Source organism: Methyloversatilis thermotolerans (genome assembly GCF_000372885.1).
Classification (GTDB): domain Bacteria; phylum Pseudomonadota; class Gammaproteobacteria; order Burkholderiales; family Rhodocyclaceae; genus Methyloversatilis; species Methyloversatilis thermotolerans.
The window spans coordinates 2403420-2517511 of the sequence record NZ_KB889967.1 but is presented as its reverse complement, the minus strand read 5'-3'; the positions used below and the strand labels follow the sequence as shown (position 1 = coordinate 2517511).

Annotated in this window: 104 protein-coding genes (1 of these 104 only partly in view); 54 read left to right on the top strand and 50 right to left on the bottom strand. The window is 66.4% G+C overall.

The features are described 5' to 3' along the window. Positions 1-10 precede the first annotated feature (10 nt). Entirely contained in the window at positions 11-1531 is a 1521-nt protein-coding gene (locus A3Q7_RS0111150) for a phytoene desaturase (protein ID WP_018411962.1), read from the top strand. Continuing rightward, positions 1524-2570, top strand: a complete 1047-nt coding sequence (locus tag A3Q7_RS0111145; RefSeq protein ID WP_018411961.1) for a phytoene/squalene synthase family protein — start codon at positions 1524-1526, stop codon at positions 2568-2570. The genes A3Q7_RS0111150 and A3Q7_RS0111145 overlap by 8 nt, the downstream gene beginning before the upstream one ends. Here the strand turns inward: A3Q7_RS0111145 and bchO are convergent. Further along, positions 2512-3417, bottom strand: a complete 906-nt coding sequence (gene bchO / locus A3Q7_RS19795; RefSeq protein ID WP_018411960.1) for an alpha/beta fold hydrolase BchO — start codon at positions 3415-3417, stop codon at positions 2512-2514. The genes A3Q7_RS0111145 and bchO overlap by 59 nt on opposite strands. Before the next feature lie 48 nt (positions 3418-3465). On the opposite strand from bchO, the gene A3Q7_RS20940 reads away from it, so the two are divergent. Further along, positions 3466-3606, top strand: a complete 141-nt coding sequence (locus A3Q7_RS20940) for a hypothetical protein (RefSeq protein ID WP_018411959.1) — start codon at positions 3466-3468, stop codon at positions 3604-3606. 25 nt (positions 3607-3631) lie between these two features. On the opposite strand, the gene A3Q7_RS0111130 is transcribed toward A3Q7_RS20940, so the two are convergent. Both A3Q7_RS0111130 and crtD read right to left on the bottom strand, forming a co-directional pair. Then, the gene (locus A3Q7_RS0111130; RefSeq protein ID WP_018411958.1) at positions 3632-4576 is read right to left on the bottom strand and encodes a carotenoid 1,2-hydratase; all 945 of its coding nucleotides are present in this window, start codon (positions 4574-4576) and stop codon (positions 3632-3634) included. Further along, positions 4573-6054 carry a 1-hydroxycarotenoid 3,4-desaturase CrtD gene (gene crtD / locus A3Q7_RS0111125; RefSeq protein ID WP_018411957.1) on the bottom strand — a complete coding sequence of 494 codons (1482 nt, stop codon included), beginning with the start codon at positions 6052-6054 and terminating at the stop codon, positions 4573-4575. Before crtD ends, A3Q7_RS0111130 begins: the two co-directional genes overlap by 4 nt. Before the next feature lie 101 nt (positions 6055-6155). Here crtD and A3Q7_RS0111120 point away from each other — a divergent pair, with 101 nt between their 5' ends. From A3Q7_RS0111120 to A3Q7_RS0111065, 12 genes are all read left to right on the top strand, one after another. Next, positions 6156-7049 carry a polyprenyl synthetase family protein gene (locus A3Q7_RS0111120; RefSeq protein ID WP_018411956.1) on the top strand — a complete coding sequence of 298 codons (894 nt, stop codon included), beginning with the start codon at positions 6156-6158 and terminating at the stop codon, positions 7047-7049. 7 nt (positions 7050-7056) lie between these two features. Next, positions 7057-8265 carry a methyltransferase gene (locus A3Q7_RS0111115; protein ID WP_018411955.1) on the top strand — a complete coding sequence of 403 codons (1209 nt, stop codon included), beginning with the start codon at positions 7057-7059 and terminating at the stop codon, positions 8263-8265. 78 nt (positions 8266-8343) lie between these two features. Next, the gene (gene bchC / locus A3Q7_RS0111110; protein WP_018411954.1) at positions 8344-9279 is read left to right on the top strand and encodes a chlorophyll synthesis pathway protein BchC; all 936 of its coding nucleotides are present in this window, start codon (positions 8344-8346) and stop codon (positions 9277-9279) included. Then, entirely contained in the window at positions 9276-10295 is a 1020-nt protein-coding gene (locus A3Q7_RS0111105; RefSeq protein ID WP_018411953.1) for a chlorophyllide a reductase iron protein subunit X, read from the top strand. The genes bchC and A3Q7_RS0111105 overlap by 4 nt, the downstream gene beginning before the upstream one ends. A gap of 10 nt (positions 10296-10305) precedes the next feature. Further along, positions 10306-11838 (top strand): chlorophyllide a reductase subunit Y, encoded by a 1533-nt coding sequence (bchY, locus tag A3Q7_RS0111100; RefSeq protein ID WP_018411952.1) that lies wholly within the window; start codon positions 10306-10308, stop codon positions 11836-11838. A gap of 43 nt (positions 11839-11881) precedes the next feature. Next, positions 11882-13318, top strand: a complete 1437-nt coding sequence (gene bchZ / locus A3Q7_RS0111095) for a chlorophyllide a reductase subunit Z (protein ID WP_018411951.1) — start codon at positions 11882-11884, stop codon at positions 13316-13318. 120 nt (positions 13319-13438) lie between these two features. Further along, positions 13439-13672: a light-harvesting antenna LH1, beta subunit gene (gene pufB / locus A3Q7_RS0111090; RefSeq protein ID WP_018411950.1), complete on the top strand. Its 234-nt coding sequence runs from the start codon at positions 13439-13441 to the stop codon at positions 13670-13672. A gap of 10 nt (positions 13673-13682) precedes the next feature. Continuing rightward, positions 13683-13883: a light-harvesting antenna LH1, alpha subunit gene (gene pufA, locus A3Q7_RS0111085; protein WP_026224724.1), complete on the top strand. Its 201-nt coding sequence runs from the start codon at positions 13683-13685 to the stop codon at positions 13881-13883. 108 nt (positions 13884-13991) lie between these two features. Continuing rightward, the gene (gene pufL / locus A3Q7_RS0111080; protein ID WP_018411948.1) at positions 13992-14816 is read left to right on the top strand and encodes a photosynthetic reaction center subunit L; all 825 of its coding nucleotides are present in this window, start codon (positions 13992-13994) and stop codon (positions 14814-14816) included. A 19-nt stretch (positions 14817-14835) separates the two neighbouring features. Continuing rightward, on the top strand, positions 14836-15813 hold the full coding sequence (gene pufM, locus A3Q7_RS0111075; protein WP_018411947.1) for a photosynthetic reaction center subunit M: 978 nt from the start codon (positions 14836-14838) through the stop codon (positions 15811-15813). Then, positions 15810-16871 carry a photosynthetic reaction center cytochrome PufC gene (gene pufC, locus A3Q7_RS0111070; RefSeq protein WP_018411946.1) on the top strand — a complete coding sequence of 354 codons (1062 nt, stop codon included), beginning with the start codon at positions 15810-15812 and terminating at the stop codon, positions 16869-16871. Before pufM ends, pufC begins: the two co-directional genes overlap by 4 nt. A gap of 177 nt (positions 16872-17048) precedes the next feature. After that, on the top strand, positions 17049-17504 hold the full coding sequence (locus A3Q7_RS0111065; RefSeq protein WP_026224723.1) for a CBS domain-containing protein: 456 nt from the start codon (positions 17049-17051) through the stop codon (positions 17502-17504). A gap of 229 nt (positions 17505-17733) precedes the next feature. Here A3Q7_RS0111065 and puhE read toward each other — a convergent pair whose 3' ends face one another. Genes puhE through bchF form a run of 12 tightly spaced genes read right to left on the bottom strand, consistent with a single transcriptional unit; the run spans position 17734 to position 31760 of the window. Further along, complete coding sequence (gene puhE / locus A3Q7_RS0111060) at positions 17734-18534, bottom strand: putative photosynthetic complex assembly protein PuhE (RefSeq protein WP_018411944.1); 801 nt, start codon at positions 18532-18534, stop codon at positions 17734-17736. Further along, positions 18528-19592 carry a magnesium-protoporphyrin IX monomethyl ester (oxidative) cyclase gene (acsF, locus tag A3Q7_RS0111055; RefSeq protein ID WP_018411943.1) on the bottom strand — a complete coding sequence of 355 codons (1065 nt, stop codon included), beginning with the start codon at positions 19590-19592 and terminating at the stop codon, positions 18528-18530. The genes puhE and acsF overlap by 7 nt, the downstream gene beginning before the upstream one ends. Then, positions 19589-20065 carry a photosynthetic complex assembly protein PuhC gene (puhC, locus tag A3Q7_RS0111050; protein ID WP_018411942.1) on the bottom strand — a complete coding sequence of 159 codons (477 nt, stop codon included), beginning with the start codon at positions 20063-20065 and terminating at the stop codon, positions 19589-19591. Before puhC ends, acsF begins: the two co-directional genes overlap by 4 nt. A gap of 8 nt (positions 20066-20073) precedes the next feature. After that, a complete protein-coding gene (puhB, locus tag A3Q7_RS0111045; protein WP_018411941.1) occupies positions 20074-20754 on the bottom strand; it encodes a photosynthetic complex putative assembly protein PuhB in 681 nt (226 codons plus the stop codon). Next, the gene (gene puhA, locus A3Q7_RS0111040; RefSeq protein ID WP_018411940.1) at positions 20751-21521 is read right to left on the bottom strand and encodes a photosynthetic reaction center subunit H; all 771 of its coding nucleotides are present in this window, start codon (positions 21519-21521) and stop codon (positions 20751-20753) included. The genes puhB and puhA overlap by 4 nt, the downstream gene beginning before the upstream one ends. 20 nt (positions 21522-21541) lie before the next feature. Beyond that, positions 21542-22984, bottom strand: coding sequence for a BCD family MFS transporter (locus A3Q7_RS0111035; RefSeq protein WP_018411939.1), 1443 nt, complete (start codon positions 22982-22984; stop codon positions 21542-21544). Continuing rightward, positions 22981-23676 carry a magnesium protoporphyrin IX methyltransferase gene (gene bchM, locus A3Q7_RS0111030; protein ID WP_018411938.1) on the bottom strand — a complete coding sequence of 232 codons (696 nt, stop codon included), beginning with the start codon at positions 23674-23676 and terminating at the stop codon, positions 22981-22983. The genes A3Q7_RS0111035 and bchM overlap by 4 nt, the downstream gene beginning before the upstream one ends. A gap of 1 nt (position 23677) precedes the next feature. Beyond that, a complete protein-coding gene (bchL, locus tag A3Q7_RS0111025) occupies positions 23678-24607 on the bottom strand; it encodes a ferredoxin:protochlorophyllide reductase (ATP-dependent) iron-sulfur ATP-binding protein (protein ID WP_232417949.1) in 930 nt (309 codons plus the stop codon). A 31-nt stretch (positions 24608-24638) separates the two neighbouring features. Next, positions 24639-28403 carry a magnesium chelatase subunit H gene (locus A3Q7_RS0111020; protein ID WP_026224721.1) on the bottom strand — a complete coding sequence of 1255 codons (3765 nt, stop codon included), beginning with the start codon at positions 28401-28403 and terminating at the stop codon, positions 24639-24641. Continuing rightward, positions 28378-29952 (bottom strand): ferredoxin:protochlorophyllide reductase (ATP-dependent) subunit B, encoded by a 1575-nt coding sequence (gene bchB / locus A3Q7_RS0111015; RefSeq protein WP_026224720.1) that lies wholly within the window; start codon positions 29950-29952, stop codon positions 28378-28380. The genes A3Q7_RS0111020 and bchB overlap by 26 nt, the downstream gene beginning before the upstream one ends. Positions 29953-29961: 9 nt before the next feature. After that, a complete protein-coding gene (locus A3Q7_RS0111010) occupies positions 29962-31251 on the bottom strand; it encodes a ferredoxin:protochlorophyllide reductase (ATP-dependent) subunit N (protein ID WP_018411934.1) in 1290 nt (429 codons plus the stop codon). After that, positions 31248-31760, bottom strand: a complete 513-nt coding sequence (gene bchF / locus A3Q7_RS0111005) for a 2-vinyl bacteriochlorophyllide hydratase (RefSeq protein ID WP_232417946.1) — start codon at positions 31758-31760, stop codon at positions 31248-31250. The genes A3Q7_RS0111010 and bchF overlap by 4 nt, the downstream gene beginning before the upstream one ends. A gap of 396 nt (positions 31761-32156) precedes the next feature. Between bchF and A3Q7_RS19785 the strand changes: the two genes are divergently transcribed. From A3Q7_RS19785 to A3Q7_RS0110965, 8 genes are all read left to right on the top strand, one after another. After that, positions 32157-32984 carry a cobalamin B12-binding domain-containing protein gene (locus A3Q7_RS19785; RefSeq protein WP_232417943.1) on the top strand — a complete coding sequence of 276 codons (828 nt, stop codon included), beginning with the start codon at positions 32157-32159 and terminating at the stop codon, positions 32982-32984. Between the two features lie 89 nt (positions 32985-33073). Beyond that, positions 33074-34498 (top strand): transcriptional regulator PpsR, encoded by a 1425-nt coding sequence (gene ppsR, locus A3Q7_RS0110995; protein ID WP_018411930.1) that lies wholly within the window; start codon positions 33074-33076, stop codon positions 34496-34498. A 67-nt stretch (positions 34499-34565) separates the two neighbouring features. Further along, positions 34566-35453, top strand: coding sequence for a chlorophyll synthase ChlG (chlG, locus tag A3Q7_RS0110990; protein WP_018411929.1), 888 nt, complete (start codon positions 34566-34568; stop codon positions 35451-35453). Then, on the top strand, positions 35450-36811 hold the full coding sequence (locus A3Q7_RS0110985) for a BCD family MFS transporter (protein ID WP_018411928.1): 1362 nt from the start codon (positions 35450-35452) through the stop codon (positions 36809-36811). The genes chlG and A3Q7_RS0110985 overlap by 4 nt, the downstream gene beginning before the upstream one ends. Positions 36812-36853: 42 nt before the next feature. Continuing rightward, complete coding sequence (locus A3Q7_RS0110980) at positions 36854-38035, top strand: geranylgeranyl diphosphate reductase (protein ID WP_018411927.1); 1182 nt, start codon at positions 36854-36856, stop codon at positions 38033-38035. Further along, positions 38032-38523: a TspO/MBR family protein gene (locus A3Q7_RS0110975; RefSeq protein WP_018411926.1), complete on the top strand. Its 492-nt coding sequence runs from the start codon at positions 38032-38034 to the stop codon at positions 38521-38523. Before A3Q7_RS0110980 ends, A3Q7_RS0110975 begins: the two co-directional genes overlap by 4 nt. Before the next feature lie 208 nt (positions 38524-38731). Then, positions 38732-39916, top strand: a complete 1185-nt coding sequence (ppsR, locus tag A3Q7_RS0110970) for a transcriptional regulator PpsR (protein WP_232417942.1) — start codon at positions 38732-38734, stop codon at positions 39914-39916. An 8-nt stretch (positions 39917-39924) separates the two neighbouring features. Continuing rightward, the gene (locus A3Q7_RS0110965) at positions 39925-42084 is read left to right on the top strand and encodes a GAF domain-containing protein (protein ID WP_018411924.1); all 2160 of its coding nucleotides are present in this window, start codon (positions 39925-39927) and stop codon (positions 42082-42084) included. Here A3Q7_RS0110965 and A3Q7_RS0110960 read toward each other — a convergent pair. Next, the gene (locus A3Q7_RS0110960) at positions 42071-42718 is read right to left on the bottom strand and encodes a biliverdin-producing heme oxygenase (RefSeq protein ID WP_051079131.1); all 648 of its coding nucleotides are present in this window, start codon (positions 42716-42718) and stop codon (positions 42071-42073) included. The genes A3Q7_RS0110965 and A3Q7_RS0110960 overlap by 14 nt on opposite strands. A 55-nt stretch (positions 42719-42773) precedes the next feature. Between A3Q7_RS0110960 and A3Q7_RS0110955 the strand changes: the two genes are divergently transcribed. The 7 genes from A3Q7_RS0110955 to A3Q7_RS0110925 all read left to right on the top strand — a co-directional run bounded on the left by A3Q7_RS0110955 (position 42774) and on the right by A3Q7_RS0110925 (position 47004). Next, positions 42774-43070, top strand: coding sequence for a hypothetical protein (locus tag A3Q7_RS0110955; RefSeq protein WP_018411922.1), 297 nt, complete (start codon positions 42774-42776; stop codon positions 43068-43070). Positions 43071-43110: 40 nt separating this feature from the next. Continuing rightward, complete coding sequence (locus tag A3Q7_RS0110950; RefSeq protein WP_018411921.1) at positions 43111-44019, top strand: DUF808 domain-containing protein; 909 nt, start codon at positions 43111-43113, stop codon at positions 44017-44019. Between the two features lie 2 nt (positions 44020-44021). Continuing rightward, a complete protein-coding gene (locus tag A3Q7_RS0110945) occupies positions 44022-44873 on the top strand; it encodes an enoyl-CoA hydratase-related protein (protein ID WP_018411920.1) in 852 nt (283 codons plus the stop codon). A gap of 104 nt (positions 44874-44977) precedes the next feature. Further along, positions 44978-45310, top strand: coding sequence for a hypothetical protein (locus tag A3Q7_RS0110940; protein ID WP_018411919.1), 333 nt, complete (start codon positions 44978-44980; stop codon positions 45308-45310). A 112-nt stretch (positions 45311-45422) separates the two neighbouring features. Next, complete coding sequence (locus A3Q7_RS0110935; protein ID WP_018411918.1) at positions 45423-46079, top strand: 5-formyltetrahydrofolate cyclo-ligase; 657 nt, start codon at positions 45423-45425, stop codon at positions 46077-46079. Positions 46080-46197: 118 nt separating this feature from the next. After that, complete coding sequence (locus A3Q7_RS0110930) at positions 46198-46392, top strand: hypothetical protein (protein ID WP_018411917.1); 195 nt, start codon at positions 46198-46200, stop codon at positions 46390-46392. A 147-nt stretch (positions 46393-46539) separates the two neighbouring features. Beyond that, entirely contained in the window at positions 46540-47004 is a 465-nt protein-coding gene (locus A3Q7_RS0110925; RefSeq protein WP_018411916.1) for a GNAT family N-acetyltransferase, read from the top strand. 81 nt (positions 47005-47085) lie between these two features. Here the strand turns inward: A3Q7_RS0110925 and trxC are convergent, their stop codons facing one another. The 3 genes from trxC to A3Q7_RS19780 form a co-directional block, all read right to left on the bottom strand. After that, entirely contained in the window at positions 47086-47511 is a 426-nt protein-coding gene (trxC, locus tag A3Q7_RS0110920; RefSeq protein WP_018411915.1) for a thioredoxin TrxC, read from the bottom strand. A gap of 85 nt (positions 47512-47596) precedes the next feature. Continuing rightward, complete coding sequence (locus A3Q7_RS0110915; protein WP_018411914.1) at positions 47597-47905, bottom strand: TraR/DksA family transcriptional regulator; 309 nt, start codon at positions 47903-47905, stop codon at positions 47597-47599. 144 nt (positions 47906-48049) lie between these two features. Next, positions 48050-48391: a hypothetical protein gene (locus tag A3Q7_RS19780; protein ID WP_232418064.1), complete on the bottom strand. Its 342-nt coding sequence runs from the start codon at positions 48389-48391 to the stop codon at positions 48050-48052. Positions 48392-48738: 347 nt separating this feature from the next. Here A3Q7_RS19780 and A3Q7_RS0110905 point away from each other — a divergent pair, with 347 nt between their 5' ends. Further along, positions 48739-51426 carry an ATP-binding protein gene (locus A3Q7_RS0110905; protein ID WP_018411912.1) on the top strand — a complete coding sequence of 896 codons (2688 nt, stop codon included), beginning with the start codon at positions 48739-48741 and terminating at the stop codon, positions 51424-51426. Positions 51427-51455: 29 nt separating this feature from the next. Here A3Q7_RS0110905 and A3Q7_RS0110900 read toward each other — a convergent pair whose 3' ends face one another. The 8 genes from A3Q7_RS0110900 to A3Q7_RS0110865 form a co-directional block, all read right to left on the bottom strand. After that, on the bottom strand, positions 51456-52337 hold the full coding sequence (locus A3Q7_RS0110900; protein WP_018411911.1) for a phosphoribosylaminoimidazolesuccinocarboxamide synthase: 882 nt from the start codon (positions 52335-52337) through the stop codon (positions 51456-51458). Positions 52338-52357: 20 nt separating this feature from the next. Next, the gene (fba, locus tag A3Q7_RS0110895; protein ID WP_018411910.1) at positions 52358-53422 is read right to left on the bottom strand and encodes a class II fructose-bisphosphate aldolase; all 1065 of its coding nucleotides are present in this window, start codon (positions 53420-53422) and stop codon (positions 52358-52360) included. Positions 53423-53446: 24 nt separating this feature from the next. Then, positions 53447-54895, bottom strand: a complete 1449-nt coding sequence (gene pyk, locus A3Q7_RS0110890) for a pyruvate kinase (protein ID WP_018411909.1) — start codon at positions 54893-54895, stop codon at positions 53447-53449. A gap of 36 nt (positions 54896-54931) precedes the next feature. After that, entirely contained in the window at positions 54932-56098 is a 1167-nt protein-coding gene (locus tag A3Q7_RS0110885) for a phosphoglycerate kinase (RefSeq protein ID WP_018411908.1), read from the bottom strand. Between the two features lie 109 nt (positions 56099-56207). Beyond that, complete coding sequence (gap, locus tag A3Q7_RS0110880) at positions 56208-57224, bottom strand: type I glyceraldehyde-3-phosphate dehydrogenase (protein WP_018411907.1); 1017 nt, start codon at positions 57222-57224, stop codon at positions 56208-56210. Positions 57225-57353: 129 nt separating this feature from the next. Next, positions 57354-59375: a transketolase gene (gene tkt, locus A3Q7_RS0110875; RefSeq protein WP_018411906.1), complete on the bottom strand. Its 2022-nt coding sequence runs from the start codon at positions 59373-59375 to the stop codon at positions 57354-57356. Positions 59376-59798: 423 nt separating this feature from the next. Continuing rightward, entirely contained in the window at positions 59799-60683 is an 885-nt protein-coding gene (locus tag A3Q7_RS0110870) for a phosphoribulokinase (RefSeq protein WP_018411905.1), read from the bottom strand. 39 nt (positions 60684-60722) lie between these two features. After that, positions 60723-61817, bottom strand: a complete 1095-nt coding sequence (locus A3Q7_RS0110865) for a class 1 fructose-bisphosphatase (RefSeq protein WP_026224714.1) — start codon at positions 61815-61817, stop codon at positions 60723-60725. Positions 61818-62231: 414 nt separating this feature from the next. Between A3Q7_RS0110865 and A3Q7_RS0110860 the strand changes: the two genes are divergently transcribed. Beyond that, positions 62232-63191, top strand: coding sequence for a LysR family transcriptional regulator (locus tag A3Q7_RS0110860; RefSeq protein WP_018411903.1), 960 nt, complete (start codon positions 62232-62234; stop codon positions 63189-63191). 75 nt (positions 63192-63266) lie between these two features. Here the strand turns inward: A3Q7_RS0110860 and A3Q7_RS0110855 are convergent, their stop codons facing one another. Continuing rightward, positions 63267-64100 carry an inositol monophosphatase family protein gene (locus tag A3Q7_RS0110855; RefSeq protein ID WP_018411902.1) on the bottom strand — a complete coding sequence of 278 codons (834 nt, stop codon included), beginning with the start codon at positions 64098-64100 and terminating at the stop codon, positions 63267-63269. 102 nt (positions 64101-64202) lie between these two features. Here A3Q7_RS0110855 and A3Q7_RS0110850 point away from each other — a divergent pair, with 102 nt between their 5' ends. From A3Q7_RS0110850 to A3Q7_RS0110825, 6 genes are all read left to right on the top strand, one after another. Then, a complete protein-coding gene (locus A3Q7_RS0110850; RefSeq protein WP_018411901.1) occupies positions 64203-64928 on the top strand; it encodes a 16S rRNA (uracil(1498)-N(3))-methyltransferase in 726 nt (241 codons plus the stop codon). Further along, complete coding sequence (gene pap / locus A3Q7_RS0110845) at positions 64928-66403, top strand: polyphosphate:AMP phosphotransferase (protein WP_018411900.1); 1476 nt, start codon at positions 64928-64930, stop codon at positions 66401-66403. The genes A3Q7_RS0110850 and pap overlap by 1 nt, the downstream gene beginning before the upstream one ends. A gap of 59 nt (positions 66404-66462) precedes the next feature. Further along, positions 66463-67785, top strand: a complete 1323-nt coding sequence (argA, locus tag A3Q7_RS0110840) for an amino-acid N-acetyltransferase (RefSeq protein ID WP_018411899.1) — start codon at positions 66463-66465, stop codon at positions 67783-67785. Positions 67786-67792: 7 nt separating this feature from the next. Next, positions 67793-69856 carry a sensor domain-containing diguanylate cyclase gene (locus A3Q7_RS0110835; protein WP_018411898.1) on the top strand — a complete coding sequence of 688 codons (2064 nt, stop codon included), beginning with the start codon at positions 67793-67795 and terminating at the stop codon, positions 69854-69856. Between the two features lie 47 nt (positions 69857-69903). Next, positions 69904-70176, top strand: coding sequence for an oxidative damage protection protein (locus A3Q7_RS0110830; RefSeq protein WP_026224713.1), 273 nt, complete (start codon positions 69904-69906; stop codon positions 70174-70176). 179 nt (positions 70177-70355) lie between these two features. Next, positions 70356-71249: a tetratricopeptide repeat protein gene (locus tag A3Q7_RS0110825; protein ID WP_018411896.1), complete on the top strand. Its 894-nt coding sequence runs from the start codon at positions 70356-70358 to the stop codon at positions 71247-71249. A gap of 14 nt (positions 71250-71263) precedes the next feature. Here the strand turns inward: A3Q7_RS0110825 and phoU are convergent, their stop codons facing one another. From phoU to A3Q7_RS0110765, 12 genes are all read right to left on the bottom strand, one after another. After that, positions 71264-71971 (bottom strand): phosphate signaling complex protein PhoU, encoded by a 708-nt coding sequence (gene phoU, locus A3Q7_RS0110820; protein ID WP_018411895.1) that lies wholly within the window; start codon positions 71969-71971, stop codon positions 71264-71266. Positions 71972-72041: 70 nt separating this feature from the next. Beyond that, positions 72042-72713, bottom strand: a complete 672-nt coding sequence (rpiA, locus tag A3Q7_RS0110815) for a ribose-5-phosphate isomerase RpiA (RefSeq protein ID WP_018411894.1) — start codon at positions 72711-72713, stop codon at positions 72042-72044. Beyond that, entirely contained in the window at positions 72710-73837 is a 1128-nt protein-coding gene (locus A3Q7_RS0110810) for a nucleotidyltransferase domain-containing protein (RefSeq protein WP_018411893.1), read from the bottom strand. The genes rpiA and A3Q7_RS0110810 overlap by 4 nt, the downstream gene beginning before the upstream one ends. Then, a complete protein-coding gene (locus A3Q7_RS0110805; RefSeq protein WP_269745095.1) occupies positions 73827-74681 on the bottom strand; it encodes an HprK-related kinase A in 855 nt (284 codons plus the stop codon). Before A3Q7_RS0110805 ends, A3Q7_RS0110810 begins: the two co-directional genes overlap by 11 nt. 17 nt (positions 74682-74698) lie before the next feature. Beyond that, positions 74699-74902, bottom strand: coding sequence for a hypothetical protein (locus A3Q7_RS20800; protein WP_018411891.1), 204 nt, complete (start codon positions 74900-74902; stop codon positions 74699-74701). Further along, positions 74902-75678 carry a hypothetical protein gene (locus tag A3Q7_RS0110795; RefSeq protein ID WP_018411890.1) on the bottom strand — a complete coding sequence of 259 codons (777 nt, stop codon included), beginning with the start codon at positions 75676-75678 and terminating at the stop codon, positions 74902-74904. The genes A3Q7_RS20800 and A3Q7_RS0110795 overlap by 1 nt, the downstream gene beginning before the upstream one ends. A gap of 205 nt (positions 75679-75883) precedes the next feature. Next, on the bottom strand, positions 75884-77671 hold the full coding sequence (gene lpdA / locus A3Q7_RS0110790) for a dihydrolipoyl dehydrogenase (RefSeq protein WP_018411889.1): 1788 nt from the start codon (positions 77669-77671) through the stop codon (positions 75884-75886). A gap of 11 nt (positions 77672-77682) precedes the next feature. Next, positions 77683-79071 (bottom strand): dihydrolipoyllysine-residue acetyltransferase, encoded by a 1389-nt coding sequence (gene aceF, locus A3Q7_RS0110785; RefSeq protein ID WP_018411888.1) that lies wholly within the window; start codon positions 79069-79071, stop codon positions 77683-77685. 172 nt (positions 79072-79243) lie between these two features. Then, positions 79244-81919 carry a pyruvate dehydrogenase (acetyl-transferring), homodimeric type gene (aceE, locus tag A3Q7_RS0110780; protein ID WP_018411887.1) on the bottom strand — a complete coding sequence of 892 codons (2676 nt, stop codon included), beginning with the start codon at positions 81917-81919 and terminating at the stop codon, positions 79244-79246. A gap of 387 nt (positions 81920-82306) precedes the next feature. Beyond that, complete coding sequence (gene aldA, locus A3Q7_RS0110775; RefSeq protein WP_026224711.1) at positions 82307-83740, bottom strand: aldehyde dehydrogenase; 1434 nt, start codon at positions 83738-83740, stop codon at positions 82307-82309. 28 nt (positions 83741-83768) lie between these two features. Beyond that, positions 83769-84236 carry a DUF1097 domain-containing protein gene (locus A3Q7_RS0110770; protein ID WP_018411885.1) on the bottom strand — a complete coding sequence of 156 codons (468 nt, stop codon included), beginning with the start codon at positions 84234-84236 and terminating at the stop codon, positions 83769-83771. A gap of 50 nt (positions 84237-84286) precedes the next feature. Further along, the gene (locus tag A3Q7_RS0110765) at positions 84287-85135 is read right to left on the bottom strand and encodes a transporter (protein WP_018411884.1); all 849 of its coding nucleotides are present in this window, start codon (positions 85133-85135) and stop codon (positions 84287-84289) included. Positions 85136-85507: 372 nt separating this feature from the next. Between A3Q7_RS0110765 and A3Q7_RS0110760 the strand changes: the two genes are divergently transcribed. Further along, on the top strand, positions 85508-87442 hold the full coding sequence (locus A3Q7_RS0110760; RefSeq protein ID WP_018411883.1) for a sigma-54-dependent Fis family transcriptional regulator: 1935 nt from the start codon (positions 85508-85510) through the stop codon (positions 87440-87442). Here the strand turns inward: A3Q7_RS0110760 and A3Q7_RS19775 are convergent. After that, positions 87406-88140, bottom strand: coding sequence for a FadR/GntR family transcriptional regulator (locus A3Q7_RS19775; protein WP_018411882.1), 735 nt, complete (start codon positions 88138-88140; stop codon positions 87406-87408). The two genes, A3Q7_RS0110760 and A3Q7_RS19775, sit on opposite strands and share 37 nt — an antisense overlap. A 118-nt stretch (positions 88141-88258) precedes the next feature. On the opposite strand from A3Q7_RS19775, the gene A3Q7_RS0110750 reads away from it, so the two are divergent. The 8 genes from A3Q7_RS0110750 to ribD all read left to right on the top strand — a co-directional run bounded on the left by A3Q7_RS0110750 (position 88259) and on the right by ribD (position 96609). Next, on the top strand, positions 88259-89023 hold the full coding sequence (locus A3Q7_RS0110750; protein WP_026224710.1) for a (Fe-S)-binding protein: 765 nt from the start codon (positions 88259-88261) through the stop codon (positions 89021-89023). After that, entirely contained in the window at positions 89020-89697 is a 678-nt protein-coding gene (locus tag A3Q7_RS0110745; RefSeq protein ID WP_018411880.1) for a LutC/YkgG family protein, read from the top strand. Before A3Q7_RS0110750 ends, A3Q7_RS0110745 begins: the two co-directional genes overlap by 4 nt. Beyond that, positions 89694-91139, top strand: a complete 1446-nt coding sequence (locus A3Q7_RS0110740) for a LutB/LldF family L-lactate oxidation iron-sulfur protein (RefSeq protein ID WP_018411879.1) — start codon at positions 89694-89696, stop codon at positions 91137-91139. The genes A3Q7_RS0110745 and A3Q7_RS0110740 overlap by 4 nt, the downstream gene beginning before the upstream one ends. A gap of 342 nt (positions 91140-91481) precedes the next feature. Next, entirely contained in the window at positions 91482-92069 is a 588-nt protein-coding gene (locus A3Q7_RS0110735) for a QcrA and Rieske domain-containing protein (RefSeq protein ID WP_018411878.1), read from the top strand. A gap of 58 nt (positions 92070-92127) precedes the next feature. Continuing rightward, positions 92128-93864: a PQQ-dependent dehydrogenase, methanol/ethanol family gene (locus A3Q7_RS0110730; RefSeq protein WP_018411877.1), complete on the top strand. Its 1737-nt coding sequence runs from the start codon at positions 92128-92130 to the stop codon at positions 93862-93864. A gap of 217 nt (positions 93865-94081) precedes the next feature. Next, entirely contained in the window at positions 94082-94951 is an 870-nt protein-coding gene (locus tag A3Q7_RS0110725) for a flagellar brake protein (protein WP_018411876.1), read from the top strand. Positions 94952-95031: 80 nt separating this feature from the next. After that, entirely contained in the window at positions 95032-95508 is a 477-nt protein-coding gene (gene nrdR, locus A3Q7_RS0110720) for a transcriptional regulator NrdR (RefSeq protein ID WP_018411875.1), read from the top strand. Further along, positions 95509-96609: a bifunctional diaminohydroxyphosphoribosylaminopyrimidine deaminase/5-amino-6-(5-phosphoribosylamino)uracil reductase RibD gene (gene ribD, locus A3Q7_RS0110715; protein ID WP_018411874.1), complete on the top strand. Its 1101-nt coding sequence runs from the start codon at positions 95509-95511 to the stop codon at positions 96607-96609. Positions 96610-96650: 41 nt separating this feature from the next. Here the strand turns inward: ribD and A3Q7_RS0110710 are convergent, their stop codons facing one another. Further along, positions 96651-98135: a DegQ family serine endoprotease gene (locus A3Q7_RS0110710; protein WP_018411873.1), complete on the bottom strand. Its 1485-nt coding sequence runs from the start codon at positions 98133-98135 to the stop codon at positions 96651-96653. Between the two features lie 337 nt (positions 98136-98472). Between A3Q7_RS0110710 and folE the strand changes: the two genes are divergently transcribed. From folE to A3Q7_RS0110690, 3 genes are all read left to right on the top strand, one after another. Continuing rightward, entirely contained in the window at positions 98473-99084 is a 612-nt protein-coding gene (folE, locus tag A3Q7_RS0110705) for a GTP cyclohydrolase I FolE (RefSeq protein ID WP_018411872.1), read from the top strand. 177 nt (positions 99085-99261) lie between these two features. Next, the gene (locus A3Q7_RS0110700; protein WP_018411871.1) at positions 99262-100704 is read left to right on the top strand and encodes a catalase; all 1443 of its coding nucleotides are present in this window, start codon (positions 99262-99264) and stop codon (positions 100702-100704) included. A 506-nt stretch (positions 100705-101210) separates the two neighbouring features. Next, positions 101211-102404, top strand: a complete 1194-nt coding sequence (locus tag A3Q7_RS0110690) for a porin (protein ID WP_018411869.1) — start codon at positions 101211-101213, stop codon at positions 102402-102404. 82 nt (positions 102405-102486) lie between these two features. Here A3Q7_RS0110690 and A3Q7_RS0110685 read toward each other — a convergent pair whose 3' ends face one another. The 8 genes from A3Q7_RS0110685 to mshL are packed head-to-tail and all read right to left on the bottom strand — an operon-like array spanning position 102487 to position 111242. Next, positions 102487-103206, bottom strand: a complete 720-nt coding sequence (locus A3Q7_RS0110685) for a type II secretion system protein (RefSeq protein ID WP_018411868.1) — start codon at positions 103204-103206, stop codon at positions 102487-102489. Continuing rightward, positions 103191-104084 carry a hypothetical protein gene (locus A3Q7_RS0110680; RefSeq protein WP_026224709.1) on the bottom strand — a complete coding sequence of 298 codons (894 nt, stop codon included), beginning with the start codon at positions 104082-104084 and terminating at the stop codon, positions 103191-103193. The genes A3Q7_RS0110685 and A3Q7_RS0110680 overlap by 16 nt, the downstream gene beginning before the upstream one ends. Continuing rightward, positions 104081-104512 (bottom strand): hypothetical protein, encoded by a 432-nt coding sequence (locus tag A3Q7_RS0110675; protein ID WP_018411866.1) that lies wholly within the window; start codon positions 104510-104512, stop codon positions 104081-104083. The genes A3Q7_RS0110680 and A3Q7_RS0110675 overlap by 4 nt, the downstream gene beginning before the upstream one ends. Further along, positions 104509-105117, bottom strand: coding sequence for a hypothetical protein (locus A3Q7_RS20290; protein ID WP_157278175.1), 609 nt, complete (start codon positions 105115-105117; stop codon positions 104509-104511). Before A3Q7_RS20290 ends, A3Q7_RS0110675 begins: the two co-directional genes overlap by 4 nt. Beyond that, positions 105108-106616: a hypothetical protein gene (locus A3Q7_RS0110665; RefSeq protein ID WP_018411864.1), complete on the bottom strand. Its 1509-nt coding sequence runs from the start codon at positions 106614-106616 to the stop codon at positions 105108-105110. Before A3Q7_RS0110665 ends, A3Q7_RS20290 begins: the two co-directional genes overlap by 10 nt. Next, positions 106613-107812: a type II secretion system F family protein gene (locus tag A3Q7_RS0110660; RefSeq protein WP_018411863.1), complete on the bottom strand. Its 1200-nt coding sequence runs from the start codon at positions 107810-107812 to the stop codon at positions 106613-106615. The genes A3Q7_RS0110665 and A3Q7_RS0110660 overlap by 4 nt, the downstream gene beginning before the upstream one ends. Continuing rightward, entirely contained in the window at positions 107809-109539 is a 1731-nt protein-coding gene (locus A3Q7_RS0110655; protein WP_018411862.1) for a GspE/PulE family protein, read from the bottom strand. Before A3Q7_RS0110655 ends, A3Q7_RS0110660 begins: the two co-directional genes overlap by 4 nt. Further along, complete coding sequence (mshL, locus tag A3Q7_RS0110650; protein ID WP_018411861.1) at positions 109536-111242, bottom strand: pilus (MSHA type) biogenesis protein MshL; 1707 nt, start codon at positions 111240-111242, stop codon at positions 109536-109538. Before mshL ends, A3Q7_RS0110655 begins: the two co-directional genes overlap by 4 nt. Before the next feature lie 154 nt (positions 111243-111396). On the opposite strand from mshL, the gene A3Q7_RS0110645 reads away from it, so the two are divergent. The 4 genes in view from A3Q7_RS0110645 to A3Q7_RS0110630 are tightly spaced (at most 32 nt apart) and all read left to right on the top strand, a layout consistent with a single transcriptional unit that may run on beyond the window. Further along, positions 111397-112218 carry an ABC transporter ATP-binding protein gene (locus tag A3Q7_RS0110645; protein ID WP_018411860.1) on the top strand — a complete coding sequence of 274 codons (822 nt, stop codon included), beginning with the start codon at positions 111397-111399 and terminating at the stop codon, positions 112216-112218. Next, positions 112215-113000 (top strand): lipid asymmetry maintenance ABC transporter permease subunit MlaE, encoded by a 786-nt coding sequence (mlaE, locus tag A3Q7_RS0110640; RefSeq protein WP_018411859.1) that lies wholly within the window; start codon positions 112215-112217, stop codon positions 112998-113000. The genes A3Q7_RS0110645 and mlaE overlap by 4 nt, the downstream gene beginning before the upstream one ends. Then, positions 112997-113473 carry an outer membrane lipid asymmetry maintenance protein MlaD gene (gene mlaD / locus A3Q7_RS0110635; protein WP_018411858.1) on the top strand — a complete coding sequence of 159 codons (477 nt, stop codon included), beginning with the start codon at positions 112997-112999 and terminating at the stop codon, positions 113471-113473. The genes mlaE and mlaD overlap by 4 nt, the downstream gene beginning before the upstream one ends. Before the next feature lie 32 nt (positions 113474-113505). Further along, positions 113506-114092: the 5' portion of an MlaA family lipoprotein gene (locus A3Q7_RS0110630; RefSeq protein WP_018411857.1), read on the top strand. The gene runs 292 nt beyond the window's last position; 587 of the gene's 879 nt are visible here — the first part of the coding sequence; its start codon is at positions 113506-113508; the stop codon falls past the right edge of the window.

The window sequence follows — 114092 nt, the reverse complement described above, 5'->3', positions numbered from 1 at the left end:
ACGCGCGATCATGACCATTCCTTCCGACTCCGGCGTCCGTCGCTGGGCCGAAGCACCTCATGCCGTGGTGATAGGCAGCGGCTTCGGCGGGCTGGCCGCGGCCATCCGTCTGGGCGCGCGCGGCTACCGGGTCACCGTGCTGGAGCGGCTGGAGGCACCGGGCGGTCGTGCCTCGGTATTCCGTCAGGATGGCTTCACCTTCGACGCCGGCCCCACCATCATCACCGCGCCCTTCCTGTTCGAGGAACTGTGGACGCTGTGCGGCCGACGCATGGCGGACGATGTCACGCTGGTGCCGATGCAGCCCTTCTATCGCATACGCTTCGATGACGGGTCGACCTTCGACTGCAGCGGCGACGCGGATCTGATGCGGCGCGAGGTCGCACGGCTGTCGCCGGCCGATGTACCCGGCTATGAGAAATTCATGCGCGCAAGCGAAGCGATCTGCCGTGTCGGCTTCGAACAGCTCGGCGACCAGCCCTTCGATCGCTGGCAGGACATGGCGCGCGTGCTGCCGGACATGGTGAAGCTGCGCAGCTACCGCAGCCTGTACAGCCTGGTCGCGCGGCATGTGCGCGATCCGCGCCTGCGCTTCGCGCTCAGCTTCCATCCCTTGTTCGTGGGCGGCAATCCTTTCACCATCACCTCGCTGTACGGACTGATCGCGCACCTGGAAAGGCGGTGGGGCGTGCATTTCGCGATGGGCGGCACCGGCCGTCTGGTGACCGGTCTGGTGGATCTCATCCGCGGCCAGGGCAATGTCGTGCAGTGCAATGCCGAGGTCAGCGCCATCACCGTGCGCGATGGTCGGGCAAGTGGCGTGCGTCTGGCCGATGGCCGCACGCTGGAAGCCGACGTCGTGGTGTCGAATGCCGACGCCGCCCATACCTACAGCCGACTGCTGGCCGATCTGCCGCGACAGCGCTGGACCGACCGGCGGCTGGCCGCGGCACGCTATTCGATGAGTCTTTTCGTCTGGTACTTCGGTACCCGGCGTCGCTACGATGCGCTGCCGCATCACATGATCGCGCTAGGCCCGCGTTATCGTGGCCTGCTCAAGGACATTTTCCAGCGCCATGTGCTGGCCGACGATTTCAGCCTCTACCTGCACCGGCCGACCGCAACCGATCCCTCGCTCGCGCCGCCGGGTTGCGACGCCTTCTACGCGCTGTCGCCGGTGCCTCACCTGGATGCCGGCGTGGACTGGGCGGAGCGGGCGGAACCGTACCGACGGGCGGTGGAGCGCCGGCTGCAGGATGTACTGATGCCAGGACTGGCGGACAACATCGTGACGTCGCGCGTCATGACGCCACAGGACTTCAGCGATCGCCTGCTGTCGGTCAAGGGGGCCGCCTTCGGTCTGGAACCGGTGCTCACCCAGAGCGCCTGGTTCCGGCCGCACAACCGCAGCGAGGAACTGGACGGGCTCTACCTGGTTGGTGCCGGCACGCATCCGGGGGCCGGTCTGCCCGGCGTGCTGTCGTCGGCGCGCGTGCTCGATCGCCTGGTGCCGGACGTCCGCCATGTCTGAATTCGCCCGCGACGGTGATCGCGCACACTGCCAGTGGCGCTTGCGTCATGGGTCGCGCTCCTTCCATGCGGCTTCTCTGCTGCTCCCGCGTCCGCTGCGCGAGCCGGCATGCGGGCTGTACGCCTTCTGTCGCGTGGCCGACGACCTGGTCGATGCGCATGAGGCCGACGCAGGCGTGGTGGCGGCCTTGCGCGATCGCGTCGATGCGGCGTGCGCCGGCCGCCCTCATGCGCTGCCGGAGGACCGCATGCTGGCCGACGTGGTGGCGCATCACGGCATCGCGCCGGCACTGCTGCATGCCCTGATCGAGGGCTTCGCGTGGGATGCGCAGGCGCGTCAGTACGACACGCTGTCGGAGCTGTATGACTACTGCGCGCGCGTGGCCGGTACCGTGGGCGCCATGATGGGCACGCTGATGGGGGTGCGCGAACGCGAGCTGGCGGCGCGCGCCTGCGATCTCGGACTGGCCATGCAGCTCACCAATATCGCGCGCGATGTCGGCGAGGACGCGCGCCGCGGCCGGCTCTATCTGCCGCGTGGCTGGATGCGCGTGGCCGGGCTCGATCCGGATGCCTGGCTCGCGCATCCGGTGTTCGACCCCAGGCTGGTACCGGTCATCGACCGCCTGCTGCGCTGCGCCGATCTGCTGTACGCACGCGCGGCGTCCGGCATCGAGCGACTGCCGCCGGCGTGCCGGCCGGCGATGCGCGCCGCCTGCAGCATCTATCGCGACATCGGTCGCGTCGTCATCGCCAATGGCTACGATTCGGTTACCACGCGCGCCGTCGTGTCGCCGTGGCGCAAGGCGCTGCTGCTGGCCGAGGCCTTCCGGCAGGGGAGTGAGCCGGCGGCGGGGCGCTATGTCGTGCTCGACGAGGTGGCCGATCTGGCAGATGCCGTCGTGACCGCGCCACCCAGCCGCATCGCGCCCCTGCTGGAGCGCCTGCCGGTGCGTACGCCCCGGCAGCGCATGGAATGGCTCATCGAACTGTTCGAGCGGCTGGAACGTCAGGACAGGGCGCATCTGCCGCTGCGCTGATCAGCGTGGCGAACAGGGCGGGCTGCTCCTCGTGCGCAAGGTGTCCGCCGCTGTCCAGCAGCCGCACTTCGCCGTGGCGAAGCAGGCGGGCGGCGCGCCGCGAGTTGTCGGGTGGTACGGTGCGGTCCCCGGCGCTGGCGATCAGCGTCACCTGTGCATCGATGCGCGGCAGCCCTTGCAGCAGGGGAGCGACGTCCCAGTGCGCCATCATGCGCAGCACGCCTTCGACATGGGCCGGGTTGCGCACCAGGCGGGTGTACAGATCGAGGCCGCGCGCGTCCAGCATCGAACCGGTGCTGGCGACCAGACGCTCGACCGCGCCGGGCCGCCGCGCGCGGTACGCGAACACGCGGGCGGTCAGCGATGTCTGAGCCAGCAGGCGCGCGGCCAGCGGGAACAGCAGGCCGGGCAGACCGGGCAGCGGCATCACGGCGCCGTTGATGCCGACAAGGTGTGCGGCGCGCAGAGCGCCATCGAACTGCATCTGCAGCATCAGCGCTGCGCCGGCGGAATGGCCGACCGCCTGTGCGGGTGTCAGGCCGAGTACGCGCAGCAGCTCGCCGAGCGCATGGGCGATGCCGACCAGCCCCTGGCGCGATCCGGCAAGCGCAGTGCTGAACGCGTGGCCGGGCAGGTCGGGTGCGATGAGCCGGAATCGCGGCGTGAGCCGCGGCAGCAGATCGCGCCAGGTGTGGGTGGACGCGCCTGCACCGTGCAACAGCAGGAGCGGCGGGCCGTCGCCGGCGATCTGCACATGCCAGCGTACGCCGCCCGCGTCGACGAAGCGGCTGTGCTCGCGATGCGGCCAGTCGGTGCCGTCGCGCAGCCAGTCGAGGCGGGCGTTCATGGTGTTTCCGCCATCTGCGTACGCAAGGTGTCCTGAATCGGAGGTGTCATGAGTCCCACGGTCATGGTAATCATCGAAGCGGGTCTGATCTTCGGCGGCGCACTGGTGTTCGCCATCTATCAGCTGATATCGGTAAGGCGGCTGCAGCGTCGTCACGACCGGCCGCCGGACAAGTCCGGGGATTCATGATCGCACGCCGGCGAGGAAGTCATGTTCAGCCATGCCAGTGTGCTCGCCGCGGCATGCGGAAGGGCAACAGCATCTGCACCCAGCCGCTGCTGAAGCGGGTCAGATCCAGGCTCTCGTGCACGCCGCGCACCGGTTCGCCGAGCAGTTGCGTGTGCAGCAGCGATCGCGCGTAGAACGGCGTGTCCTCGAGCGTGCGCACCTGTGGCGGCGCGCCGCGCTCACAGCGGGTGCTGCGCGCGATGCCCCAGCGCGTGCCCGGCAGTGTGCATTCCGGGGGCGCGTCGAAGCGGCGCTGCGCGCCATCCGCGTCGAAGTGCAGTGCGAGCGCGGTGCGCGCGCCATCGCGACCGCTCACGTCATACAGCACCGCGGTGTCGCCGCCGCGCAAAGTACAGCGCGACCAGTGCCAGTGGCTGAAGCTGTGCTCAAGCGGCAGATCGCCGCTGTTGCTGTCGCAGTAGGCGTCGCCCAGCCAGTGCATGGCCGGCACATCCAGGCGCACTTCGATGCGTGCGCACGGAGCGATGGGTTGCCAGCGATGGTGGCCGTCGCTGTCCAGCGCAAAGCTGTCGGCGCGCAGCGTCGGTGCGAACAGCCGCACCTGCCCGCATACGCGGCGCGGCAGTGGTGCGCCGATCTCGTCCAGATCGATCACCAGTGCGTCCCCTTCCCAGTGCAGATGGCTGGGGCCGATGCGCAGATGCTGCGCGTCCCGCTGCAGCGCCTGCGGTCCGCGTTCGGTCATGGTCCAGCGCCGGTTGTCGCCGTAGAGCGCGACGTTTACCGCGCAGTGCGCATGCGGATCCGCCGTTGGCTCGCGCCGTCGCGCCCGCGCGTAGTAGGGCGAGAACACGCTGCCGATGAAGGCGATGATGACCAGTCCGTAGCGGCCATCGTCGCTGTTGGCGTCGATATACCACCAGCGATAGCCGCCAGCGGGCACTTCGGTGTCAAACCGTCGCGCGCTCATGTCTTTCTCCCGATGTCGTCCAGCAGGCATGCCGCGGCAAGCTGTCCGGACAGCGCCGCCATGGGCAGCCCGGGGCCCGGGTGCACGCTGCCGCCGGCCAGATAAAGTCCGGGCACGCGGCTGCGCGCTCCGGGCCGCCGGAAGGCCGCCCGCCAGCCATGCGATGCGGCGCCGTACAGCGCACCGGCTGACGCCGGGAACAGTCGGTCGAAATCGCGGGGCGTGGTGACCTGGCAGCGGGCGGGGTCGAGGTCGATCCGCAGCCCGCAGCGCGCGAGCAGTGCGCGCGCGGCCCGCGCACAACGGTGCACCGCGGCATCGTCCGCACTGGCTCGCCCGGCGTCGGCCGGCGCATTTACCAGGCAGAACAGCCGTTCGCCGTGCTCACCGTCTCCATCCGGTCTGTCCTGGGCGCAGATATAGACCGTGGGCCGGCGCGGCAGCCGGTGGTGCTGCATGAGGTCGTTGAATTCCGCTGCGTAGTCCGACGAGAAAAACACGTTGTGACGATGCAGAGGAAAGCCGTGCGTCTCCGCCACCAGATTGCAGGTGAGGGCGGACAGCGAGCGCGCGGGCGGCGGGCCGTCCGCGGGTGCGGCGCGGCGCACCGCGTCGCCGAAACAGCCGGCAGCGAGTGCCGATACGTCGCCATTGAGCACTACGGCGTCGCACGGCAGCGTTTCGCCGCCGGCCAGCTCGATCCCGGTCACCCGGCCCGCCCGCAGTGCGATGCGCTCGACATGACTGCCGTAGCGCAGCGTCACACCGCGCTGCGCACACAGTGTGGCGAGTGCCCGTGCAAGCGCGTGCAGACCGCCGTCCACGGTCCATACGCCACGCTGTTCGACATGCGCGACCAGCATGAGCGTGGCGGGCGCCTCGAAAGGTGAGGATCCGCAATAGGTGGCGTAGCGGCCGAACAACTGACGCAGCCGGTGATCGCGGAAATAGCCGCACAGCGATGACCACAGCGTGGAGAACGGGCGGATGCCCAGTATCGATACCCCGGCGCGCAGGCTCAGCGTCAGCGGATCGGGGCGTTGCGCGCGCATGAAGCTGGCGTCCAGCGTACGGTGTATGCGTGCCGCGTCGCGCGTGAATGCGATGAAGCCGCGGGCTTCGGCCGCGCCGGCAAAGCGGCCGATGGCATCCGCGGAACGGCCGGCGTCGGCGTGCAGGTCGAGCACGCCGCCGTCCGCCCACGCATGGCGCGCCAGCACGTCGAGCGGCCGCAGCATCACATGCTGCGCGAGCGTGCTGCCGGCACGCGCAAAGACCTCGTCGAACACCTCGCGCAGCGTAAGTACGGTCGGACCGGCATCCAGTCGCCGGCCGTCGATTTCCAGTTCGCGCAGCTTGCCGCCCGGCGTATCCGCGCGCTCCAGCAGCGTGACCTGCAGGCCGCGGCAGGCCAGTTCCAGGGCGGCCACCAGGCCGGCCATGCCGGCGCCGATCACTGCGATGCGTTGACTGTTCATGTCAGGCGGGATTGACGATGACGGTTTGAGTGTCTAGAGTAAATGACATGTCGCGTTGGTAATCAATGTTGACGTGCGACACATCACCGGGGGAGGGCGTCATGGATGGCATCGAACGCATCGAAACAGCGTTGAGTACGGCGATAGAACAGTCACTGATCAGCGCGCTGTCGCATGTCGACGGTCCGGGCTGCCCGCCGCTGCTGGCAGGCGCCATACGCCACGCCGTGTTCCCGGGCGGCGCCCGCGTGCGCCCCCGGCTCTGCCTGGCGGTGGCCTGCGCCTGCGGCGAGGACGACACCTCGATCGCGGATCACGCGGCGGCCGCGATCGAACTGCTGCACTGCGCATCGCTGGTGCATGACGATCTGCCGTGCTTCGACGATTCGCCGCTGCGTCGCGGCCGGCCTTCGGTGCACAGCGCTTTCGGCGAGCGCATCGCGGTGCTGACCGGTGACGCACTCATCGTGCTGGCCTTCCAGACGCTGGCGCGCGGCGCGGCTCATGCGCCCTATCGACTGCTGCCGCTGCTGTCGGTGATCGGCCGCGGCGTGGGCGTACCGTCGGGCATCGTCGCCGGGCAGGCGCTGGAATGCGAGAGCGAAGTCGATCTGCGCGCCTATCAGCAGAGCAAGACCGGCGCCCTGTTCGCGGCGGCGACCATGGCGGGGGCGGCGGCCGCGGGGGCCGACCCCGGACCGTGGCGCGCGCTCGGTGACTGCATGGGCGAAGCGTTCCAGGTCGCCGATGACGTGCTCGATGCGGCGTCCAGCGAAGAACGCATCGGCAAGCCGGTCGGCCGCGATGCGGCGCTCGGGCGGCCCAGCGCGGTACGCGAAATGGGCCTGAGGGGGGCCATCCGCCATCTGCAGCAACTGGTGCAGAACGCCATCGACGCAGTGCCCGCCTGCTCGGGTGCCGAAGGTCTGCGCGCCGTGCTGGCGGTCGAGGCGCGCCGGCTGCTGCCGCAGGACATCGTCGCCTGTGCCGCCTGATCCAGCCATGTCTACCGCAGCCGGCGACCGCCTGGGCATGGGCGACGGACCGCCGCCGCATGCCTGGTCGCAGCCACCCCGGCGCGACGGCGTCGCCGACCGGCTGCGCGATGCGCTGGCGAAGCTGCTGCTCAGCGCGCGCATGCAGCGGGTGCTGACCACCTTGCCGCTCACCCGCGGCAAGGCCCGTCGCGAGGCGGCGGCGCTGTTCGATCTGTGCGCGGGATTCATCTATTCGCAGATATTGCTGGCCTGCATACGGCTGGACGTGTTCGCGCTGCTGGCCGAGCGCTCGCGTACCGCCGCGGAGGTGGCGGCCCTGACCGGGCTTGGCCAGGAGGCCGTGACGCGCCTGTTCGATGCCGCCGTCGCACTGCGCCTGCTGTCGCGCCGCAGCGGCGGGCGCTATGGCCTGTCCCTGCGCGGGGCGGCGCTGCACGCGCAGCCCGGGCTGGCTGCGATGATCGAGCACCACGGACGCGTCTATCGCGATTTCGAGGACCCGCTGGCACTGCTGCGCGGCGCGGGTGCCGATAGCAAGCTTGCCGGCTACTGGGCCTATGCGTCAGATGCCGACCCGACGCGTCTGGGTGACGACGCGGTGGCGGCCTACACCGCGCTGATGGCGGCTTCTCAGCCTCTGGTGTCCAGCCAGGTGCTGGATGTCTACCCGGTCGCCATGCATCGCTGCCTGCTCGACGTCGGCGGTGGCGACGGCAGCTTCCTGACTGCGGCGGCGGCACGCGCGCCGCGCCTGCAACTGCAACTGTTCGACCTGCCGCCGGTGGTTGCGCGCGCACGCGACCGGCTGGCCGCGTCCGGCCTGGCTCACCGCGCCAGCGTCCATGCAGGGTCCTTCTTCAGCGATGCGCTGCCGCAGGGCGCCGATCTGGTCAGTCTGGTACGCGTGCTGCACGACCATGACGATGCCGAGGTGATGCAGTTGCTGCGCGCGGTGCGCGACTGCCTGCCTGCCGACGGCACCCTGCTGATCGCCGAGCCGCTGGCCGGCGTCAGTGGCTCGGAAGCGGTCGCCGATGCCTACTTCGGCTTCTACCTGATGGCCATGGGTCGTGGCCGTCCCCGCACCGAAGAACAACTGGCCGCGATGCTGCGCGCGGCCGGCTATTGCCAGATCGGCCGCCTGCCCACCCGCATCCCGATGCAGACCTCGGTACTGGTGGCGCGTCCCTGTGGGCAAACAGGCGGAGTGTAATTTTTAGTTGACATATTGAACGGTCAACATAGAATGACGTATCGGTGTCTTGACGCAGTGACCACGACGGAGTGGACCATGGACGGCTTGGCGGTGGTGTTGCAGCAACCCCAGCAGATCGCGCTGCGGCGACTCGAACTCGATCCCATGGGACCGGGCGACCTGCAGGTGGAGGTCGACTGGAGCGGCATCAGTACCGGCACCGAGAAACTCTTGTGGTCCGGCCGCATGCCGCCGTTTCCCGGCATGGGCTATCCGCTGGTCCCCGGCTATGAGGCCGTCGGTCGCGTCACGGCGGCGGGAGAGGGCGCAGCGCATCGCATCGGCGAGCGCGTGTTCGTGCCCGGGGCGCGCTGCTTCGGCGAGGTGCGCGGATTGTTCGGCGGCTCGGCGTCCGCACTCGTGGTGCCGGAAGAACGCGCGCTGCACATTCCCGAATCCATGGCCGAGCGCGGCGTGCTGCTGGCACTCGCCGCGACCGCCTGGCATGCCATCGACGATGCGCCGCGCCTGCCGGAACTGATCATCGGCCACGGCGTGCTCGGCCGCCTTCTCGCCCGACTGACCGTGATCGCCGGCGGCGAGCCGGTGGTGTGGGAGCGCAATCCGATGCGCGCCGGTGGCGGCAGCGGCTACATGGTGATGCCACCCGAACTCGATACCCGTCGTGACTATGCCTGCATCGTCGATGCAAGCGGCGATCCGGGCATGCTGGACGTGCTGATCGCCCGCCTGGCGCCGCGCGGCGACATTGTGCTCGCCGGCTTCTACGACGAGCCGCTGTCCTTTGCCTTTCCACCCGCTTTCATGCGCGAGGCGCGGCTGCGCGTCGCCGCGCAGTGGCAGCCGCAGGACCTGTTGCATGTACGCAATCTCGCCGCCACCGGCCGCCTGTCGCTGGACGACCTGATCACCCACCAGTGCGACGCCCAGTCCGCGGATGAGGCCTACCCGGTGGCATTCGCCGATCCATCCTGCCTGAAGATGATTCTCGACTGGAGAAAGATGTCATGAGCCAAGCGTGCGGCACGTCACCGGTGCACCCGGTCCGGTTCGACCGTCTAGAGGCCCTGCGGGCGGAAGCGGCCATCGAACCCGATGCGGTACCCACCGGCGAGGCGGGGAAGCGGACACAGATCATCGCGATCTACGGCAAGGGCGGCATAGGCAAGAGCTTCACGCTCGCCAATCTGAGCTACATGATGGCGCAGCAGGGCAAGAAGGTGCTGCTGATAGGCTGCGACCCGAAGAGCGACACCACCAGCCTGCTGTTCGGCGGCAAGGCCTGTCCCACCATCATCGAGACGAGCTCGCGCAAGAAGCTGGCTGGCGAAGAGGTCAGCATCGGCGATGTCTGCTTCAAGCGCGACGGCGTGTTCGCGATGGAGCTGGGTGGTCCCGAGGTGGGGCGGGGCTGCGGCGGCCGCGGCATCATCCACGGCTTCGAGACGCTGGAGAAGCTCGGTTTCCATGATTGGGGCTTCGACTACGTGCTGCTCGACTTTCTTGGCGACGTGGTGTGCGGCGGTTTCGGTCTGCCGATCGCACGCGACATGTGCCAGAAGGTGATCGTGGTCGGCAGCAATGACCTGCAATCGCTGTATGTGGCGAACAATGTGTGCAGCGCGGTCGAGTATTTCCGCAGGCTCGGCGGCAACGTCGGCGTGGCCGGTCTGGTGATCAACAAGGACGACGGCACCGGCGAGGCGCAGGCCTTCGCGCAGTCGGTCGGCATCCCGGTGCTCGCTTCCATTCCGGCGCACGATGACATCCGCCGCAAGAGCGCCAGTTACGAAATCATCGGTCGTCCCGGCGGACAGTGGGGCGGCCTGTTCGAGGCGCTCGCACTGAATGTCGCTGAGTCGCAGCCGGTGCGTCCGGCGCCGCTGTCCCAGGACGGGCTGCTCGGATTGTTCTCGGCCGACGTGACTGGACGCGACTACGTCATGACGCCAGCGACGGCGGCCGACATGCTGGGCCGCGACGTGATCGCCAGGCCCTCGCTCGAAGTCGTGTACGACACGGTGTGAGGCGGCGGTCATGACACTTTCCGGCACCGCTGATACACACATCATCAACACCGCCGCATTGAAGGGCGACGGTCACGGCTGTCACGCGGGACGCGAACAGATGGAGGCCGCCGCGCGCGCCGCCGGCAAGAGCGCGGCGCTGGATGGCTACGCGGCCGACTACCCGAAGGGGCCGCACGACCAGCCGCAGAGCATGTGTCCTGCCTTCGGCTCGCTGCGTGTGGGACTGCGCATGCGTCGCACCGCCACCGTGCTGTCCGGCTCCGCCTGCTGCGTCTATGGGCTCACCTTCACGTCTCATTTCTACGGTGCACGACGCAGCGTCGGCTACGTGCCGTTCAACAGCGAAACCCTGGTCACCGGCAAGCTGTTCGAGGATATCCGTGAAGCGGTCTACAAGTTGGCCGATCCGGCGCAGTACGACGCGGTGGTCATCATCAACCTGTGCGTGCCGACGGCCAGCGGCGTGCCGCTGCAACTGCTGCCGAAGGAGATCGACGGGGTACGCATCATCGGCATAGACGTGCCCGGCTTCGGGGTGCCGACGCATGCCGAGGCCAAGGACGTGCTGGCCGGCGCGATGCTGCGCTACGCGCGGCACGAGGCGGAGCAGGGGCCGGTGCAGGCGCCGCGCAACGGTGTGGCGGACCGCCCCACCGTCGCGCTGGTGGGCGAAATGTTCCCGGTCGATCCGGTCACGATAGGTGCGCTGCTCGAACCGATGGGACTGGCGGCCGGACCGGTGGTGCCGACGCGCGAATGGCGCGAGCTGTATGCGGCGCTGGACTGTGCCGTCGCCGGCGCCATTCATCCTTTCTACACCGCCAGCTTCCGCGAGTTCGAGGCGGCGGGACGGCCGGTGGTCGGCTCGGCGCCCATAGGGCATGACGGCACCGATGCCTGGCTGCAGGCCATAGGTCGCGCCGCCAATATCGGCCAGGAGCGGATCGACGCGGCGCGCAACCGCTTCCTGCCCGCGATACGCGGCGCGCTGGCGGCCAATCCGGTCAGGGGGCGCATCACGCTGTCCGGCTATGAGGGCTCGGAGCTGCTGGTGGCGCGCCTGCTGGTGGAATGCGGCGCCGATCTGCGCTATGTCGGCACCGCCTGCCCGCAGACCCCGCACAGCGCCGCGGACCTCGAGTGGCTGAGCGCGCACGGTGTGCATGTGCAGTACCGCGCCTCGCTGGAACAGGATATTGCCGCTTTCCGTGAGTTCAAGCCGGATCTGGCCATCGGCACTACGCCGGTGGTGCAGGCGGCGAAGGAGGCGCGCACGCCGGCGCTGTACTTCACCAACCTCATTTCCGCACGTCCGTTGATGGGACCGGCCGGCGCAGCGTCGCTCGCCGCGGTGATCAATGGCGCGATCGGCAACCGGCATCGCTTCGACGCGATGAATGATTTCTTCGCCGGGGTGGGCAGCGGACATGCCGCCGGCGTGTGGCAGGACGTGCCGCGCGACCGCCCGGAATACCGCGCCGCCTATCGCGCCAAGCTCGCGCGCATGGCGAAGCAGCGCAATGTCGAGGAGGCGGTATGACGCTGCATCCGAATGCCATGTCGCCGCGCGCCGGGAGTGCATCATGCTGATACTCGACCACGATCGTGCAGGTGGCTACTGGGGCGCGGTGTATGCCTTCACCGCGATCAAGGGCCTGCAGGTGGTGATCGACGGTCCGGTCGGTTGCGAGAACCTGCCGGTCACTTCGGTGCTGCATTACACCGATGGCCTGCCGCCGCACGAACTGCCCATCGTGGTCACCGGGCTGGCCGAGGAACAGCTTGGCCGCGAAGGGACCGAAGCCAGCATGCGACGCGCCCACACCGTGCTGGATCCGGATCTGCCGGCGGTGGTGGTGACCGGATCCATCGCCGAAATGATAGGCGGCGGCGTGACGCCGGAAGGCAGCAATATCCAGCGCTTCCTGCCGCGCACGATAGACGAGGACCAGTGGCAGAGCGCGAACCGCGCGATCAACTGGCTGTGGACGCAATACGGCGCGAAGCGCATTCCGCCGCGCCCGCCGCGCGCCGCCGGCTGCCGGCCACGGGTGAACATCATCGGGCCGATCTACGGCACCTTCAACATGCCCAGCGATCTGGCGGAGATCCGCCGCCTGGTCGAAGGGGTCGGGTGCGACGTGAACATGGTGTTCCCGCTCGGCAGTCATCTTGCCGATGTGCCGAAGCTGGTCGATGCCGATGTCAACGTCTGCATGTATCGCGAATTCGGCGAACTGCTGTGCGAGTCGCTGGAGCGTCCGTGGCTGCGGGCGCCGATCGGCCTGCACTCGACCACGCGCTTCCTGCGCACGCTGGGGGAGCTGACCGGGCTCGACCCCGAGCCCTTCATCGAGCGCGAGAAGCACACCACGATCAAGCCGCTGTGGGATCTGTGGCGCTCGGTCACGCAGGACTTCTTCGGTACCGCCAGTTTCGCCGTGGTTGCGGGCGATACCTATGCGCGCGGCGTGCGCCGCTTCCTGGAGGAGGACATGGGACTGCCCTGCGCCTTCGCCGTGTCGCGCACGGCAGGAACCAAGACCGACAACGACGCGGTGCGCGCGCTGGTGCGCCGGCATGCGCCGCTGGTCATGTTCGGCAGCTACAACGAGCGCATGTACATGGCCGAGTGCGGCGGGCGCGGAAGCTACATACCGGCGTCCTTTCCTGGCGCCCTCATCCGCCGCCATACCGGCACGCCGTTCATGGGCTATGCCGGCGCCACCTATCTGGTGCAGGAGGTGTGCAACGCGCTGTTCGATGCGCTGTTCCACATCCTGCCGCTGGCGACCGAACTGGACCGGGTCGAGGCCACGCCGGCGCGCGGCTCGGACGATGCGCGTCCGTGGGACGAGGCCGCTCGCCGGCTGCTCGACCTGCACCTCGAACAACAGCCTTTCCTGGTGCGCATCTCCGCCGCGAAAAGACTGCGCGATCGCGTCGAGCGCGATGCCCGCGCCGCCGACGAGGCGCGCGTGACCGAGGCGCGCTTGCGCCAAGTACTGGAAACGACATGAGGCCGCCGTACGCGCCCTGTGCCGGATCAACCGTCTTCCGGGGCGTCGTCTGCTCCGCAAGTCCCCGCCGCGCGGGAGGTGCGCGGCGCAGGCCGAAAGGCCCATCAGGAGGTAACAGCAATGGATGATGGCAATAGAAGCGGATCGCTGTCAGGTCTGACAGAGTCCGAGGCGCGGGAATTCCACGCCATATTCATGACCAGCTTCATCGTCTTTCTGGTGGTCGCGATCATCGCCCACATCCTCGTCTGGAACTGGCGTCCCTGGTTCCCCGGCGTGGACGGCTATGCATCGCTGATCGACAGCGCAAAGGCGGCGGCGCACGCGGTCGTTCCGTACATCTATCAGGCATAGGAGATCCGATATGTGGCGTATGTGGTTGCTCTTCGATCCCCGCAGATCGCTGGTGGCGCTGTTCACCTTCCTCATGGTGCTGGCGCTGTTGATCCACTTCATCCTGCTCAGCACCGATCGCTTCAACTGGATAGAAGGCCCGAGCAAGAAGCCGGCGGCAACCGCGCAGCACGCGATGCCAGCTCCGGTGGCGATGCGGCAGGTGCAGTAGCGAAGTCGCGCACGCGCACGAGGACCGGGTCCGCCCGGCCTCGTGACTGCGGGCCCGCTGGCATCTGCGGCACATGCACAAGAAACGACATAAGTAAGGAGGCCCGGCATGTCCATGCTCAGTTTCGAAAAAAAATACCGCATACGGGGGGGGACCCTGATTGGCGGCGACCTGTTCGACTTCTGGGTCGGCCCCTTCTATGTCGGCTTCTTCGGCGTCACCAGCATCTTCTTCGCGCTGCTGGGCACGCTGCTCATCATCTGGGGCGCCTCTCAGGGGCCGACCTGGAATCTCTGGCAGATCAATATCGCGCCCCCCGACCTGAAGTACGGGCTGGGCATGGCACCGCTGATGGAAGGCGGCCTGTGGCAGCTCATCACGGTGTGCGCGATCGGTGCCTTCGTGTCCTGGGCGCTGCGCGAGGTCGAAATATGCCGCAAGCTGGGCATGGGCTACCACGTGCCGGTGGCGTTCTCGGTCGCGATACTGGCCTATGTGACGCTGGTGGTGTTCCGTCCGCTGCTGCTGGGCGCCTGGGGACACGGCTTTCCGTACGGCATCATGAGCCATCTCGACTGGGTGTCGAATACCGGCTATCAGTACCTGCACTTCCACTACAACCCGGCGCACATGATCGCGGTGAGCTGCTTCTTCGCGACCACGCTGGCGCTGTCGCTGCACGGCGCCCTCATCCTGTCGGCCACCAATCCACCCGATGACGGCGTGGTGAAGACGCCGGATCACGAGAACACCTTCTTCCGCGACGCCATCGGCTACTCCATCGGCACGCTGGGCGTGCACCGCCTGGGCCTCTTCCTGGCCCTGTCCGCAGGTTTCTGGAGCGCCGTGTGCATCGTCATCAGCGGTCCGTTCTGGACACGCGGATGGCCCGAGTGGTGGACCTGGTGGCTCAACCTGCCCGTGTGGCGCTGACAAACACAAGGAGAGCGTCATGGCCGAGTACCAGAATCTGTTTACCCAGGTCCAGGTCCATGGACCCCTGTTTCCCGGTGTATCGACCGGGCGCGACGATCGCGAACGGGTCGGCACGCCGACCGATGTGCATCTGTTCGGCCGGCTGGGCGACGCCCAGATCGGTCCCATCTACCTTGGCTGGTTCGGACTGGCGTCGCTCATCTGCGGTTTCATCGCCTTCGAAATCATCGGCCTCAACATGATGGCTTCGGTGAACTGGGATCCGCGCGAATTCGTCCGCCAGTTGTTCTGGCTGGCGCTGGAGCCGCCGCCCGCGCACTACGGCCTGTCCTTGCCGCCTCTGAACGAGGGCGGGTGGTGGCTGATGGCCGGCTTCTTCCTGACCGTGTCCATCCTGCTGTGGTGGGTACGCATGTACCGCCGGGCGCGTGCGCTGGGCATGGGTACGCATGTGGCGTGGGCATTCGCCGCGGCGATCTGGCTCTATCTGGTGCTGGGCTTCATCCGGCCGGTGCTGATGGGGTCGTGGTCCGAGGCGGTGCCCTTCGGCATCTTTCCCCACCTTGACTGGACGGCGGCGTTCTCCATCCGCTATGGCAACCTGTTCTACAACCCCTTCCACATGTTGTCCATCGCCTTCCTCTACGGCTCGACCCTGCTGTTCGCGATGCACGGCGCCACCATACTTGCGGTCAGCCGCTTCGGCGGCGAGCGCGAGATCGAGCAGATCGTCGATCGCGGCACGGCAAGCGAGCGTGCCGCGCTGTTCTGGCGCTGGACCATGGGATTCAACGCATCGATGGAATCGATACACCGCTGGGCCTGGTGGTTCGCCGTGCTGTGCCCGCTGACCGGCGGCATCGGCATCCTGCTCACCGGCACCGTGGTGGACAACTGGTATCTGTGGGCGGTCAAGCATCACGTCGCACCGATGTATCCGGCCGTGTTCGGCACCGTCGTCGATCCGGCCACCGTGCAAGGAGCGCAACCATGAGTACGCTGAATGCGGCACTGCGTGTGATGTCCATGCTGGGGGCTGGCCTGCTGCTGTCGGCCTGCGAACGGCCGCCGATCGACACGGTGCAGCGCGGCTTCCGTGGCACCGCGATGGTCGAGGTCTACAACCCGCGCATCCTCGAAGGCGAGCAGGAGAAGAACGTCGTGCCGGCCGCGACGCCAGCGGCCCCGCGCGAAGGCCAGAAGGCGTCCGAGGTGTACCAGAACGTGAAGGTGCTGGGCGATGTCAGCGTGGCCGAGTTCACCCGGCTCATGGTGGCCATGACCGGCTGGGTAGCGCCGCAGCAGGGGTGCGCCTACTGCCACAATCTGCAGAACCTGGCCGACGACAGTCTGTACACCAAGGTGGTGGCGCGGCGCATGATACAGATGACGCAGCACATCAATGCCGACTGGAAGGCGCATGTCGCCGATACCGGCGTCACCTGCTACACCTGTCATCGCGGCATGCCGGTACCGGCCGAGGTGTGGTTCCAGCCGGCACCACAGAAGCATGCGCTGCGCGCAGCAGGCAACAAGATGGCGCAGAACACGCCGGACGCGGCGGTGGCCTATGCCTCGCTCCCCTATGACGCGTTCAATCGCTATCTGTTGAAAGCCGAGGACATCCGCGTCAACACAAGCACCGCATTGCCGACCGCGCCCTATGGTTCCATGGCAGCCACCGAGGCCACTTACGGACTGATGATGCACATGGCCGACGGACTGGGCGTGAATTGCACCTACTGCCACAACAGCCGCGCCTTCGCACCGTGGAAGGAGAGCACGCCACAGCGGGTGACCGCCTGGCACGGCATACGCATGGCACGGGATCTCAATACGACGTATATGGAGCCGCTGACCGACACCTTTCCGCCGCATCGCAAGGGCAGCGAGGGCGATGTCGCGAAGGTGAACTGCGCAACCTGTCATCAGGGGGCGTACAAGCCGCTCTATGGCAGCTCCATGCTGAAGGACTACATGGCCCTCAGCGCGGCCGGTGCCCAGGCGGCCCTTCCGCCGCAGCCTGCCGCCGGCGCGGCGCCCGGCCAGTGATCCACGCGCACTGAACCAGGCGGCCCGAGCCGCCCGGCTACCTCGTCCGGGCCGTCACCGCGGCTCTCTCCTCCGCGCTGGGCCAGACAGCGTATCCGCGGGGGCGGTACCGGACACCACGGCGTGCAGTTCCGCCCGGCCTGGCCGCCCCGCGAGCACTGCGCGGAGGAGAGGGTCATGCAAGTCCAACAGGTCATGTCAACCGGCGTACTGTGCGCCGCCCCCGGCGACAGCGTGCATTCGGTCGTGATCCACATGCTGAGCCGTCATTGCGGCGCGATTCCGGTCGTGGGCACGCAGCACGAGCTGATAGGCATCGTATCGGTGCGCGACATCATGCTGCCCATGTATCCGAAGCTGGGCGACTACATCCACGACAATGTCGGCACGCGGGACTTCCTGGCGATGGAGGAAGGCTACGATGCGGTGCTGGCGATGAAGGCCGAGCAGGTGATGACCCGCAACCCGCTCGCGCTGGCGCCGGAAACGCCGGTGCTCGAAGCGGCCTCGCTGATGGGTGTGAAGAACTTCCGGCGCATGCCGGTCGCGCAGGACGGAAGGCTGGTGGGCATGGTGAGCATCGGCGACATCAATCGCGGCCTGTTCTTTGCGCGCGTGCGCAGCGGGGGGTGACGCGGCGGCGGGTGCCCGGCGTGATCGCGCGCCGGTGCCGGATCATCACGCGATTGTGCCAGCGGCCCCGGGGCAACGATTTCCGGCGGGCGTCAGCGGGCGCTCCGGGTGCCGGCACGGGTGTCAGAACGGCTGAAGATCAAAGGAAACCTGGTGTGCGGTGTGCGCAGACAAGGGACACTGCGTTGCCGGCTGTACGGCGCGTTCCCCCGTATCATGCAGCGGCGTGTCAGCCGGTACGACGCATGGCGGCACGCGATCGCGTGCCCCACTTCCACAATCCGTCCAGTGGTACCGGCAGCATCATGAACAGATGCTCCAGCCCGGCCAGCCCGGCCAGTGTGGCGAGCAGCGCCGCGGACACCTGTTCCGCGCTGCCGGCGGGCGCGCGCGCGGCGCCATCGACCAGATGCGCGGTCAGCAGCAGGCAGCCGATCATCGAAAACGGCCACAGTGCATTCATGCGGCGTTGCCGGAAGTAGCTGCGCAGATAGTGCAGATGCGGCGGCAGCAGGGCGTCGCCGAGATTGCGTACCCCGAAGTGCAGATTGAGCTTGGCGCTGACCCGCATCACCCACAGCAGCAGGTAGGCGTGCAGCGCCACCGGATCGGCCGTGTCACGGGTGAGCACCCATAGCAGCAGCGCACCGGTCGCGATGGCCAGTTCGTGGTGCAGCACCACCTGGACCGCGCGCACGAAGTGCGCGGATGCGGCACAGCCGGGCGGCGCCGCCTGTCGTACCGGTCCGGTGATCCAGCCGGTCAGGAAGCTCAGCTCCATCCATCCCCATAGCGTCAGCGCGCACGCAAAGCCGAGATAGGCCGCGGAAGGACCGCTCAGATCGGCCGCATGTCCGGTCAGCGCCAGTGCGCACAGCGCGAGCACGGTCACGACGCCCATGCTGGCGCGGAAGGTCCGCGGATGGAGTCCGTCGAGGTAGAGGATCAGCCCCGTGCTCAGCCACCACAGCGCCAGAGTGAACAGGCCTGGCAGCACGAGGCCGACCGTGATGCCGTCCATCATCACCATGCCGGTGCCACGCGCACCGTCGCGGGCAGCTCGTTGCGCCGCACCGGGTGCAGATAGAGCCGGCCGAAGGTGAGGGCCGCCGACGCGATGCAGCGTGCCCGCGTGAGCAGACCGGCCACCCCGCCGCGCTGGCGCGCCGCCTCATGCGCCTGCGCGGTCAGGAAGAGCTTGCGCAGGCCGGCACGGAAGGCGGGACTGTCGGTATCCAGCGTCAGCGGGAACACCTGCCTGGAAATGTCGGACGTGATGCGGAACACGCGGAAATCATAGTCGTCCGCATCCAGGCCCATCGCATCGTGCAGCGCCGGCCGCATGTGGTCGCGCACATACATCGTGACGTAGACGGCGAGCAGGAAGAAGCGCACCCACAGCAGATTGGCGCCGCGCAGAAGGTGAGGGTGAGCGCGCAGGATGAGCGCAAACGATTCGCCGTGCCTGAATTCGTCGTTGCACCAGCGTTCGAACCAGCGGAAGATCGGATGGAATCTCAGCTCCGGATGACGTTCCAGTTGCCGGTAGATGGTGATGTAGCGCGCGTAACCGATCTTCTCGGACAGGTAGGTGGCGTAGAAGATGTACTTGGGCTTGAAGTAGGTATAGCGCTTGGTCCGCTTCAGATTGCCCAGATCCACGCCCAGTCCGTAGTCCTTCAGCGACATGTTCAGGAAATTGGCGTGGCGCGCCTCGTCGCGGGCCATGAAACCCATGAGCGCCTTGATGTCCGGGTTGTCGACCTGCTTCTTGATTTCGTTGTACAGCACGCAGCCGGAGAATTCCGAGGTGATCGAGCTGATCAGGAAGTCCATGAATTCGCGGTGCAGTTCGGGCGGCAGTTCGCGGATCTGCTCGGCGAAGTCGGCGGTACGCTGGAAGTGGTCATGGTTGTTGTCGCCCTCGTACTCCTGCATGGTGGCGTCCCACTCGGCGCGCACCGCGCTCACGTCGATGCGCTCCATGGCGGCGAAGTCGGTGGTGTAGAAGCGCGGGCTGAGTACCGTGCTGGTACGCGCGCGGTCGGTGGCTTCGATGGACAGCGGAACGGTCGGTGCGTGACTCATGGCTGGACTCCTTGAGCGATAGCTCGGTCGGGCGATGCGCGCAGCAGCCGCCCGAAGTCAGCGGCGTTGACCGGTCCGAAGGACTCGAGGTCCACGCGCTGACCGGTGCTGCGATCCATCAGGGTGAGTCGTCCGTCGGCGCGGGCGACCAGTTGGAAAGGTTCTGCGGCGCCTATCTGCTGGCGACGGCGCTCGCGCACCAGGCCGCGCAGCGCGCCGCGGACGAAGCCGTGCTCACCGACAAAGCGGTCGATCTGCGCGCCGTTGGCGGCATCGATCACGACGATGCTGCCATCCGCCCGGTCCTCGAAGCGCAGGGAACGGACTTCGGTGGCCGGCGCGTCCGGCACCCGGATGTCGGCGCCGGAAAGGCGCACCCCGGCCACCGCGACGATGACGCCGCACAGCAGCCCACCGATGGCCAGCAGCGGACCTCGCGCAAGGCCGGGATCGTCATGTGCATGGGCTTTCATGGCGGCGCTCACGATGCGACCAGACCGCCAGGCAGCGTGCGTACCGGTGCGGCGGCAGGCTGTCCGATCTGACCGGTGCGTGCATGCACCGCCAGCCAGGCCCGCGACAGCAATGCACTCACGCCTTCCGCATCGGCGATGCAGCACAGCATGGGTTGCGGACGCGCGAAATGCCAGGGACGCGCATGCGGCCACAGATGAACCAGGGCGATGCGGTCGGGCTCACCGATGTGCAGCGCGATATGGCCGCAGTCGTCGCGCAGGCGCCGCACATCGGCGGCGGTGATGCGCGCCAGGGGCAGGTTGAAGGTGAGGCTGAGCACGATGCCGATGCGCATCACGATGCGCCGGTCGGTCAGTGTATAGACCGTGGTGCGTGCGCTCAGCCAGGCGATCAGCGCGAGCATGCCGGTCGCGGCCGCCATCAGCGGCAGTGGCAGCGCTGCCGCGAGCAGCGCATCCTGCGCACTGCCGCCCTCGCCGTACACATAGCTTGCGCGCAGCAGCAGGATCAGTGCGAAGTAGGCGGCGATGGCGCGCAGGTGGAAGCGCTCGCGGGCGAGGCGGCGCCAGCATGGCGACCCCTGCCAGAGGACGGTCTCGCCAGCCGGCAGTGTTTCCGGCAGGCCGAGCGCCGGCTCGAACTCGTGTTCATGCCCATGGCTCGCGACCGGGCGCGGCGCGCTCACAGCAGCGGCTCCCGGCGAGAGGCCTCGGCATACAGCGTGCCGCCGCCGTAATAGGCCATCACCTTTTCCTCTTCCAGCAGCGTGATGCGGTCGTTCGCCTTGGGCTGGGGCACGTTGGCGAACTGGTGTCCAAGTATGGACTGCACGCGCACCGCGTCGCGACCGACGCGGCAGAAGTTCATCGGCAACAGTACGGAGCGGGTTCCGCCACCGACCGCGACATCGAGTTCGAGGTAGCGGAACATTGCTTCCGAACGATCCACCCACAGATCGCGCACCACGCCGCCCTGCCCGCCGTCGGCGCCAAGCACCGGCAGGCCGCGCGGATCGATGTCCTGGTGCGCGACGCCGTAGGCCGGTGCATCACGCAGCGGCACCAGTCTCAGCTCGCCGCTGTAGGTGAGGTCGGGCAGGTCGGCGCGATCCGACCATGCGCCCGGCCCGACGCCATCGAGCATGGGGTCGCCGGTGGGTTCGAGCGGCGCACCGGGCCAGGGTGCGCTCGGCACCGCCTTCAGTTCCTGCGGTGAGCGCCTGTCATTGGGAACCGTGACCGTGCGTCCGTCCTGCAGCCGGAAGGTTTTCGGGTCGGGAATGGCGGGAAAGCCCTGGACCCGGATATGCCCTGAGCGGTCGGACTCGAGCGGATAGCCTTCGCGCTTGCTCTCCTGGTGCAGGTAATAGATCAGTCCCGCGAAGAATATCCAGAACAGGTAGAGAACCACCTGTGCCACGTCGAAATACTGTGTGAATGCGCCGGTGCCCATGTCTTTCCTCCTGCAGGTATTCAGCCGGGTAGATCGGCCAGTCCGAATTTCGCGCCGGTGCGTGCCGACGCGGGCGGGGTGCTGCGCACCAGCGGTCCGAGGGCGACCAGGCAGGCGAACAGCATGTAGATTTCGATGTGATAGACGAAGCTGTAGCCGGTCGCTGGCGACTCCAGCGCGGTGCCCAGGGCGCCGGTCATGGCCAGTGCGGACACGGCGTCCCGCAGCGTGCCACCGAGCGCGATGGCCAGTCCGGTCGTGCTCGCATGCACCGCGCCCCAGGCGCCGAGGGCCAGTCCGTGCAGCCCGCCGTCCTCCAGGCCCATCGCGGCAGTCAGCATGCCGACCGAGAACAGCCCGCCGCCGAAGCCGATCAGGCCGACGCCGGCGCGGAACAGCGCGGTCGAATGCATCGGTTCGGCGAATACCACGGCGGAGAAGGCGACGATGCCGGTCAGCGCACCCAGCGCGGCAACCCGGCATGCATGCACGCCGGAGGCCAGCGCATGCGCGGCCAGCGCGAACGCGAGCAGCGCACCGACCGCCATCAGCGCGGTCAGTGCCGTGGTCGAACCCACGCCCATGTGCAGCACTTCGGCGCCATAGGGCTCGAGGATGATGTCCTGCATGCTGAAGGCTGCGGTCCCCAGACCGAGTGCGAGCAGATAGCGCACGGCACGCGCATGCGTGGCGAACTGCGACCACATGGTGCGGAAGGGGAGGGGCGGACTGTCGTCCACAGTCCGCCCGCGCGGCTCCTGCTTCCACAGCGCGGCGATGTTCAGCGCCATGGTGAGCAACGCGGCACCCTGCACCACCTTGATCAGCCTGAGCGGGCTGAAATCCGACAGCAGCCAGCCGAACACCAGGCCACTGCCCACCATGCCCACCAGCAGCATCAGGTACATCAGCGCCACCACGCGCGGACGATTTTCCGCAGGCGCCAGGTCGCCGGCCAGCGCCAGTCCGGCGGTCTGTACCGTCTGCATGCCGGCGCCGACCAGCAGGAAGGCGAGTGCGGCGCCCGCCTGACCCACCCAGGCCGGGCCCTGGCTGTCGCCCGACAGCAGGATGAGCGCGAAGGGCATGATGGCGAGACCGCCGAACTGCAGCAGCGAGCCCATCCACAGATAGGGTACGCGACGCCAGCCCAGCGCCGAGCGGTGCGTGTCCGAGCGATAGCCCAGCAGCGCGCGGAACGGCGAGAACAGCAGTGGCAGCGATACCATGACCGCAACCAGGGTGGCGGCCAGACCCATTTCCACGATCATGACGCGGTTCAGCGTCCCGATCAGCAGCACGGTGCACATGCCCACCGACACCTGGAACAGCGACAGGCGCAGCAGGCGGCCCAGCGGCAGTTGGTCGCTCGCCGCATCCGCGAACGGCAGGAAGCGTGTGCTTACACCCAGCCACAGGCGCGCGACGCGATTGACCGGAGAATGGGCGTGGCCGGCAGTCATGGCCTGATCAGTTCCATTGCCTGCGAGGTGTAGAAGCCACTGGCCACGCGCTGCGTGCGGCCGACGCCGACATCGAGCAGCCCCGGAGTCGTGTCGAGCAGGTGGCGCAGTCGGCGCTCGCTGACCGGTGCGATTTCCGGCGCCCGCTCACCACGCGGGAACAGGCGGCCCACGAAGTGCATGGCCGCCAGGGCGCGCGTGCGCGGCGGGAAGGTGAACAGCAGACTGTGCCGGCAGCGTGCCGAAAGGCCGGCCAGTACCTGCACCACCTCGGTTGGTGCATAGTGGATCAGCGAATCCATCGCGACGACGTGGTCGAACTCGGCCAGCGACGCGTCCAGCATGTCACCGGCGATGTATTCGATGTGACGGCTCAGTCCGGCGGGCACGCGCTGTGCGGCGATGCCGATCAGTGTCGGCGACAGGTCCACCGCGACCACTGAAGCACCGCGGCGCGCCGCCTCGACCGCCAGGGCACCGGTACCGCAGCCGGCATCGAGCAGGCGCCGCCCGCGCAGGTCCTGCGGCAGCCAGCCGAGCAGCAGTTCGCGCATGCGATCACGACCTGCGCGCACCGTGGCGCGGATGCGACCGACCGGCGCATCCGATGTCAGCCGGGCCCAGGTGTCGGCGGCCGTGCGATCGAAATAGGTGGCAATCTGGCCGCGTCGCTGCAGATAGTGTGTATCCATGTCAGTCGAATCCCAGGAGGTCGAACAGGTCGCGGTCCTTCATCGGCGCAGCGATGTGAGGCTCCGAACCGGCCCAGAGCGCGGCGGCCAGGCGCAGGTATTCCTGCTGCACCGCCTCGACTTCCGGACAGGTATCCATTTCGAACAGGGTGGCCTTCTTCAGCCGGCTACGCCGGATGGCATCCAGATCGGGAAAGCGGGCCATGGTGCTGAGCCCGACACGGTCATTGAAGCGGTCGATCTGGTCGGTGCCGCTGCTGCGATTCGCCACCACGCCGCCGAGGCGCACCTTGTAGTTCTTCGACTTCGCCTGGATGGCGGCGACGATGCGGTTCATCGCGAAGATGGAGTCGAAATCGTTGGCCGTCACCACCAGCGCGCGGTCGGCATGCTGCAGCGGTGCGGCAAAGCCGCCGCACACCACGTCGCCCAGCACGTCGAAGATCACCACGTCGGTGTCGTCGAGCAGGTGGTGCTCCTTCAGCAGCTTCACCGTCTGGCCGACCACGTAACCGCCGCAGCCGGTGCCCGCAGGCGGACCCCCCGCTTCCACGCACATGACGCCGTTGTAGCCGGTGAACACGTAGTCCTCCGGCCGCAGTTCCTCGGTATGAAAGTCCACGCTTTCCAGCATGTCGATCACGGTGGGTACCAGCGATTTTGTGAGGGTGAAGGTCGAGTCGTGCTTCGGATCGCAGCCGATCTGCAGCACGCGCTTGCCCAGCTTGGAAAAGGCCGCCGACAGGTTGGACGAGGTGGTGCTCTTGCCTATCCCTCCCTTGCCATAGACCGCGAACACCTTGGCGGTCGTGATCTGCAGGCCGGGGTCCTGATGGACCTGCACGCTGCCTTCGCCATCGGGCGGACCCGGACTGCGCCGCACGGGGATGCGGTCCAGCGCGATGCGGGTGGTCGTCATTGGGGTGGTCACTGTGGACTCCTGGTGGGGTGGGGAAGGACCTTCATGCGCGGGCCTGCTGGGGGAACACGCCTTCCAGCCTGTCCTCCAGTTCGTTGCCGGCTTCCATCAACCGCGACAGAACACCCTCGTCGGGCTGCCAGTAGCGGCGGTCGTGCGCCTCCAGCAGGCGCTGCGCGACGCGCGCCGCTGAGGTCGGGTTCAGTTCCGCGAGCCGGCTGCGCATGCCTTCGTCCAGCATGAAGGTCTGGGTGAGCTGCTGATAGATCCAGGGCGACACCTGGCCGGTGGTGGCGGACCAGCCGAGGGTGTGGGTGATGTGGGCCTCGATCTGGCGCACGCCTTCATAGCCGTGTGCCAGCATGCCTTCGTACCACTTGGGGTTGAGCATGCGCGTGCGTGTCTCCAGCGCCACCTGTTCATCGAGCGTGCGCACGGTGCCGCCGCCGGTGGTCTGGTCGCCGATGTAGACCGGCGCCACGGGCGCATCGGCGCCGCGCGCACGGCGCACTGCACGCGAGATGCCGCCCAGCGTGTCGACATAGGTGTCCACGGTGGTCACCCCCAGTTCGACCGATTCGAGGTTCTGGTAGGTGAGCTCGACGTCGGCCAGCATGCTGGACAGCAGACCGGTGTGCGCGACCGGCAGGCCATCGCGACCGTAGGCGTGGCCCTTGCGGCGGGTGTAGGTTTCGGCCAGTTCGTCCTCTTCGTCCCAGCAACTGTTCTCGATCAGGTGATTCACGTTGGCGCCATAGGCGCCTTCGGCATTGCCGAACACGCGCAGCGCGGCGGTTTCAAGATCGCAGCCGTGGCTGGCCTGGTAGGCGAGCGCATGCTTGCGCACGAAGTTGAGCGCCGGGTCCTCGTCCGCGCAGGCGGCCAGATGGGCCGCCTCGGCCAGCATGCGGATCTGCAGCGGCATCAGGTCGCGGAAAATGCCGGACAGCGTGATCACCACGTCGACGCGCGGGCGTCCGAGCGTGTCCAGCGGCTCCAGTCGCGCGCCGGCCAGCCGGCCATAGCTGTCGAAGCGCGGTGCCGCACCCATCAGCGCCATCGCCTGCGCGATCGGCCCGCCCTCGGTCTTCAGGTTGTCGGTGCCCCACAGCACCATGGCAATGGACTCGGGGAAGGCATGGCCGTCGTCGACGTGCCGCGCCAGCAGGCGCGCCGCCTGGCGCGCCCCGTCCATCACCGCGTAGGCACTCGGAATGCGGAAGGGGTCGAAGCCATGCAGATTGCGTCCGGTGGGCAGCACATCGGGTGTGCGCAGCAGATCGCCGCCGGGCGCGGGTCGAGTGAAGCGGCCGTCGAGTGCGCGCAGCAGGGCATCGATTTCGTGTTCCTGCGCCAGCAGCCGCGCGGTGACGATGAGTTCGTCCAGCGCGCCGGGCGCCGGTGTCGCCGTGGCTGGACCGCCGGCGGCGGCGACCGCATCGGCCGGCTGACCGGCCAGCAGCGCGTCCACCGTCGCATCGTTCAGCTCCAGCGCGTAGCGGGCGCGTGCCACCGCGCGCAGCAGGTCCGCGCGCTCGACCGGCGTGGGCACTTCGCCGACCACGTGCAGGCCGCACGGGATGAGCGTGTGTTCGAGTTCGCTCACCGCAGTGCACAGTCCCTGCACGTACGTTTCGCCATGCATGTCGTCCGCGCATTCGAGTTCCAGCGCCTCCGCCTGCGAGCGGATCAGCGCGAGCAAGGCTTCCGGTTCATCGTCCGGCGCGTGCCTGCGCCATCTTTCTATCGACGACTTCAGGTCGGCCAATCCGGCATAAAGACCGGCTTCGGTGATCGGTGGCGTCATGTAGCTGATCAGCGTCGCGCCCGAACGGCGCTTGGCCAGCGCCCCTTCCGACGGATTGTTGGAGGCGTACAGATAGATGTTGGGCAGCGCGCCGATCAGCCGTTCCGGCCAGCAGCGTCCGGACAGGCCCGCCTGCTTGCCGGGCATGAATTCCAGTGCGCCATGAGTGCCGAAGTGCAGCACCGCGTGTGCGGCGTAGTCGTCGCGCAGCCAGCGGTAGAAGCAGGCGAAGGCATGCGTGGGGGCGAAGCCCTGCTCGAACAGCAGGCGCATCGGATCGCCTTCGTAGCCGAAGGGCGGCTGCAGGCCCACGAACACGTTGCCGAAGTGCTCGCCAAGAACGAAGAGGTGGCGGCCGTCGCTCAGGTGACGGCCGGGCGCCGGGCCCCAGTGCGCCTCGATGTCGGCCAGCCACGGTTCGCGCCGGATGTGCTCCTCGGCCGGAATCCGGCAGGCGACATTGGCCGGCGTACCGAAGCGTTCCGCATTGCCGTGCAGCAGGCGGTCGCGCAGCGCCTGTTCGTCGGCCGGCAGATCCACCGCATAGCCTTCACGCGACAGGGCGGTTAGCGTGCGGTACAGCGAAGAGAACACCGACAGGTGGGCGGCGGTGCCGACGGCGCCGCCATTCGGAGGAAAGTTGAACAGCACGATGGCCACGCGCTTGTTCGCGCGCTCGGTACGGCGCAGCGCGACCAGGGCATCCACGCGCGCGGCGAGCTGTTCCGCGCGCTCGGCGCACACATGCATGTCGCGCCCGCCTTCGCTGGGGGGAAAGCTGCAGCAGCGTGCGCAGCCTTCGCAGCGACCGCCCTGTCCGTCGGAACGGCCACCGAACACCATGGGCTGGGTCGCGCCATCCAGTTCCGGTATGGCCACCATGATGGTGTTCTCGACCGGCATCAGGCCCCGTCCGGAGGCACCCCATTGCTCCAGCGTCTGGAACTCGACCGGATGCGCGGCGATATAGGGCACGTCGAGCCTGGTCAGCAGCGCTTCGGCGGCATGAGCGTCGTTGTAGGCGGGGCCACCCACCAGCGAGAAGCCGGTGAGCGACACGACGGCGTCCACCGTCGGCCGACCATCGCGGATGAAGAAGCGCTCGACCGCGGGGCGCGCATCCAGTCCGGTGGCGAAGGCCGGTATGGTGCGCATGCCGCGTGCCTCGAGCGCACGGATCACGCCGTCGTAATGCCCCGCGTTGCCGGCCAGCAGGTATGAACGCATCAACAGCACGCCGACCGTGCCGCCGGACTGCGCCGCCGGCAGACTGGCCTGAGCTTCGGTGATGCGCGCAGGCAGGTCGGGGTGGTAGAGGCCGACATCCGGGTACTCGACCGGCGCCGCCGCCGGCACCTTGCCGCGCAAGGCGGCGCGCGGACCGTCGGCATAGCGGTCGATCAACATGCGCACCATGTTCGCCACATTGTCCTGCGATCCGGCCAGCCAGTACTGCAGGGTCAGGAAATAGGCGCGCACGTCCTGCGCGGTGCCCGGAATGAAGCGCAGCAGCTTGGGCAGCCGGCGCAGCATGCGCATCTGCCGCTCGCCGGACGAGGCCGGCCTGTCCTTGCCGGTCTGGCCGCGCAGCCGCTTCAGCAGAGCAAGTGCGCCGCTCGGCTGCGCCTGCATGTCGAAGCGGCCGAGCCGGCTCAGCCGCGTCACCTCGGGCGCGGACATGATGCATACGATGGCATCGCATGCGTTGCGCCGCGCCGTCAGCGCCGGCAACACCGGCCGGTAGTGCTCCTCCATGAACAGCATGCTGACGATGAGCACGTCGGCGGTGGCGATGGCTTGTTCGCAGCGCGCCAGCGCCTCGGGACGGGCGATCCATTCCGCGGCCGCATACACTTCGAGCTGCAGCGAAGCCAGTGTGCGGCGAAGCTGGCTGCGCGCCCTTTCGGTGGCGCTTGCCAGATGTGTGTCCATCGTGATGATGGCCACGCGCACCGGCGTGTGAAGCACCTCGGCTTCAGCGCGAGAAGTGAGCTTTGGCATCGTAAAGTGTCTCCACCGTGATGCAACTCAGGCCCAGGCTGCGGGCGAACGTTTCGGTGTTGCGGCGTGCCTTTCCCCGGACGAAGAAGGGAATCTTCTTCAGCTCGCGTTCGCCTTCCTCGGTCCACGTCGGCAAGTCCTTGTCTGCGGCCACATCGGCGACCGCCATGGTCTGCCGCACGACCGCGGGCAGGTGGGAAGCCGGTGCGGCGTCGTTGAATTCGAAGTCATCGCGGAACATCTGCAGCAGGTGTTCCTCCAGCCCCATGACCAGCGGGTGGATCCAGCTGTCGAACAGGACATTCGCCCCTTCGAAGCCGAATACCGGACTGTGCCGGGCTGGAACGTCCTGCACATGGATGGGACTGGAAATCACCGCGCAGGCGATGCCCAGGCGCTTCGCAATATGACGTTCCATCTGCGTGCCCAGGATCAGTTCAGGCGCGGCCTCGGTGATGGCGCGTTCGACCTCGAGGTAGTCGTCGGTGATCAGCGCGGCGACGCCGTAGCGCGCAGCCGCCGCACGCAGCTCCCGCGCCGACTCGCGGCCGTAGCAGCCCAGGCCGGCGACGGTGAATCCCATTTCTTCGCTGGCGATGCGGGCGGCGGCGATGGCATGCGTGGCATCGCCGAAGACGAAGACGCGCTTGCCGGTCAGATAGGTCGAGTCGACCGAGCGTGCATACCAGGGCAGGCGGCAGTCGGCGGGTGCGCCGGCGCCGGGCAGGCCCGCATCGAGCAGGCGGTCGGTGCCGTCCAGACCCGCCAGAGCGGCCACCTCGTCGATGAAGTCGCGCGTGGCGCCGACACCCATCGGCACCGTGTGCGTGTGCGGCTGACCGAAGGTGCGCTGCAGCCAGCCACAGGTGAGGCTGGATACCTCGGGATAGAGGTCGACATTGAAGTCGGCATCCGCGATGCGCTGCAGATCGGCGTAGTGCGCGCCCAGCGGCGCGACCACATTCACCGTCACTCCGAGCGATTCCAGCAGGCGGCGGATCTCCTGCACATCGTCGCGGCAACGGAAGCCGAGCAGAGTGGGACCGAGAATGTTGGCGACCGGCGCTTCGCCCGGCATGCGCTCGCGTCCCCGGCCTGCGGCGATCCGTTCGTTCAGCGCACTGCGGACCAGACGGTAGAAGGTTTCCGAGGCACCCCAGTTTTCCTTGCGCGAGTAGGCGGGCAGTTCCAGCGGTACGACCGGTACCGGCAGTTGCATGGACAGCGCCAGTGCCCCGGCCTGGTCCTGCAGCAGTTCGGCCGTGCAGGATTCACCCACCAGCAGCGCGGCCGGGTGGAAGCGTTCCCAGGCGGCCGCCACGGTGCGCTTGACCATGTCCGCCGTGTCGCCGCCGAGATCGCGTGCCTGGAAGGTGGTGTAGCTCACCGGTGGCCGGCGGCCGCTGCGCTCTATCATCGTGAACAGCAGATCGGCATAGCTGTCGCCCTGCGGGGCATGCAGCACGTAGTGCACGTCGAGCATGGAGGCGGCGACGCGCATTGCGCCCACATGGGGCGGTCCTTCGTAGGTCCAGAGTGTGAGCTGCATGCCGGTCTCCTAGACCTTGAGCGCCGCGCGCCGGGCGAGCGGACGGGTGAACAGTGCAGCCAGGTCGCATGCCTGGTCGAAGCCCTGTATGGGCGAGAACACCAGTTCGATCGACCACTTGGTGGTCAGTCCTTCGGCTTCCAGCGGATTGGCCAGCCCCAGGCCGCATACCGTGATGTCGGGACGCGCTGCGCGCACCCGCTCCAGTTGCCGGTCCACATCCTGTCCTTCGCTGATCGTCACGCCCGGCGGCATCTGCGCGGTCTCCGCGGCCAGCATGTCGCGATCCAGATAGGGCGTGCCGACCTCGATCAGCCGCATGCCGAGTTCCTGGTGCAGGAAGCGCGCGAGCGGCAGTTCGAGCATGGAGTCGGGCATGAGGAATACGCTGCGTCCGGACAGTTGCGTGCGGGCTCGGCCCAGCGCTTCGCCGGCACGGCGTTGCGCGGTCGCCAGCACCGCGTCGATCCGCTGCGCGTCCAGTCCCCAGGCGTGGCCGGCGCAGTGAAACCAGGCGCGGCTGCCGGCGACGCCGATCGGATACGGCGCGCGCAGCCAGTGCGCACCGCGTGCCTGCAGGGCGCGCATGGTGTCGCCGACGAAGGGCTGCGCCGCCAGCAGCAGCGTGCCGGGGCCGACCGCCGGCAATTCGGTCGAGCGTCGCCCGGGCAGGAAGTCCACCCGGTCCATGCCCATGCCGTCGAACAGGCGCCGGAACTGGTCCTCCACCACGTCAGGCAGGCAACCGACGACCAGCAGTTGCCGCGGCGCGTGGCCGGCAGCCTCGGGCAGCAGTGGCACCAGTGCGCGCAGCGCGGCATCCTCGCCCTGCGTAAAGGTGGTTTCTATGCCGGAGCCCGAGTAGTTGAGTACCCGCACGCGCGGCAGCAGACGGGTGTTCAGCCGCTCGGCAACGCGCGCAAGGTCCAGCTTGATCACTTCGGACGGGCAGGAGCCGACCAGGAACAGCGTGCGGATTTCCGGCCGTCGTTCCAGCAGCGTGACGCACAGTCGGTCGAGTTCGTCGTGTGCGTCGGTCAGGCCGGCCAGATCGCGCTCGGTGAGCACCGCGGTGCCGAAGCGCGGCTCGGCGAAAATCATGACGCCGGCGGCCGATTGCACGAGATGGGCACAGGTTCGCGATCCGACCACCAGGAAGAAGGCGTCCTGCATCTTGCGGTGCAGCCACACGATGCCGGTCAGACCGCAGAACACCTCGCGCTGTCCGCGTTCTTTCAGCACCGGTGGCTGGCCGCACGCGCCGGCCGACAGGACGGGAATGTCGAGCAGATTGCTCATGAGCAGGCTCCGCTCGCGGCCAGTCCGGGCATCGCCTCGCGGCGCGCGATGCGCAGCTTGAGCAGGAACTGTCCGGCATTGACGACATAGGTGGCGTAGGCCGCAAGCGCCAGCCACATCTGGCCGCGCGCATCCAGCGACCCGGTGAACAGTGCCCACAGACAGGCGCTGTGCAAGGCCAGCACCGCGAAGCTGAACACGTCTTCCCAGAAGAACGGACGGGCGAACAGCCATACGCCGAACACCGCCTTCTCCCAGATCGATCCGGTCACCATGATGGTGTAGAGCAGGGCGGTCTTCACGACCACCGATACGCTGGCGGCCATCCAGCCCTCACCGGTCAGCATGAAGCGCAGCACGAGGATGCAGCTGATCAGGAACACCAGGAACTGCAGCGGGGCCAGCACGCCCTGCACGATGGTCCACACCGAGGCGTCGCGGCGCCGGCGTTCATCCGGCGTGTACAGCGGCGCGCGATGTCCGGCCATCGGTCCAGCGGTGTCGCGCATCCTCATGGTGTCCCCCGACGCTGTGGGCCCGGCGCTGCCGGGCAGCGATGTTGTCATTGATTTGACAGATGCTGTGTCAGGAAATCTAGACGCTCGAGTGGAATGTGTCAATGTTCGATGACGTCCAGTCCCGCCGTTGCGTCAAAATGCGTCAGTTTGTCCAGTACACTTGGCGCCAACTTTTCTTGACATTCTCGTTCGCCGTAGCTATTCCTAGGGCATGGTCGGTAAAGCTCTTGTACCGATCACATGAGATGGTGCGACTCGTGCTGCAGTGCGCGGGCCCTTCCTTCTCCGCGATCACGGCAACCCGGTCGCACGCGGTACAGGCCAGCACCCGGCGTGGGGTGGATCGGATCTGACCTGACGACAAAAATGGGGCGGAAGGAGGATGGGATGGCACACACATCAAGACCCGATGCGGGCGATGTTCCGGTTCAATGGAAGTCCGGATGGATACTCGACCTCTCGCATTCGGTCGAGGTCGACGTGATTCCGCGGCTGGTGCAGCAGCATGCACCTGCGCCGCCGGCGACTGAATTGCGGGCGTATCCGGTCATTTGCGAAGCGGAAGTGTGCGAATTCGCCCATCTTGTTCTGGCGCAGGATGCCTCGGTCGTTCGCAACTGGATCGATGGGGTGAGGGCGCGCGGCATCGATCCGCGCCGGATCTGTCTCGATCTGCTGGCGCCTGCGGCGCGCCGGCTGGGAGAGCTGTGGGTGGCCGACGAGTGCGACTTCACCCAGGTAACGCTGGGCTTGTGGCGCCTGCAGCAGGTGCAGCATGATGTCGCCGCCTGTTTCCGGCTGGACGTGCATGCCCACGAGCATGGTCGCAGGGCCCTGTTCTGTACGCTTCCGGGCGACCAGCACACTTTCGGCGTGTCAATGCTGGCCGATTTCTTCCGGCATCGGCACTGGGATGTCAGGCTGGATTGCCCGACACATCCTTCGGATACATTGGCAGCCCTGCAGCGCGAATCATTCGATCTGCTGGGGGTTTCGCTGGGCAGCGAGACGCGGCTGGACGAGCTCGGGTCCTGGATCGCCCAGGCGCGCCGTGTGTCGAGGCGTCGCGATCTGGTGGTGATGGTGGGCGGGCCGCTCTTTGCCGAGCGCGCCGATCTGGCCGCAGGCGTGGGGGCTGACGCGGGGGCCTGCGATGCGGCGACCGCGCTCGATGTGGCGGAAGCCTTGTTGCCGGTGCGCTTCGCGCATGGCTGACTGAAACGTGATGTGGAGGATGGGGTTTGGGTCTGGAGCAGGGACGCGAGTATCTCGCGAAGATTGACGCAGGATTGGAATCCCCTCGGGTGAAGCCCTTCGATTTTCCACTGCAGTTCTTGCAGGACATCGATGCCGCTTCGGCGGCGAAGCTGGCGTCGTCATCCTCCGATATTGCACTCATCATCGATGCCTCTGGCTTGGTCCGCGACGTTTCGATCGCGGGCCGCAGCCTGCCGCCTACCCTTGCCGATGGCTGGATAGGGTTGCCCTGGGCCGATGTCGTGACGGTCGAGAGCCGATCCAAGGTGGCCGAGCTGCTGCAGGAAGCGCTGTCAGGTGTGAGCGGACAGGCGCGGCATCTGAACCATGCCCTGGGCGACGGTGCCGATCTGCCGGTGCTGTACAGCGCGGTGCGCGTGGGCAGCGACGGGCCGGTCGTGGCGCTGGGGCGCGATCTTTCGGCGCTGTCGCTCATGCAGCAGCGGCTGGTCGACGCGCAGCAATCCATCGAGCGCGACTATGCCCGGCTGCGGCAGCTCGAGGCGCGCTATCGGCTGCTGTTCCAGATGACGACCGAAGCCGTGCTGATGGTCGATTCGACGTCGCAACGCATTGTCGAGGCGAACGAGTCGGCAGCGCGTCTGCTTGCGGGCGATGGCCGCGCCGTCATCGGGCGGACCTTTCCGGAAGGGCTGGATGAAGCGGGTGTGCAGGCGGTGCAGGGCCTGTTCGCCGCGGTGCGCACTGCCGGCCGCGCCGAGGACGTGCGCGTGCGCCGGACCGATGGTGGCGAGATGCGCGTGGCGGCGTCGCTGGTACGCCAGGACAGCAGTGCGCTGTTCCTGGTCCGGCTGGCGCCGATCGGTCGACGCGCCACCGACAGCGGCGAGGATCAGCTGGTGGTCAGCGACGCGGTCGAAATGGTGCCGGATGGCTTCGTGCTCACCGATGACGCGGGCCTCGTGACGAACGCGAATCAGGCTTTCCTCGATCTTGCCCAACTGGCGAGCCGGGTGCAGGTGAAAGGGCAGCCTCTGGAACGATGGCTGGGGCGGCCAGGCGTGGACTTCAAGGTGCTGATGGTCAGCCTGCGCCAGCATGGCAGCGTGCATCTGTTTTCCAGCGTGCTGCGCGGCGAGCACGGCTCGGACGTCGACATCGAGGTGTCCGCCCGCATGCTGCCGCAGGGCGGCCGGGCGCGCATCGGTTTCACCGTGCGCAGCGTGGGGCGAAGGCTGGAGGCCGAGCCGGCCTCGCGTGCCGCGCTGCCGCGCTCGGTGGAACAACTCACCAGCCTGGTCGGACGCGTGTCGCTGAAGGATCTGGTGCGCGAGTCGACCGACCTGATCGAGAAGCTGTGCATCGAGGCGGCGCTCGAACTGACCCGCGATAACCGGGCTTCGGCGGCCGAAATGCTCGGTCTGAGCCGACAGAGTCTGTACGTCAAGCTGCGGCGCTACGGCATCGGAGACCTCGGTGGGGATGAGGGCAATGACGCAGGGGGTGTGTAACTTGTTTTTGACTTTGAAAGTGTAAGTTTGTATTGACTAGTGGTGCTGTCGTGCCTAGTGTTAGGTCATGACACGTCCAGCCCTCGCCACCGTCGCCGAACTTTTCAAGCCCGTCACCTGGTTTCCGCCGATGTGGGCCTTTGCCTGCGGCGTTGTGGCATCGGGCCTGCCGGCCGGTGATCGCTGGCAGATCGTGCTGGTTGGCGTGCTGCTGGCAGGGCCGCTGGTCTGTGCGACCAGCCAGGCGGTCAATGACTGGTTCGATCGCCATGTCGACGCCATCAACGAACCGCAGCGACCGATACCTTCAGGTCGCATGCCGGGCCGCTGGGGCTTGTTCATCGCCATCGCCTGGACGCTGCTTTCGCTTGCGGTGTCGTCCTCGCTTGGCCCCTGGGGATTCGGTGCGGCCGCGCTCGGGCTGGTGCTCGCCTGGGCCTACAGCGCTCCGCCGCTGCGCCTGAAATCAAACGGCTGGTGGGGAAATTCCGCCTGCGCCCTGTGTTACGAAGGGCTCGCCTGGGTCACCGGCGCGGCGGTCATGGCCGGCGGCGCCATGCCTGACCTGCGCAGCCTCATCCTCGCCGGCCTCTACAGCGCCGGTGCGCACGGCATCATGACCCTGAACGACTTCAAGTCGGTCGAGGGCGATCGCCGCATGGGCATCGCGTCCCTGCCGGTCCAGTTGGGCATTGCCAGGGCTGGCCGGCTCGCCTGCGTGGTCATGGTGCTGCCGCAGCTCGTGGTGTGCGTGCTGCTTGCCGAATGGGGCGCAATGGCGCACGCGGCGGCCGTCGGCGCCGTGCTGGGTGCGCAGATGATGTTGATGACCCGGCTGCTGGATGACCCCAGAGGGCGTGCGCCCTGGTACAACGCGACCGGTGTGACGCTGTATGTGACCGGCATGATGATCAGCGCGCACGCCCTGCGCACCGTCGGGGGTATTGCGTCATGACTCTGGGCTGGGGTGGCATCGTTCGACTCGGGCTGGTGCAGACCGCGCTGGGCGCGGTCGTCGTGCTGACCACCTCCACGCTCAACCGCGTCATGGTGGTCGAAATGGCGATGCCTGCCATGCTGCCCGGCGCTCTCGTCGCACTGCATTATGCGGTGCAGATGTTGCGCCCGCGCATGGGTCACGGTTCCGATCTGGGCGGGCGGCGCACGCCATGGATCATCGGTGGCATGGCGCTGCTGTGCGCCGGTGGCCTGCTGGCGGCAATCGGTACTGTCTGGATGGCGCATTCGCCGCGGGCCGGCATTGCGCTGTCGCTTGTCGCCTTCGTCGCGATCGGCGCCGGTGTCGGTGCTGCCGGCACTTCCTTGCTGGTGTTGCTGGCCAAGCAGGTGGACGATGCGCGGCGGCCTGCTGCCGCAACGCTGGTGTGGATGATGATGATCCTGGGTTTCGCGCTGACCGCGGGCGTGACCGGACGCCTGCTGGATCCGTTCAGCGTCGAGCGTCTGCTCAGGGTGGTTGCGGTCACCTGCGGACTCGCCTTCGTGCTGGCCTGTTGGGCTGTGCGCGGCGTGGAGAGGCGCGTACCGGCGGGCGGACCTTCGCATGTACTTGGGGGCTACCCTGACAAGAGCACCCCATTCCGCGCGGCGCTCGCCCAGGTATGGGCCGAGCCGTCCGCGCGGCTTTTTACGCTGTTCGTATTCATGTCCATGCTGGCTTACAGCGCGCAGGACCTGATTCTCGAACCTTTCGCCGGCACCGTGTTCGCTTACACACCCGGCGAATCCACACGTCTGTCCGGCGTGCAGCATGGCGGCGTCCTGCTCGGCATGATGGCGGTCGCGGTCTGCGGCAGTCTGCGCGCCGCCGGGCGCATGGCCTCGCTCAAGCTGTGGATGACCGGCGGATGCCTGCTGTCGGCGCTGGCCCTGGCCGGTCTGGTGCTCGGCGGTCTGCTCGCCGACTGGCCGTTGCGACAGAACGTGTTCCTGCTCGGCTTCGCCAACGGTGCTTTCGCGGTAGCTGCCATCGCCGCCATGATGCGCCTCGCGGGGTGCGGTGGTGCCGGACGCGAGGGTGTGCGCATGGGTCTGTGGGGTGCGGCGCAGGCGATCGCATTTGCGCTGGGCGGCTTTGCGGGCACCGTGGTATTCGACCTGCTGCGCGCGCTGTCGGTGCCGGCCGGCACCGCCTACGCGACCGTGTTTGCGGGTGAAGCGTTGCTCTTCGTGGTGTCGGCTGCGATGGCCGTGCGCATTGCCGGTCTGGATCCGGCCGTCACGCGGGACTCTGCAGCCCTCGGGGTGATCGATGCCGCATTGATCGGACATCGCCACGGTCAATCGACCTGAAGCTCGAAAGCCACACCGATGCGGTGGCAAGCGGGGACGTTCATGGAAACATACGATGCAGTGGTGGTGGGCGGTGGTCCGGCGGGCGCAACCGCGGCGAACGATCTGGCGGCGCGCGGCCATTCCGTGCTGCTCGTCGACCGCGGCGGGCGGATCAAGCCCTGTGGCGGAGCGATTCCGCCTCGCGCCATCGATGATTTCGCGATTCCCGAGCATCTGCTGGTCGCCCGCGCGCGCTCGGCGCGCATGGTGGCGCCGTCCGGGCGCTGCGTGGACATGCCGATCGACCATGGCTTTGTCGGCCTGGTGGATCGCGAACACTTCGACGAGTTCCTACGCCGGCGGGCGGAGTCCTCAGGCGCCCGCCGTCTGCGCGCGCGCTTTGATCGCGTCGAGCGCGATGGCGCGGGGGCGGCCATCGTCCGGCTGACCCTGCATCACGATGAGGCCTGTCCGCAGGTCCTGCGGGTGCGGGCACGGGCGGTCATCGGCGCCGATGGCGCGCTGTCCGAAGTGGGGCGCCAGTGCGTGCCCGGCGCGGACCATGTGCCCTGTGTCTTCGCCTATCACGAGATCGTCCGCACGCCGCGCCAGGACTTCGATGGCAGCCGATGCGATGTGTACTACCAGGGACGGGTGTCCCCCGACTTCTACGGCTGGGTGTTTCCGCATGGCGACACGGTGAGCGTGGGTGTCGGTACCGCGCAGCGCGGGTTCTCGATACGCGGAGCCACCGCGCTGCTGCGCGGCTTGAGCGGACTGGCTTCGGCCGACACCTTGCGCCGCGAAGGCGCCCCCATTCCGATGCGCCCGCTGCGCCGCTGGGACAACGGCCGCGACGTGCTGCTCGCCGGCGATGCGGCCGGGGTGGTGGCGCCGGCATCCGGTGAAGGCATCTATTACGCGATGAGCGGCGGCCGGCTGGCGGCCGACGCCGTGCACGAGTTTCTGAGTACCGGTGACGCGCGCGCACTGGCGCAGGCGAGGCGGCGTTTCATGAAGGCGCACGGGCGGGTGTTCATGGTGCTCGGCATGATGCAGCGCTTCTGGTACCGCAGCGACGCGCGGCGCGAGCGATTCGTCGGCATCTGCCGCGATCCCGATGTGCAGCATCTGACCTGGCAGGCCTATATGCACAAGCGACTGGTGCGCGCGCGCCCGCTTGCTCACGTCCGCATATTCTTCAAGGATCTCGCCCACCTGTTCGGCATCGTGTCGCCATGAACGCGGCGCGCCCCGGTCGGCTCAAGCCGGTTGCGACGGCGGCGCTTGCCGCGTTTGCGGTCGCCGCTGCGGGGGGCGCGGTCACGCGGATCGACGACTGGTACCGGTCGCTCGTCAAACCGTCCTGGCAACCACCGGACTGGGCTTTCGGTCCGGCCTGGACGCTCATTTTCGGCCTGGCGGCGGCGGCCGGGGTGCTGGGCTGGCGCGCCATGCCTTCGCACCGGCATCGCATGTGGCTGCTTGGCGCGTTTGCGCTCAATGGCGCACTGAACGTGTCGTGGAGCGCACTGTTCTTTCTGGCGCGCCGACCGGACCTGGCGCTGTACGAAGTGGGGCTGCTCTGGCTGTCCATCCTGCTGCTGATGCACATGTTGCGGCCCTGGTCGGCGCGCGCCGCCGCCCTCCTTCTCCCCTATGCGCTGTGGGTCGCGTTCGCGGCGGCGCTCAACGGTGCGGTGGTGTCCCTGAACGGTCCGTTCGGCTGAACGGACCTCTCTTTTTTTCGTCTGGCAACGCCGTCCAGGACGAACTTGCCGTAGCATGCCGGTAAAGGCCGGCCGAAGGATTTTGTCCCCGACGCCGAAACGGCCTGCAAGCGCGATTCCGAGCCGCATGGGCGGAGTCGCCGAGCGGACAGCACCGATTGACGCAGGATGCGCGCTGCGGCTGCGCAGCCGGCAAGCAGGTTATGACGTGACCAGACTTCCTCAAGATCAGGCGGATCTGAGTGCCTTCTCCGATGTTGCACCGGAGCTTGCCGACATGCTCGTGTCGGTGGCCAGCGACATCGCGCTCGTGCTCGACGACGACGGAGTGATCCGCAGCGTGGCGCTGGGCGGCAGCGAACCCATGCGCACCACCGCCAGCGAATGGCTGGGTCGCCAGATGCGCGACACCGCGAGCGACGATACGCGCGACAAGGTGGCCGAACTGCTCGCCGAGGCGGGGCAGGGGGGCGTGTCGCGCACCCGTCACATCAATCATCCTTCCGCTCAGGGGGCCGATGTTCCGGTGGCCTATACCGCTGTTCGCCTGGGCACCCAGGGACCGACCCTGGTGGTCGGACGCGATCTGCGCGCGGTGGCGGCGATGCAGCAACGGCTGGTTGACGCCCAGCAGGCCATGGAGCGCGACTACTGGCGCATGCGGCAGGCGGAAACCCGCTATCGCCTGCTGTTCCAGATCGCGACCGATGCGGTGGTGGTGATCGATGCCGAAAGCCTGCGCATCGTCGATGCCAACCGGGCGGCAGGCAGGCTGTTCGGCGCCGTGGTGTCGGACATGCACGGCCGGCCGGCCGGCATCGGGCTCACTGACGCCTCGCGACGCTCGCTCGAGGCATTGCTTGGCGCTGTGCGCATGTCGGAGCGCCCGGCGGAAATGATATGCGAGCTGGCGCATGGCGGCGGACCGGTTCACGTGCGCATCGCGCTGTTCCGCGATGAAGGCAGCACCCTGTTGCTGATGCGTGCAGGCCAGGAGCGGCAATGGCCCGCAGTGGACGAGGACATGCTGCCGGAGCTGGTCCGGCTCACACCGGACGCGGTCGCATTCACGCACGACGACGGACGCGTGATCGATGCCAACCCCGCTTTCAGCGCCTTGATCCAGGTCGGCGATGTCGCCGCGCTGCGCAATCGTCCGCTGTCGGACTGGTTGCTCGGGGTGGATGGCGGGCTGGACGGGCTGCTGCGCTCGCTGTCGAAAAGCGGTGCGCTGCGCGTACAGGCGCGCATTCGCCCGCAGTTCGGGCAGGACGTTCCGGTCGAACTTACCGCAGTACTCATTCACCACGGCGACACTCACGCAGTCGGTTTCATCATCCGCACGGCCAGTCGCGGCGGTGGTGAACGTCAGGATGTTGCACAGGTGCATTGAGGCGGCCTGTGACAGGCACTGATTTCGAACCGCCGTTCGGCGAGGCCGACCTCACCAATTGCGAACGTGAGCTGATACATCTGGCGGGTTCCGTGCAGCCTCATGGCGCATTGATCCTGCTGCGCGAAAGTGATTTGAGCGTGCTGCAGGCGAGCGAGTCGGTGCGCGATTGGCTGGGTATCGACGCCGCGGACATGCTGGGAAGACCGCTGTCGGTGATCGGCGGCGATGTGGCACGCATGCTGGCGACCCAGTTGTACCGGGTCCGCGGCGACGAGCTGACCGCCTTTCAGTGCCGGGCCGGCCTGGGACTCCATGCCAGGGCTTTCGAGGCGCTGCTGCATCGGGTCGACAACGATGCGCTGGTGCTCGAACTGGAAGCTGCATCCAACGACGGGGCGAATGCCGACATGCACAGACTGCTGTCGGCCTCGGTACACCGATTCAGCGAAGCGACCACGGTCGAGACGCTGGCGCAGGTGGTGACCGAGGACATCCGGGCGCTCACTGGATACGACCGCGTCATGGTGTATCGCTTCGATGCCGACGGGCACGGCGAAATCATCGCCGAATCGCGTGATCCCGGGCTCGATACCCTGCTCGGCCACCGCTATCCGGCGAGCGACATCCCGCAGCGCGCGCGCGAACTGTACCTGCGCAACCGGGTACGCGTGCTGGTCGACGCAGCTTACCGGCCGTCCGCGCTGCATCCGCGGCTGCGGCCGGACACCGGCCGCGAACTCGACATGTCGATGTGTCATTTGCGCAGCATGTCGCCCCTGCACATCGAGTACCTCACCAATATGGGCGTCACCGCGACCCTGGTCGCGTCGCTGGTACGCGAAGGTCGGCTGTGGGGACTGATCGCCTGTCACCACTATTCGCCACGTCGCCTCCAGTATGCCCGGCGCACCGCTGTCGATGTGCTGGCCGAGGTCATGGCGACGCGGCTGGCGGCGATCGAGAACTATGTGCGCATGCAGGTGGACATGCTGGTGCGGCAGATCGAGGCGAGACTGATCGATGCGGCCTCGCTCGAAGGCGACTGGCGTACCGCGCTGATCCGCAGCGCGCGCGCGCTGCTGCAGCCGCTGCAGGCGCAGGGCCTGGCATTGCACTACGAAGGGGAATGGCTGACCGCCGGCGAACTGCCCTCAACCGATGCGCTGCAGATCATCGCGCGGCACGCGCGCGCCGGAATGGTCGATGGGCTGTTCGCGTGCGCCGCCCTTGGCCGCATCGATCCGGCACTCGCGGCTCTGGCGCCCGGGCACTGCGGCGTACTGGCGGCCGCGCTGTCCGGCGATGCCGGCGATCTGTTGATCTGGGTGCGGCCCGAGCAGCGCGCGCGACTGACCTGGGCGGGCAATCCGGAGAAACAGCGTGTGGAGGGCGATCCGCTCACGCTGTCGCCTCGCCGTTCGTTCGAAACGTGGACTGAAATCGTGCGCGGCAGCTCCGCGCCGTGGACACGGCCCGATATTGCCCTGGTGCGGGCCATCGCCTGTTCGCTGCGTGACGTCATCATGCAGAGTCAGGCGGTGCGCCTGTTGATCGCCGAACACCAGATCCAGTCGGTACGGCGCCGCGTCGACGCTTCGGATGAACCGCTGCTGCTGGTCGATGGCGGTGGTCGGCTGCTCTACGCGAACGAGGCGTGCCGCCGGTTGACCGGCACCGACCGGCGCGATTCCGCGCGTACTGGCGCCCTGACCGAGCTGCTGGCGGGTGGCCCGCTGTCCGAGGCGTTCCGGCGCGTACTCAGCAGCGGACGACCGTGGCGGGGCGAATGCACGCTGTGCGATGCACGCGGTGAGCCACGGCCCTACGCGGTGCGCATGGACGGCCTGCCGTCCCCCGAAGGCGGCCCGCTCGGTTACATCGTTCTGCTGACCGATCTGTCGGATACCCGTCGTACCGAGGCGGCGCGCCGGCATTTCGAGGAGACGCTGAGCGAAACCGGGCGTGCCGGCGGTACGCCATCTGCCGGTATGACGGTGCCCGATGCGGTGCTCGGCGCCATCCTGGCCAATGCCAGCGTGGCGGCGATGGAGTTGAGCGATGCGCCAGCCACGCAACCGTCCGCCGCGCTCATCGAGGAACTGGAGGCTTCTGTGAGCCGGGCGGCGCTGCTGTACGCGCGGCTGCGCCAGTTCAGGCAGGAGTGAGGTCTGGCGGCTGCAAGGACTCGAACAGTTCGATGTGACGACGGAACGCTTCGCACGCCTCATCCACGATGGCCGCCATGATGTCCGGCGCGGTTTCCGCGTCGAGCAGGGCGCGCAGCGCGGCAATATGCTGCATCGGCTGATCGAACCGATAGAAGGCGTGCGCGACCGCGGTGCCGTAGGCCCGGGCGATCCGCTCCTTGAGTATCTGCCCGCCGTGCAGGTCGCCCAGATGGCGCACATAGACGTGGGCCAGCAAGCGTTTCGGTTCGCGCGTGGCGAGTGCCCGCAGATGGTCTGCATAGGCCAGTGCGACCGGGCAGACGGCCTGCAGCGCCCATCCGTCGCCACCCAGCGCATGCAGGTCGCTTTCCAGTGCCGCTGCGCGGGCGATGCCCGACGGCAGCGCGGGCACTGCGGGTGCGGCGGCATGCAGTGCCCGCTCGAGCGCCTGATACAGTGCATGCAGATTGCGCAGCAATTGCACATAGCATCCAAGCGGCAGTTGGCCGCGCAACAGCGCCCGCATCAGGTCGCTGCCCTCGGCCTGCCGGTGCAGCGCAGCGGTCGCGCTGCGCAACTGCTGGCTCAGGGGCGCGGCGACTGGCCGGGCAGGGAGGGGTGGAACCTGCATCACTGATTGTGCGGCGACGAGGGGTGAGCCCTCTGCCGACTCACCGGAGGGCTTCATGGCTGTCCTGACATCTGTCGACTCCTGGCTGGATGTGCGCCTGGTCCATTTCATCATGGCATGCGTGCTGATCGAAGCGCTGGTGCTGACGGCCTGGCTGTGGCGCACCGGCCGACGCGCGCTGGCCCCGGCCTGGCTGGCCACGCTGGCATCCGGATTCTGCCTCATGGGTGCGCTGGCTGCGGCGCTGGACCAGGGTGGCTTCTGGCCGGCGTGGCTGGCGGCTGCCGGCGCGGCCCACCTGCTCGATCTGTGGCTGCGCGTGCCGCTGCGGCGCGCACGCGACTTCCGGTAGCATGCGGGCCGGACGATTTCACAGACAGGATACCCATTTCATGGCCGGAGCCAGCCTGCTTGCACTGATCGACGACATCGCCAGCGTACTGGACGACGTGTCGGTATTGACCAAGGTGGCCGCGAAGAAGACAGCCGGCGTGCTCGGCGACGATCTCGCGCTGAATGCGCAGCAGGTCGCCGGCGTGAAGGCGGACCGCGAGCTTCCGGTGGTGTGGGCAGTCGCCATGGGGTCGGTGCGCAACAAGCTCGTGCTGGTGCCTCTGGCCCTGCTCATCAGCGCCTTTCTGCCGGCCGCGGTGACGCCCTTGCTGATGGTGGGTGGCCTCTTCCTCTGTTTCGAGGGCGTGGAAAAACTGGCGCATCGCTTCCTGCACAGCAAGGAGGCCGACGAGGCCGAACACGCGCGTCGTCTTGCCGCGCTGGCGGACGAGCAGGTCGACCTGGTGCGGATCGAGCAGGACAAGGTGAAGGGTGCGATACGCACCGATTTCATCCTGTCCGCAGAAATCATCGCGATCACCCTGGGTACGGTGGCCGATGCGCCATTCGGTACCCAGGTGGCCGTGCTGTCGGGCATCGCCGCCATCATGACGATGGGCGTGTATGGCCTGGTCGCCGGCATCGTCAAGCTGGACGATGCCGGGCTCTGGCTGAGCCGACAGGCGTCGGCGCTGGCGCAGGCGGCCGGTCGCGCCATCCTGGCGGTCGCGCCCTGGCTCATGAAGGCGCTGTCGGTGGCCGGTACCGCCGCCATGTTCCTGGTCGGCGGGGGCATCCTGACCCATGGCATTCCGGGCATGCACGACCGGGTACATCAACTGGTCGGGGAGACGGGCGGCGTGGCGGGCGTGCTGCTGCCGCTGCTGATCGATGCGCTCACCGGCATCATCGCCGGCGCCATCACGCTGGCTGTGGTGATGGGCATACGGCGCATGCGCGGCGGCTGAGCATGAGCGGGCAGGGCGCATCCAGCCGCATACTCGCCGCGCTCGGCGAAGACGGCATCGCGCGCTTCACCATTTCGCGCCCGGATCGGCGCAACGCGTTTACCGCCGGCATGATGCAGGCACTGCGCGAACACCTGGAGCGCCTGCAGCCCGATCCGTCCTGCCGTGTGCTGCTGCTGCAGGGTGAGGGCGCATGTTTCAGCGCGGGTGGCGATGTGCAGGAATTCGCGCAAAGCCTGCCGCTGCAGGCGCCGGCCAGACTGGCCCGCTTCCAGGCGCTGGTCGAGAACCAGGTCAATCCGGTCATCCTGGCGCTGCGCGCCGCGCATCAGCCGGTGCTGGCGGCGGTGCGCGGAGACTGCGTGGGCTACGGTCTGTCGCTGATGCTTGCGTCGGATATCGCCATCGCTGCCGAAGACGCGGTGTTCAGCACCGCTGGCATCGGACTGGCCCAGCCCGGCGCGGGCGGCCAGTCGTATTTCCTGGTGCGCGCGCTGGGCGAGCGTCGGGCGCGCGAACTGATGTGGAGTGCGCGCCGCTTCGATGCGCACGAAGCGCGGGCTCTCGGCCTGATCGAACAGGTGGTGCCGGTGCCGGATTTCGACGTGGCGGTTGCGGAACGGCTCGCACAGCTGGTCGCCGGTCCCCGTCATGCGTGGGCGGAAATCAAGCGCCTGCTTGCCACCTCCGGTCAGTGCGCAACCGGGCAGGAAACGGCGCCTGATGCCTCCCGGCTCGCGGCTCAGCTTGCCGACGAGGCCGCCGCCTTCGGCCGCTGTGCCGCCACCGATGATTTCGCCGAGGCCGTGAGGGCTTTCCTCGAGCGCAAGAAGCCGGTATTCCGCGGCCGCTGAGCGCGAACCCTTGCAATCGGGCGTGGTCAGCCCGATATCGATTCGATCGCTGCGCAGACTTCAGCGTTGAGCGCAGCGGATTTCGCACGCCGGAAAGGGAATTCATGAACAGCCGTTACGGTCCGCGCATGGGCCGCACCCTGCACGTCCAGCCCAAGGGCTTCCTCGCCAAGCTGCTGGCGGTCGTGCTGACCGCCGGCCTGCTGGTGCTGGGCCTCATGTTCTCGGTCATCGTGGTCGCCGTCGCACTGGTGATCGGTGTCGGACTGTGGGGCTGGATGTACTGGAAGACCCGCGCGCTGCGGCGCCAGATGCGCGACGCGATGGAAGCGGCGGCGCGCGAGGGCCGGACCGGCGTGCCGCCCGGTAACGACTCCGGCGGGGGGCGCGTGATCGAAGGCGAGGTCATCAGCAGCGAACGCGAGCGGTCGCACTGACCTATTCCGTCGTCCGCGCCGCCCCCGGGGCAGCAGCCGGGCATGCTTTGGCAATCCACTCGTTCGGGGTCATCATGTGGCATGCCATCCGTACCGGCCGACGAGGGACATCATGATCACACCCGACAATCTCGCCGCGTGGCGCAAGGCCGAAAGACTGCGACTGCTGGCCGAACGCGAGGCGGTGGACAGCGCCCTGCGCCGGGTGCGCAACGCGGAAATCACCGGCTACCTGCAGGCGGGATTCCCTCTGCTGCGGCAGATGACCACAGGTTTCTGCTGGCCCTTCCGAGGCGAGTTCGATGCGCGCCACCTGCTGCGCGAACTGCGCATGCATGGCGCGCGCTCGGCGCTGCCCGAGGTGGTCGCCCGCGATGCACCGCTGGTGTTCCGCGAATGGTGGCCCGGGGTCGCCACGCGCGCCGGCGTGTTCGGCCTGCCGGTGCCGGAGGATGGCAGCGTGGTGCAGCCGCATGCGCTGCTCATTCCCATGGTGGGGTTTGACGCGCGGGGCTACCGCCTGGGCTACGGCGGCGGCTACTTCGACCGCACGCTGGCCGCCTGCGCCGCGCCACCGCTGAAGATAGGCGTCGCGTTCGAGCTCAACCGCATCCCGTCCATCCATCCCCAGCCGCACGATATTCCCATGGACTACATCGTGACCGAAGCCGGCATTTTCGAAGTCGCGGACGACGGGCTGCGCGAACTGGATGTCGAGCACTGCGCCCAGCGCGCGCATGCGCTGGTGGTGAGCCGGATACTGCGCTGAGCTCGCGCGCGGTCGCGCCCTGCATCACGGCATTCATCCAAAGGGATGATTGCCACGGCGCGCATACCGATCAAACTGGGCGTCCGACCCACTGACGCGGACATCGTCCGCGCACCGGATGGATGCACTTCTTGAAATCCTCGGCCTTTTGCTGATCTGGCGCGTGACGCTGGCTCTTGTGCTGGCGGTATCGTGCGCTTTCGGACTGGCCACTCATGTCGAAAGCTTCACCGCGGGGTACGCGGTGCTGATGTCATTCGCCGGATTGCTTGCCGGACTGGTCTGGGAAGGACAGCGCGAGGAGGGCTCCTGACTCGCGGCCGATGCCCAAGGCGAGCCGGGTACCCGGGCCACGCGTTCGCCTGCGCTGCAGGGCCGCCGTACCCGCTCGCCGTCGGCGGTTTCGTATAGTCTGCCCAGGTCACTTCACTGCGCGAGCACCGGCTTGCGCGCAACGGCCATGACGATAGAACCCGCAACGCGTGAGGACATTCCGGCCCTGTGCGGCCTGCTCGCCACGCTGTTCGCCCAGGAAGCGGAATTCGCGCCCGACACGGCGGCGCAGGCGCGCGGACTGGCAATGATCATCGACGACGCGCGGGTGGGCACCGTGCTGCTGGCGCGTCGCGACGGCCAGGTGCTGGGCATGGTGAATCTGCTGTACACGGTGTCCACCGCGCTGGGCGAGCGTGTGCTGTTGCTGGAGGACATGGTGGTCGCGCCGCGGGCGCGCCGCGACGGTGTGGGCAGCGCATTGCTGCAGGCGGCAATCGCGCACGCCCGTGCGCAACGCTGCCCGCGCATCACGCTGCTGACCGACCGGGTCAATGCCGATGCGCAGCGCTTCTATGCGCGACACGGCTTCGTCGCGTCGGACATGCTGACCATGCGCTGGCTGGCGACCGAATGTGATGTCGTGCCGTGAGTGCCAGCGGATCGCAGGTGAGCCGTTCCGCGCAGGCCCGCGACAGATGCCGGCGGGGTCGGTCGTGGCAATGAGCCGGCTCTAAGCGGCGCCGTGCCGGTCCAGCCAGCGCAGGATGTCCTGCGTGCCGATGGCGCCGGCGTGGCGCGCGATTTCGCGGCCATTCCGGAACAGCAGCAGGCTGGGGATGCAGCGGATCGCGAAGCGCGCCGCAGTCTGCCGTGCGGCTTCGGTATCCACCTTGGCGAAGCGCACGCCGGGACGCTGCGCCGCCGCGGCCGCGAACTGGGGCGCCATGGTACGGCAGGGGCCGCACCAGTCCGCCCAGAAGTCGACCAGCACAGGCAGGTCGGAGCGCGTCACATAGGTGTCGAAGTTGTGGTCACCCAGTGCGAACGGAGCCGCGTCGAGCAGCGGTGAGCGGCAGCGCGCGCAGACCGGGCCATCGCCCGCGCGCTGTTCGGGAACACGGTTGACGGTGCTGCAATGCGGACAGACGACATGCATGCGGTTCTCCCCGGCGAAGCGGTAATGTGCATCTGGGGATCGCCGCCTGTCTTTGCAAGCGGCCGGGCCGTCCTCGAAGCGCCGCTCACAGGCTGGCGCCGTGCGCCCGCCCCCGTTCGCGTGCGCGCTGGCAATCGATGCACAGTGAGGCTTCCGGTTCCGCTGCCAGACGCGCTGCCGGAATGTCCGTCCCGCAGTCCTCGCACAGTCCGTACCGTCCTTCCGCCATGCGCTGCAGCGCGGCGTCGAGTGCATTCAGTTCGACGGTTTCGATATCGGTCAGCGCCAGATCCACTTCCCGCTCCGAACTGCGCTGTGGCGCATCATCACCGTCCTGCAGCAGCACCTCGCGTGCGTGTTCCGCGCGGCTGACCCCGGCCAACTGATCGGTCATGCGAAGACGCAGCGCATCTCTGCGCTGTTGCAGCCGTGCGGCGAGGTGCCCAAGATCTGCGGGGCTGGGTGGCGTACTCATGATGTTCCTCCCTCCTGATGCGCCCATGCTCGCAGTGCGACCTGCCGCGGGTCTTGATGGAGGTCAAGCCCTGGATTGGCGGCCCGGTCGCCGCAGGATGCGGATGTGCCTGAAGCTGCCCGGCGCATGCGACACGACGGAGGACGTGACCAGCAGCAGCCAGAACAGCAGCGCCGCGAACTGCGGCAGCACCAGCATCGCACCGATGCCGCACAGCTTGAGCGGAATGAAAAGGCCGGCCAGTTCGACCGCATGCCGTGGCTTGCTCCACACCTCGAGGCCATACATCGCGAGGCCGCTGACCAGCGTCAGGGCGGCGGCCAGGCGATGGTCGCGGGTGTCTGCGGTCAGCAGCGCACAGCCGATGAGCACCACGCCGACCAGGTGCAGCGAGCGCAAGGCCACCACCGCCCAGCGCCGACCGCGAAAGTCACGAATGCGGGCGGACGGGGTCGCGGAACCGGGAGCCGGGACAGGAATGTGCGACATGCGCGCAGTATCGCTCACCGGGCAGCGCGTGCTCCGACTGTTGTGCGCCGTGGCGGAGCACAGGCGCGCAGCGTGCAGAGCAGGCCGCCCGGGGCCGGATATCGTGGGGGGCGCGATGCGCGCGCGACGAAACGGACTTTTTCGTGTCTATCGCTTTGTACTATGCTTCGCACGGCATCTTTGCTCCGCGTCTGTGCATGGCGGTCCGGCGGACCGCCATGATGAGCCCGAACCCCGCTCGTGCATGTCTGATACAGGAGAGGATGACCTTGTCACGAGGCCTTCCGCACAGTCCGCCCGCGTCACAGCGGCTGGACATTTCGCGTCCGGCGCTGGCTGCCGGACTGACCGCAATCGCTTTGCCCGGATTCGCACTGTGCTATCCGCAGGGATGGCCCGCGATGCTCGCGTGGGGCGCGTGGTGCATTTGCTGCGGCGCACTGCTCTCCCTGGCTGGACGACGCTGGCTGGGGGCGGCTTCGCAGCCGGAAACCATGCATGCCGCATCGCCCGGTCCGGGCTTTTCCGATGTGCTGCAGGAACTGCCTCTTCCGGCTTGCGTGCTCAGCCTCCCCGAGGGCCGCATCAAGGTGCTGAACAAGGCGCTCGCCGTCCTGGCCGACGAGCCGCCGGAACAGCTTGTTTCGCGCGCACTGATGGATTTTTGTCTGACGCCGCAGGACAAGTTCAACCTGACGCGCCTGCTGCTCGAGGCACGCAATCTCGACGATGTCGAAATGCCGTTGCGGCGGCACGATGGCGCGGTGCACTGGATTTCCGCGTCGGCGCGTGCGATCACGCTCGATGGTCAGGCTGCCCTGCTGGTGATTGCGCACGATGTCACCGCTCAGAAGCAGGCCCAGCGTTCACTCAGTGCCAGCGAGGAGCGCTTTCGCGTGCTGCTCGGGTCACTGTCGGAAGCGGTGGTGCTGTACGACGCGCGGGCCAGCGTCGTTACCAGCAACCGGCAGGGACAGGCCTGCGACTGGCTCGATGCCGCACACGCGGGACTGATGCGGAATGGCCGCGAAGTGCGGCTGTGGGACGAGCAAGGCCACGCGCTGGCGCGCGACATGCATCCGGTGGTCAGATCGCTTGCCGATGGCCGCGCATTGCGCGATCTGGTGATCGGTGCCGAGGATGCCGCGGGCCAGGTGCGCTGGCTCAATGTCAATACCCACCCGCTGTTCCATGCCGGCGCCGCGCGCCCTTATGCGCTGGTTGCTTCGTATTCGGACCTGACCGCACGCATCCGTGCCGAGCGGGCGCTGCGGGCGAGCGAGCAGCGCTACGCGCTGGCCTTGCGCGGCATGAACGAAGGGCTGGCGGAGTGGATGGCGCCGAGCGACCGCATGTACATGTCGCCGCGTCTGTCGCAGATCATGGGTTACGACGCCGGCGGACGTCGCGTGAAGGTGCGCGAGTTCGTGTCCGGCATACATCCGGACGACAGGCGGGCGTGGTCGGCCGCGCTGGCGGATCATCTGAAGGGACGCAGCGACCACTTCGAACACGAGATCCGCATGCGCCACGCCGATGGAGACTATCGCTGGTTCCTGCTGCGCGGCGTCGCGCAGCGCGATGCCAAGGGCCGCAGCCGGCGCGTGGTCGGAACCGTGGCTGACGTGAGCGTGCGCAAGCGGCTTGAGCTGATCGACGCGGCGGAGCGCGAGTTGCTGTCGCTGATCGCCAGTGGCACGCCACTGGAGGAAGTCATGCTGCGCCTGACCCTGCTACTGTCCGAACTGCTCGATGACCGGACCCGTGCGGTGGTCATGCTGTTTGCAGGCGAAGCGTCCTGCCGTCTGATCGCCCCGCACCTGTCGGGCGGCGGACGGGCGCAATTGCAGGAACTTGATGGCAACGACGCTCTGCGCAGCGCGTTGCTGGCCGGACGGGGGCTGATCTGCGGCGATCTGAACGAAGAGTCATTCGCCGGCAACAGCCGGAATGCGTTGTTGCGGGAGGGCCTGCAGGCCGTGTGGGCGTTCCCTCTGGCCCTGCAGGACGGAACGGTGCATGGCGGTCTTGTCGTTGCGCATGAGCGTCCGCGACGTCCGTCACGCACCGACGAAATGCTGCTCGAACGACTGGTGGATATCGCACGGCTGGCACTCGAGCGCGATCTGAGTGAGCGGCAGCTGCATGAGCTGAACGAATCGCTGGAACGTCGCGTGGCCGAACGCACGGCCTTGCTCGAACAGGCCAATGGCGAACTGGAGGCCTTCTCCTACTCGGTGTCGCACGACCTGCGCACCCCGCTGCGGGCAATCAACGGTTTCGCCCATCTGCTGACCGAACATGCAGGAGCGGCTCTGGACGAGGAGGGGCGCGACATGCTGTCGCGCATACAGCGGGGCGCCACCCGCATGGGCCTGCTGATAGACGACATCCTGCATTTCTCGCGGGTATCGCGCATCGATCTCGCCTACGGCGATATCGATCTGGACGCGCTGGTGGCATCTGTCGTCGCCGATCTGATCGAGCAGTATCCCGCGGCGCAGGTGGATGTTGCGCGGCTGGGGACGGCCCGCGGCGATGCGGCCATGCTGCGGCAGGTATTCGCGAACCTCGTGGGCAACGCACTGAAGTTTTCGTCGCGCAACAGCCAGTCACGCGTCGAGGTATTCGCGGACAGGACGCAACAGCCGGCGGCCTTGTGCGTACGCGACAACGGCGTCGGTTTCGACCCTGCCTATGCCGAACGGCTGTTCGGGGTATTCCAGCGCATGCACGGTGCCGAGGAATTCCCCGGCACCGGAGTGGGATTGGCCATCGTCAAGCGTATCGTCGAAAGGCATGGCGGCAGGGTGTCGGTCGATGCGGCGCCGGGGCGCGGCGCGACCTTCCGCTTCACGCTCGAACACTACTGCCCGCCCGAGGGGAAGGGCGGCGCTCCGTTCCGGTTGATGAACGGGCGGGACGGCAGCATGCCGCGCACCGGTACCTGAGCCATGCGCCAAGGACAGCGCAACCGCCCTCAACCGACCAGACGGGCCAGCGCCTCGCGGTACTTGTCGCCGGTGCGCTCGATGATGTCCGCCGGCAGGCGCGGGCCCGGGGCGGTCTTGTTCCAGTCCAGCGTCTCGAGATAGTCGCGCACGAACTGCTTGTCGAAGGAGGGCGGATTGCTGCCTTCCTGGTATTGGTCGGCGGGCCAGAAGCGCGACGAATCGGGCGTCAGCGCCTCGTCGATCAGGATGAGCCGGCCGTCCTTGTCGAGACCGAATTCGAACTTGGTATCGGCGATGATGATGCCGCGGCTCTTCGCGTAGTCCGCGGCGGCGCTGTACAGCGCGATCGCCGTATCGCGTACCTGGGCAGCCAGGTCGGCGCCTATCAGTTCCACCGTGCGTTCGTAACTGATGTTCTCGTCGTGATCGCCGACCGCCGCCTTGGTCGCCGGCGTGAAGATGGGCGAAGGCAAGCGGGAAGCCATGCGCAGGCCGTGCGGCAGTTGTACGCCGCACACCGCGCCGGTACGCGAGTAGTCGCCCCAGCCCGAACCGATGAGGTAGCCGCGCACGACGGCCTCGATCGGCAGCGGCTTGAGCCGGCGCACGACGATGGCGCGGTCGCTGACCTGATCGCGTTCGTCGGCGCTCACCACCGTTTCCGGCGCGATGCCGGTCAGGTGGTTGGGCGACACCGAAGCCAGCTTCGCGAACCAGAAATTGGATACCGCCGTCAGCACCTTGCCCTTGCCGGGTATCGGGTCGGGCAGGATGACATCGAACGCCGACAGGCGATCGGTGGTGACGATGAGCATCCTGTCGTCGTCGATCGCGTAGATGTCACGGACCTTGCCGCGGGCGATCAACGGCAGGCTCTTGATGCTGGATTCGAACAGTGCGTCGGCCATTTCGGTTCGGAGTGCAGGGTTCAGTTCACGGTCTGTGCAAGTTCGCCGGCCACGTAGCGGCGGGCCATTTCATCGAGCGGGATGGCCTTGATCTTCGGCGCCTGGCCTTCGCAGCCGAATTCGAGATAGCGCTGCTTGCACACGGCCTTGGCGGCTTCGCGCGCCGGCTTCATCCATTCGCGCATGTCGAACTTGTCCGGGTTCTCGGCCATGAACTTGCGCACGGCGCCGGTCATCGCCATGCGGATGTCGGTGTCGATATTGATCTTGCGCACGCCGTACTTGATCGCTTCCTGGATTTCCGGCACCGGCACGCCATAGGTCTGCTTCATCCTTCCACCGTACTGGTTGATGATGTCCAGCAGGTCCTGCGGCACGCTGGACGAGCCGTGCATCACCAGATGGGTGTTCGGAATGCGGGCGTGGATTTCCTTGACGCGGGAAATGGCCAGGATGTCGCCGGTCGGCTTGCGGCTGAACTTGTAGGCGCCATGGCTGGTACCGATGGCGATGGCCAGCGCGTCAAGCTGGGTGGCCTTGACGAACACCGCGGCTTCTTCCGGATCGGTCAGCATCTGGCTGTGGTCCAGCTTGCCTTCGGCGCCGATACCGTCTTCCTCGCCTGCTTCACCGGTTTCCAGGTTGCCCAGGCAGCCCAGCTCGCCTTCCACCGTCGCGCCCACCTTGTGCGCCATGTCGACCACGGTGCGGGTGACTTCGACGTTGTAGTCGAAAGAGGCGGGCGTCTTGCCGTCCTCCATCAGCGAACCATCCATCATGACCGAGCCGAAACCCAGTGCCAGGGCGCCCTGGCACACCTTGGGACTGGTGCCGTGGTCCTGGTGCATCACCAGCGGGATGTGCGGCCAGGCTTCGGTTGCGGCCTGGATGAGATGCTTGACGAAGGACTCGCCGGCGTATTTTCGGGCGCCGGCACTGGCCTGGAGGATGACCGGTGCGCCGACTTCGTCGGCCGCGCTCATGACCGCCTGGACCTGTTCCAGGTTGTTCACGTTGAAGGCCGGCAGGCCGTAACCGTTTTCGGCGGCGTGGTCCAGCAGTTGGCGCATGGATACCAGGGGCATGGGTGATCTCCTGCAGGGTTCGGATCAGATTACGGAGGAGAGTTGACGATACTCCCCGACCTTGACGATTTTCAGTGTATTGGTACCGCCCGGCACGCCGATAGGCTCGCCGAAGGACATCACGATGAGGTCGCCGACCTTGACCACGCCTGCGCGCAGCAGCTCGGCCTCGGCGTCGATCAGCATGCGGTCGCGGTCCGCGTCGGCATCCAGCTTGATCATGAGCGGTGTCACGCCGCGATACATCGACAATTTGTAACGAGTGCGCACTTCGGGTGTCAGCGCGTAGATCGGCACGCCGCTGTTCAGCCGCGACATCCACAGCGAGGTCGAGCCCGACTGGGTCAGCGTCGCGATCGCCTTCACCTTGAGGTGGAAGGCCGAGAACAGGGCGGCCATCGCGATCGACTGGTCGATGCGGGTGAACACGCGCTGCAGGAATTCCTGGTCGAGCTTGACCTCTGCCGACTTCTCCGCTTCGACGCAGATGCGGCTCATCGCCTCGACCGTTTCCACCGGATACTGGCCGGAGGCGGTTTCCGCCGACAACATGACGGCGTCCGTGCCGTCGAGCACCGCGTTGGCCACGTCCGACACTTCGGCGCGCGTAGGCACCGGGCTGTGGATCATGGATTCCATCATCTGGGTCGCCGTGATCACCAGCTTGTTCATTTCGCGCGATACGCGAATGATGCGCTTCTGCATGGCCGGCACCGCAGCGTCGCCCACCTCGACCGCGAGGTCGCCGCGCGCCACCATCGCGCCATCCGATGCTTCGAGGATTTCCTCCAGCGCCGGAATGGCTTCCACCCGCTCGATCTTGGCGATCAACAGCGCATTGGAGCCGGCGGCGCGCAGCAGTTCGCGCGCCTGGCGCATGTCGTCGCCGCTCTTCGGGAAGCTTACCGCGACATAGTCCACGTTCAGCGACGCCGCGATCTTGATGTCTTCCATGTCCTTGGGCGTCAGCGCCGGCGCCGACAGGCCGCCGCCCTGGCGGTTGATGCCCTTGTTGTTGGACAGCTCGCCGCCGTGGCGCACGATGCAGTGGATCTGCGTGTCGCTGACCGACTTCACGTCCATCACGATGCGGCCATCGTCCAGCAGCAGCACGGCACCCGGCTCGACGTCATTCACCAGTTCCGGGTAATCGAGGCCGACGCGTTCGGCGTCGCCGAGCGGGCATTCGATGTCGAACACGAAGGTCTGCCCGGCCTTCAGCAACACCTTGCTGCCGGCAAACTTGCCGACGCGGATCTTCGGTCCCTGCAGGTCGGCCATCACGCCCACCGTTCGCCCCACCTTGGCGACCGCTGCGTGCAGCGCCTCGACACGTGCGCGGTGATCCTCCGCCTTGCCATGCGAAAAATTCAGCCGCACGACATCGACGCCGGCTTCGACCAGCCGGGTCAGCGTGGCCGGGTCACTGGATGCGGGGCCGAGTGTGGCGACAATCTTGGTGAAGCGATGCATGGCTGGGCAGTCTCCGTTATCAGGTTCTTGTGGGTTTCAGTTCCGGGCACGCCGCTGCAGGATGTCGACGGCCGGCAGCGTCTTGCCCTCGAGGAATTCGAGGAAGGCGCCGCCGCCGGTCGAGATATAGCTCACCTGATCGGCGATGCCGTATTTTGCGATGGCGGCGAGCGTGTCGCCACCTCCGGCGATGGAAAATGCCGTGGATTCCGCGATCGCGCGGGCCAGGGTTTCGGTGCCACGACCGAAGGCGTCGAATTCGAATACGCCGACCGGGCCGTTCCACACCACGGTGCCGGCTGACTTCAGGGCTTCCGCCAGACTGGCGGCCGCTTTCGGGCCGATGTCCAGGATCATGTCGTCGTCGGCCACCTCATCGACGGATTTCACCGTCGCGTCGGCGTCGGCGGCAAAGGACTTGGCGCACACCACGTCTTCCGGCAGCGGCACCTTCGTCTTGGCCATCACGCGCTTGGCCGCGTCGACCAGATCAGGTTCCGCCAGCGACTTGCCGATCTTCTTGCCCGCGGCGAGCAGGAAGGTGTTGGCGATGCCGCCGCCGACAATGAGTTGATCCACCTTGTCGGCCAGGTTCTCCAGCAGCGTGAGCTTGGTCGATACCTTGGAGCCGGCGACGATGGCGAGCAGCGGCCGCGCCGGCTGACCCAGCGCACGGCCCAGCGCATCCAGTTCGCTGGCCATCAGCGGACCGGCGCAGGCGACCGGCGCGTACTGCCCCATGCCGTAGGTGGTGGCTTCCGCCCGATGCGCGGTGCCGAAGGCGTCATTCACCCAGATGTCGCACAGCGCGGCGAGTTTCTTCGACAGCGCCTCGTCGCACTTCTTCTCGCCCTTGTTGGCGCGGCAGTTCTCGAGCAGCACGACTTCGCCCGGCGCGACCTGCACGCCGTCCACCCAGTTGCTCACCAGCTTCACGTCGAAGCCCAGCAGTTCGGACATGCGGCGCGCGATCGGCGCCAGCGAATCCTCGGACTTCAGGTCGCCCTCGGTGGGACGGCCCAGATGAGAGGTGACCATGACGGCAGCGCCCGCGTCGCGGGCGGCGCGTATGGCCGGCAGCGAGGCGCGGATGCGCGTGTCTTCGGTGATGTTGCCGGCGTCGTCCTGCGGCACGTTCAGGTCGGAGCGGATGAACACCCGCTTGCCCTTGAGGTCGAGATCGGAAAGTCGCTTGAACTGCATCGTGAATCCTCCGCGAGGTGCGTGATCGAGTGGATTTTCGGGAACGGGAAAAACGAAGCGGGGCAGGGACGGCTGATGTCCCCGGCCCCGCTTGGTCGCCGCGATATCCTTACTTGGCGCTCATCAGCGCGACCGTGGTGTCCAGCATGCGGTTGGAAAAGCCCCACTCGTTGTCGTACCAGGACAGCACCTTGACCAGCTTGCCGTCCGGCGACACGCGGGTCTGCGTCGAGTCGAACACGCTGGAGCGCGGGTCATGGTTGAAGTCGATGCTCACCAGCGGCAGCGTGTTGTAGCCGAGGATGCCGGCCAGCTCGCCTTCCGACGCGGCCTTCAGCACGGCGTTCACTTCATCGACCGTGGTGGCGCGCCGGGCGGTGAAGGTGAGGTCCACCACCGACACATTGATGGTGGGCACGCGGATGGCGAAACCATCCAGCTTGCCATTCAGTTCCGGCAGCACCAGACCGACCGCGGCGGCGGCGCCGGTCTTGGTGGGAATCATGGACTGCGTTGCGCTGCGCGCGCGGCGCAGATCTTCGTGATAGACGTCGGTCAGCACCTGGTCGTTGGTGAAGGCATGAATGGTGGTCATCAGACCGGTTTCCACGCCTATCCTGTCGTTCAGCGGCTTGACCAGCGGGGCCAGGCAGTTGGTGGTGCAGCTTGCGTTCGAAATGACCGTGTCGCTCGCTTTCAGTACGCCGTGGTTCACGCCATAGACCACGGTGGCGTCGACATCCTTGCCGCCCGGCGCGGAAATGATCACCTTCTTCGCGCCGCCCTTCAGGTGGGCCGAGGCTTTTTCCTTGCTGGTGAAGAAGCCGGTGCACTCCATCACCACATCGACGCCCAGTTCGCCCCACGGCAGCTCGGCGGGATTGCGGTTGGCCAGCACGCGGATCCTGTCGCCATTGACCACCATATGGTCGCCATCGACGCTCACCGTGCCCGGGAACTTGCCGTGCGCCGTGTCGTATTGCGTCAGATGGGCGTTCGTCTTCGGATCGCCGAGGTCGTTGATGGCGACGATCTCGATGTCGTGACGCTTGCCGCCTTCGTAATGGGCACGCAGCACATTGCGGCCGATGCGGCCGTAACCATTGATCGCAACCTTGATCGTCATATCAGCAACTCCCTCTTCGATGGGTATGTGTTCAGGAAAAGTCGAGGATTGTGCTGCGCCGCTTGTGGCGGCGCTGCGCCTAAATTGGCATTTGACCGTATGGACGCGGCAGGCGGCTGCGTCGCGCGGTCATTTGCCAAGCACTTGCCGGACCGCCTGGGCGACTGCGTCGGCCGTGATGCCGAAGGCCTTGTAAAGCTCGCCCGCCGGCGCCGACTCGCCGAAGTGATCCAGGCCGATCACGGCCCCGTCCAGTCCGACGTACTTGCGCCACAGATCGGTCACGCCCGCTTCCACCGCCACACGCGGAATGCCGCGCGGCAGCACGCCGTCGCGCCAGGCGCCATCCTGGCGGTCGAACACGCTGGTCGACGGCATCGATACCACGCGCACCATGATGCCTTCCGCTTCCAGCGCCTTCTGTGCCGCCAGTGCGAGCGACACCTCGGAGCCGGTGGCGATCAGTACCGCGGCCACCTTGCCGGCGGCTTCGGACAGCACATAGCCGCCGCGCGCGATCGCGGAGCGGGTGCCTTCGTCGCGGGCGACGTGCGGCAGGTTCTGGCGCGAAAAGATGAGCGAGGTCGGTCCTTCGCTGCGCTTGATCGCGCTGGCCCAGGCGACCGCCGATTCCACCGTGTCGCACGGGCGCCAGACATCCATATTGGGCATCAGGCGCAAGGTCGCGGTCTGTTCCACCGGCTGGTGGGTCGGGCCGTCCTCGCCGAGGCCGATGGAGTCGTGCGTGAATACGAAGATCTGGCGCACCTTCATCAGCGCGGCCATGCGCAGCGCGTTGCGGGCGTATTCCGAGAACATCAGGAAGGTGGCGGTGTAGGGAAGGAATCCGCCATGCAGCGCAATGCCGTTGGCAATCGCCGCCATGCCGAACTCGCGCACGCCGTAATACAGATAGTTGCCGCCCGGATTGCTCGCCGAAACGCCCCTGGAGCCTGACCACAGCGTCAGGTTGGAACCGGCCAGGTCGGCCGATCCGCCGAGCAGTTCCGGCAGCGCGGGCGCGAAGGATTCGATGCAGTTCTGGCTCGCCTTGCGGCTGGCGATGCTTTCGCCCTTTGCGTCGAATCTGGCCACCGTATCGGCCACCACGCGGTCGAAGCCATCGGGCAGCGACCCGCGCATGCGGCGCGTGAATTCGTCCGCCAGATCCGGATGTTCCGCGCGGTAGGCAGCGAAGCGCGTGTTCCAGTTCTCCTCGGCCTTGCTACCGGCCGGACGCGCGTCCCAGGCGGCATAGACGTCGGCGGGGATTTCGAACGGGGCATGGGTCCAGCCTATGTGCTTGCGCGCGGCTTCGATTTCCGCCGCGCCCAGCGGTGCGCCGTGCACATCATGGCCACCGGCCTTGTTGGGGGAACCCAGTCCGATCACGGTACGGCAGCAGATGAGGGTGGGGCGTGCCGTATCCGCCTTTGCAGCGCGGATCGCCGCGTCGATGGCGGCGGAGTCGTGACCGTCCACGTCAGGGATGACCTGCCAGCCATAGGCCTGGAAGCGCTTCGGCGTGTCGTCGGCGAACCAGCCCTTGACATGACCGTCGATGGAAATGCCGTTGTCGTCGTAGAACACGATGAGCTTGCCCAGACCCTGGGTGCCGGCCAGCGAGCAGGCTTCGTGCGAAATGCCTTCCATCAGGCAACCGTCGCCGACGAAGCACCAGGTGTAGTGATCGACGACGGCATGGCCGGGCCGGTTGAACTGCGCCGCCAGCGCCCGCTCGGCGAGCGCCATGCCGACCGCATTGGCGATGCCCTGGCCGAGCGGGCCGGTGGTGGTTTCCACACCGGGCGCATAGCCGTGCTCCGGATGGCCGGGCGTCCTGGAATGCAGTTGGCGGAAGGACTTCAGGTCGTCGATCGACAGGTCATAACCGGACAGATGCAGCAGGGCGTACAGCAGCATGGAGCCGTGGCCATTGGACAGCACGAAGCGGTCACGATCGGCCCAGCCAGGATTGGCGGGATTGTGCTTCAGATGATGGCGCCACAGCACTTCGGCGATTTCCGCCATGCCCATCGGAGCGCCGGGGTGGCCGGAATTGGCTTTCTGGACGGCATCCATCGCCAGGGCGCGGATGGCGCCGGTGATCGGATTGAAGCCTGCTTTGGGGGTCACTGAAGGCGCGCTCATCAAACGGGGGTCCGGCCGGAAAAACCCGCAATTATCCGCGAAAACAAGGCCTCCCGCCAGTCGGGCCGCTGCACGGCTGGCGGCGGCGATATCGCGGATCGTCACGGTCCGGCGGATCCCGCCTCGCCCGTTTTCCCGCGCCGGTCCGGCAAGCATCCCGCGGGCGGCCCGGGCCTGGGGACGAAGGGGAAGACGCCGGGCCGTCCCAAGTCTTCCCACCCCCTCGGGGGGCGGACCGGGCGCAGCCCGGGCCTTGGGGGCGAAAGGGAAGACGCCGGGCCGTCCCAAGTCTTCCCACCCCCTCGGGGGGCGGACCGGGCGCAGCCGGGGCCTTGGGGGCGAAGGGGAAGACGCCGGGCCGTCCCAAGTCTTCCCACCCCCTCGGGGGGCGGACCGGGCGCAGCCCGGGCCTTGGGGGCTCTTCTAATACCTTGCCCGTGCCTTGCGTCCGTTTTCCACGAGCCGGAGGATGAGTGGCGTGAAAATGAGCTGCATCGCCAGGTCGATCTTGCCGCCGGGGATCACGATGGTGTTGGCGCGCGACATGAAGGCGCCGCTCAACATGGCCAGCAGGTACTGGAAGTCGATGCCGCGTGGATTCGCGAAGCGGATCACCACCATGGATTCCTCGGGCGTGGGTATCGAGCGCGCGATGAAGGGGTTGGACGTGTCCACCATGGGCACGCGCTGGAAATTGATGTGCGTGTTCTCGAACTGCGAACAGATGTAGTGCACGTACTCAGGCATCCGGCGCAGGATGGTGTCGGTCACCGCTTCCGTGGTGTAGCCGCGCTGCTCGCGGTCGCGGTGCAGCTTCTGTATCCATTCCAGATTGATGATGGGGACCACGCCGATGCGCAGGTCTACATGCTGGGCGACGTCGACCCGGTCGGTCTTGACGGCTCCGTGAAGGCCTTCGTAGAAAAGGATGTCGGTGCCGGCGGGAATGTCCTCCCACGGTGTGAAGGTGCCGGCGGCCTGCCCGCACGGGGCGGCGTCCGCGTCATTGTGCAGGTATTTGCGTACACGGCCCGACCCGTCGCTGCCGTACTGGCGGAACAGGGCTTCCAGTTCCTCGAACAGGTTGGCGTCCGGCCCGAAGTGACTGAAATGCTCGTTGCCGGCTGCGGCTTCGCGCGCCATCGCGTCCTTCATTTCCTCGCGGTCATAGCGATGGAAGGCGTCGCCCTCGACAATGACGGCGCTCACGCCTTCGCGGCGGAAGATCTGCGAAAAGGTGCGCGTGACCGTGCTCGTTCCGGCTCCGGAGGAGCCGGTGATCGCGATGACCGGGTGGCGTGCTGACATCCGTTGAAGCGTCCTGAATGCGGGGCGCAGCCGCCCGGATCAGAGAGCCGAGAACAGACCGCGCACGTTGAACAGCGGCGAAGTGTATTCCCTATCGAGACCCTGGTCGCTTTCGTTGTGGTACTGGACGATGCGGCGAACCTCGTCGCGCGAGCCGAAAATGAGCGGTGTGCGGCTCTGCAGGCTGCGCGGCGCCAATTCCAGGATGCGCTCGCGGCCATTGGTCGCCTCACCGCCTGCCTGTTCGATCAGGAAGGCGATCGGATTGGCTTCGTACATGAGTGAAATCCGGCCCGGCGACGGCGGTTGCATGGTGTCCTCGGGGTAGAGGATGACGCCGCCGCGCGTGAGCACGCGGAAAGTTTCGGCGACCAGCGAGGCGATCCAGCGCATGTTGAAGTCCTCGCCGCGCGGGCCGGTCTGGCCGGCCAGGCATTCCTCGACATAGCGCTTGATCGGTGGCTCCCAGAAACGCGATTTCGACGCGTTGATCGCGAACTCGGTCGTACGCTCGGGAATGCGCATCTGCGGGTGCGTCAGGATGAAAGCGCCGATGTCGCGATCCAGCGTGAAACCATCCACGCCCTCGCCGGTGGTCAGCACCAGCATGCTGGACGGACCATACAGCGCGAACCCGGCGCATACCTGCTGGGTGCCGGGTTGCAGGAAATCCGACAACTGCGGCTCGGAGCCCGGGTTCGGGGTGTGCAGCACTGAAAACAGGCTGCCTATCGTCAGATTGATGTCGATGTTGTTGGAACAATCCAGCGCATCGAACAACAGGAGGTACTTTCCGCGCGGTGGCTGATCGGGGGTCGGTATGAAACCGTCCAGACCTTCCGGCGCAAGAGCCGCCAGGTGGCCACCCCATTCGCATTCGCGCAGCATCGCCTCGTTGGCGATGGTGTCCAGTTTCTGGGTCACGCGTCCCGACAGATTGATCGCGGCGCCGCTGCCGATCGCCTCGAAACTGCCCAGAGAACCTACCAGCGAACCCTTGTTCACATGATTGGCGATGATCTTGACTGCGGTCGCCACAGCATTGAGCAGGCTGGAGAAAATGCCGCTCGCGTGCGGGTGGCGTTGCTGCGCCTCGATGGTGTAGCGGGTGAGGGTCTTGCGCCCTTCGCTCATGACAGCCTCCTCCGGAACCGGTGTCAGCTCCATCCTAGCCGGAGCGGAAGGGCGCTGTCACACGTGAATGGCCGCGAAGGCTTCTCCGGGGCCCGGGACGCGAGAGTGCTGCAGCATCGGAGCGAAGTGTTGCGCGAGTTGCAACACTGTGTGCAATGCAAAAAAATACCCCGGACTCTTGCGAGCCGGGGTATGAATCCACAAACAAGGTTGTGGAGGAGGAGCCTGGGTCACCCGTCTATTTTCATTGAGCTGACGGGGTTTGACGCAATTCTTTGAGGCCTTTCACGGCAACCGCATCGACACTTCCGTACGCGTTTGCTTGCCTGTTGCGATGCAATATATCCCTAAGGTGCCTTGGTTCAAAATAAGATGTTTTGATATCATCAATCAGACATTCTTATCTAGGCTGATATGGCTACACAGTGGACCCGCGGCGTTTCGCTGCGTCAATTGCGGATATTCGAGGCGGTGGCGCGGCTCGGATCAATTTCACGGGCGGCGGAGGAACTCCACCTTACCCAGCCTGCGGTCTCCATGCAGGTGAAGGCGCTGGATGGCCTGATCGGACTTCCTCTGATCGAAACGCTGGGCAAGAAGCTGCGCGTGACCGAGGTGGGCATGGAGATCGCCCGCCACGCGCGGGCCATCGAACACCAGCTCGCCGAGGCCGAGGCAGCGCTGGCTCAACTCGCGACCGGACATTCCGGCCTGGTGTCGGTCGGCGTCGTGAGCACGGCAAAGTATGTCGCGCCACGTCTGCTGATGGCGTTCCGGGAGCGGTATCCGGACGTCCATGTGCGCATTTCGCTGCACAACAGGGACGACATCTTCCGTCATCTCGAGGATAACCTGATCGACATTGCGATCATGGGACGGCCGCCGGCGGCGCTGGGCTGCGAGGCCCACGTGTTTGCGGAACACCCGCTCTCGGTGCTCGCCTGCGAGGGACATCCGCTGGCTGGCGGGCGTGCCGTGACCGCAGAAGATCTCGGGCAGGAGGCTTTCCTGATACGCGAGCGAGGGTCCGGTACCCGGGTGACGCAGGAAACCTTCCTGGTCGAGCAGGGCATACGGCCGGCCGAAATCATCGAACTGCCGAGCAACGAAATCATCAAGCAGGCGGCCATCGCCGGCATGGGACTGGCGTTCCTGTCCGAACACACCTGCCAGCTCGAACTGCGTACCGGGGTGCTCTGCCGCATTCCCGCTCCCGGCACACCGATTGTGCGCAACTGGCATGTGGTGTACCGCGACCGCAAGAATCTGCTGCCGGCGGCCATGGCGCTGCGGGATTTCCTGATGCACGAGGGGGGGCGTCTGGTCAATTCACAGGTTTCGCCGGTGCACCTGCCCGCACATGTCCCGGCCTGACGGATTGCCCCAAATCTGCGGCACGCGGACGCAGGGTGACGTACGAAATGGGCGGCGGGGCGGGAGGTGAAATGACTACGCGTCGGGGCTCGCGTGGGGCATGCGGTGCTCGCGCGCTCCATGGGCCTCCAGCCAGTCCATCCATTCCCGGTACAGATCGGGAGCGGCACCCACGACAACGGGTGTCTTGCGTCCGGGCGCCATGTCCAGCGGCTGTCCGTCCAGCATCGAGCTGTGCGCGCCCGCTTCGGCGGCAATCAGGCTGCCAGCCGCGAAGTCCCACATCATCTGGCCGCCGTGCAGATAGACGTCCAGCCGGGCGGCCGCGATGAAGCACCATTCCAGAGCACTGGAGCCGAAGTTGCGCTGCGAGTAGAACGGCGACTGGGTGGCCAATGCATCGCCAAGCGCCTTGGGTATGCGCTTGAAATCGACGCCAGCGACCGCATCCAGCAGGTGGCGCGCCGGCTTGCGCAGCGGCAGCGACTGACCGTTCAGGTATGCACCGCAACCTTCTTCGGCGTGGAAGGCTTCGTCGGTCATCGGGTTGTAGACCACGCCGTAGCGCGTGCGGCCACCGGTGATATAGGCGATGGCAACGCCGAAGAAGGGAATGCCATTGACAAAATTGGTGGTGCCGTCGATCGGATCTATGCACCACAGCCCGTCCGCATTCTCGTGCCACAGGCGCAACTGCACGGCTTCCGGCATCTCCTCGCCCAGGACGGGGCGGTCGATGATGCGTGGCAGACGCTCGATCAATGCCTCCTGCGCGGCCAGATCGACCACGGTAAACAGGCTGCCGTCGTCCTTCTGGTTGCGCTGCGCAGTCAGAAAGTGCGGCATGATGACTTCCCGCGCGACACTGCGCGCGGTGTCAACAATCTGTGCAAGAGTGAATGAGCTCATCGTCTTCAATCAGTGTGCCGCAGTATACGGCCCTATGCACGAGGGTGCGGGCTACGCATTTCGTCTCGCCACATCCATCGTGCACTGCACAATCATAATACGATGATTCCGCGCTTCCATTGTCCTCTTCCCGACCATCCGCTTGGCCGCCTTGCGTTGCCCGGGGCGGTTGCCCACCACGTCGAACGGGTTCTCAGGCTGGAGGAAGGCGATCTGGTGACGCTGTTTGACGGAAGGGGAAGCGAGTTCTCGGCACGGCTGATACGCGATGGCCGCAACCTGGCGGCCGACGTGCTGGCGGAAAGCACGCCGGAGCGCGAAGGGCCGCTGGATGTGACCCTTCTGCAGTGTCTTGCAGCATCGGACAAGATGGACTGGATCGTGCAGAAGGCGGTCGAACTGGGTGTGGTGCGCGTACAACCGGTGGCCAGCAGGCGCGCGGTGCTCAGGCTGGCCGGCGAGCGCGCGGACAAGCGTGTCGCCCACTGGCGACAGATTGCCGTGTCGGCATGCGAACAGTGCGGGCGCAACCGCGTGCCGGAAATCATGCCCGTCACCAGTCTCCCGCAGGCCGTCGCGCGCGAGAGCTCGCCACAGCGGTTCATCCTTCACCCGGCGGGCGGCGTACGTCTGGTCGATGCGTCGCCTGATCGCCATCGGCCGATCGCTCTGCTGATCGGCCCGGAAGGCGGGTTCGACGATGACGAGCTGGCGGCGGCGAGCGCGTCGGGTTTTTGCCCGCTCACGCTGGGGCCACGAGTGCTGCGCACCGAAACGGCAGGCATGGCCGCACTGGCGGCATTGAACACCCTGATCGGAGACTTCTGATGTTCGACACCGTTGCCGGCATCGCCCGACTCGAGGACGCACGGCTCGACCGGGCCCTTGCCCGCTTGCGGGCCGATCTGCTCGATGTCCAGTACTCTGTCCTGGAACAGGCGAAACGCCCGGTCATCGTGGTGATATCCGGCGTGGCAGGTGCAGGGCGCGGCAGGCTGGTCAATACGTTGAACGAGTGGATGGATCCGCGCCATATCCGCACCAGTGCCTTCGCGCCGCGTGATGAGGCCGAGCGCGCCCGGCCCCACATGTGGCGCTACTGGCAGGCGCTGCCGTCGCGGGGGCGCACCGCCATCGTATTCCAGGGCTGGTACGCGGAAGCGGTGGATGCACGGGTAGGGCGTAACATCAAGCGACGCGTCTTCTGGCATCGACTGCACCAGATACGGCGCTTCGAGCACATGCTGGCGATGGATGGTGCCCTGCTGCTCAAGTTCTGGCTGCACCTCGATGCCGAAACCCAGCGCGCGCGGTTCAAGACGCTGCGCAAGGACCCTGCCACGCGCTGGCGCGTTACCCCGGAAGACATGCAGGAGCTCGCACGGCACAAGCGCATCTGCCGGGTGGCGGAAGAAGCCATACGGTTGTCCGACGCCGCGCATGCGCCGTGGCACCTCATCGATGCGAGCGACGTCCCGCATGCGGAACTGGAAGTGGGCCGCATACTGCTGCATGCGCTGCGCGGTACGCTCAAGCAGGACGCCCATGTGCGGCCCCCCGCTCTGCCTCCGGTTGTGATCGCGAGCGAGGAACCCGCGCCTCGCCTGCATCCGCCAGCGTCGCCACGGCGCAAATCGGACTACGAAACGGAACTGGAGCGTCTGCAGGGGCGCTTGAATCTGCTGCTGCGTCATCCTGCCTTCTCGCGCCGGGCCTTGGCCATCGTTTTCGAGGGCATGGATGCGGCCGGGAAGGGCGGTGCGATACGGCGCATCACGCGTGCGCTCGACGCGCGCACCTATCGTGTGCATCCGGTCGCGGCGCCTACCGAGCATGAGCGGCGCTATCCGTGGTTGTGGCGCTTCTGGCGCGACGTCCCGCGCGATGGAAGGGTCGCCTTGTTCGATCGATCGTGGTACGGACGCGTACTCGTCGAGCGGGTGGAAGGGTTTGCGGTGGAACAGGACTGGTCGCGCGCCTACGAGGAGATCAATGCGTTCGAGCGGGAATGGTCCGAGCACGGCATCGTGGTCTGCAAGTTCTGGCTCGAGGTCAGCAGCGACGAGCAGTTGCGCCGCTTCAACGAAAGAGGGCGCCAGCGCTTCAAGCGTTTCAAGATCACGCCGGAAGATTGGCGCAACCGAGAAAAGTGGCCGCAGTATGTTCCCGCCGTACAGGATATGCTTGCGCGCACGCATACCGAACAGGCCCCCTGGACCATCGTGGCCGCCGACGACAAGTATCACGCCAGGCTTGCCATCCTGCAGACGCTTTGTGAGCGGCTTGAGGCAGAACTCGGCTGATCCGTCGGAATGGGGCTCCAGGGCTTAGAATTCGCAGTATTTCCCCGATTGCCTCACGCATGCACGCCGATCCTGATTCGCCGCGTTTCGTCGCCTGGGTACGCAGCGCCGCGCCGTATATCCACGCCTTCGGTGGGCGGACCTTCGTCATCGCCGTAGGCGGCGAGGTGCTGAAAGGGCCGCTCGCCAATTCACTGGTGCAGGACTGCAATCTGCTCGCAGCCTTGGGTATCAAGCTGGTGCTGGTCGTCGGCGCGCGCCCGCAGATCGAGGACGAACTGGCGGCACGAGGCCTCGAACCGAGGTATTACAAGGGCCTGCGTGTGACCGACACGCTGGCGATGGAGTGCGTGAAGCGGGCCAATGGCGCGATACGCATCGACGTCGAGGCGCTGTTCTCGCAGGGGCTTCCGAATACGCCCATGGCGGGCAGTACCATAGAAGTGGCGTCAGGCAACTTCCTGACCGCGCGGCCGGTGGGCGTGGTGGACGGCATAGACCACGGATATACCGGTACCGTGCGCAAGGTCGACGTCGAGGCGCTCAACGACGCGCTGACCGACAGCGATATCGTGCTGATGCAGCCGTATGGCTATTCGCTGACCGGTGAAGTGTTCAACCTGAGCATGGAGGAGGTGGCAGAGTCGGTCGCCATCGCGCTTCAGGCGACCAAGCTGATCTATCTGTGCGACGCGCCGGGCATCGTGGCGGAGGACGGCGAACTGGTGCCGGAACTGACCGCGGACGAAGCCGCACACTGGTTGAAGGCCGGACGTGGGATTACCGAGGATCTCGGTCTCTATCTGCCGCGCGCCATCCGCGCCGTCAAGCTGGGGGTGGCGCGCGCGCACATGATCGATCGCGACCTCGACGGCGCGCTGTTGCTCGAGTTCTTTACGACCCAGGGGGTCGGCACGGTCATCTCGCGAGAGCCGCTGGCAAAGATGCGCAATGCGCGTGTCGACGACGTGCCTGCCATCGCCGGCCTGATCGCACCGATGGAGGCCGATGGCACTCTGGTGAGCCGGGGACGCGAACGACTCGAGCGCGAGATCGATCGTTTCAGCGTGCTCGAACATGATGAGGTGATCATGGGTTGCGCTGCCTTCTATCCCTATCCCGAGGAACAGATGGCGGAACTCGCCTGTCTGGCCGTGATGCCGGAGTATCGACGCCATGGCTATGGCGAGCAGATTCTTGCCTATGTCGAGGCGCGCGCGCGCAGCGAGCGCATCAGCCGGCTGTTCGTGCTGACCACGGTGACCGCGCACTGGTTTGTCGAAAGGGGGTTCGTCGAAGCGGGTGTGGATGCGCTGCCGCGGCTTAAGCGGGAGAACTACAATCCACAGCGGCGCAGCAAGGTTCTGGTCAAGGTGCTCTGAGCCACTCATGGCCACCCATTTCTTGCGCCGGATCGGAGTGCTCCAGGGCAGCCTGTTAGGTTCGGCCCTGCTGCTCACGGTTGTTCTGGCGCTTGCCCTGGGATGGGCAAGCGATCAGCTCGGCCGCTACCTTGTGACGCAGGAATCCTCGCGCATCGAACATCTTGTGGCGGACATGCAGGCCCGGCTCAGTGACCGGGTCGAGGGCGCCCCCGGACAACTGGCCGCCGAGGTGGAGGCGCTGCGACGACTGGGCGGCTTGCGCTACGTGGAGGTACGCGACGAGTCCGGCCGCGTTCTTGCGACCGACGGCGGTCCGGCCGCCCTGGGTTTGCCTCACGCCGATCTCAGGACTGCGCTCGCCGAGGGCATGGGGCGTTACGACCTGCGCATCGATCTGCTCAGTCCGGGGCGCCGCTCACCGGTCGGCGCTTTACGTATTTCCGTCGATCTTGCCGCGCTGCAGGACACGCTTGCGCTGGTCCGCAGCGCAGCGCTGGCACTCGGTGTGCTGATAGTCGTGATGCATGTGGCGCTCGTGCGCTGGGTGCTCAGTGGCGTGCTCGAGGGGGTCAGCGCGATCGAGGCACGGGCGGTCGCCCTGCGTCGAGCCGAGGACGTGACGCCGATGACGGTGCGTGGTGATGATGCGATCGCCCGTCTCACCAGGGCTTTCAATCAGATGGTACAAGCGCTCGATGAACGCGTGACGGCGCTGCGCAAGAGCGAATCGCGTTTCCATGCGATCGCCGACTACACGTTCGGCGTCGAGGCGTGGTTCAGCCCGCAGGGCCGGCTCATATGGGTGAACCGGTCGATCGAGCGGGTGACCGGGCATTCGCCGCTGGATTGCCTGCTGGCAGAGGATCTCGCGTCCATGCTCATCCACGAAAAGGATCGCCGGATCTTTGCCGCGCGCGCGCAGGACGCGCTGGCGGGCGCGAGCGGCGAAAATTTCGAAGTGAGGTTGCTCAGACGGGACGGCTCCATCGTGTGGGTGTCGCTGAACTGGCAGCCGATCTATGATGAAGCGGGCGTCTGCCTCGGCGTGCGGGTGTCGGCGGATGACATCCAGAGTCGCAAGGAAGCCGAGTTGAAGCTGCTCGACACGGTGACCGCATTGCGCCGCGAACAGGGCTTGCGGGACTATTACCTTACGCGCAGCGAAGAAGAGCGCTCGCGGCTGGAAGCGCTGCTCGACCTGATCAAACTTGGCGTCCTGTTCGTGGACCGGGACGGACGCGCGCAGCATGCCAATCGCATGCTGAAGAAGATATGGGGCTTCGACGATGGCGAGAATCTTTCGGGCATGCGCGATGCCGTACTGATCGAGCGGACCGCGCAGATGCGCATGGAGGAGGACGCGTACCGCGAACATGTCCGGGAGGTGCTTTCGGCCCGAAGCGCGACGGAACCGCATGACATCCTGCTCAAGGACGGTCGCATCATCCGCGAGCAGTCGGCGCTGGTGCCGGCATCCGCGTCCGGGCGTTTCCTGGGGCGCGTATGGCTGTATGAGGACGTAACGGCGGAGCGGCGGGCGGCGGAGGCTCTGGTGAACATGGCCGAGCGCGATCCGCTCACGAATCTGTTCAACCGGCGGCGTTTCCACGAGGAACTGGACCGTATGATCGCCGATGCGGGCCGCAGGCGAACCCAGCTCGGACTGCTGCTGTTCGATCTTGATGGCTTCAAGCCGGTGAATGACCGCTTCGGCCATCAGGCGGGCGACGAGGTGCTCGTGCGGCTGGCGCGCGACGTGGGGGCCGTGGTGCGGCGCAATGAAATGTTCTTCCGTCTGGGCGGCGACGAATTCGCGGTGCTCGCGCCCGACACCGACGAAGCGGCGCTGACCGGATTGGCTCGTCGCATCGGCGAGCGCGTGGCATCGATGGCATTCGAGTTTGGCGGTCAGTCGGCGCAGGTGACGACCAGCACCGGGATAGGCATCTATCCTTCGCACGCGCAGACCGGCGAAGCCTTGCTCAGCGCGGCCGATTCGGCCATGTATGCCGCGAAGAACGACGGCAAGAACGCGTTCCGGATGTACGACCGGCGGCACGGTACCTGACAGCCCCTAGAATCCGGGTGTCGACCACAATTTTCAGGAGTTGCACGATGGCGAGAATGGTTCAATGCATCAAGCTCGGCAAGGAAGCCGAAGGTCTGGATTTTCCGCCTGTTCCGGGGGCGCTCGGGGCACGGATCTATGAATCGGTTTCCAAGGATGCCTGGCAGCAATGGGTGAAGTACCAGACCATGCTGATCAACGAAAACAGGTTGAGCCTCATGGATCCGCGGGCGCGCAAGTATCTGTCCGAGCAGATGGAGAAGCACTTTTTCGGTGAAGGTGCGGATCAGGTCACGGGCTTCACCCCGCCCTCCGCCTGATCGAAACAGAACTTCACCCGGGTGCCGATGTATTGGTGATAATTTCAGCACCGGAAATTCCTGTTCTGCATGCCTGCGCCGCCTCGCGGACGCTGATCGTCCGACCCCGTGCGTTGTAGGGGGCGCCGGTTTCCGGCGCGAGGCGGGTGCACAGCGGCAGGAACAGGGTTCATCCTTCTATGCTGGCCGTGGTCCTGGCCCCGACCTTTCATACCATCGTGCCCCAACGACTATCCAGCCTGATCAGCGGTCCTCGCGCCTGTCCTTACTGCCTCAGCAAGGATACGAAGGACTCCATCTGGAGGAATCGCGAAGAGAAGGCCGGGCGCTTCTGGCTCAGACCTGTACGCTGCCGCGCTTGCCACAAGCGCTTCGTGCGTCTGCGCAGGGTGCCTGTCGCAGTGCTGGGGGGCCTTGTCCTGCTCACGGTCGTGGGGACACTTGCCTGGACCCTGAGTGGTATTGAAGCCCAGGCCGTGAGCGATCACGACAGGATGTTGTCGGAACTTGCGCCGCTCGAGGCGGAAAGGCGCCGCGCCGCGGCCGGCGATGCTGCAGCGCAATACACTTACGGGATGCTGCTGTTCCAGGGCGGGTCCGGCGAAGCGTCGGACATGGCCGAGGCGGTCCGCTGGCTGGAGAAGGCGGCCGCCCAGGGACATGCTCAGGCGCAGTATGAGCTTGCGCTGGCGTTCAAGCTCGGGCGTGGCACGCTGCAGGATTATCCTGCAGCGGCTCGCTGGTTTGCGCGCGCGGCGCGCAGCGGGCATGTCGCGGCGCAATACCACATGGGACGCCTGCACCGGATAGGGGAAGGCGTGTCACTGGATCTCGTGCGCGCCTACGCCTGGTTCAATCGTGCCGCGGCGCAGGGGCATGGCGCGGCACGGGGTGCGCGCGACGAGGTGGGCGCTTCGCTGCGCCCGGAGCAGTTGCAATTCGCGCAACGGCTGTCCAGGGAAGCCGAAATGCCCGAGCCGGATGCCGAACTGCCAACGCTGATGCCCACGGCATCGGGTGTGAGTACCGTTGTGCCCGCCTCAGGCGAGATGCAGCGCCCCGCCATTCGCTGACGCTGCGCCGCCGGTCACTGGTCGGCGTCGGCCGCGGCCGCCTCCATCGCCGCCAGCCCGCCATGCCTCACGTCACGGCCCTTGACCATGAACACGACGTACTGGGCCATGTTTTTCGAGTGATCGCCGATGCGTTCGATGGCTTTGGCGATGAACAGAAGATCGAGGCCGCAGGAAATGGTGCGCGGGTCTTCCATCATGAAAGTGATGAGCTGGCGCATGATGGACTTGAATTCGGCGTCGACTTCGCGATCCTGCCGTACGACCTCCGTCGCGCTGTTCAGGTCCATGCGTGCGAGGGCATCGAGCGTGCGGCGCAGCATGTCGACCGCCATCGAAGCGGCGTGCCGCAACTCCACCTTGGGAACGAAGATGGCTTCCGATTCGAGGATGTGCCTGCCCATTTTGGCAATCTTCTTCGCCTCGTCGCCGATGCGCTCCAGATCGGTGATGGTCTTGACCACCGACATGATGACGCGCAGATCGCTGGCGGCCGGCTGGCGCTTGGCAATGAGGTGATTGCACGCGTCGTCGAGGTCCAGCTCCATCGCATTGACCTTCTTGTCATTGGCGACCACTTCGTCGAGCAGGGCGAGATCGCGCTCGATGATGCCGCGCATCGCATGCTCGATCTGCTGTTCGATCAGACCCCCCATCTGCAGCAGGCCGGTACGCACGCCTTCCAGCTCGTGGTCGTAGCGCTTCGAGATATGTTCGCTCATCCTGGGTGCCTCCCGGAACCTTCTGTCCTTGATCAGCCCTGTTACCGTATGTCGCTGTCGGCCGACGCGATCAGGCGCGCAAGGTGCGAACGCCATCTGCCGACGAAACCAGGGCGATATCCGCCCTGCGTCGCGCGAACAATCCATTGCATACGACGCCTGCAAGGTGGTCGAGTTCGCTCTCGAACAGCACGGGGTCCGCGATGCGCAGTCCGGAAACGTCGATGATGGCGTGACCGTTGTCGGTAACGAAGCCCTTGCGGATCGCGGGCAGGCCGCCCATACGGCTCAATTCGCGCGACACCAGACCCAGTGCCATCGGAATCACTTCCAGAGGCAGGGGGAAATGGCCGAGCTGGTCCACGCACTTCGATTGGTCCGCGATGCAGACGAAGCATTCCGACGCGGCGGCGACGATCTTCTCGCGTGTCAGCGCGCCTCCGCCACCCTTGATCAGGTTCAGTCCCGGATCGATTTCGTCGGCACCGTCAACATAGACCGGAATGCCGCGACCGGATGCGATCGCTTCTTCCAGGTCCAGCACCGGAATGCCGTGGCCACGCAGGCGCGTCGCCGACGCTTCCGAACTGGCGACCGCGCCGGCGATCTGCAGTTGTTCCTCGGCGAGCAGATCGATGAAGTGATTTGCGGTGGAGCCGGTCCCCACACCCAGCAGCTCGCCCTGTACCACGTGGGGAAGGGCGGCGCGGGCAACGGCCCGCTTGAGTTCGTCGGCAGTCATGCGTCGTGAGTGGTGTTCTGGTCAGAATTCCTATTATCCCGACTTTTTTCGAGACGGGTCATGATCGCCTTTCGCGTCAGATGGTAGGCGAGCAGATGCGCAGGCATGCGCAACCAGTGTCCACGTACATACAGCGCGAACAAGCCGGGCTCGCGCCAGGCACTGGACGGACGCAGGGGCGAATACGGTGTGAATGCCTGGCGGAAGCAGGCATCCATGAGATGCCCGATCCAGGCGGGCGGCGCGTCGCGGGCGAGGTCCGCCCCGAAGGGCAGCGCTTGTGCGCCGAAGAAGGCCCGCACGTAACGCAGCGCGTAGTGCAGCGGCCGCCGCAGCCCGGTTTCCGCCGCGCGCGCGTGCAGCGCGTTCATGAAGTCCGGGGTCGTTGCATGCAGCTCGCCAAGCAGGGTGTGCAGGTCGGCGAGGTCGCGCAAGCCGTTGTGAAACTCGCTTTCAAGGAAAAGATGGGTCGCGCTGTGAAGGACGCGGTCCAGCGGTGCCAGTGCATACCACGCGTCGCCGGCCGTCGCCGGAGATGCGTCTGCGAGCATGCGGAGCGAGTCGGCGCGGATGCGCGAGGTAGATGGCGTGATCGCATGGTGGATGTCGAGGGTGGTGCCGCGCCGGATATGTTGCATGGGCGGGATTTCGTGCATCCACTGCCGGTAGTAGCGCTGGTCATAGGCGTCACGATGCCCGCTCACCCAGCCATGTCGCATGAGCAAGGCCTCGACTTCGCTCAGCCTGTCCTTTGGCACAAGGATGTCGATATCCGAAAAGCGACGGCCTCCGGCTGCCTTCATGCCGGTGCGCACATAGGCGGCGCCCTTGAGCAGGACAAGCGGACAGCCAAGCGGGCGCAGAAGCTGTCCGAGCTGGGTCAGTTCGTGGTTCAGGGCAATGTGCTGTTCGTCCGCCAGAAGCCGCGCCGAATCCAGGTGCATGCGGGGTCCGTCCGGTACGTCGTCGAGCCGTCCGGCGTCTTCCAGCACGAAATGCAGTTTGGCCAGCAGGCCGCTCACACGCCCCTCGATCACCAGAGCTTCCCACTGCCGGGGCGAGTATCCGGGGGTCCGCCCCGGATCTGCCAGTGCCTGGCACAGCAGCGGACCTTCATCCTTCACCGTACGCTCCCGCTGCCAGCCGGTCGAAGCACGCGATCGCGTCGTCCAGGCGGCTGTACTCGAAGCGGTAGGTGCCGCACAAAGCCGTCGCACCGGCCAGTGCGCGGAATGCGCTGGCGCCCAGACGCTCGTGATTGAACGAGTTGTCGATCAGACCGAGCGCCCCTTCCGCGTGCGGAATTGCCTGCAGCGTGAGATCGGCGCCCGCACGATAGCGCGGGAACACGATCCATCCGGGTTGCGCCGTCCTGTCCGCAGCGGCGCGCGATGCGTCGGGTACCTTGAGATGGCCCACGTCGCCCTTGTGCGTGTCGACGAAAACCGGGCCGACGGCGTCCGGTGAAGCAAATGCGCGGATGATGTCGATCGAGCGGTTCTTCAGGCTGACCGGACGCGGGAAGGGGTGCAGATCCAGCGTGACCGGATCCAGCATGGCCAGTTCGTCGGACAGCAGGCGCCAGCCGCGCGACACCAGTGCCGCGCAAAGCGTGCTCTTGCCCGAACCCGGGGGGGCGGGAAGGATGAGCGCCTTGCCGCCGCGTTCCACCACGGCCGCGTGCACCAGTATCCAGCGGTGAACATGCATGGACACGCACCAGTTCAGACCCCATTCGAACAGCGGATAGGCCTGGGAGTAGGGCAGTGGCAGAAATGGCTGATCGCCGTCGATCTCTACGGTGATCTGGCGGCGCAGTATCGACTGCAGGACCGAAGGCGGCTTGATGCTGAGCGAAAAATCGCAGAAGCCATCATCCGGCAGCCGAGGATGCCCGCCGTAGTGAAAGTCGAACGCCTCCCAGAATTGCGCCGAATCGCAGTTCGCGCGCACCGAAAAGCGCCCGATCGGAATCTGTCTCGATTTCAGGGTTTGACGGTGTGGGTGGATCCCGCGCCGGTGGCGGTGGTCGGTACCCCGGAGGTTACCGCGTCCTGCTCCAGGCGGACGACCGATACGGAGCATTCGACCGGATCGTACACGATGGCCGTATCCTCGCCCGAGAATTCGGCAACGAGCAGGCCATCGATTTCAGTGAGCTTGAGCGCGTGCCCCGATGGACGCTGCATCAGGCCCAGGTCGAATTGAAGTACTCGATCACTTCGAGTGCGCCCCAGCTCGGGCCGCCCGGCACCGGGGTATAGCCGCCGCTGGTCTGGATCGATACCCAGATGTCACGGATCTGACTTTCCGGGCAGGGGTAGGTGTTCGGATACTTCTTGGCGTTCAGCATGGCTGCGGCGATGCACTGCGCGAACGTGCCATAGCTGTCCGGGTAGTTCATGACCTCCCATGCGGACGCCTTGCGACCCGTCGTACCTTTCAGTTCGGTCAGACCGACCAGGTTGTAGCAGCCCTGGGATGTCCCGATGACCTCCTCGAAGGTGGCGCCGGAGCGGCAGTCGGCCGTGCCGTCATTCGAACGGCCGGTCGGATGAATGCAATAGGTGCCGCCATTGAACTCGCTCTTGGATGGACGGTAACCGCAGTTGTGGGCTGACGAACTGTAGGTCTTGTAGCCGCCCTTGGTGCCGCTCGCCTTCTTGATGATGGGCGACTTGCAGCTGCTTGGCCACGGGTAGGTCGTGTATTCGCACCACTTGGAAGGCGGGTGGCCGACCTGGCAACCGGTGGATCCGTAATCCCTGTGGCTGGTGTTTCCGGAGGATTTGCCTGAAATCGTGCAGCTGTAGCCCTTGGACAGGGTCGAGTGCGCCTGCTGGGAAGCCAGCACCGCACTGACGCCCATGCCGGCCTTCAGCAGCGCACGGCGCAGCTTCTGCTCGTGCTGGATCGACGGCTCGACGCCGGGCTCGATCGGATTCTGGTCGGAAGGGGTATTCATTCGAATGTGCTCTGCCTTGATACGTTAAGTGTATGTCACCCGGTCGCCACAGCAGGTGAGGACAGGGTCACAGGCATGGTTTGAAACACTCGAAGCAATTTTCAGGCCGAATCAGGGTCTTCTTTACACCGTTTTGTTTTTCAAGGCTTTATCAGTCTCTTACAAAGGGGCTGCGCGCCCCCTTGTAAGAAAAGCTGACAACGCCTCAGGTCTTTCGCGGCGGCGGCAGATCGGTGCAGCTATCCTCGGCCACCTCGGCGGCGAGGCCGATCGATTCGCCCAGCGTCGGGTGCGGGTGGATGGTATGACCGATATCCACTGCATCCGCGCCCATTTCTATGGCCAGCGCCACTTCTCCTATCATGTCACCGGCTGACGTTCCGACAATGCCGCCCCCGACGATGCGGTGCGTCTCGGCGTCGAAGATGAGCTTGGTGAAGCCTTCGTCGCGACCGTTGGCGATGGCCCGTCCGCTGGCGGCCCACGGGAACTTGCCGATGGTCACCTTGCGGCCCTGCACCTTGGCCTCGTCCTCGCTCAGGCCCACCCAGGCAACTTCGGGGTCGGTGTAGGCGACCGACGGAATGACCGTGGCGTCGAAATGGCGCTTGTGGCCGGCGATCACTTCCGCCGCGACATGGCCCTCGTGCACCGCCTTGTGCGCCAGCATGGGCTGGCCGACGATGTCGCCGATGGCATGGATGTGCGCGACGTTGCTGCGCATCTGGCTGTCGATCGGGATGAAACCGCGCTCATCCACCTGCAAGCCGGCTGCCTCGGCGTTCAGCCTGCGACCGTTGGGCGAGCGGCCGACCGCGACCAGCACGCGGTCGTAGGTCTGTGGTTCGGCCGGTGCCTTGGCGCCTTCGAAACTGACCTTGATGCCGTCCGCCGTCGCCTCGGCACCGGTCACCCGCGTGTTCAGCATGACGCTGCCGAAGCGGTGGGCATTCTTCTTCTCCCACACCTTGGCGAGGTCGCGATCCGCCCCTTGCATCAGGCCACCGGTCATTTCCACCACGTCGATGCGCGCGCCCAGCGTGGAGTACACGGTGGCCATTTCCAGCCCGATGATGCCGCCGCCGATCACCAGCATCCGTTTCGGGATATCCGCCAGCAGTAGCGCGCCGGTTGAATCGACGACGCGCGGATCGTCCGGCATGAAGGGCAGTTTCACCGCCTGGCTGCCGGCGGCGACGATGCAGTGGCCGAACTTCAGCACTTTCTTCTCGCCGGTCTCCGCCTTGCCGTCACCCGTGGTCAGCGCCACCTCGACATGGTTGGGATCGACGAAGCGGGCAATGCCGCGCACCACCTTCACCTTGCGCGCCCTGGCCATGCCGGCCAGACCGCCGGTCAGCTTGCCGACCACCTTGTCCTTCCAGCCGCGCAGCGCGCCGATGTCCACCTCGCGTGCGCCGAACTTGATGCCGTGCGCCGCCAGCGCCTCGGCTTCGTCGGCTACGGCGGCCACGTGCAGCAGCGCCTTGGACGGGATGCAGCCCACGTTCAGGCAGACGCCGCCCAGCGTGGCGTAGCGCTCGACGATGACCACGTCCAGACCGAGGTCGGCGGCGCGAAAGGCGGCCGAGTAGCCACCGGGGCCGCCACCGATCACCAGCACGGCGCAGCTTTCATCGACCTTTGCCGGCGCGCTGCCGGTGGCGGCCACCGGGGCTGTGGCCGGGGCAGGCGGCGGTGCGGCGGGAGCCGCCGCAGGTGAGGGAGCCGATGCCGGCGCCGCTTCGGCCGCGCCGGCGGCCTCCATTGTCAGCACCACGCTGCCTTCCGATACGCGGTCGCCCACCTTCACTTGAAGTTCGACGATGCGGCCCGCCTGCGGCGCGGGGATGTCCATCGTGGCCTTGTCGGACTCGAGCGACATGAGCGGTGCATCCGCCGCCACCATGTCGCCCGGCTTCACCATGATTTCGATGATGGGGACGTCCTTGAAGTCGCCGATGTCGGGAATCTTTACAGTCAGTGTGCTCATGGACGTCTCCCTCACATCAGCACGCGACGCATGTCGGCCAGCAGCGCGGCGACATGGGCATTGAAACGGGTGGCGGCGGCGCCGTCGATCACGCGGTGGTCGGCGGTCAGCGACAGCGGCAGGATGAGTCGCGGCTGGAAGGTCGAGCCGTCCCACACCGGTTTCATCGTGCTGCGGCTGACGCCGAGGATGGCGACTTCGGGCGCATTGATGATGGGCGCGAAACCGGTGCCACCCAGACCGCCGACGCTGGATATCGTGAAGCAGGCCCCCTGCATTTCCGCGGCCGACAGTTTGCCGTCGCGCGCCCTGGCCGCCAGTTCGCCGCATTCGGCGGCGAGCTGGGCCACGCCCTTCCTGTCGGCGTCGCGGATGACCGGCACCACCAGCCCGCCCGGCGTGTCGGCGGCGAAACCGATGTGGCAGTACTGCTTCATGATCAGCGCCGGCTCTTCCGCCTGCAGGTCGATCGAGCTGTTGAATTCGGGGAATTTCTTCAGCGCCGAGCACACCGCCTTGATGATGAAGGCCAGCATGGTGAGCTTGACGCCGGCCTTGGCCTGTTCCGCGTTGATCTGCTGGCGGAAGGCTTCGAGCTCGGTCACGTCCGCTTCTTCGTGATAGGTGACCGCCGGAATCATGACCCAGTTGCGCGCCAGGTTCGCCGCCGACAGCTTGCGGATGCGCGACAGCGGCTTGCGCTCGATGTCGCCGAACTTCGTGAAGTCGACCTTGGGCCAGGGCAGCAGATCCAGGCCGCTGCCGCCACCGGCGGTGGCCGGTGCGGATGTGGCCGGTGACTGCAGCGCGCCCTTGACGAAGGCGTTGATGTCTTCGCGCGTGATGCGGCCTTTCGGACCGCTGGCTTTCACGCGGGCGAGATCAACACCCAGTTCGCGCGCATAGGCGCGCATCGACGGACTGGCATGCGCCTTCTTGCCGCCCACCAGTTCGGCCGCGATGTCGGCGGCACTGGGCAGCGCGACCATGCCGGCCGCCGGCGCGTAATCGCCGCGGGCCGACTGGGTGGTCGCGGCGGGGACGGCATTCGAGGCGACTGCCGCAACGGCCGGTGCGGCGGCGACCGCTGGTGCAGGTGTCGCGCTGGTCGCAGCAGGCGTGGGGGCCGCCGGGGCGGTGGGCGCATCGGCCGCGGGCGTTTCGCCCACTTCCATCGTGCCGATCACGCTGCCCTGCGACACGCGGTCGCCGACCTTGACCGTGATCTGGCCGATCACGCCGGCATGCGGCGCCGGAATGTCCATCGTGGCCTTGTCCGATTCAAGCGACACCAGCGGTGCGTCGGCCTCGACCCGGTCGCCGGGTTTGACCATCACCTCGATGACGGGGACATCGGAAAAATCGCCGATGTCAGGTACTTCGATATTGATCGTGCTCATTCAAGCCTCGCATTCGATGCGGCCGCGCGCTGCGCGACCGCGGCGTGGTTTCTCGAAAGCTCGCCGGACATTGACACCGGGCTCGCGGATCGTTGCGGACCGGAAGCGCGAGGGCATCCGGTCCGTGTTCTCCGGACCTGTCGGCGTCAATCCGCGGCGTGCGTCTTCCGACTCAGACGTAGAGCGGGTTCGGTTTGGTCACGTCCAGACCGTAGCGCGCGATGGCTTCCGCCACCTTCGTCCGGTCCAGCGCTCCGTCGTCGGCCAGCGCCTTCAGCGCCGCCACCGTCACCCAGTGCCGGTCCACCTCGAAATGCGCACGCAGCGCCTCGCGCGTGTCCGAACGGCCAAAGCCGTCGGTGCCGAGCACCACATAGCGGCGCGGCACCCAGGCTCGGATCTGGTCGGCGAACAGGCGCACGTAGTCGGTGGCGGCGATCACCGGTCCTCGTGTTTCGCGCAGGCAGTTCTCCACGTGCGAGGCGCGTGCTGCCGCCAGAGGATTGAGCAGGTTCCAGCGCGAGCAGTCGGCGCCATTCCTCGCCAGTTCGGTGAAGCTCGGGCAGGACCACAGATCCGATTCCACGCCCCAGTCGTTCTTCAGCAATTCGGCGGCGGCGATCACTTCGCGGAAGATGGTGCCGCTGCCCAGCAACTGCGCGCGCGGGCCGTTCGACGCGGCGCCGCGGCGGAACAGGTACATGCCCTTCAGGATGTCGGCTTCGGCACCTTCCGGCATTGCCGGGTGCTCGTAGTTCTCGTTCATCACTGTCAGGTAGTAGTAGATGTCCTCCTGGTTGGCCATCATGCGGCGCAGTCCATCCTGCACGAGGACCGCCACCTCGTAGGAGAACGTGGGGTCGTAGCTGATGCAGTTCGGTACCGCGCCCGACCACAGGTGGGAGTGGCCGTCCTCGTGCTGCAGGCCCTCGCCGTTCAGCGTGGTGCGCCCGGCGGTACCGCCGACCAGGAAGCCGCGCGCACGCTGGTCGCCGGCCGCCCAGGCCAGGTCGCCGATGCGCTGGAAACCGAACATCGAATAGAAGATGTAGATCGGGATGGTCGCCACCCCATGCACCGAGTAGGCGGTGGCGGCGGCGATCCAGTCACTCATCGCGCCCGCTTCGTTGATGCCCTCCTGCAGGATCTGGCCGGTCTTGGACTCCTTGTAGAACATGAGCTGGTCGGCGTCCTGCGGCACGTACTTCTGGCCTTCCTGGTTCCAGATGCCGATCTGGCGGAACATGCCTTCCATGCCGAAGGTGCGCGATTCGTCCGGCACGATGGGCACCACCCGCTTGCCCACATGCGGGTCGCGCAGCAGGATGTTCATGATGCGCACGAAGGCCATGGTGGTGGACAGCTCCCGGCCGTCGCCCGAGGCCTTGAGCAGTGCGTCGAAGGCCGACAGCGGCGGCACCTCCAGTGGATCGGCCTTCATGCGGCGCTGCGGCAGGTAGCCCCCGAGTGCCATGCGCCGCTCGCGCATGTAGTTCAGTTCCTTCGAACCTTCGTCGAACTTGAGGTAGGGCAGCGATTCCAGTTCGCTGTCCTTGATCGGCAGGTCGAAGCGGTCGCGGAATTCGCGCAGCGATTCCAGATCGACCTTTTTCTGCTGGTGGGATATGTTCTGCGCCTCGCCTGAGCCACCCATGCCATAGCCCTTGATGGTCTTGGCCAGGATGACGGTGGGCTGACCGCTGTGATTGACCGCGGAGTGGTAGGCGGCATACACCTTGTGCGGATCGTGGCCGCCGCGGTTCAGCCGGAAGATGTCGTCATTGCTCCAGTTGGCGACCATGGCCGCCAGCTCCGGGTACTTGCCGAAGAAGTGCTCGCGCACGTAGGCGCCATCGCGCGCCTTCATGGTCTGGTATTCGCCGTCTATCACTTCCATCATGCGCTGGGCAAGCAGGCCGGTCCTGTCCTGGGCGAGCAGCGAATCCCAGTAGCCGCCCCACAGCAGCTTGATCACATTCCAGCCCGCCCCCCGGAAGTCGCCTTCCAGTTCCTGGATGATCTTGCCATTGCCGCGCACCGGGCCATCCAGGCGCTGCAGATTGCAGTTCACGACGAATACCAGGTTGTCGAGCTTCTCGCGCGCCGCCATCGCGATCTCGCCCAGCGTTTCCGGTTCGTCGGTCTCGCCGTCACCGATGAAGCACCACACCTTGCGGCCCTCGGTATTGGCCAGACCGCGGTCCTGCAGATACTTCATGAAGCGGGCCTGGTAGATGGCCTGCAGCGGCCCCAGTCCCATGGATACCGTCGGGAACTGCCAGAAATCAGGCATGAGCCAGGGATGCGGATAGCTCGACAGACCCTTGCCGCCCACCTCCTGCCGGAAACTGTCCAGTTGCGCCTCGCTCAGCCGTCCGAGCAGGAAGGCGCGGGCATAGATGCCGGGCGCGGAATGTCCCTGGAAAAACACGAGGTCGCCGCCGTGGGTCGGACTGGGCGCATGCCAGAACCAGTTGAAGCCTACGTCGTAAAGGGTGGCGCTGGAGGCGAAGCTGGCGATGTGACCGCCGACATTGGTGTCCTTGTTCGCCCGCAGCACCATGGCCATCGCATTCCAGCGGATATAGCTGCGGATGCGGTGCTCGATTTCGTAGTCGCCCGGAGCGGCTGCCTGCTTGCCGGCCGGAATCGTGTTGATGTATGCGGTGGAGGCCGAGTAGGGGATGTTGATGCCGGCGCGGCGCGCCAGCTCGGTCAGCCGCTCGATCAGGTAGTGGGCCCGCTGCTCGCCGGCGTGCTCGATCACGCCCTCCAGCGCGTCCAGCCATTCCTGGGTTTCGACCGCGTCCGGGTCCGATGCAAGCAGGGGATTGGGTAGTGCAGACATTCCAGGGTTTCTCCTCTTTTTTGGTCGAACCGTCGTGCATGACACACCGCGGCACAGGTGGCAGGCGAATGCCTGTCCGCTGGCTTGGGCGTGCCGGCCGGTCGTCCGTCCGAGGCGCCTTTATCCGTCTGCGCATGGGTGATGCAAGTACCGACAGCTCTGGATCGGCAGCGGGTGGCTGCCGTGGCTTCGCCGGGCGCGGGGATCGCCCGCGCCAGCGTGCCGCAATTATGGACAGCCCCCGGGGCGACCGCCAGTGGTGGATAACCGAAACGGGCGTGAATCCCCGAAAAAAAGCGGGCAACCCCGTGAGGAATCGCCCGCAACCGAGGAGGCGCATCGCAATGCGCCGGCAAGGAGGGACACAGGATCGCTGCGTCCCTCGCGTCAGCCGTGCTGTATGTAGGCCACGTGGGTTTCCGTGTACTCGTACAGCCCGTGCTTGCCGTCTGCTCCGCCTATGCCCGACTTGCGCCGGCCGGCGTGAAAGCCCTGCATCGCTTCGAAGTTCTCGCGATTGATATAGGTTTCGCCAAACTGCAGATCGCGGATCGCGCGCATGGCCGCCGCGAGGTCCCGCGTGTACAGCGACGAAGTGAGCCCGTAGTCGGAGGCATTCGCCAGGGAAACGGCTTCGTCGAGATCGTCGACCAGCTGTATCGGCAGTACCGGACCGAATATCTCGTTGCGCATGATGTCCATGTCGGCACGGCAATTGATCAGTACCGTGGGTTCGTAGTGGAATCCGCTCGCTCGGTCGGCCACGCGGCCTCCCAGCACCACCTGCGCACCATCCTTGCGCGCCTGTTCGACCATGGCCGCAACCTTGTCCAGCCCCGCCTTGTTCACCAGCGGCCCCATATCGACATCCGGTTCCGCCACCGGGTCGCCATAACGAGTCGCCGCCATGCGCGCGGTCAGCCGGGTGATGAATTCGTCTGCTGCCGAACGCTGCACATAGACGCGCTCGGCGCAGTTGCAGACCTGTCCGGTATTGATGACGCGCGACGCCGTGATGGCGCTGGCCGCCAGGTCGAGATCGGCGTCGGCCAGCACGATGGCGGGCGCCTTGCCGCCGAGTTCCAGGTTCACCCGCGTCAGGTTGGCCGCAGCCGCCTGCATGATGCGGGTGCCGGTGGCGACGCTGCCGGTGAAGCTCACCATGTCGATGGCGTCGCTGCCGCTGAGTGCAGAGCCCGTGGTGCTGCCGCGGCCCCCGACCAGATTGAACACGCCGCGCGGCAGATCGGATCCATGCACCAGGTGCGCGAACATGAAGGCATTGAGCGGCGTTTCCTCGCTTGGCTTGATCACGATGGTATTGCCGGTTACCAGTGCCGGTGCCATCTTGCGGGCGATCAGGAAGAGCGGGAAGTTCCACGGCAGGATGCCGGCCACCACGCCGACCGGCTTGCGCAGCAGGAAGATGCTCTCTCCCGGACGGTCGCTGGACAGTACCTCGCCCTCTATGCGGCGCGCCCACTCGGCCATGTAGTCCAGATAGTCGGCGGTGAAGTCGACCTCGACACGCGCCAGACCGAGCGTCTTGCCCTGTTCGAGGGTCAGCGTGCGCGCCATGTCTTCGCGAATGTCGCGCAAGGCGCTGGCAATCCGGCGCAGCCAGCCGGCGCGCTGGATGGCGGGCAGGCGTGCCCAGGCGGGCTGCGCGCGCCGGGCGGCCGCGATCGCGCGCTCGACGGTGTCCGCGTCCGCCTCGGGCACGGTGTCGAGCAGGGCGTGCGTGGCCGGGTTGTACACCTCGATGCGCGGCCCTGAGGATGGGGCGAAATGTCCGTCGATGTAGTTCATGTGCGTAGTCATGCGGTATCTCCTCCTTGGGTCAGCAAAATCAGGTGGCGCGTGTCATGCGCTTGCCGAAAGACTCCGACATGAAGCCGAAGGCCAGTCCGGCCAGCCAGGTCAGCACGACGAACAGCGCCTTGTCGAAGGTGTCGCCGGTCGCGCCGAAATAGGTTGCCGCACCGAGAAATGCAGCCGGGGTGTAGGCCAGGGCGGGGAATTCGGCCATCGCCACCAGCACGAACGCGAGCAGCGCGACCAGCAGCGCCAGCGCGCCGAGTCCTCCACCCGCCAGCCCCACCGCGTACATCGTGCAGGCGGTCAGCACGACCCCGGCCAGCGCCGCCCAGCCCGCCTTGAGGAGCGCTTCGCGGCCACCTCCTGCGGCAAAGAAGGTCGCCCATGCGACAAAGCCTATCCAGGGGTTGAGCTGCAGTGTCGGCAGGCCGATGCTCAGACCGACCCAGGCCGCAACCAGCAGTGCAATGCTCAGTGCGAGCGCGTGCAGTAGTTTCATGAGTCCTCCCGAATTCATGGAGGCGTGCCCGGGGCACGCCTCACGAGTGCTTACCAGCTGTAGGCGTACTTGACGTTGATGCTGTTGTTTACCGGGCGGTTCTCGCCGGACATGCCGTGCGAGTAACGTATGGCGATCGACTGGTTGCCGTAGTAATGGAACATCACGCCGGCGGAGCCATCGAGACCCCAAGAGTCGTTCGCGCCATTGCGACCGGAAATGCGTTCGTAGTCGACGCCGACGAAGGGCTCGATCCAGTCGTTGACGCGATAGCCGAAACGGTTGTTGGTATGCCACAGCATGCCGGGCCGGTTGCCGTCGTCCTTGCGGCTCTGCGCGACGAAGCCGAGGTCTCCGGTCCAGCCTATGCGTTCGCTCAGCGGCAGATACCAGAGCAGGCTGGACAGATTCTTCCAGTTGGTGTCGCTGACGTCCTTGTCGCCAATGGGCACCTGGAGGAAGGTCTGGAAACCGAGCGTCGATCCCGGCGTCGGCTTGTACCAGATGGCCGCACCGGTGATGGTGTCGCCGAAGCCGCTGATGTGTCGCGAGTCCAGGTCGGCCGCATCGCGGTCGCGCAGGGCCGATACCGGCTGGATGACTTCGAAGGCCAGCCCGATGTTGCGGTTCGATTCGGGCGTCCAGAAGCGCACGTACTTGGACAGGCCGGTGATGCGCTGCGCGCTGCTGCCATCACGCCGGTCGCCGCTGTTGTCGAACACGCGGCTGTCGCGCTGCACGGTCGCGTACTGTACGAACACATTGAACGGCTGGTCGAAGCCGACCGGCAGGTCGTACTCGTGCGGTCCGATGACATCGAAGGTGGTCTGCGCCGCGGCGAGCGGACTCAGCAGTGCGCAAGCCGAGGCGGCGGCCGCGTGTTTCAGGTACCTGTTCATGAATCTTCTCCCCCTGTTGTGGTTGTCAGGCAGAGGGGTGATAGCCAGTGCTGTGCCAGAACCGCCGTGAGCGGTGCCGTCATTCGCCGTGCGCCCTGTGCGGACGCGGCTTTCGCGCATGTCGATGCGCGCGCGGCCGGATGCGTCGGCGCGTTCCGAAACACCCCGGATCTGAGATTTCTCAGCCGGATTGAGACGGCGTATCAGCGGTCCTGAGAATGCGCTGTCGTGCGCCCGGCGAACGCGCGAGGCTCGGCGCGGCGGGAATTTCACACCTTGAAGCGCCGGCCATCACTCGCCTACACTGGCTGTTCAAAACAAAGATGTTCCCGGTCCGCACGGATCAGGCAGGACATGACAGGAGGAGACGCCATGAGCCATGGTGAGCAGTTCTCGCGGCACGTCCGGCGCATCGCCGCGCTGGCCGGTGGCGGGCAGCCCGATCTGCAGATGGCCGCGAATGCCCGCATCGCCGAATCGTGGCGCCGTTCGATAGAGCAGTACGGCATCGACCCCGAGATGCCTTCTTCGCCACGCATCCTCGGTGCGGCCGAAGTCCGCGAATGCAGCGAGCGCATCGAGCCCTTCCTGCAACTCGCGCGCATCGGCACCGCGCGGCTGCACGCCCAGATCCGCGAGGCCGGCTATTGCGTGCTGATGACCGATGCCGATGGCACGACCGTGGACTACCACGGTCAGCCTACCCTGGAGCACGAGTTCCGTTCGCGCGGTTTCCGCCTCGGTGCCTGCTGGTCGGAGCGCGACGAAGGTACATGCGGCGTCGGTACGACCCTGGTGGACAGGGTGCCCATCCTCGTGCACAAGGACGAACATTTCCGCGCCTACAACATAGGCATCACCTGCAGTGCCGCGCCGGTATTCGGCCCGGACAATCGCGTCATGGCGGTGATCAATGCGTCGGCCCTGGCGGCACCGGACGACCGGCGCAGCCAGTCCATGGTGTTCCAGCTCGTGTCGCAGAACGCCCGCTTGATCGAGAACGCCTATTTCATCGAAGCGCATCGCCACCTGTGGACACTGCAGATCACCGGTGCCGGACGCGGTATCGATCCTGAGCATACCTGTCTGCTTGCGCTCGATGAACGAGGGCGCGTCGTGGCTTCCAACTTCCAGGCGTCGCTCGAATTGCTCGATGGTCATGCCCGACTGCCGCTGGCATTCGATCACCTGTTCGATCCCGGCGCCGACGAGTTGCTGTTGCGTGCGCACGATCAGCCGGGGCGCCCGGTGGAACTGCGGCAACTGGCGAGTGGCCGCTTCCTCAACTGCATCGTGCGCACCCCGGAACGGCGGGTGCAGCAGCGCATCAGCCGACCCCGAAGCCGCGACTTCGCCTCGTTGATGATCGCCGATTCGCGTCTGCGCGCCGACATCCATCGACTCCGGCGGGTGGTCGATTGTCGCTTGCCCATACTTCTGCTCGGCGAGACGGGCTCGGGCAAGGAGGCCTTCGCACAGGCGATTCACGCGCAGAGCCAGCGCCGGGACAAGGCCTTCGTTGCGCTGAACTGTGCGGCGATTCCGGAGAATCTGATTGAAAGCGAACTGTTCGGCTATCGCGAAGGGGCCTTCACAGGCGCCAAGTCCCGCGGAGAGACGGGCAAGGTCCAGATGGCCAGCGGCGGCACGCTGTTCCTTGACGAAATCGGTGACATGCCGCTGCAGTTGCAGACCCGGCTGTTGCGGGTGCTGGCGGAAGGCGAGGTCCTGCCGCTGGGCGGTGGCGCACCGGAGAAGGTGGATCTCCATGTCATCTGCGCCACCCACAGGGATCTTGAGCAGCTGGTGGCCGAAGGCCGGTTCCGCGAAGATCTGTTCTATCGACTGAATGCGGCCACCTTCCGCTTGCCACCTTTGCGCGAGCGCACCGACAGACGCGAGGTCATCCTGCATGTGTTCGGCGAAGAGTGCGCTGCAGCCGGGCGGGATATCGTGCCGGAAGAATCCCTGGTGGACGACCTCGCCGCCTATCATTGGCCCGGCAACATCCGGCAACTGCGCAATGCGCTGCGCTATGCGGTCGCGGTGTGCGATGCGGATCGCATGACGCGGGAACATCTGCCGGAGGCCATCGTGTCCGCCCTTGTGGCGCCTTCGCGGAGGGCGCGTACCGAAACGGATCTGCCCGAGGATGAGGCGGATGAGCGCCGGCGCATGCTCGAAGCACTGGAGGCGACCGGGTGGCGGGCGACCGAGGCGGCCCAGCGTGCCGGTATTCCGCGCGCCACCTTCTACCGCAGGATGGCGCGTTACGGGCTCGGTCGCGGACGCGGTGCGGCGGGCTGACCTGAGCCCTGTTGCGACAGGCGCCGGCGCACGAACAGGATGTGGGCGCGCATGCGTCGCCCGGCCTGTTTCGCGTCGCCGTCGCGTATTGCCTGCCATACCGCCTGGTGTTGCCGCCACAGTGCGTCGGCGACACGGGCATCGCCGTGACGCAGACCGGCCTGGTTGTCGGCAATGTGCTCGCGATGCATCGCGACGAAATTGGCCTGCAGATAACTGAACATCGCATTGTGCGCGGCGTCGGCGATGGCGTGGTGGAAGTCGACATCGAGCGCGGTCTCGGCATCCTCGTCGTCATTCCGGCGTGCCTGTTCCAGTTGCTTCACCAGCGCCGCGATGCGCGCGAGATCCGCGCGCGTGGCCCGTTCGGCGGCCAGCTCGGCCGCTGCAACCTCAAGTGTCTGCCGGAATTCCAGCATGTCGTGTCCGAGGTGGGCGTGGGCGGACAGCAACTGATGCCAGGGCGAGCCGGATCCGCCGTGCAGTGTGTCGGTGACATAGACGCCGCTGCCCTGACGCGCCTGTATCAGCCCGCGCGCGGCAAGCCGTTGCAGCGCTTCGCGCAGCGCGCTGCGGGATACGCCGAGAAGGACTGAAAGCGCGCGTTCCGCCGGCAGGCGGGACGAGGCCGGGAACCGGCCATCCATCAACATCGATTCGATCTGTCGCTCGATCCATTCGGCTGTGCTGTGTCGCATCGAAACGCTCCGGGAGAGGACGCCCGACCGGCGCCCGGAAATATTGGTCAGACCAATTTTGCCCGGTTTCCATGCGGCTCGATGATCGGCGTCCGTTCAACGACATCGGAAGCGAATCATGCAACGGCGCGTCTATCCGGCCCCGTGCGGCCACGTGTATCTGTTCGCGACCTGCCTGGTCGATCTGTTCCTTCCCGAGGCCGGCCTGGATGCCGTGCATCTGCTCGAACGCGAAGGTCAGCGTGTGCATTTTCCGCGGGCGCAGAGCTGCTGCGGACAACCTGCCTATACCAGCGGTAATCCCGTTCAGGCGAGGGCAGTTGCGCGGGCGCAGCTCGATCTGTTCCGGCAGCCGTGGCCGGTTGTCGTGCCATCCGGTTCTTGTGCCGGCATGATGCGCCTGCACTGGCCACGCCTGTTCGATGGCGAGGCCGCGCGGGTCGCGCAAGCCGAAGAGCTGGCGACCCGGGTGTTCGAACTGAGCGAATTCCTGGTCGAAGTGCTCAAGGTCGACTTTCGCGACTGCGCCGGACCGCCGATCGATATTGGACTGCATACATCGTGCAGCGCGCGCCGCGAAATGGGCACGCGGGCACATGCGCTGGAGCTTCTCGGCGCGCTGCCGGGCGTGCGGGTGAGCACGCACGAGAACGAGGTGGAGTGCTGCGGGTTCGGCGGCACCTTCTCGCTGCGGCACGACGACATATCGGGCGCCATGGTGCAGGACAAGGTGGCCAGTCTGCAGGCCAATGCGTCGCACTTCGTGACCGCTGACGGTGGTTGCCTGCTCAATATCGGCCACGCCGCGAAGAAGCGGGGGTGTGCGCTCCAGGGCGAGCACATCGCTTCCTTCGTGCGTCGTCGCGTGGAGCGGAAGGCATGAGCGCGCGCGAACGCATTCTGGCGCGTCTGCGCGGCGCTGGCGCGCAGACGCTTGCAGCCCCCGATCTGGCCGCCTTCCACGCCTGTCACGCCCGCGAATGCGGCATCGCCGAGAGGGTGGAACAGTTGTGCGCAAGGTTGTCGGCCGCGCGGGCCGAAGTGCTGCGCAGCTCTCCGTCGAGCTGGGTGGACGATCTGCGCGAACGTCTGCTGCACAAGGGGGTCCGCAGCCTCGCCCTGAGCCGGAGTCAGTCCGCTGCACTGCCGCTCGCAGAGGCGCTGCAGGATGTGATGCACGTGATCAGTCTGGAGGGTGCGTACGAGTCCTGGAAGCAGGACATGTTCGAATCGGTAACGGCCGGTTTCGTGGACGCGCAGGCCGCCGTCGCCGACATCGGGGCGCTGGTGCTCGAACATGGCGCGGCGTGTCCGCGTTCGCTGTCCCTGATTCCGCCCATCAGCGTCCTGCGCATCACGACGTCGCGCGTCCACGGCTCGCTGTACGAGGTCGCACAAAGGTTCCGATGGCACGAATGCGCGACATCGAATCGCGTGCTGGTGTCCAGTCCCACACGCACCGCGGACATCCAGCAGGTCCTTGCCTATGGCGCACACGGGCCGTGCGAGCTCATCGTGTCCGTGGTCGACGACATCGAGATTGAAGGTGAACGATGAAAACTCAGCCTCTGCATTTCGTGTCACCGACTCAGTTCCGTTCGCGCGTCGGTGAGGCGCTCGGCGACGCGCGGCTGCGCGAGAATTTCCGCGGTGCGATGCGCTTCCTGCGTGACAAGCGGGCGGCGCAGTTTCCCGACGCGGAGGAACTCGAGGCGCTGCGCGACATCGGCGCCGAGGTGCGGCGACATGCGCTGTCCCGCTTGCCCGAGTTGCTGGAGACCTTCGAGTCGCGGTTGCAGCAGCTCGGGGTACACGTGCATTGGGCGGACACCCCGGACGAGGCATGCCGCATCGTGCTCGACATCGCGCGCGATGCCGGTGCGTCGCGTGTCATCAAGGGCAAGTCCATGGTGAGCGAGGAGGTCGAGCTGAACCATGCACTGCAGGCGCAAGGGATAGACTGCATCGAGTCCGACATGGGTGAGTTCATCGTCCAGCTCGCCGGCGAGAGACCCTCCCACATCGTCATGCCGGCCATCCACAAGACACGCCAGGACATCGGCGAGCTGTTCGAGCGCACGCTGCCGGATACCCCTTACACCGACGATGTGGATGCACTGATCCGCACCGGCCGGCGGGCCCTGCGCCAGCGTTTCATGGACGCCGATATCGGCGTGTCAGGCGTCAATTTCGCGATTGCCGAAACCGGCACACTGTGGCTCGTCGAGAATGAGGGCAACGGCCGCATGAGCACGACGGTGCCGCGCATTCACATTGCGATGATGGGCATCGAGAAGGTGGTGGCAACGCTCGAACATGCGGTGCCGCTGGCCAGCCTGCTGCCGCGCTCGGCAACCGGCCAGCCGGTCACTACCTACTTCAACCTTTTGACCGGTCCGCGCCGGGCCGGAGAGCAGGACGGACCGCAGCAGATGCATGTGGTGCTTCTCGACAACGGTCGCAGCCAGGCCTATGCCGACGAACAGTTGCGCGCGACCTTGCAGTGCATACGCTGCGGCGCGTGCATGAACCACTGCCCGGTCTATGCCCGGGTGGGCGGTCATGCTTACGGCACCACCTATCCGGGGCCGATCGGCCAGATTCTGTCGCCGCACCTGCTCGGGCTGGACGCGAGTCGCGATCTGCCGACGGCGTCCACATTGTGCGGCGCCTGTGCCGAGGTCTGTCCGGTACGCATACCGATCCCCGATCTGCTGCTGCGCCTGCGCAACGAGGCGCAACGTGCTCCCGACGCGGTAACGGCCCATCCGCTGCGTGGACAGGGCGCGGCTCACAGCGCAGGCGCCCGCCTGGTATGGGGTTTCTGGCGAGGCATTTTCGCCAGTCCGGCGCGTTACCGGATTTTCCGGTGGTGCGCGACGCGGTTGCGTCGCTTCACGCCGCAGCGCCAGATGGGCTGGACGAGACATCGGGCGCCACTCGTCCCGGCCCGGCGCAGCCTGCACGATCTGCTGCGCGCACGCGGGCAGGCCGAATAGCTTCATTCCCCGGGGGTGCCGGCGCCGCACCCCCGGGGGCGCATGGTGCGCCGTCGCAGCGGCGTGAGACGCCATCTCAGCCGCCTGAGATTTCTCAGCATGACTCCCCCCGACTCCTTGCCGCCGGTACATGCCCACGTATTTCTCCGGGCGGGAATTCCGCGTCTGGACGACGTTTGACGACAACGCGCGCATCCGGATTCGGCGTGGCATGCAAATCGCTGTAGTCATCCCGACGCCTGGCCGCCGTATGCGCGGCGGGCCGGGCATCGGTGCCGGTAGATGCGCGCATGCGATGTCGCACGGTCCGGTGAAGCACAGCACCCACTGAGGAGGATATCCGTGGCAGCAGACCACCTGGAACAACACACAACCTGCGAGTGCCGGCGCGCCATCGTGACCGGCGCGCTTGCGCTCGCAGTTGCCCCCTTCGCGCCGACCGTCGAGGCCGACGTCAACCCGCGCACAGTCAGGCCGCAAACCGGCGACCGCTTCGTATTCATGACCGGCGACCGCAAGGGCGAGCCGATCAAGCCGGCCGATCTGAAGGTAGGTGATGCGCCGACTCTCGCCTATCCCGTGGATGCGGCGAGCGGCACCGTCCGCGATGGCGCGCGTACCAATCTGCTGCTGCTGGTCCGGCTCGATCCCAAGGACATCGCCGCCGGCATGCAGGCGAACGCGGCCGAGGGCGTCGTGGCCTATTCGGCCATCTGTACCCATTACGGATGCCCGATCACGCAGTTGCATGCGAGCGGCGGCAAGCTGGTGTGCAACTGCCACGGATCCACATTCGATGCGGGCAACAACGGAGAGAACGTCGTCGGGCCGGCAACTCGTCGACTGGCCGTCCTGCCGCTCAAGGCGGTGGATGGCGACATCGTGGCGGCGGCCGGTTTTTCCGGCCCGCTGGGGCCGCCGCAGCAGTAAGGACGTGTGCCGCGTCCACGCACTAAAACAATCGACAACATCAAGGAAGGAGAATCCCATGAAGACCCTGCTTTCGGTCACCGCGCTCGGCCTCGCGTTCGCGCCGGCCCTCGCATCCGCTGCGGCCCCCGGCCCCTACAAGCCGGTTACCCACGAGCGGCTGGTCAATCCGGAGCCCGACAACTGGCTCATGACCAAGGGCAACTACCAGGGCTGGAGCTACAGTGCGCTGGACCAGATCAACACGAAAAACGTCAAGAAGCTGCGGCCGGTGTGGAGTGCGGCCACCGGCATGACGTCCGGTCACGAGGCGCCCGCCATCGTCAACAGCGGCATGATGTTCGTGGCCACCCCGCGCAACCAGGTGCTGGCGTTCAACGCCAAGACCGGCGAACTGCTGTGGCGCTACAAGCGCGAGCTGCCTGAAGGCTTCGGAGCGCTGCACGTGACCAACCGTGGCGTGGCGCTGTGGAACGACAAGGTCTATGTCGCTGGTCTCGACTGCGTGCTCACCGCGCTCGATGCCAAGACCGGCAACAAGGTGTGGGAGGCCACGGTGTGCGACTGGCAGAACGAAAGCGCCTACATCACCTCGGCACCCCTGGTGGTGAAGGGCAAGGTGATCGTCGGTCCGTCCGGCGGCGAGTTCGGCGTGCGCGGTTTCCTCAAGGCCTTCGACGCGGAAACCGGCAAGGAGGAATGGACACGCTACAGCGTGCCTGCACCGGGCGAACCGGGTTCGGAAACCTGGCCCAAGGACGGACGCTGGAAGGACGCCTGGAAGAACGGCGGCGGCACCATGTGGATGCCCGGCAACTACGACGCGAAGAGCGACGTGCTGTACTGGGGTGTGGGAAATGGCGCGCCGTGGCCGGGTGACCAGCGTCCCGGCGACAACCTCTACCTCACGTCGGTGCTGTCGCTCAATCCGGACAGCGGCGCCATCAAGGGGCATTTCCAGTACCACTGGAACGATTCCTGGGACTGGGCCGGCATGAACGCCCCGACGCTCGTCGAGTTCAATCGAGACGGCAAGAAGGTGCCCGGCCTCATCAGTGCGCAGCGCAATGGCTACATGTACTGGCTGGATCGCGACGCCAATGGCGGCATCACGTACCGCAAATCGACCCCCTACGTGAAGCAGAACGTCTTCACCAGCGTCGATCCCAAGACCGGCCGGCCGAGCTACGACGAGACGCACAAGCCGGGTACCGGCAAGACGGCCACCTATTGTCCCAGCCTGTGGGGCGGCAAGGACTGGCCGTACGAGGCGTACAACCCGAAGACCGGCATGCTCTACGTGCCATTCAACGACAACCACTGCATGACGCTCACCGGCAAGGTACAGGAGCGCATTCCGGGGCAGTGGTCGGCCGGGGTGGAAATCACCGAACTGAACCTGCATGTCGACAAGAATGCGAAATACATCGGTGGCATCCAGGCCTGGAGCGTGGATGGCGGCAAGGAGGTCTGGCGTGAGACCTATGCCCGTTCGTGGAACTGGGGGTCCATCCTGACCACCGCAGGCGACCTGCTGTTCGCGGGCGGGACCAATGACCGCCATTTCCGCGCCTACGACGCGAAGAGCGGCAAGCTGCTGTGGGAGTTCCCGACGCCGTCCGGCATCATTTCGCCGCCCACTACCTTCAGGATCGACGGCAAGCAGTACATTGCCGTGGTGTCCGGCTGGGGGGTCGATGCCGCGTGGATCCAGGGCAAGATGCACGATCAGGCGGGTTGGGAGAAATCGGTGCCTGAAGGTGGCTCGGTCTGGGTGTTCGCACTCGACGAGTGAGCATGAGGGCGCAGCCGCCGCAGGCGCGGCTGCGCCTTTTTCCGGGCCCGGCCGTCGCACAGGGTTCCGGCAAGTGTGCAGAATTTCGTGTTCCTGGCGACAAGGCCATCAAGTTTCCCCGGCGAACGACGATGGTGCGAGCATTGAACCGCCCGTTCCCGTGGCATGCAGCCGCTGCGGCCCTTGTCTGTTTGATCCATTACGGTGATCGCAGATCATGATTCCCGTCCGCAAGACCGACGTACAGCTCGGCAAACCGCTGCCCTTCCCGCTGTTCGACAGCGGGAAGCAACTGCTGCTTCCCGCAGGCGTCATCCTGCAGACCGTGGAGCAGGTGGATGCGCTGAGCGCCCGCGGGCTCTATCGCGAGCCCGCTGCCAACAGCCCGAGCCATGCCGCCGATGCCGTGCCCGATCGCGACGGCATACTGCTCGATCTGGAACGCATCCGCATGCAGATCGGCGACGCGGTGCAGTTGCAACCGGCGGCTGAAGCCGGTCAACGACATACGGTGCGGCTGCTCGGCCATGCAACCGGCCGCAGCGTGATGGTGAGCGCACCTACGGTCGGCGAGGGCTACGTGCTGGTGAAGCCGGGCACCGCCTACGTCGTGCGTTTTTTCTCCGGCAAGAGCGTATATGCGTTTCCGGCCACCGTGCTCAAGATGTCCAGCACACCATTCCCCTACCTGCATCTGACCTATCCGCCCAAAGTGCGCGGCATGAAGGTGAGGCGGGCGCAGCGTGCGTCGATCCGCCTGATTGCCTCGCTGACCGACATGTATGGCGCCACGCATGCCGGTTCGCTGATCGACATCAGCAAAGGCGGTGCGCTGTTCTCGTGCCGCGATGCGCTGGGGGCACAAGGGGACGAGATCCAGCTCAAGTTCCGGCTCAAGTTCGATGACATCGACCAGTTCGTGTCGGTGCGTGCGCTGATACGTTCGGTGCAACCGGCACAGGAGGCGAATGGCGCGGCATCCATGGTCAATCACGGGCTTGAGTTCTCCGAGGTGCCCGAAAGTGACCGGCTTGCGCTGACCGCCTTCGTCTATCAGAAGCTCATCGAAGCCAGCGAAGTCGCCTGATTCCGGGCCGTGCGCCCGAATTTCGGCGCACGGCCGCATCCGGGCGTAAGATTCGCGCCGTCCCTGCCCGGAGCGATGACATGAAGTGCCCGTTCTGCAGCTCACCCGATACCCAGGTGGTCGAAACGCGCGAAAGCGAGGATGGCGACATCATCCGCCGTCGTCGCCGCTGTGCACAGTGCGACAAGCGCTTCACGACCTATGAGCGGGTCGAGTTGAAGATGCCGCAGATCGTCAAGAAGGACGGCCGTCGCGCGGATTACGATCGCGACAAGCTGCGCGCCAGCATGATGCTGGCGCTGCGCAAGCGCCCGGTCACCACCGAGGCTGTGGACATGGCGATGGATCGCATCGAGGAGCGCCTGCTCACCATGGGCGTCCGGGAACTGGCCACCGACCGTCTGGGCGAACTGGTCATGCGCGAGCTCAAGAAGCTGGACAAGATCGGCTATATCCGCTTTGCGAGCGTCTATCGAAATTTCGAGGACGTGGACGAGTTTTCCGAAGTCGTGCGCGAAGTCACCAAGCCGCGCGCGTCGCGCAAGGCTGCCGGCTGAATGGAGCACGACGCGCATTTCATGGCCCGCGCGCTGCGACTGGCGGCGCGCGGCCTGTGGACCACGACGCCCAACCCGCGCGTGGGCTGCGTGCTGGTGCGGGACGGCCACATCGTCGGCGAAGGCTGGCATGAGAGGGCGGGAGAGCCCCACGCCGAGGTCCATGCATTGCGCGCGGCCGGTGAGGCGGCGCGAGGTGCCACCGCCTATGTCACGCTGGAGCCGTGCAGCCACCACGGGCGCACACCGCCTTGCGCCGACGCGCTGCTGGCGGCTGGCGTGTCGCGCGTGGTGGCGGCCATGCGCGACCCGAATCCGCTGGTATCCGGCCGCGGTCTTGACCGTCTCGCGGCCGCCGGAATTGCCACCGATTGCGGCGTGCTTGAAGCGGATGCCCGCGAACTGAATATCGGGTTCGTGTCGCGCATGACGCGCGGCCTGCCCTGGGTGCGGCTGAAGACCGCGTCGTCACTGGATGGCGTGACCGCGCTCGACAATGGCGTGAGCCAGTGGATCACCGGCCCTCAGGCACGGCGCGATGGGCATCGCTGGCGCGCCCGCGCCTGCGCCGTGCTGTCAGGCATCGGCACGGTGCTGGCCGATGATCCGGCGATGACCGTGCGCGAGGTCGACACCCCGCGCCAGCCGCTGCGCATCATCGTGGATGCGAGGTTGCAACTGCCGGTCGGTGCCAGGCTGTTCCAGGATATCGAGCGTGCGCCCTTGCTTGTGGTGTGTGCCGGTGACGATGCCGAACAGGCGCGACGCCTGCGGGAGGCCGGAGCGGAACTGATGGTGCTGCCCAATGAAGCGGGCAAGGTGGATCTGCCGGCGATGTTCCGCGCCCTGGCCGCGCGCGGACTGAACGAGATCCATGTCGAAGCCGGCCACAAGCTCAATGGATCCCTGCTGCGTGAAGGTTGCGTGGACGAGGTGCTGATGTATTTCGCACCGGCGCTGCTGGGTCGTGGCATGGGCCTGTTCAACCTGGGGCCGTTCGACACGCTGGATCGGAAGCTTCGCATCGATGTGCGCGACATGCGCAAGGTGGGCAGCGACATCCGGATGCTTGCGCGCGTTGCCGCTCGCTGCGACGCATGACATGAAACCGCGCGCCGGCAAGCCGGCGCGCGGCATTGCCGTCAGTTGATGCGTATCGGCACGAACAGGCGGTTGTCGCCGCGCTGGACCAGCAGCGCGACGCGTCCCTTGGCCTTTTCGATCAGCCGCGACAGTTCCTCGGCGCTTCCGACCGGCTGTCCATTCACGGCCAGGATGGCGTCTCCTTGCTGTATGCCGGCCTGAGCCGCTGCGCCACTCGCATCCGCCACCACCAGGCCGCGGCTGACGCCAAGCTGCTGGGATTCCGCGCCGGTCAGCGGCCGGACGGCGAGGCCGATACGGTCGCGCACCGGCCCGTTGTTCCCGGCTTCGGCAACCTGTTCCGCATCATTCTGTTCACCCAGCGTCGCGGTCAGATCCCGTTCGTTGCCCTGACGCCATACCTTGAGGCGGATGGCTTTGCCCGGGGGCAGATTGCCGATCACCTTGGGCAGATCGAAGGAATCGACCACATCGCGCCCATCGACCGACAGAATGACGTCGCCCGCCTGCAGCCCGGCCTTGTCCGCCGGTCCGCCCTGTTCGACATTGGCGACCAGCGCGCCGCGCGCCCGATCCATGCCGAAACTGTCGGCCAGATCGCGGGTGACCGGCTGTATGCTCACGCCAAGTCTGGCGTGCCTGGCACGTCCGTACTGCTTGATCTGATCGGCGACCCGCATCGCGACGTCGATCGGAATCGCGAATGACAGGCCCATGAAGCCGCCGGTACGCGAATAGATCTGCGAGTTGATGCCGATCACCTCGCCGTTCAGGTTGAACAGCGGTCCCCCCGAGTTGCCCGGATTGATGGCCACATCGGTCTGGATGAAAGGCACCAGCGATTCATCGGGCAGGGCGCGCGACTTCGCGCTTACGATGCCCGCAGTGACGGTGTTCTCGAAACCGAAGGGCGCGCCGATGGCGGCAACCCATTCGCCCACGCGGGTGTTTTCCGGGTTGCCCAGCTTAACGGCAGGCAGATTCCGTGCATCGATCTTGATCAGCGCCACATCGGTTCTCTTGTCGCTGCCTATCACCTTGGCCTTGTATTCGCGCTTGTCGGTGAACTTGACCGTAACATCCGCCGCGTCCGCCACCACGTGAGCGTTGGTCAGAATGTAGCCGTCCTGGCTGATGACGAATCCGGATCCGATGCCGCGGGGTGCCGGTGTCTCTCCACCGCGCTGCGGATTCTGCGGGACGGGAATGCCGAAGCGGCGGAAGAATTCGAACATGGGGTCGTTCGGATTCATCGCCATGCGGGAAGGCTTGCCCACGACGCTGATATTCACGACGGAAGGCGAGGTCTGCTCGACCAGTGCGCTGAAGTCCGGCAATCCTCCGACCAGCGGTGTGGAAGATGGCGCGGCTGCGCTTGCTGCTTGAGCGAGCTGGGTGACCGGTCTGGCCGGGGCGGCGGCCTCGACCGGACGCAACCACTCGAGCGAGGCCGCCGCTGCGCCCAGCCCGAAGGCTGCGGCCAGCGCAAGAATCATGGTCTGACGAGACAGATGGGCTTTCATCTTTTATGTCCTCTCCTGATGAAGGGCACGCCTGACGGTGTCGGCGCGACTTGTAGCGCAACCATGGAGCGCACGCATCAAACGCGCGTTCCGGGACCTTGCATCCGGAAACAAAGCGACGGACCCGCGCAACATGGCGTTCAATCTGGGGAGCAAATCGCCCATATCAAGAGTCACATGCATTGCAGTGTGTTGCGGGTCAGCCTTCCTGCCCGCACTTGAAAACCCGCCCTTGAGCCGTCACCATGGACGGTTCGCCGAATCATCGTGAAAGTTGCGGGGCCCGGTTGCGGGGCGATTGTCCGAGCGTGGCACCCGATATAACGACAGGAAGATCATGAGCACATCCGATAACACGCGTCCTACCCGCGCAGAGGCCGAAGCGGCCGTACGTACGCTGATCCGCTGGACCGGAGACGATCCGGCGCGCGAAGGCCTGCTGGATACTCCCAAGCGCGTGGTCAAGGCCTATGAAGAGTTCTTTGCCGGATATTCGGTCGATCCGCGCGAGGTGCTGTCGCGCACCTTCGAGGAAGTCGAGGGCTACGACGAGGTGATCGCGCTGACCGGCATCCGTTTCGAAAGTCATTGCGAACACCATATGGTGCCCATCATCGGTACCGCGCATGTGGCCTATCTGCCCAACAAGCGCGTGGTGGGCATTTCCAAGCTTGCCCGCCTGGTCGAAGTGTTCGCCAAGCGCTTGCAGATCCAGGAAAAGATGACGGTCCAGGTGGCCGATGCACTGTATGAAGTGCTGCAGCCGCGCGGCGTCGCCGTGGTGATCGAGGCTGCACACGAATGCATGACCACGCGCGGCGTGCACAAACCCGGTGTAGCCATGGTGACCAGCCGCATGCTGGGTGCTTTCCGCGAGGATGCGCGTACCCGCCGGGAGTTCTTTGACCTGATCGGCCGCTCCGGCGGCAGCGCGAGCTGCGGCGTCTGAGGCGGGCGGCGCACGCGACAGAAACCCGGGCAGCGGGCACGCCCGGGTTTTTTGGACGGCTATAGATCGTTTTTATCAATCAATATTCTTTAATTTATTTGTTGGATCGTTTTTCTTGCGCTTGATGTAATGGCTCCACCCCGATCTGCCGGGTCCCCACATCGCAAGGAGAGCGCAATGAAGAACTGTCCGGTCATGACCACGACTGCCGGCGCACCGGTCGCCGACAACCAGAATTCCATCACCGCTGGTGAGCGCGGTCCGCTGCTGCTCCAGGACTACCCGCTCATCGAGAAACTGGCCCACCAGAACCGCGAACGCATCCCGGAGCGGGTGGTGCACGCCAAGGGGTCGGGTGCCTACGGCAGCTTCACCGTCACGCAGGACATCACGCGCTATACCCGCGCCAGCGTATTCGCCCGGGTCGGCAAGCAGACCGAGGTGTTCCTCCGCTTCTCGACGGTGGCCGGCGAGCGCGGCGCGGCCGACGCCGAGCGCGACGTGCGCGGCTTCGCGGTGAAGTTCTATACCGACGAAGGCAACTGGGATCTGGTGGGCAACAACACGCCGGTATTCTTCATCCGCGACCCGCTCAAGTTTCCGGATTTCATCCGCACCCAGAAGCGCCATCCGGCAAGCAATCTGCGCAGTCCGACCGCGATGTGGGATTTCTGGTCACTGTCGCCCGAGTCGCTCCATCAGATCACCATCCTGTTTTCGGACCGGGGCCTGCCGCAGGGCTATCGCTTCATGAACGGATACGGTTCGCACACCTATTCCTTCATCAATGCCGAGGGGGTGCGTCACTGGGTGAAGTTTCATTTCAAGTCCATGCAGGGCATACGGACCTGGACCAATGAAGAAAGCAACGCGGTGATCGCGCGCGACCGTGAAAGTGCGCAGCGCGATCTTTACCAGGCGATCGAGGCGCGAGATTTCCCGCGCTGGAAGGTGTGCGTGCAGGTGATGACCGAGCAGGAGGCCCGGCACACCGCGTACAACCCGTTCGACCTGACCAAGGTGTGGCCGCATGCCGAATTTCCGCTGATCGAGGTGGGCGTGCTCGAACTGAACCGCAACCCGCGGCACTACTTCGCCGAAGTCGAGCAGGCGTCGTTCTCGCCGTCCAACATCGTGCCGGGCATAGGCTTTTCGCCGGACCGGATGCTGCAGGGGCGGATATTCGCCTACGCCGATGCCCACCGCTACCGGATCGGCACGCACTATGAGTCGCTGCCGGTCAATGCGCCGAAATGCCCGGTGCACCACTATCACGCCGATGGCGCGATGCTGGCGGCCATTCCGGATCGTGGCGATGCCTACTACGAGCCCAATTCCTTCGGTGGCCCGGTACAGGCCGAGCGTTATCGCGAACCGCCGCTGCCCGCGGCCGGCGATGTGGACCGCTACGACCATCGCGCCGGCAACGACGATTACTCGCAGGCCGGCGCCCTGTACCGCCTGATGGATGCCGGGCAGCGCGAGCGCCTCGCCGCCAACATCGCGGAGGCGATGCAGGGGGTGCCCGATGCGATACAGCGCCGGCAGATCGCGCATTTCGCCAGGGCCGATGCGGAGTACGGGCGTGCGGTCGCCGCCCGGCTGGGCATCGACATCTGATCGCGATATCAGGATGAGGTCCGGCGCACGGCTGCGGAAAGAGCGGGCCGTGCGCCGGTTTGCCACGGATCGAAGCGTTACGGAATCCGGTTCGTGGATGCGGCAGAAACCATCCGATGATGGGTGAGGAGTCCGGGATGAAGAACGACGTGGAGCAGGTGGTTCGCGTCATTGCGATGCTGGGCTGGGCACTTGCAGGCGCGGCTGCCTGATGGCGGCATCATGCGGTGCACCATGACCTGCGATGCGGGACGGCCCGTTCAGGGCCTGGCGCTGTCATCTGTCCGACACAAAGCCCGCGGATTTGTCGCGTGTTGCGCAAAAGCCACAAGAGGCGACCACAAGGACCTACGTAATTTGACGCATGGCTTGCCGCTGCGTTTGGTGCTTCGGTACAGTCCGGCACACCTTCTGAAGCTCCGAAGGTGTGTAGCCCGGCAATCCTCAAGCCTCACGGCTCAATACGACCCGGGCACCCACTATCATCGCAAGAGGAGAATTGCGTAATGTCCAAGAAACTGCTTGCCGCTGCCATCGCCGCAGCGCTCGCCCCGGCCGCCGTCATGGCCGAATCGTCCAACGTGACCATCTATGGTCGTATCGACTACGGTTTTGTGTCGCGCGGAGGCACCGATGGCACAAACGGTGCAACTGATGAGCGCGGTGGCCGTACCGGACGCCTGAACGAAATGGAAGATGGTATCGCAGGTGGCAACCGTCTCGGTTTTCGTGGCAAGGAAGACCTCGGTAATGGTCTGAAGGCAATCTTCGAAATCGAAATGGGCTTCGCCGGCGACACAAACGCGACTTTCAATTCCAACCGTCATTCCTGGGTTGGCTTGGAAGGTGCATTTGGTACCGTGCTCGGTGGCCGCGTTGATGGCGCGCGCTACTCCTTCGTTGGCCAGTACGATCCGTTCAAGAACCAGACGGTGGGTAATGCCGCTTCCGTTTTCGGCGCAACGTCGAACCTTGGGCAGGCCGACCGTGCTGACAACGCAATCGTGTATATCACGCCGGAACTGGCTCCTGGCTTGAAATTCCTGGCGGCTTACACCACCTCGCTGCTGGGTGAAGAAGGTCGCGGATTCGATGGAGCCAGCCGCAATGCATCCACCGGTGTCGTTACAACCTCGAGTGCCGTGGCTGCTGCTGTTGGTCAAGATATCGAAACCGGTGATACCCCGCTGTACGCGATCGCCGCGCTCTACAACAATGGCCCGATCAGCCTGACCCTCGACTACGAAAACCTTCAGATCAAGCGTGCCAACAGCGGCAACGATCTCGAGTTCGATCTGTGGGTTGTTGGTGCAAGCTACGATTTCGGCGTCGCAAAGCTGTCCGCATACTACGAAAACGTTGAAGGTGACGATTCCGCGTCGAAGGCTGTGTCCAACAGCGATGGTTGGCTGATCGGTGTTACGGCTCCGGTCACTGCCAATATCGCTCTGAAGGCTAGCTACGTGAGCGCCGAAGACAAGCGCGCTGGCGCTGGTGACTGCGACAAGTGGGCGTTCGGCGGTGAATATACGTTCTCGAAGCGCACCATGATGTATGCGACGTACGCTCGTTTGAGCAATGATCGTTCGATGTCATGCGCTCTCACCACCGCTGGAAATCGTCGCGCTGACGTTACCACCGGTTCGGGCGGCGCCTACGGCGATTCCGGCTTCAACCTGGGTATCGCTCACACCTTCTAATCGGTTTCCGATCAGAAAGTCGTGTTGAAACGGGCGCCTTCGGGCGCCCGTTTTTCGTCCACGTCCGCGCGACCGGCTAAGATCAAGGCAGTTGCCCCGCCTGCATCATGCGTCCGAACAGGATGTAGCGGGATTCCCACAGCACGATGTCGTCGTATTCGCCGCCGGCGCTGCCCGCGGCACCTTCTTCCCGCGCGCGCAGGACCGGGTCGCTGCCGGCCTGCGAACTGTTGCCCTTCTCGTCGATATTGTCGCTGCCGTCGTCCGCGCGCAGCGTGCCCAGGTGGGTGGTCGCGCCGCGGCCATTCGCGCCATGTGACCAGATGCCATAGGCGACGGCCGATGCGGTCACCACATCGATTTCCGAACCTTGTCCGTCACGCTGCACGATGCGTACATCGCCCTGGCTGGACAGTTGAATGCGTTCGCCCGGCCGCTTCACCAGGCCCGGTGAAACGACGTAACCCAGCCGGTTGTCCCAGCCATCCAGCCCTTGCACCCCAAGTGTGCTCCATGGCAGCAGACCACGCCGGCTCGCGCACTGGCCGCCGGCACGGCTCTGTTCGTAGCCGTCCAGGGGCGATGCCGCAGGGCAGGGCAACGATCTGTGGATGACGGCATAGGCATCGAGTGCCTCGCGCGCCTGTTCCAGCGCATCCTGCGTGCGGGCGATGCGTGCGCGCAGTTGCGCGCTTTGCAGCAAGGCGATGGCGCCCGCGCTCAGCAGCGCCATGATGGCGAGCGCGATCGCCATTTCGATCAGCGTGAAGCCGCGGCGACGCGGGCTTACGGTCGCTCGCATGGCAGGGCACATCCAGGCAGGGCAGCCAGCGGGCGGCGGACCGGCTCGCCATCCGGAATCCGGATGACGCCGACCGGGCCGTCGGCGCACAGGGACTCGCACCATCGGTTGCGCGACCACCATGCATGAGGTGGTGCGCCGCCGCTCAGTTCGACGTCGCCCAGTACCCGCGCCGCTGCCAGCGAGAAGTGGGGGGTCGCGTCGATGCCGATCACCCGGTCATTGAAGTGTTCGCTGACCGCCTCGCGGATGGCGACCTTGCCTTGCGCATGATCGAGTCCGGGGAAAGAGGACCGGTCGAGGAAGGACTGGGCGCCGCCCGCGCGGCATCCGGACAGCCGGTCCGTGGCGCCGCGCTGCTGATGTGGCAGCGCGTCGCCGGGGGCGATCACCAGGGCGACCCAGGTCCGGGTACCGTGTTGACCGTTCTCGACGTCGCCGATCTGGCCAGCGAGCGCCGGATTGAGCGCCGGCCGGTCGGCCGAACCGCCGCGCCCGGCGGTGGGAATGTTGTTGCCGAAGGCCGGGCTGCGCACATACCAGAGGCATTCGCCCGCATGGTCGGTCAGCAGTCCCAGACCGAGTGTGCGCCACGGCAGTCGTCCGATATCCGCGCTGCAGCGAAAGTCCGCAACACCATCGTTGTCGAGGTCCGGGCAGGGCAGGGCGCCCGGCGAGTTGTCGTGGTTGCCGGCAGCGTTTCCGAGTGCGGCATAGGCAATCAGCGCCTCGCGGGCGCGGGCCAGCGCGCGCTCGCCGGTTTCGCTGTGAGGCGATGCATCGCGCGCCCTTGCCATGCGCAACAACAGCAGACTGCCCAGCGCGGCGATCACACCAAGCAAGGCCAGCAGCATCGCACCGCGCTGATGGCGCCTCATGGCGACGACGTCCTTTGCACGGCCGCGTCGGGGCTTACCGCGTGCGCGTGGCCTGCCGTGTCGACGTCGGCTGTCTGTCCGGCGCGTAACAGGGTCGAACCTCCGCCGGACCGGGGCATGGACAGGCCGCAGGGCGGGGCGGAAGTCGGAACCGACAGTCCCCGGGCCCTCAGATCGTCCGCGTTCAGCGCTTCGCCATTGACGAACCAGCGCGCGGATCGACCGTCTATCCGCAGCAGTCCGTCGAAGCGCACCGGCTGTCGCGGGGTGGCGGCGGGCGCTTCGTCTGCGGCCGCCGGTGCCGGCGGCCGGTCGAGTGCGGCACGCTCGTCATCGGTGAAGAACAGGCGGCCGAGCGGCCGCGCTGCGGCGCTTGCTGCGCTCAGCATGCACAGTACGCACAGCAGTTGGCACAGTGCATTCTTCATGGCGGCACGCGCGGACGGAAGGTGATCCAGTCCAGCGTGCATTGCGCGCTGAGTCCGCCCCGAGCATCGCCGGTATCGCGCGACAGGCTGCACCGCTCGATGCGCACCAGGGCCGGCACGCTGTCGATCAGGGCATCGAGCAGGTCGAGCAACTGCCCCTCGTGGCGTATGGACAGGTCGAGGGTCTGGCGACTGCCGGTGACTTCCAGTGTCCCGGCCTCGGCATCCAGAATGGCCGGGTCGATGGGTCGCCGTGGCATGAACTGCCAGCTCATGCCGTAGCCGGTGAGCGGGCGAGACAGCGCATCCAGCCGTTCCAGCCAGACCAGGCGCTGCTCGTCACCGATGAGCTGTCTCTGCGTGAGTACCTGGAGTGCCGGCTGGAGGCGCCGAAGTTCTTCCAGTGCGGCGGCGGTGTCGCGCAGCGTGGAATCCGCCTGCGCATGGCCGGCATTCGCTGCCTCGAGCAGGCGCTCGGCAGTATCCACATAACCCCGTCCCGCGGCGGCCGCCAGCACGCCCGCTCCGGCGAGCAGGAGTCCGAGCAGCGCGCGTCGCAGTGCCGCTGCGTGACGGTAGCGGGTCGCTGCGGTCTTCATGGACAAGGGAGCATTCTCCGGATGCGCAGCGTGAATTCCGGCGCCCGGGCTTCGGCAGTGTTGCGTGTGCGAGCGTCGACATCGAAGGGCGCGCGCACGATGTCGACTTCGATGCCCGGGTCCTGCGTCAGGAGCGCGCGCGCGGCATCGACCACGTCCTGCGCGCGCCGGGGTTGTGCGGCGTGTGAAACGGGCAGGCTGGCGGTCAGCAGCAGTTCCGCGCGTACCGGGGGCAGCGTGCCGGGGACCGGCGATGGAAGGCTGGTCAGCGACCATTCCAGCGATGCAGGCTGGATGTCGGGAAGCTGCGCCAGCACCGCGCCCAGCGTCTGCAGCAGATCCGCCGGTGTGGCACTGCGCTGTCGCAGTTGTTCGTGGCGTTCGACGACGCGGCGCAGCGTGTCGAGCGGATAACCCAGCTCGGGCAGGCGTGCCGACAGCGCCTGTTCGCGCTGGCGCAGGGCGGATGTATCGAGCAGGACGCGCTGCCGCTGCGCGTCGAGTACATGTGCCGACCATATGGCATGACCGGCAAAGGCCGTTCCCGCGGCCAGCGCGCACAGACCGGCGTACAGCGCGAGGCCCGCGGCATGCCGGATGCGGCACACCTGAAGGTGGGCGGCCGGTGCGAGCTGAGTGCGAGGGGGTCTCATCACGACGGCGCGTGCCAGAAGCAGCTCGTTCGCCAGCGGACCGGCATTGAAGCGGACACCGTCGGCGCGCAACTGGGCGCCTGCATCGATCAGACCGCAGCGCAGCCCGGCATCGTCCGCGCAGGCCGCGGCAAGCGCGGCATGTCCGCTTTCCGGGGCCAGTATCCAGAGCTGCAGGGGGCGATCGCGCCCCAGCATGCGCTGCGCGATCAGGTAGTCACGGACGCTGCGCGCCGCCCCTGCACCTGCGGCGGCGAAGTCGCCGTCCGGCGGCAGGCTGCTCAGACGGCAGAATCGTGGCAGCCCCTGGTCGGTGAATATCTGTCGCAGGCCGGAAAGCGTTGCGGCGATCAGCAGGGCCTGACCCTGGTGATGGCGCAGCCTGCGCAGCAAGCGTCCGGCCGCCTGGGCAATCGTATGTACGCCGCACAGCGCCACGCCCGTTCGGTCCAGTACCTCCAGCCAGGGTTGCAGCGCGCCGGCATTGTCCAGCGCATGCAACTGGATCTGCAGATCGCGCCGGCCATCGGCCAGTCTGCGCACTGCGCGCGCACTGCGGAACGGGGTATTGGCGCAGTGCTTCTGCAGTTTGAGTGTCAGCAGCGCCGAGCGGTCCGGTCCCCAGGTGTAGGGCATGCTGTCCGTCACGAAGCGTTCGTCCGGCAGGTCGCACAGAAGGAAGAATCGTGCTCCGTGCTGCCGGCGCAGGAAATCCTGGAAGGCCGGCGTTGACGCGTCATCGCGCCCGAAGCTTTCGCAGCCGATCGGTCGCGTGTTCCGGAACACCCAGGCGCTCAGCGACGCGCCGCTCAGGTAAAGAACCACCCGGTTTCCCGTCGGCGTCAGGGTCATGGCTGCATGCCGGTAACGAGGTCGTATACCGGCACCAGGATCGCGAACGCCACCAGCATGAGCAGGGCGCCCAGCACGAGTGTCATCGCCGGTTCCAGCAGGGCCTGCACGCGGGCGACCCTTTCGCGCACGTCGCGGCTGTAGAAGTAGGCGGCTTCGCGCAGCGCCCGGTCCAGGGCGCCGGTCTGTTCTCCTATGCGCACCATGCGCCGGATCAGTGAGGGGAAGAGATCGCCGCCGGCAAAGGCCTGACTGAGTGGCTGCCCCTGGTCTATGCGTTCGCGCGCGTGAGCGATCGACCGGCGCACCGCCTCGTTGCCCGCCGCGCGCTCGCAGCTTTCAAGTGCAGCGATGACCGGGATGCCGGCTCCGTAGAGCATGGCGAGCAGGCGAGCCATTGCCGCCAGTTCACGCTTGCGCAGCACGGGGCCGATCAAGGGCGTGCACAGCAGCCAGGCATCACGACGCAGTTTCGCCGCCGGGGATCTGCGTGTCGCGACGGCCACGGCCAATGGCGTTGCAAGGATCAGCGCGATAAGCGCGGGCCAGCCGGCCTGCAGTGCATCCGACACCGCGATGAGCAGCCGTGTCTGCCATGGCATTGCGATGCCCGCACTGCGCAGGAAACGCGCAAGGTCAGGCATCACGACCAGCATGAGCAGGGCGATCACGCCCAGCAGCACGACGGCGAGGACGAGCGGGTAGATCATGAGGCGGCCGGTCTGCGCAGCCAGCTCGTCTTCCCATTTGAGCTGTTCGAGCTGCTGCGACAGCACTTCGGTGAGCTGACCGCTCTGTTCGCCGGCGGCCACCAGAGCGCAGCACACATCGGGAAATGCGCCGTTCTGGCTGCGCAGGGCTTCTGACAGCGTCGAGCCGCCCTCGATGCGCTGCACGAGCGCGGCGGCCAGCGTGCGCAGGTCGGTGCGGGCCGATGTGTCGCGCAGGTCGGTCAGGGCATCGATGAGCGGTATGCCTGCGTGCAGCATCTGCTCGAGCTGGAACAGGAACGCGATCAGGGCGCGTCGCGGCAGCTTTCCTCCGCGCGCCAGCGTCGGTCGCACCCGGCGCATGCGGACCAGATCGAGCCGCATCGCGGCAAGCTGTCGATCCAGGTCTTCCGGCCCGAGCGCATCGAGACGGCCGCGGATGATGCGGCCTTCGCCGTCGGCCGCCGTGTAGGCATACAGGGTCACGATGCGCCCCTCTCTGCGTGCAATCCGGCCAGACGGGACGACATGTCGATCACGCGACACAGCTCGGCCAGGGAAGTACGCCCCGCCAGCACGGCGTCAGCGCCCTCGTCGGCCAGACTGCGCAGCCCTGTGCCGGCCGCCCGTCGCAATTCGGCCGCACTCGCGCCGGTGCCGATGAGTCCTTCCAGCCCGGCGTCGATGCGCAGGATTTCCATTACGGCGAAGCGGCCGCGATAGCCGGTGAAGTCGCAGGCCGGACAACCTCCGGCATCGCGCAGCACGACGGGGGCCGTATCCGCGGCCATTCCAAGCAGGCGCATGTCGGCCGCGCCGGCAATGCGTGGCTGGCTGCATTCCGGGCACAGGCGGCGCAGCAATCGTTGTGCGATCACGCCGATCAGATTGCCCGCCAGCACGTCCTGCCGGACACCCAGATCGAGCAGCCGGGGCAGCGCGCCGAGCGCCGAGTTGCTGTGCAGCGTCGAGTACACCTGGTGTCCGGTCATGGCCGCGCGGAAAGCCATGCCGGCGGTGTCGGCATCGCGGATCTCGCCCACCAGGATGATGTCGGGGTCCTGGCGCATCATCGATCGGATGCCGTTGGCGAAGTCGAGCCGTGCCGCCTCCACTACGGAAGTCTGTCGCATCAGCGGCATCGGGTATTCGACCGGATCCTCGAGCGCCATGATGTTCACACCCTCGTGATTCAGGTGATTCAGCAGCGAGTACAGCGTGGTGGTTTTCCCGCTGCCGGTGGGGCCGGTCGCCAGGATCAGCCCTTCCGGCCGGGCCATCAGCAGGGTGAGCGCCTGTCGCGTCGGCTCGCTCAGTCCCAGGCTGTCCAGCGGTACGATGCCGCGCGCCCGGTCGAGTATGCGCAGGACGATGTTCTCGCCGTGCAGCGTGGGTTGCGACGACACGCGCAGATCGATGGCGCGGCCGCTCACGTGCAGCGAAAGGCGCCCGTCCTGCGGGGCCCGGTGTTCGGCGATGTTCATACCGGCCATCACCTTGATGCGCACCGCCATGGCGGGCCAGCAGCTTGCATGCAGCGCGCGTATCTGGCGCAGCAGGCCGTCGATGCGGTAGCGGATGCGCAGGAAGCCGGCTTCGGGTTCGAAATGGATGTCCGACGCTTCGCGCTTCACCGCGTCGATCAGCAGTGCGTCGACCAGGCGTACCACGGGCGGGCTGCCATCCTGGGCCACCCGATTCGCCTGCTCCGGACCGTGGTTTTCCAGTTCGGCCAGGATGTGTTCGATCGATAGCGCGTGGCCGTAGCTGCGGTCTATCGCCTGGGCGAGTTCGCCCTCGCCGGCCAGCAGCGTTGTCAGCGTAGCGTCGTGCGGCAGCATGTCACGCATCACATCGAGCGCCACAATGTCGTGGATGTCGGCCATCGCCACCGTCATCTGCCGGCCGTCCTCGCTGCAGCTCACCGGAAGCACGCGGTGCTGGCGGGCGACACGCTCCGGCAGGCGGGCGAGGGCGGCCGGATCCGGCAGCACCTGGTCGAGATCTATCGAGGCGTGTCCGAGCGACTGGCCGAGCGCATCGCGCAGGATGCCCTCGCTGATGAAGCCGAGGTCGATCAGCACCCGCCCCATGGGGCGTGCGTGGCGAGTCTGTTCGCGCAGAGCGATGCGTAACTGGTCCGCGCTGATCAGGCCGCGCGACTCCAGCCATTGGCCGAGTGGCAGGCGAGCGGGGACTGCGGCGTCGTTCATGGTGCGGAGTCCGCGTCCGGACGTCCGGCCGGAAAGGACGGCGCGAGGAAGCGACGGTCGGGTATCGCGCCTGCGGGCAGCGCAGCCGTCGGCTGCCCGCCATCGTCGTCGGCCACCACGGGCCGGATGAGCACCACCAGTTCGCTCTTGCGGGCGGTTTCATTGCGCGCGGCGAACAAGCGGCCGATCAGCGGCAGTGAAGAAAGTCCGGGCACCGTGTCCTGGCGATAGTTGATTTCGTCCTGCATCAGGCCGCCCAGCACGGCGGTCTCGCCGCTGGCCACGCGCATGACCGATTCGAGTTCGCGTGTCTGGATCACCGGTACCAGATTGGGGGTGGCCAGTTCGGGCGTCGGGTCCTGGGCATCGCCCACCTTGCGCGAAATGGTGGGGCGGACGTTGAGCAGGACATGCCCGTCGGCGCTGATCTGCGGAGTGACCGCCATGACCAGGCCGACCGACACCGAGCGCGGCGTCGCGCTGAAGCTGCGCACGGCCTGGGTATTGGTATTGGCCACCACATCGGACTTGATTTCGAAGTACACGATGTTGTTCACCACCTTAAGCAGGGCGGTCTGGTTGTTCAGCACCGAAAGCTTGGGGCTGGACAGCACTTTCACGTCACCGTAGGCCTGCAGCAGGCGGATGCTGTCGATCAGTTCGCGATTGCGCCCGAGGCCGAAGGCGAAAGGCGGATTGGCGCTCAATTCGTTGCCCGCCGGGTTGAGCGACAACACCGCGCCGCCGCGTCGTCCGCCGCCGGCGAAAGCCGTCCAGTCTATGCCCTGCTGGTAGTTGTCGGTCAGTTGGACCTCCGCGATGGTCGCTTCGATCAGCACCTGACGCCTCGCGATACGGGCAACTTCGTCGATGAAGGACTGAATGCGCTGGTGCTGCCGTCGGGTCGCCCGTACTGTCAGCACGCCGGTTTCCGGATTGACGATGACGAGTGAGGGCGCTGCGGCAGTTGCCGGACCGGCTCCCGCGTCACCGGCCGCCGGTTGGGCCGCGGACGAATCCGCCAGCAGGGCGCGGATGTTGGCTTCCAGCGTCTCCCAGAAGCGGTTGCGTGCGAAATTCTCGATGCGGGTGCTCGAGCTGTTGCCGGCGTTGCCGCTTGCCGGAGCGGGTGATCCCGCAGTTCCGGCCGCGGAGCTGGTGGCGGCGATCTGCGTGTTGATCGACACCGTGCCGGTCACGTCGCGACTCATGTTGACGTAATCGACGCGGTAGCTGTGCAGCACCGGCTCGTCGGGCAGAACGACCAGCCATCGCCCTCGCAAGGTGTAGTGCAGCGGTACCTGGCCGGCAATGCGGTCGAGCAATTGGCGCAAGGTCTGGTCGGTCGCGTTCAGCGTTACGGTTCCGCGCACCGCCGGATGCAGGTCGAGGTCGATGTCGGCGTCGCGCGCCAGGGCAAACAGCAGATCCCCGACCTCGAGCCGGCTCACCGTCACGCTGTAGTGTTCCTCCGGTTCAGCCGGCAGCGCCTGCTCGACGGCGGGTGTGGCGACTGGCTCCGGGATGGCCGCAGCGGGCGCCGGCGCGACCTGCCCGGCCAGGATGTGGGCCGGCGAAAGCGGCCGCGGAACCGGTGCCGCGCAGCCGGCCGCCAGCGCAAGCATGCAGAGCGCAGCCGGTTTGCGGCACGCGAGCGATGCGGTACGGGCGAGGAGGATGAATATCCGGGCGGCAGTGGTCACCGGTGGGCTCTTTGTCACAGGGCGTGACAAATAATGCATTTGTCATTATCGGGCCGTCAAGCGCCTTGCGTGGGCGATCGCCTTTGCGTCCCGCGGCGGGCCCCCATCGGTCTGCTACAATCGTGATCCCCTATCACACGGCTGTTCTGCCCTCGTGTCCGTATCCTTCCCGTCCGGCGACACGCTCGTTGATGTGTCCAGCGTCGACTTCGCCTACGACAAGCGCCCCATCCTCAGCGGCATCAATCTGCGCATTCCTCGCGGCAAGCTGGTGGCCATCATGGGCGGCAGCGGCTGCGGCAAGACGACGCTGCTGCGACTGATAGGCGGACAGCTCCGGCCCACGGGCGGCACGATCACGGTGGATGGACAGGATCTGACGAAGCTGGCGCGCAAGGACATGTATGCGCTGCGCCGGCGGGTGGGCATGCTGTTCCAGTTCGGCGCGCTGTTCACCGATCTGAGCGTGTTCGAGAATGTGGCGTTTCCCCTGCGCGAGCACACCGATCTGCCCGACGACATGATCCGCGACCTGGTGCTGATGAAGCTGCACGCGGTCGGCCTGCGCGGGGCGCACAAGCTCATGCCGAACGAACTGTCCGGCGGTATGGCCCGCCGCGTGGCGCTGGCGCGTGCGGTGGCGCTGGATCCGATGCTCATCATGTACGACGAGCCCTTCGCCGGTCTGGACCCGATTTCGCTGGCCGTGGTCGGTCAGCTCATCCGCAAGCTCAACGATGCACTGGGCGCCAGTTCCATCATGGTGACCCACGATGTGCATGAGTCGCTGGAAATCGTCGACTACATCTACTTCCTGTCCGGCGGCAAGGTCGTGGCCGAAGGCACGCCGGATGAAATCCGCGCCTCGACCGATCCCTTCGTGAAACAGTTCGTCAATGCGGAAACGGATGGCCCGCTGCCTTTCCATTTTCCGTCCGGCAGTTACCGCGATGCGCTGATGGAGGGCAGACCATGACGCGCATCCTCCGCGCCATCGGCGCGCGCACTGTCGATGGCATCTGGCGCATGGGTTTCGCGGCGCGCTTCTTCGCCGCCATCCTGATGCGTTCGGGCACTTCCTTCGCGCGCTTCCAGCTCACCATCCGCGAAATCTTCTCCACCGGCGTGCTGTCGCTCATCATCATCCTGGTGTCCGGCTTCTTCGTCGGCCTGGTGCTGGGGCTGCAGGGCTATGAAACGCTTCAGCGCTACGGCTCCAGCGACGCCCTGGGCATACTGGTGGCGCTGTCCCTGGTGCGCGAACTGGGACCAGTGGTGGCCGGCCTCCTGTTCGCCAGCCGCGCCGGGTCGGCGCTGACCGCGGAAATCGGGCTGATGAAAACCACCGAGCAGCTCAAGGCCATGGACATGATGGCGGTCGATCCGATCGCCCGCGTGGTCGCTCCCCGCTTCTGGGGCGGGGTCATTTCCATGCCGCTGCTGGCCGCGCTGTTCTCGACCATGGGTGTATTCGGGGCGTGGTTCATCGGTGTGGTATTCATCGGCGTCGATGATGGCGCCTTCTGGTCGCAGATGCAGGCGTCGGTCGATTTCCGCTACGACATCGTGAATGGCGTGATCAAGAGCGTCGTATTCGGTTTCGCGGTGGCCTTGATCGCCGTGTTCGAGGGCTATGATTCGGCACCCACCGCGGAAGGCGTATCGCGCGCCATCACCCGTACCGTCGTCAATTCCGCGCTGGCCATCCTGGCGCTGGACTTCGTGCTTACATCCTTCATGTTCAGGGGCAATGGATGAACCGGACCGTACTCGACCTGTGGGTCGGCGTTTTTGTGGCCGTCGGAATCGCGGCGGTGTTGTTTCTGGCACTAAAGGTCGGCAACCTCGCGTCCGCTAATATCGGCGAGACATATAGGCTGCAAGCCAACTTTGATAACATCGGCGGGCTCAAGCCGCGTGCGCCGGTGAAAAGCTCCGGCGTTGTGGTGGGCAGGGTGACGGAAATCACTTTCGACTCCAGTCTTTATGTCGCCGTGGTCAAAATGGATGTGGATAAGCGTTACAGTTTTCCACGCGACACCTTTGCGAACATTCTGACCTCGGGTTTGCTGGGTGAGCAGTACATCGGTCTGGAGGTGGGTGGAGACACCGAAATGCTCAAGGCCGGCGACACCATTGCCAAGACGCAGTCGGCCGTGGTGCTCGAGAAGCTGATCAGCCAGTTCATGTTCAACAAGGCAGCAGAGAGCCCGCAAGCTCCTGCACAGTGATGCGAAGAACGGACAGCCGGAAAGAACGACAGATGAAAATCAATTCCAAGCAATCGGGTCTGGCAGCATTTCGTTCCGTGGCAATGGTTGCTGCGGCGGGCGTGGTTCTGACCGGTTGCGCGACATCCGGCAACCCCAAGGATCCGATCGAGGGCTTCAACCGGGCGGTGTTCTCCTTCAATGAAACCGTGGACAAGGCGGTGATCAAGCCGGTTGCCCAAGGCTACGATTTCATCACCCCGCAGCCGGTGCAGACCGGGGTGTCGAACTTCTTCGGCAATATCGCGGACCTCTGGATCGGCATCAACAACCTGCTGCAGGGCAAGCCGGGCGACGCACTGTCCGATGCGGGCCGTGTGCTGGTGAACTCGACGCTGGGCATTCTGGGTCTGTTCGACGTTGCGAGCGACATGGGGCTCGAGAAGCACGATGAGGATTTCGGCCAGACGCTGGGCCGCTGGGGAGTGGGTGACGGCGCCTATGTGGTGCTGCCCATCCTGGGGCCGCGTACGGTACGTGACACCTTCGGCGTTGCCGCCGACATCTACGTCGATCCGGTGCGCGATGCGGACGGTCATCGCGGCTACCGCAACACCGCCATCGTGCTGCGGGCCATCGA

Coding starts and splice junctions, on each gene's coding strand:
- A3Q7_RS0111150 (WP_018411962.1), top strand. CDS start 11: ATGACCATTCCTTCCGACTCCGGCGTCCGTCGCTGGGCCGAAGCACCT.
- A3Q7_RS0111145 (WP_018411961.1), top strand. CDS start 1,524: ATGTCTGAATTCGCCCGCGACGGTGATCGCGCACACTGCCAGTGGCGC.
- bchO (WP_018411960.1), bottom strand. CDS start 3,417: ATGAACGCCCGCCTCGACTGGCTGCGCGACGGCACCGACTGGCCGCAT.
- A3Q7_RS20940 (WP_018411959.1), top strand. CDS start 3,466: ATGAGTCCCACGGTCATGGTAATCATCGAAGCGGGTCTGATCTTCGGC.
- A3Q7_RS0111130 (WP_018411958.1), bottom strand. CDS start 4,576: ATGAGCGCGCGACGGTTTGACACCGAAGTGCCCGCTGGCGGCTATCGC.
- crtD (WP_018411957.1), bottom strand. CDS start 6,054: ATGAACAGTCAACGCATCGCAGTGATCGGCGCCGGCATGGCCGGCCTG.
- A3Q7_RS0111120 (WP_018411956.1), top strand. CDS start 6,156: ATGGATGGCATCGAACGCATCGAAACAGCGTTGAGTACGGCGATAGAA.
- A3Q7_RS0111115 (WP_018411955.1), top strand. CDS start 7,057: ATGTCTACCGCAGCCGGCGACCGCCTGGGCATGGGCGACGGACCGCCG.
- bchC (WP_018411954.1), top strand. CDS start 8,344: ATGGACGGCTTGGCGGTGGTGTTGCAGCAACCCCAGCAGATCGCGCTG.
- A3Q7_RS0111105 (WP_018411953.1), top strand. CDS start 9,276: ATGAGCCAAGCGTGCGGCACGTCACCGGTGCACCCGGTCCGGTTCGAC.
- bchY (WP_018411952.1), top strand. CDS start 10,306: ATGACACTTTCCGGCACCGCTGATACACACATCATCAACACCGCCGCA.
- bchZ (WP_018411951.1), top strand. CDS start 11,882: ATGCTGATACTCGACCACGATCGTGCAGGTGGCTACTGGGGCGCGGTG.
- pufB (WP_018411950.1), top strand. CDS start 13,439: ATGGATGATGGCAATAGAAGCGGATCGCTGTCAGGTCTGACAGAGTCC.
- pufA (WP_026224724.1), top strand. CDS start 13,683: ATGTGGCGTATGTGGTTGCTCTTCGATCCCCGCAGATCGCTGGTGGCG.
- pufL (WP_018411948.1), top strand. CDS start 13,992: ATGTCCATGCTCAGTTTCGAAAAAAAATACCGCATACGGGGGGGGACC.
- pufM (WP_018411947.1), top strand. CDS start 14,836: ATGGCCGAGTACCAGAATCTGTTTACCCAGGTCCAGGTCCATGGACCC.
- pufC (WP_018411946.1), top strand. CDS start 15,810: ATGAGTACGCTGAATGCGGCACTGCGTGTGATGTCCATGCTGGGGGCT.
- A3Q7_RS0111065 (WP_026224723.1), top strand. CDS start 17,049: ATGCAAGTCCAACAGGTCATGTCAACCGGCGTACTGTGCGCCGCCCCC.
- puhE (WP_018411944.1), bottom strand. CDS start 18,534: ATGGTGATGATGGACGGCATCACGGTCGGCCTCGTGCTGCCAGGCCTG.
- acsF (WP_018411943.1), bottom strand. CDS start 19,592: ATGAGTCACGCACCGACCGTTCCGCTGTCCATCGAAGCCACCGACCGC.
- puhC (WP_018411942.1), bottom strand. CDS start 20,065: ATGAAAGCCCATGCACATGACGATCCCGGCCTTGCGCGAGGTCCGCTG.
- puhA (WP_018411940.1), bottom strand. CDS start 21,521: ATGGGCACCGGCGCATTCACACAGTATTTCGACGTGGCACAGGTGGTT.
- A3Q7_RS0111035 (WP_018411939.1), bottom strand. CDS start 22,984: ATGACTGCCGGCCACGCCCATTCTCCGGTCAATCGCGTCGCGCGCCTG.
- bchM (WP_018411938.1), bottom strand. CDS start 23,676: ATGGATACACACTATCTGCAGCGACGCGGCCAGATTGCCACCTATTTC.
- A3Q7_RS0111020 (WP_026224721.1), bottom strand. CDS start 28,403: ATGCCAAAGCTCACTTCTCGCGCTGAAGCCGAGGTGCTTCACACGCCG.
- bchB (WP_026224720.1), bottom strand. CDS start 29,952: ATGCAGCTCACACTCTGGACCTACGAAGGACCGCCCCATGTGGGCGCA.
- A3Q7_RS0111010 (WP_018411934.1), bottom strand. CDS start 31,251: ATGAGCAATCTGCTCGACATTCCCGTCCTGTCGGCCGGCGCGTGCGGC.
- bchF (WP_232417946.1), bottom strand. CDS start 31,760: ATGCGCGACACCGCTGGACCGATGGCCGGACATCGCGCGCCGCTGTAC.
- A3Q7_RS19785 (WP_232417943.1), top strand. CDS start 32,157: ATGGCACACACATCAAGACCCGATGCGGGCGATGTTCCGGTTCAATGG.
- chlG (WP_018411929.1), top strand. CDS start 34,566: ATGACACGTCCAGCCCTCGCCACCGTCGCCGAACTTTTCAAGCCCGTC.
- A3Q7_RS0110985 (WP_018411928.1), top strand. CDS start 35,450: ATGACTCTGGGCTGGGGTGGCATCGTTCGACTCGGGCTGGTGCAGACC.
- A3Q7_RS0110980 (WP_018411927.1), top strand. CDS start 36,854: ATGGAAACATACGATGCAGTGGTGGTGGGCGGTGGTCCGGCGGGCGCA.
- A3Q7_RS0110975 (WP_018411926.1), top strand. CDS start 38,032: ATGAACGCGGCGCGCCCCGGTCGGCTCAAGCCGGTTGCGACGGCGGCG.
- A3Q7_RS0110960 (WP_051079131.1), bottom strand. CDS start 42,718: ATGCAGGTTCCACCCCTCCCTGCCCGGCCAGTCGCCGCGCCCCTGAGC.
- A3Q7_RS0110955 (WP_018411922.1), top strand. CDS start 42,774: ATGGCTGTCCTGACATCTGTCGACTCCTGGCTGGATGTGCGCCTGGTC.
- A3Q7_RS0110950 (WP_018411921.1), top strand. CDS start 43,111: ATGGCCGGAGCCAGCCTGCTTGCACTGATCGACGACATCGCCAGCGTA.
- A3Q7_RS0110945 (WP_018411920.1), top strand. CDS start 44,022: ATGAGCGGGCAGGGCGCATCCAGCCGCATACTCGCCGCGCTCGGCGAA.
- A3Q7_RS0110940 (WP_018411919.1), top strand. CDS start 44,978: ATGAACAGCCGTTACGGTCCGCGCATGGGCCGCACCCTGCACGTCCAG.
- A3Q7_RS0110935 (WP_018411918.1), top strand. CDS start 45,423: ATGATCACACCCGACAATCTCGCCGCGTGGCGCAAGGCCGAAAGACTG.
- A3Q7_RS0110930 (WP_018411917.1), top strand. CDS start 46,198: ATGGATGCACTTCTTGAAATCCTCGGCCTTTTGCTGATCTGGCGCGTG.
- A3Q7_RS0110925 (WP_018411916.1), top strand. CDS start 46,540: ATGACGATAGAACCCGCAACGCGTGAGGACATTCCGGCCCTGTGCGGC.
- trxC (WP_018411915.1), bottom strand. CDS start 47,511: ATGCATGTCGTCTGTCCGCATTGCAGCACCGTCAACCGTGTTCCCGAA.
- A3Q7_RS0110915 (WP_018411914.1), bottom strand. CDS start 47,905: ATGACCGATCAGTTGGCCGGGGTCAGCCGCGCGGAACACGCACGCGAG.
- A3Q7_RS0110905 (WP_018411912.1), top strand. CDS start 48,739: ATGACCTTGTCACGAGGCCTTCCGCACAGTCCGCCCGCGTCACAGCGG.
- A3Q7_RS0110900 (WP_018411911.1), bottom strand. CDS start 52,337: ATGGCCGACGCACTGTTCGAATCCAGCATCAAGAGCCTGCCGTTGATC.
- fba (WP_018411910.1), bottom strand. CDS start 53,422: ATGCCCCTGGTATCCATGCGCCAACTGCTGGACCACGCCGCCGAAAAC.
- pyk (WP_018411909.1), bottom strand. CDS start 54,895: ATGCATCGCTTCACCAAGATTGTCGCCACACTCGGCCCCGCATCCAGT.
- A3Q7_RS0110885 (WP_018411908.1), bottom strand. CDS start 56,098: ATGCAGTTCAAGCGACTTTCCGATCTCGACCTCAAGGGCAAGCGGGTG.
- gap (WP_018411907.1), bottom strand. CDS start 57,224: ATGACGATCAAGGTTGCGATCAATGGTTACGGCCGCATCGGCCGCAAT.
- tkt (WP_018411906.1), bottom strand. CDS start 59,375: ATGAGCGCGCCTTCAGTGACCCCCAAAGCAGGCTTCAATCCGATCACC.
- A3Q7_RS0110870 (WP_018411905.1), bottom strand. CDS start 60,683: ATGTCAGCACGCCACCCGGTCATCGCGATCACCGGCTCCTCCGGAGCC.
- A3Q7_RS0110865 (WP_026224714.1), bottom strand. CDS start 61,817: ATGAGCGAAGGGCGCAAGACCCTCACCCGCTACACCATCGAGGCGCAG.
- A3Q7_RS0110860 (WP_018411903.1), top strand. CDS start 62,232: ATGGCTACACAGTGGACCCGCGGCGTTTCGCTGCGTCAATTGCGGATA.
- A3Q7_RS0110855 (WP_018411902.1), bottom strand. CDS start 64,100: ATGAGCTCATTCACTCTTGCACAGATTGTTGACACCGCGCGCAGTGTC.
- A3Q7_RS0110850 (WP_018411901.1), top strand. CDS start 64,203: ATGATTCCGCGCTTCCATTGTCCTCTTCCCGACCATCCGCTTGGCCGC.
- pap (WP_018411900.1), top strand. CDS start 64,928: ATGTTCGACACCGTTGCCGGCATCGCCCGACTCGAGGACGCACGGCTC.
- argA (WP_018411899.1), top strand. CDS start 66,463: ATGCACGCCGATCCTGATTCGCCGCGTTTCGTCGCCTGGGTACGCAGC.
- A3Q7_RS0110835 (WP_018411898.1), top strand. CDS start 67,793: ATGGCCACCCATTTCTTGCGCCGGATCGGAGTGCTCCAGGGCAGCCTG.
- A3Q7_RS0110830 (WP_026224713.1), top strand. CDS start 69,904: ATGGCGAGAATGGTTCAATGCATCAAGCTCGGCAAGGAAGCCGAAGGT.
- A3Q7_RS0110825 (WP_018411896.1), top strand. CDS start 70,356: ATGCTGGCCGTGGTCCTGGCCCCGACCTTTCATACCATCGTGCCCCAA.
- phoU (WP_018411895.1), bottom strand. CDS start 71,971: ATGAGCGAACATATCTCGAAGCGCTACGACCACGAGCTGGAAGGCGTG.
- rpiA (WP_018411894.1), bottom strand. CDS start 72,713: ATGACTGCCGACGAACTCAAGCGGGCCGTTGCCCGCGCCGCCCTTCCC.
- A3Q7_RS20800 (WP_018411891.1), bottom strand. CDS start 74,902: ATGCAGCGTCCATCGGGGCACGCGCTCAAGCTCACTGAAATCGATGGC.
- A3Q7_RS0110795 (WP_018411890.1), bottom strand. CDS start 75,678: ATGAATACCCCTTCCGACCAGAATCCGATCGAGCCCGGCGTCGAGCCG.
- lpdA (WP_018411889.1), bottom strand. CDS start 77,671: ATGAGCACACTGACTGTAAAGATTCCCGACATCGGCGACTTCAAGGAC.
- aceF (WP_018411888.1), bottom strand. CDS start 79,071: ATGAGCACGATCAATATCGAAGTACCTGACATCGGCGATTTTTCCGAT.
- aceE (WP_018411887.1), bottom strand. CDS start 81,919: ATGTCTGCACTACCCAATCCCCTGCTTGCATCGGACCCGGACGCGGTC.
- aldA (WP_026224711.1), bottom strand. CDS start 83,740: ATGACTACGCACATGAACTACATCGACGGACATTTCGCCCCATCCTCA.
- A3Q7_RS0110770 (WP_018411885.1), bottom strand. CDS start 84,236: ATGAAACTACTGCACGCGCTCGCACTGAGCATTGCACTGCTGGTTGCG.
- A3Q7_RS0110765 (WP_018411884.1), bottom strand. CDS start 85,135: ATGAACAGGTACCTGAAACACGCGGCCGCCGCCTCGGCTTGCGCACTG.
- A3Q7_RS0110760 (WP_018411883.1), top strand. CDS start 85,508: ATGAGCCATGGTGAGCAGTTCTCGCGGCACGTCCGGCGCATCGCCGCG.
- A3Q7_RS19775 (WP_018411882.1), bottom strand. CDS start 88,140: ATGCGACACAGCACAGCCGAATGGATCGAGCGACAGATCGAATCGATG.
- A3Q7_RS0110750 (WP_026224710.1), top strand. CDS start 88,259: ATGCAACGGCGCGTCTATCCGGCCCCGTGCGGCCACGTGTATCTGTTC.
- A3Q7_RS0110745 (WP_018411880.1), top strand. CDS start 89,020: ATGAGCGCGCGCGAACGCATTCTGGCGCGTCTGCGCGGCGCTGGCGCG.
- A3Q7_RS0110740 (WP_018411879.1), top strand. CDS start 89,694: ATGAAAACTCAGCCTCTGCATTTCGTGTCACCGACTCAGTTCCGTTCG.
- A3Q7_RS0110730 (WP_018411877.1), top strand. CDS start 92,128: ATGAAGACCCTGCTTTCGGTCACCGCGCTCGGCCTCGCGTTCGCGCCG.
- A3Q7_RS0110725 (WP_018411876.1), top strand. CDS start 94,082: ATGATTCCCGTCCGCAAGACCGACGTACAGCTCGGCAAACCGCTGCCC.
- nrdR (WP_018411875.1), top strand. CDS start 95,032: ATGAAGTGCCCGTTCTGCAGCTCACCCGATACCCAGGTGGTCGAAACG.
- ribD (WP_018411874.1), top strand. CDS start 95,509: ATGGAGCACGACGCGCATTTCATGGCCCGCGCGCTGCGACTGGCGGCG.
- A3Q7_RS0110710 (WP_018411873.1), bottom strand. CDS start 98,135: ATGAAAGCCCATCTGTCTCGTCAGACCATGATTCTTGCGCTGGCCGCA.
- folE (WP_018411872.1), top strand. CDS start 98,473: ATGAGCACATCCGATAACACGCGTCCTACCCGCGCAGAGGCCGAAGCG.
- A3Q7_RS0110700 (WP_018411871.1), top strand. CDS start 99,262: ATGAAGAACTGTCCGGTCATGACCACGACTGCCGGCGCACCGGTCGCC.
- A3Q7_RS0110690 (WP_018411869.1), top strand. CDS start 101,211: ATGTCCAAGAAACTGCTTGCCGCTGCCATCGCCGCAGCGCTCGCCCCG.
- A3Q7_RS0110685 (WP_018411868.1), bottom strand. CDS start 103,206: ATGCGAGCGACCGTAAGCCCGCGTCGCCGCGGCTTCACGCTGATCGAA.
- A3Q7_RS0110680 (WP_026224709.1), bottom strand. CDS start 104,084: ATGAGGCGCCATCAGCGCGGTGCGATGCTGCTGGCCTTGCTTGGTGTG.
- A3Q7_RS0110675 (WP_018411866.1), bottom strand. CDS start 104,512: ATGAAGAATGCACTGTGCCAACTGCTGTGCGTACTGTGCATGCTGAGC.
- A3Q7_RS0110665 (WP_018411864.1), bottom strand. CDS start 106,616: ATGACCCTGACGCCGACGGGAAACCGGGTGGTTCTTTACCTGAGCGGC.
- A3Q7_RS0110655 (WP_018411862.1), bottom strand. CDS start 109,539: ATGAACGACGCCGCAGTCCCCGCTCGCCTGCCACTCGGCCAATGGCTG.
- mlaE (WP_018411859.1), top strand. CDS start 112,215: ATGACGCGCATCCTCCGCGCCATCGGCGCGCGCACTGTCGATGGCATC.
- mlaD (WP_018411858.1), top strand. CDS start 112,997: ATGAACCGGACCGTACTCGACCTGTGGGTCGGCGTTTTTGTGGCCGTC.